The sequence below is a fragment of the Mycobacterium sp. 050272 genome (assembly GCF_039023525.1).
Classification (GTDB): domain Bacteria; phylum Actinomycetota; class Actinomycetes; order Mycobacteriales; family Mycobacteriaceae; genus Mycobacterium.
On sequence record NZ_JBCHKV010000013.1, the window covers coordinates 1 to 115,343 of the forward strand.

Below are 115,343 nucleotides of genomic sequence, written 5' to 3' on the forward strand. Positions count from 1 at the left end.
CGGCCACACCGAATGGATCCCCCCACCACATCTGGACCGCGGCCAACCCCGCACCAACACCTACCACCACCCCGAACGACTACTCCACGACGGAGGTGACGATGACGAGGCGGCGTAGCGACGGAATCTCGTGTGCACCAGACATTTTGGGCGCGACAATGGTAGTCGCCTTCGCACCCGGTGTCGCAGGTGTCGGGTCAAGGGCGGCCGTGATTGCCAATCATCCTGGCAAACTTCAGTCAGCAGCCGCGCCAAATCCTCATCGGGTTAGGCTGAGCCATGCCCGCAGACGATCCGGTGACCGTGCTCAGCGATGAAGAGAGCTGGGACTTGCTATCGAGCACGGCATTAGGCCGTTTTGTCGTCGTCACGAACGGCCGAGCCGAAATCTTTCCGATCAACTACATCACCCAGCGCCGGACCCTGGTCTTTCGAACTGCTCCGGGTACCAAGCTCTACCACGCCGTGATGAGCGACCAGGTAGCTTTCGAGGCCGACGGCTACACCGACGTCGAGGGGTGGAGCGTGATCATCCAGGGCAGGGCACACCTGCTGACCGCCGCTGACGAGATCCTCGACGCCGAGGAAGCACCGTTGATGGCGTGGCCGGCAACGGTGAAGCCCTACTTCGTCCGGCTGCTCCCGCTGGAGATCTCCGGGCGCCGGTTCAGGTTCGGCACCGCTCCGGTTCGCTAGTAGCCGTCAGCACCTCGGAGGCCATCGCCGTCGCGACATCGCGCGGGTAGGTACGCCGGGCAACCACGAGCAACAGCCCCGCGGCGACGATCGGCATGACAAGCATGATCAGAAAGGTGTCGCCCAACGCGCCGGGGGTGTCGCCCAGCGCCGCGGACACCCCGCCGAACACCACCGGCGCCAGCCCCGTAGACACCGACACCAGGGTGCTTCGCACCGCCTCCGCCGTGCCCCAGAGCCGGGAATGCACGATGTCTAGCCTCGCCGCATTCAGCGGCGGGTTCACCCCACCCATCGCGGTACCCGCGAAGAACGCGAACACCAGCGCCAACACCAGGCTGTCCGCGAGCAGCGTCGGCAGGATGAACACCGCCGCGGCGAGAAAAGCCGCCCCGCCCACCATGATCCGAGCGCTGATGTGCCCGCGATGAGTCAGCCAGTCGGCCATGCGTCCGGTGGTGAGCACCCCGGTCAGCGCACCGACCCCGAGGACGGCGATCAGCATGGTCGCCACTGACTGGCCGATCTCGAACCGGCCGCACAGCAGGGCGACACCGAACGTGCTCAAGCCGGTCGAGAAGAAGTAGCCGAACGAGGACGCCGCGATCAGAACGACATTGGTGCGCACGGAGAGCACCCAGCGCAGTTCCCGCCAGACCGAGCGGCGCGGCACATCCGTCGCGCGGTCGCCGAGGCGGCTGCCCCGCGGCGGTTCGCGCAGCAGCGTCCCCACCGCGATGCTGAGTAGCAAACCCACCGCGGCCAGCCAGCCGAAACCGAGCCGCCAGCTGAGGGCCCCGAGTTCGCCCGCGACCAGCAGCCCGATCGCCGTACACGTGCCCTCACCCGCGAGGACGAGCCCGTACACGCGACCGCGCTCGGCCGGCTTGAAGTAGTCACCGACCAGCGAGGCGACCACGGGCCCGGACACCGCGACCCCGACCCCGAGAGCCACCCGGCATGCCAGCAGCCAGCCGTAGCTGGGGCTGGCCGCGCTCAGCGCCATCGCCGCCGAGCACAGCAGCAACGCCGTCCACAGCAGGCGCACCCGCACGGTGCGGTCGGCGAGCGGCCCGGCCACCAGCGTGGCGACAGCACCGACGCCGGTCGACACCGTGACCAGCAGGCCAACCTGAATGTTGTTGATGTGCAATGATTGCGTGAGTGGGACGACCAGTGCCCCCACGGTCCCGGCATCGGCACTTTGCAGCCCGACGACCAAAGCGAGCAGCACGATTGGCTTCCATCGCGGGAGACGCTGGGAATCCGCAACTTTCGCGGTTGGATAATCCTGTACCGCGGAGGCGTACTCTGCGGCCGTCGGCACGAGCTCAAGATACCGTGCGCGACAACATGTTTAGCTCCAACTATGACGCGATTCGAAGCCCGCGCTCAACTTTAAGATGGAGTTCCACTGTTGGACGTTATCGGTCAGTGGTGAATTCACATCAGCGACCCAGCAGTCGATTCCGCTGCTCGGTGTATTCCTGGTCGGAAATCAGCCCCTCGTCGCGCAACCGGGCGAATTCGCGTATCTCGGCCGCGATTCCCGTCACCACGGTGCGCGGCTCGTCCCCGGCGGTATCGTCGTCGCTGATCCGTGGGGCCGCGGCACTGACTGCCTGGAGCCCGACCCTATCCTTGACGCGCGCACCGAAACCATCGCGGATGGCACGCCCGGCCGTGCCGGCCAGGGCCATCTCGCCGAACGAGCTACCCAAACCGGGGGTCACCGCCTGCGGTGCGAACGCGGCCGGCGTCGCCGGCAAAGCCAGCGCAGTCGGCTGCACGGCCGGCGTCGCGGAAGCCCAGGTGGGCGGCACCGAGAGCCGTCCGACCGTCTCGGCCTCGCTCAGGCCCGCCGACACCGTGGTGGAAACCGCATTCGGCATCGATACGGAGGGCGTCACGCTCTTCACCACAGCCTCCGGCGCGGTTCCCGCAGCGTCCCACCCACTGACGATGTCGTCCGTGTGTATACCAGTCTGGGCACCGATCAGGTCGATCGGAAGGGATATCGCCCCCAGCGGCGCCAGCGGCGCGTCGACGGCGTAGGCAATGGCGTCGGCACCCAGGTCGATCGCGTCCCTCGGCGTCGACAAGCCGAGCGCAGACGTCGTGGCGGTCACCACGTCGGATCCCGTCGCGCTGGTCACCACGCCCTGCGCCGAGCCGGCGGGCACCTCACCGGCCTGGGCCACCGCCTCCGCCTGGCTTGCCGTCCCGCTTGTGTTGGTGTTCTGGCGTGGCGCGGCGAACGGCGCCAGCTGTGTGGCCGTTGCCGTCGAACCGGCGTAGCCGTACATCGCCGCCGCATCCTGCGCCCACATCTCGCTGTACTGGGCTTCGGCGGCCGCGATGGCGGGCGTGTTCTGCCCCAACACGTTTGTAGCGATCAGCGACATCAGCAGGCTGCGGTTGGCGGCCACCTCTGTCGGGGGAACCGTTGCGGCGAAAGCGGACTCATACGCGGTCACGGCCGCAATGGCCTGACCGGCCGTCTGGTCGGCTTGCGAGGCGGTTTGACTCAGCCATGCCACGTACGACGCGGCGGCCGTCACCATCGTCACCGACGACGGACCCAGCCACGGTCCCGCGGCAAGCTCCGAGACCACCGACTGATAAGAGTTTGCCGACGAGTATAGCTGTGCCGCAAGCACTTCCCATGCCTGGGCGGCGGCCAGCATCGGGCCGGACCCGGGACCGCTGTACATCAGACCGGAGTTGACCTCCGGCGGAAGTGTCGCGAAATCCATTACCCGCCGGTACCGTTCGAGCGCGCGATGGAGTAGGCCTCGCCCGGGCACGGGTGAGCGGCAGGATCCGCAGATGGCTGTCCCTTGTGCAAGGTGGCCAGTAGTTCCCGGTAGGGGCCGACGAGGTAGACGGTGTCTCCGGCGCTGAGCCGGGCATCGCGGCGCGGGTGCAACTGAACCGGGGCGTCGTCGCGGGTAATCGCGATCACCCGGGTGTGGGTGGACACCTCGAACATCTGTAACCCGTCGAGTTCACTGCCGGCCTGCACATGCATGCCACCGACCAAGAAGGATCGGTTTCCGACCGAAAACGTGCCCAGCACTTGCAGACCCATCGCCGCGCCGATGAACCACGGTGCGGCCAACTCGACTGTGGAGCGCACATTCTCGAACCCGAATCGCTGTGCGACCGCGGAGCCGAGGTCGTGGTCGTAGACCCGCAGCACCACCGGGACCTCACCCCACCGGCTGTTGCCGGCCGTCGTCAGCTGGGAGCCCAGCATCTCCCGAAGCACGATTCCGGTCTCAATGTTGACCATGTCGTCACGAGTCAGTACCGCGATCGCGCGGGCAGTTTCGACTCGGGCGGCCTCCAGCGTCTGTCGCAAGGTCGCGTCCCCGAAGATCACCGGCACGTCAAGTTCGGTCATCGTCGACAGAAACGGATTGCCCTGGTCACGCTCGATGACCGCGACGTCATAGCCTTCCGCGATCAGATCGGTGACGACCCGGATGCCCAGCGCGCTCAGGCCGACGACGATGACGTGGTTGCGCAGGTGCCGTGCCCGTGGGCGTCCGGAGGACCAGACGAACCGGCGGGACAACATCACATCAGCGACGAAGGAGACCAACAGTGCGGTGGTGGTCACCCCGCCCAACATCAGCATGGCGGCATAGAACCGTAACCACGTCGGCTGTTTGGCGAAGCTGAAGTCACCGTAGCCCGTCGTGGTGATCGTCTCGTTGGTGAAGTAAAACGCGTCAACCCACGACATCCCCGGATGTGTGTAGGAGAAGTGCAGCAGTGCCGTCGAGCCGATGATCAAGACGCCCAGCGCAGCGATCACGGGGTAGAAGGCGGGATTGACGTCATTGGACAGGGTGCGCAAGGCGTAGATCATGCGGCGTAGTCGAGGCTGGCGCGAGCGCGTTCTGGTTTGACGCGGGGCCTTGATACCGCAAGCGGCCACCTCCTCGGTGGTGCCGATCATGGCCGTCCAGTCGCCTGAGTTGACCCGCATGTCACGGCCCGGGCAGACCACGACTTCACCCGGGCTGAAGGTGTTGTCGCCGTTGACAATCGCCACAGGAGCCAGGTCGCCGTAGATTTCGCGCAGGGCCGCGTCGTAGGGCGCTTCGGCGCCGAACACCACGAATTGCATTCCTGCCGCTTCGAACGGATGCGTGGTGCGGGCCAGGCACGCTTCAAGTACTGCCGGCGCCGCAAGATCCGCAACGCCCAGGATCGCGCTCAGCCCGTCATCGGCGGCGACGGCCTCGCGCAGCACGTCGTTGGCCAGTCGCGCCACGACGCGAATATCGGGATTGGCCTTGCGGGCGAGCAGGGCGATCTCGAGATTCGTGGCATCGTCGTTTCCGGCGCAGACGACCGCCGACGCATGGGCGACTCCGGCCCTGGCGAGCTCCGTCTTGACACGAGCGCCGGCGAGGTCGGAATCGAGGAGCCTGGCAACGCTTGCGCCCGCCCTTTTCAACTCCTCGATGATCGTCGTTGCCAACGCGTCATCACCGCTGACGATGACGCACTGGTGCATGAGATTGCGCCCCTTTCAGAAGATTTGGCCGATCGTAACAGCTGGTGAATCACTGTGAGCCTCAGCATAATTCACTGGAGGGTAAGCGCATCTCCGTCCGCCGAATCCAAGTTGCTTGTGCCACAACATAAGTCAGAGCAATTCTGAACCCGACCGACGGGTATGTGCCGTTGCCGGATCCGCCGACGACATGAGTGTTTGCTGGGAGTTGCCTGATTCCGTGGTGTTCTTAGCGAGCTTAAGTTGTTGCCGAATGTGGTTGAAATCGGCAGCTTTTGTGACCCAAGAGACCTGCTTTGTTACGCCGAGATGACCAACTTCGAATGTCCTGCCAATATCGCTGACAACTTGCTGTGTCTTTGCGGGATTTCCTGCTCCTCGTCGTCTGGCAGGGAAGAGACACGACACCATCGAGGCGCTACGCTTTCGGCGGGTTTCATCGGATGGGGATAAGGAATATGGCCTGTGGCAACAACTTTGGATGACAAACACAAAGCGTGGTCGTCGTTCTCCGACGTGTGCAAGCGCGGCCTGCTCGGAAAACCGTTGATCACCGACGAGCTTGCGCATGAAAGATTGTCGAATCCCGTTGCGCTGGGCGTGCTGTCGCCGGATGCGATTTCGTCGACCGCCTATGGGTCCGAACAGATTATGATCGAACTGCTACCGGCAGCGGGAATGGCCGCCTTTGCGTTGCTGCTTCCGATTACCGGCGTGATCCTGTTGATTCTGGTGCTGGTGTCCGCGTCGTATCGCCAGGTTGTCATGGTCTATACGCGATCGGGCGGATCGTATGTGGTCGCCCGCGAGAACTTCGGCCCTCGGGTGGCCCAGGTGGCGGCAGCCGCGCTGCTGATCGACTACGTCGTCACCGTCGCGGTGCAGTGTGCCGCCGGCACGGTCGCAGTGGTGTCGGCGATACCGGTTCTGGGACCCTTCAGCCTGGAGATCACGGTGGGGGTGGTCCTGTTGATGTGCTTTGCGAACCTGCGCGGGCTGCGGGAAGCCGGAGTTCGCTTCGCGGTACCGACTTACGCGTTCGTTGCCATGGTGTCGCTGATGATTGTGGCCGGAATCGTCCGTGAATTCCTGGGCAATCTCCCGATATACGATCCGCAACACATGACGGGAGTCGTCCCGGTGCATCAGGGTGGCGGGTTGATCATGGGCGCGACGGTGCTGATCGTGTTGCGCGCGTTCGCCAATGGCGGCTCGTCGCTGACGGGTGTGGAGGCGATCTCCAATACGGTCAACAGTCTGCGTAAGCCCGAAGGTGTCAATGCCCGCCGGGTGATGACGGTCATGGCATGCATACTCGGCTTTCTGCTGGCGGGTGTGGCGTGGCTGGTACACGTGACGCACGCCGCGCCATATATCGACGGCTATCCGTCGATGTTGTCCGAAATCGCCCGGGCCGTCTTCGGGGACGGCGTGATCGGTCATGTGCTGTACTTTTTGTTGCAGGCGTCGACCGCGGCGATCCTGTACACCGGTGGGAATACCAGCTTCAACGGATTCCCCGCGCTGGCAAGTTTTGTCGCCGAAGACCGCTTCATGCCCCGCCCGCTGATGAAGCGCGGACACCGGTTGGTGTTCTCCAACGGTATCCTCACCCTCACCGCACTGGCTGTGGCGTTGCTGGTCATCACCGGCGGCTCCGTCGATGCGCTGGTTCCGTTCTATGCGATCGGTGTGTTCACCGGATTCTCGATGGCCGGCTACGGCATGACCAAGCACTATCTGACTCAGCGTGGAGCAGGGTGGCGCTACAAGCTCGCCGTGAATCTGTCGGCCGGTATCTTGTCGACGATCGTCGTGTGCATCTTCGCGGTGGCCAAGTTCACCGAGGGCGCATGGCTCATCGTCGTCGTCTTTCCGCTGTTGGTGTTCGCGCTGATGCGACTCAACCAGAAGTACCGCGCCGAGGCTTCGGTGCTGGAGATGTCGCACGCCGAAAGCCCAGTGCTGCAACGCTATTCGCGACACCGGGTCCTGGTATTCGTCGATGCTGTCGATCTGGCCGAGATCGAGGCGCTGCGCTACGGCAACGGATTGCATGCCGACGAGCTGACAGCGGTGCACTTCATGCTGGACGCGTTGAGCGCCGAGCGGTTACGGCAGCGCTGGGAGCGCTTCGAGCATCACACCACGCTGCGGATGGTCGATTGTCCAGACCGTCACTTGGCCAGGGCCGCACATGAATTGGTGTTGCGAGTGCTCGACGACCATCCCGACACCAAGGTGACGGTATTGCTACCGCGCCGAACGTATTCGCCGCTGGTAGGGCGACTCCTGCACGACCGCACCGCCGACAAGATCGCCCGCGCGGTCAGCCGTATTTCCGGTGCGACGGCGCAGATCGTGCCCTATGACATCGAGTCCCGTATCGCGGAGGTGGCTCGAGCATGACGACTCCGGCCCCCGGAATACCGCTGTCGTTTTCCGATAGGTGCAAGAGGACCTTTCTCGGAAAACCTCTGACCACCGATCAGCTGGAATCGGAACGACTGTCGAATCCTGTTGCGCTTGGTGCGCTTTCACCGGACGCTATCTCGTCGACCGCGTACGGTCCCGAGCAGATCATGCTCGAACTGTTGCCGGCGGCCGGAATGGCGGCGTTCGCGTTGTTACTTCCGATCATCGGAGTCATCCTCGTCATTTTGGTGCTGGTCTCGGCGTCCTACCGCCAGGTCGTGATGACCTACGCGCGCTCCGGAGGCTCCTACACCGTCGCCCGGGAGAACTTCGGACCGCGGGTGGCTCAGGTCGCGGCGGCGGCGTTGCTGATCGACTATGTGGTTACCGTGGCGGTCCAACCCGCGGCCGCGACCGTGGCGGTCGTCTCGGCGATTCCGGCCTTGCGTCCCTATCATCTGGAAATCACGCTGGCCGCGGTGGTGCTGATCTGCCTTGTCAACCTGCGCGGGGTGCGACGGTCGGGCCGGGCGTTCGCAATGACCACCTATGCCTTTGTCGCCATGATCGCAGTGACGATCCTGACCGGCTTCATTCGTGAAACCATCTGGGGTTTACCAAAATACGACCCGCAGCACATCACCGGTGCGGTGCCAGTGCATCAGGGTGGTGGACTGGTGATGGGTGCCACGGTGCTGATCGTGTTGCGCGCGTTCGCCAACGGCGGCGCCTCGTTGACTGGTATCGAGGCGGTCTCCAACAGTGTCGACGTTTTCCAGAAACCCGAAGGCGTCAACGCCCGTCGCGTCATCACGGTGATGGCCTGCATCCTCGGCTTCTTGCTGGCGGGGGTGGCCTGGCTCGCGCACGTCACCCACGCCGTGCCGTATCTCGACGAATATCCGTCGATGTTGTCCGAGATCGCCCACGCCGTGTTCGGTAACGGCGTGCTGGGCCATGTCTTGTACTTCCTGGTGCAGGCGTCCACCGCGGCCATCCTGTTCACCGGCTGCAATACCAGCTTCAACGGCTTTCCCGCGTTGGCCAGTTTCGTGGCCGAGGACCGCTTCTTGCCCCGCCCGCTGACCAAGCGCGGTCATCGGCTGGTGTTCTCCAACGGCATCCTGCTCCTCACCGGTCTGGCGCTGACGCTGCTGGTGATCACCGAGGCCAAGGTGAGCGCACTGGTGCCGTTCTTCGCGATCGGTGTGTTCACCGGGTTTTCGATGGCCGGCTATGGCATGGCCAGACACCATCACACGCAACGCGGGCTCCGGTGGCGGGGCAAGTTCGTGGTCAATCTGTCGGCGGGGATCTTGTCGACGATCGTGGTGGCGATCTTTGCGGTGGCCAAGTTCACCGAAGGTGCCTGGCTCGTCGTGGTCGTATTCCCGGTGCTGGTGTTCACCCTGATACGGCTGAACAAAAAGTACCGTGCCGAGGCTTCCGTCCTGGAGATGTCGCACGGAGCGGACATCGAGCTGGACCGGCATCCGCAACTGCAGGTGCTGGTCTTCGTCGACTCGGTCGACCTCGCCGAGGTGGAGGCATTGCGCCTCGGTTACGGGCTGCACGCCGACGAGCTCACGGCGGTGCATTTCGTGATCGATGTCGATCATGCGATGCGGCTGCGGGAGCGCTGGGATCGCTTCGAACACGACACTTCGCTGTGGTTGATCAACTGCCCGGATCGTCATTTGAGCCGGGCGGCACACGAATTGGTTTGGCGGGTGCTCAGTGATCATCCCGGCAGCAAGGTGACGGTGCTGTTGCCGCGCCGGACCTTTTCGCCGCTGCTGGGCCGGCTGCTGCACGATCGCACCGCGGACAAGATGGCTCGCGCCGTGAGCCGCATCCGTGGGGCGACCGCGATCATCGTGCCCTATGACATCGAGTCCAGGATCAGCGCGCAGGACCGTCAGCCGGCCAGCGTCGCCCGGATGCAGACGGTGACATAAGGCATCGCCAGCCCGGTCGAATTCGCCAGTGCCGGATGCGTGGCCAGCAGCCGGCGCACCTGGTCGAGAGTCTGAGTGCGGACTTCGGTCGGCGAGGTGATGCAGTAGCTGCGCGAGGCAACCAAGTCGATCAAGGCTTGCGGTGTAAGGTAATTCGTCCACTCGACCTGATGGCGCTGACGCTCGGCAAACGGCGGGGGCAGCGTGATGTCGAAGCGACGTCCGTCGCCGTCGCTTCCGATGATCTCACCGAGCTCCCGCACCCAGCCGAGCCGCTCGTCGCGGGTGTTCCACACCAGGCCCAGCCGTCCGCCGGGACGCAGTACGCGGGCCACTTCGGGAATCGCTCGTTCCGGGTCCACCCAGTGCCACGCCTGCGCGACCAGCACGGCGTCAACGCTGTTGTCCTCCAACGGAATCTCTTCGGCGGTGCCCAGCACCGCACGAGTTTCCGGCAGCGAGGCGCTCAGCACTTCGAGCATGTCCGGAATCGGGTCCACCGCCACCACGTCCAGGCCACGTTCCACCAGCCTGGTGGTGAGCTTACCGGTGCCCGCACCCAGATCGAGCACCTGGCGCGCACCCCGCGGCAACAGCCAGTCGATCGCCTCGGGCGGATACGACGGGCGGCCACGCTCGTAGGCGGCGGCCGCTGAACCGAAGGACAGGGAGCGGTCGTGCCGCGACCGGGTCACCGCCGACACACACCTTCGTTCGCGGCCAAATCCAGTGTCTCGCGGACCAATTCGCCCACCGCCTCGGTTTCCACCAGAAAACCGTCATGCCCGCAGATCGAGTCGACGACCTGGAGGCCGCGACAGCCGGGCAGCAGATCGGCCATCTCCTGCTGCAAGCGCAGCGGATACAGCCGGTCGGAGGTGATGCCGCCGACCACGGCCGGCACCGGGCACCCGCGCAGCGCCTTGCTCACCCCGCCGCGGCCGCGACCGACGTCGTGGCTGTTGAGCGTCTCGGTCAGGATCACGTAACTGCCGGCGTCGAAACGGGCCAGGAGCTTGTCGCCCTGGTGTTCCAGGTAGCTCTGCACCGCGTAGCGCCCACCGTCGGACGGGTCCTCGTCGCTCTGGCTGTCGTTGGCGAATCTGTTGTCGAGTTCGATCTCGCCGCGGTACGTCAGATGGGCGAAGCGCCGGGCAATCGACAGTCCGGCATCCGGAGACCGGCCGGTGTCGTGGTAGTCGCCGCCTTGCCAGTTCGGGTCGGCCTTGATCGCCGCGATCTGGGTGGTCTGGGTGCCGATCTGGTCGGCGGTGGCCCGTGCCCCGACGGCCAGCAGCAGTCCGGCCCGGACCCGCGCGGGGTGGCCGACCATCCATTCCAAAGCCCTTGCGCCGCCCATGGATCCGCCAACGACAGCGGCGACCTGGTTTATTCCCAGGGCGTCGAGGGCGGCGATGTCCGCCTCGACCTGGTCGCGCACCGTGATCAGCGGGAACCGGGAACCCCATGGTTTGCCGTCTCGGGCAAGCGAACTCGGCCCGGTGGAGCCACGGCACCCACCCAGCACATTGGTCGCGACCGCGCACCAGCGGTTGGTGTCGATCGGTGCGCCCGGCCCCGCGATTCCGTCCCACCAACCGGGTGTGGGATGTCCCGGCCCGGCCGGGCCGGTGATGTGCGAATCGCCGGTGAGAGCGTGCAAAACCACCACGACGTTGTCGCGGGTCGGGGACAGCTCGCCCCAGCGCTGCACGGCGATACAGACGTTGTCGATGACAGCGCCGCTTTCCGTGGTCAGTGAGCCGATGTCGACCAGGCCGACCTCGCCTTCGGCGGGCAGCGTTTGGGTGGGGACGTCGGAGATCGTCATGTCAGGTCCCTAGAAAGCCGCCACGGACTGTGGGTCAGAACTGTTTGGGACGGCGGCGAATCCGAGCTCCAGGTCAGCCAGGATGTCGTCGATGTTCTCGATGCCGACGGCGAGCCGCACCAGTCCCGGCGTGACGCCGGTGCTCAGCTGTTCGGCGGGGCTCAGCTGGGCGTGGGTGGTAGACGCCGGGTGGATCACCAGCGAGCGCACGTCGCCGATGTTGGCGACGTGGCTGTGCAGTTGCAGCGCGTTCACGAACGCCTTGCCCGCCTCGACACCGCCGGCCAGCTCGAACGCCAGCACCGCACCGGTTCCCTTGGGCGCCAGCTTCTTCGCCCGCTCATGCCACGGTGAGCTGGGCAGCCCCGCGTAGTTGACCGAGACCACACCGTCGTGCCCCTCCAGGAACTCCGCGACCCGTTGCGCGTTGGCGACGTGGCGCTCGATGCGCAGGCTCAGCGTCTCGAGACCCTGGGCCACCAGGAACGCGTTGAACGGCGACGCCGCGGACCCCAGGTCGCGCAGCAATTGCACGCGCGCCTTCAGCGCGAACGCGGGCGGTCCGAGCTCGGCGAACACCACGCCGTGGTAGCTCGGGTCGGGTGTGGTGAACCCGGGAAAGCGGCCCTGCGTCCAGTCGAAGGTGCCGCCGTCGACGATGACCCCGGCGATCGCGGAGCCGTGCCCGCCCAGGTACTTGGTCGCGGAGTGCACCACGATGTCGGCGCCGTGGACGAACGGCTGGATCAGGTACGGCGTGGCGATCGTGTTGTCGACGATCAGCGGTACGCCATTGGCGTGGGCCACCCCGGCGACACCGGGGATGTCCAGGATGTCGATCTGCGGGTTGGAGATCGTCTCGGCGAAGAAGGCCTTGGTGTTGGGCCGCACCGCCGCCTGCCATGAATCCAGGTCGTCGGGATCCTCGACGAAGGTGACCTCGATGCCGAGCTTGGGCAGCGAGTAGTGGAACAAGTTGTACGTGCCGCCGTAGAGGCGAGGGCTGGACACGATGTGATCGCCGGCACATGCGAGGTTCAATATGGCGAATGTCTCAGCGGCCTGGCCCGAGGACAGAAACAGTGCGGCGACGCCGCCCTCGAGTGCGGCGATCCGCTGCTCGACGACATCGGTGGTCGGGTTGCCGATCCGGGTGTAGATGTTGCCGGGAACCTCGAGCCCGAACAGGGCGGCGGCGTGGCTGGTGTCGTCGAAGACGTACGAGGTGGTCTGGTAGATCGGCAGGGCGCGTGCGTTGGTGGCCGGGTCCGGCTGCTGGCCGGCGTGCACCTGCTTGGTTTCGAACGACCACTGCGCGGTCGGATCGGTGTCGGCGCTCATGAGCGGGGCTTTCTGCTGGAAGGGGACGTGTCGAGGTGCTGGTAGCCGCCCGGGACGCCTGCATCGAAGACGTCGGCCGGGGGCCGGTGGTTCAGCGCCGGCACGCGATGAGACGCGGATGAGGTGGGTGACTGCACATCACGTTCCCTGTCTACTCAGGGGCCCGTCATGGCGGACCCGCGCTTGCCGGATAGCCGGTGCTGTGGCTACTCAACCTGGTCATCACCCGGGGCACCCCACCGCGGTTGGAGGGTTGCCGGCCAGCAAGCCGGGGCTTGATGCTGGCGCTCATGACCAATACGGAGACTATCTTACTGAGCCGACTGGATGCCAATGGCAGGTCGACACCTGGTCAAACCCCCTTGATAACGTGGCAAGGACAACGCTGAGCCCCCCAAAATCTGATCGGGAGAGGGACGTCCGTGAGCGCCGATAAGCCGACCGTCATCTACACGCTGACCGATGAGGCGCCGTTGCTGGCGACCTACGCGTTCCTGCCGATCGTGCGGGCCTTCGCCGAGCCGGCCGGCATCCAGATCAAGACCAGCGACATCTCGGTGGCCGCCCGGATCCTCGCCGAGTTCCCCGAACACCTGACCGAAGAGCAGCGGGTGCCGGACAACCTGGCCGAACTGGGCCGGCTGACCAAGCTGGCCGACACCAACATCATCAAGTTGCCGAACATCAGCGCGTCGGTGCCTCAGCTGGTTGCCGCGATCAAGGAGCTGCAAGGCAAGGGCTACAAGATTCCCGACTTCCCGCAGACCCCGAAGACCGACGAAGACTCCGAAATTCGCGAGCGCTATTCGAAATGCCTTGGCAGCGCGGTTAACCCGGTGCTGCGTCAAGGGAACTCGGACCGTCGCGCGCCGAACGCGGTCAAGGAGTATGCGCGCAAGCACCCGCACAGCATGGGTGAGTGGTCCCAGGCATCACGCACCCACGTCGCGACGATGAAGCACGGCGACTTCTATCACGGCGAGAAGTCGATGACGCTGGACCGCGGGCGCAGCGTGAAGATGGAGCTGGAGACCAAGGGCGGCAAGAAGATCGTGCTCAAGCCCACGGTGTCGCTGCGCGACGGCGACATCATCGACAGCATGTTCATGAGCAAAAAAGCGCTCTGCGAGTTCTACGAGGAGCAGATGGAGGACGCGCGCAAGACCGGCGTGATGTTCTCGCTGCACGTGAAGGCGACGATGATGAAGGTATCCCACCCCATCGTCTTCGGGCACGCCGTCAAGGTCTTCTACAAGGACGCATTCGCCAAACATCAGGCGCTGTTCGATGAACTCGGCGTCAACGTCAACAACGGATTGGTCGACCTGTACGACAAGATCGAGTCGCTGCCGGCCTCGCAGCACGACGAGATCATCCGTGACCTGCACGCCTGCCACGAGCACCGTCCCGAACTGGCCATGGTCGATTCGGCCAAGGGCATCAGCAACTTTCACTCGCCCAGCGATGTGATCGTGGATGCGTCGATGCCGGCGATGATCCGCGCCGGCGGCAAGATGTACGGGGCGGACGGACGGCAGAAGGACACCAAGGCCGTCAACCCGGAGTCCACCTTCGCCCGGATCTACCAGGAGATCATCAACTTCTGTAAGACCCACGGCCAGTTCGACCCGACCACGATGGGCACCGTTCCCAACGTCGGACTGATGGCCCAGCAGGCCGAAGAGTACGGCTCGCATGACAAGACGTTCGAGATCCCCGAGGACGGCGTCGCCAACATCGTCGACCTCGACACCGGGGACGTGCTGCTGACGCAGAACGTGGAAGCCGGCGATATCTGGCGCATGCCGATCGTTCGCGACGAGCCGATCCGCGACTGGGTCAAGCTGGCCGTCAACCGGGCGCGCAATTCGGGCATGCCGGTGGTGTTCTGGCTGGACCAGGAGCGTCCGCACGAGAACGAACTACGCAAAAAGGTCAACACCTACCTGGCCGAGCTCGACACCGAGGGCCTCGACATCCAGATCATGTCGCAGGAACGCGCCATGCGGCACACCATCGAACGCGCCATGCGCGGACAGGACACCATCGCCGCGACCGGAAACATCCTGCGGGACTACCTGACCGACCTGTTCCCGATCCTGGAGCTGGGCACCAGCGCCAAGATGCTGTCCATCGTGCCGTTGATGGCCGGCGGCGGGATGTACGAAACGGGAGCCGGTGGTTCGGCGCCCAAGCACGTGCACCAGCTTGTCGAGGAGAACCATCTGCGCTGGGACTCCCTCGGTGAATTCCTGGCTCTCGGAGCGTGTTTCGAGGACATCGGGATCAAGACCGACAACGCACGCGCCAAGATTCTGGCCAAGACGCTCGACGCCGCCATCGGCAAGTTGTTGGACAACAACAAGAGTCCGTCACGCAAGACCGGTGAACTCGACAACCGGGGCAGCCAGTTCTATCTGGCGATGTACTGGGCTTGCGAACTCGCCGCGCAAACCGACGACGAAGAGCTGCGTGAGCACTTCGCCCCGCTGGCCGACTCGTTGAGCGAGAACGAGGAATCCATCGTGGCCGAAATGGCAAAGGTGCAAGGCGAACCGGTCGAAATCGGCGGTTACTACCAGCCCGACAGCGAGAAGACGACCGCCGTGATGCGGCCGAGCAAGACGTTCAATGAAGCGATAGCGGCTTCGCAGGGCTGACCGTGCCCAAGATCAAAGTCAAGGGCCCCGTCGTCGAGCTCGACGGTGACGAGATGACCCGCGTCATCTGGAAGATGATCAAGGACATGCTGATCCTTCCGTACCTTGACATCAACTTGGATTACTACGACCTGGGCATCGAGCATCGAGACCGCACCGACGACCAGGTGACGATCGACGCGGCGTATGCCATCAAGAAGCACGGGGTGGGTGTCAAGTGCGCCACGATCACCCCCGACGAGGCGCGCGTCCGGGAGTTCAACCTCAAGAAGATGTGGCTTTCGCCGAACGGGACGATTCGCAACATACTGGGCGGCACCATCTTCCGCGAACCGATCGTGATCTCGAACGTGCCTCGCCTGGTGCCGGGCTGGACCAAGCCGATCGTCATCGGCCGTCATGCATTCGGCGACCAGTACCGGTCGACAAATTTCAAGGTCGACAAACCCGGCACTGTCGCAATAACTTTCACGCCCGCTGACGGTGGCGAGCCGGTTGTGCACGAGATGGTGGACATCCCCGAGCACGGTGGCGTCGTGATGGGGATGTACAACTTCCGCGACTCCATCCGCGACTTCGCCCGGGCGTCATTCGCTTACGGGCTCAACGCCAAATGGCCGGTGTACCTGTCGACGAAGAACACCATCCTCAAGGCCTACGACGGCATGTTCAAAGACGAGTTCCAGCGCATCTACGACGAGGAATTCAAGGCGCAGTTCGAAGCCGAGGGGCTGACCTACGAGCACCGGCTGATCGACGACATGGTGGCCGCCTGCCTGAAGTGGGACGGCGGTTACGTCTGGGCCTGCAAGAACTATGACGGCGACGTCCAGTCCGACACCGTCGCACAGGGTTACGGCTCACTGGGGCTGATGACCTCGGTGCTGATGACAGCCGACGGCAAGACCGTCGAGGCCGAGGCCGCGCACGGCACCGTCACCCGGCACTACCGGCAGTATCAGGCCGGCAAGCCGACGTCGACCAACCCGATCGCCTCGATCTTCGCCTGGACGCGGGGACTGCAGCACCGCGGCAAGCTGGACAACACGCCTGCCGTGGTCGATTTCGCCCAGCAGCTGGAATCCGTCGTCATCGCCACTGTCGAGAGCGGCAAGATGACCAAGGACCTCGCCATCCTGATCGGACCCGATCAGAAGTGGCAGCAGAGCGAGGAGTTCCTCGCCTCGATCGCCGAGAACCTGGACAAGGCGCTGGCGCGGGCCTGACTAGCCGGTGGATTGCTGCGGGCGCGAGTCCGCCCGGCTGCACTCGTCGAGGAAGCCGGTGATCACCTCGGTGACGCGTTCGGGCGCCTCGAACATCGGGACATGTCCGACGCCGTCGAGCTTGGTGACCCGGTGGCCCTCCGGCAGGTGCTTGGTGAAATGCCGGCTGAACCGGGGTGCCGGGATGACCCGGTCCTTCTCGCAGACCACCAGGTGGGCGGGCACGGCGTTGAGCGCGAGCTCACGCAAGCCGTGCAGCAGCAACGCCTTGCCCAGCAGCTGCAGGTAGGCCGGGCAGTGCGCGACGTCGTCGATGATGCCGCTGAGTTTGTGCTCGCTGACCCCGTCCGGCGAGGCGCTGAGCGCGTAGGTGGACAGCTGCCGGCTGAACGGCAGCGCTAGCACGCGCGTCCCGAACAGCCAGGCGAGCACCAGCAGCGGGATACCCAGCACGAACTTGCCGATGACCTCGAACTTTGCCGGGCTCCACCGCGTCCAGCCACCGGCCGGCGCAATGCCGGTGACGCTGCGGGCCCGGCCGCGCCGCTCGAGCTCGAACGCGACCCAGCCGCCCAGCGAGTTGCCCACGATGTGCGCGGTTTCCCAGCCCAGTTCGTCCATTTGCCGCTCGACGTGGTCGGCGAGCACTCCCGAACTGAGAAACCAGGTCCCGGCCGACGGTCCACCGTTGTGACCTGCCATGGTCGGGGCGAATACCTCGTAACGCCCGGTGTCCGCCAGCTGCTGCGCGACGTCCTCCCAGACCATCTGGGAAAGCAGGAACGGGTGCAGCAGCAGGACAGGCTCTCCGGAACCCAGGTGGATCGGCTCGCGCGTCGTCATGCAGCCGACATTAAATGCGGTACCGCCGGTACCGCAAGCGAGGGCGCGGCGACCAAAGCGCGCGTGAAAAGATCGGGACATCATGAGCACCACTACCGGACCCAGCCGGATCCTCTCCGGCGTGCAGCCCACGTCTGATTCGCTTCACCTCGGCAACGCCCTGGGCGCGATCACCCAGTGGGTTGCGCTGCAGGACGATCACCCCGACGAGTACGAAGCCTTCTTCTGCGTGGTCGATCTGCACGCGATCACCGTCGCCCAAGACCCCGAGGCGCTGCGCCGCCGAACCCTGGTCACCGCCGCCCAGTACCTGGCGCTGGGGATCGACCCCACCCGCAGCACCGTCTTCGTGCAAAGCCACGTCCCGGCCCACACCCAGCTGGCCTGGGTGCTGGGTTGCTTCACCGGCTTCGGGCAGGCATCGCGGATGACGCAGTTCAAGGACAAGTCGCAGCGCCAAGGCACCGATTCCACCACCGTGGGGCTGTTCACCTATCCGGTGCTGCAGGCCGCCGATGTGCTGGCCTACGACACCGATCTGGTCCCTGTGGGTGAGGACCAGCGCCAGCACCTCGAGCTGGCCCGCGACATCGCGGAGCGGTTCAACAGCCGCTTCCCGGACACGTTCGTCGTTCCCGACATGCTCATTCCCAAGGCCACCGCCAAGATCTACGACCTGGCCGACCCGACGTCGAAAATGAGCAAGTCGGCGACCAGCGATGCCGGCCTGATCAACCTGCTCGACGATCCGGCATTGTCCGCCAAGAAGATTCGCTCGGCCGTGACCGACAGCGAACGCGAGATCCGGTTTGACGTCGAGCTCAAGCCGGGCGTATCGAATCTACTGACCATCCAGTCGGCGGTCACCGGAGTCGACGTCGACAAGCTTGTCGACGGATACGCCGGGCGCGGCTACGGCGATTTGAAGAAGGAGACGGCCGAGGCCGTCGTCGAATTCGTCACCCCGATCAAGGCCCGCGTCGACGAATTGACAGCGGATCTGGCCGAATTGGAGTCCGTGTTGGCGGCAGGCGCACAGCGCGCCGACGAAGTGGCCGGAAAAACGGTTCAGCGGGTCTACGATCGGCTGGGGTTTCTTCCGCAACGGAGGTAGTGCGCTCACGATGGACGAGCCGGCCAAGCCCGGAATCCTTGACCGGTTGCGGGCCCGGTTCGGATGGCTCGACCATGTGCTGCGCGCCTACAAGCATTTCGACGCGCGCAACGGCGGCTTCTTGGCGGCCGGGCTCACCTACTACACGATCTTCGCGCTATTCCCTTTGCTGATGGTCAGTTTCGCGGTCGTCGGTTTCATACTGGCCCGGGATCCACAGCTGCTCGCCAGCATCGACGGCCACATCCGGGACTCGGTCTCGGGCGCACTCGGACAGCAGTTGGTGAATTTGATGAATTCGGCGATCAGCGCGCGCGCGTCGGTCGGTGTGATCGGTCTGGTCACCGCGGCGTGGGCCGGTCTGGGCTGGATGTCGCACACGCGCGCGGCGGTGACCGAGATGTGGTGGGACGAACCGATCCAGTCGCCGGGCTTCGTGCGCGACAAGCTGTCCGATCTGGTCGCGATGGTGGGGACGTTCGTGGTCATCCTCGCGACCGTGGCGCTCACCGCGCTAGGGCACGCGGCTCCGATGTGCGCGATATTGAAATGGCTTGGCATACCCGATTTCTCGATATTCGGCGTGATATTCCGGGGCCTTTCGATACTGGTATCGCTGCTGGTGTCGTGGATGCTGTTCACCTGGATGATCGGCCGGCTGCCGCGACACAAGGTCAGCCTGCCAAACTCGGCGCGCGCCGGCCTGCTCGCGGCGATCGGTTTCGAGCTGTTCAAACAGGTGGCCTCGATCTACTTGAGCATCGTGCTGCGCAGCCCGGCGGGTGCGACATTCGGACCGGTGCTGGGCTTGATGGTGTTCTCCTACATCACCGGGTATCTCGTGCTCTTCGCCACGGCCTGGGCGGCGACGCTGTCCAACGACCCGCGCAGCAAGTACGCTCCGCCGCCCGCGCCCGCGATCATCGCTCCCCGCGTCCTGCTCGACGAGGGGATCAGCACCCGGCAGACGCTGACCGCGATGGCGATGGGAGCCGTTGGTGCGCTTGCCTTTTCCCGACTGACCCGGTGGCTGCGTTAGCGCCAGACGCCGCGGGCCATCACGGCCGTGACCCGCAATTCGCGGTCCAGCACCACGAGATCGGCGTCGAAGCCGACCTGCAGCGCCCCCACCCGCGCCAGCCCGAGCGCTCGCGCCGGCGTCGCGGAGGTCATCTGTGCCGCGGCGACCAGTGCGGCATCGGCGTCCGGGCCGAGCCGCGAGACTGTGCGGAACAGCCGGTCCATCGTCGCGGTGCTGCCGGCGATCGTCGACGTTGCGTGCACCCGGGCCACGCCCGCCTGGACGTCGACCTGCACCGCGCCGAGCTGGTATGCGCCGTCGTCGCATCCGGCGGCGGCGATGGCGTCGGTGATGACGGCGACCCGCTCGGGCCCGGCCGCCCGCACGGCCGCGTGCACCGCGGCGGGGTGTAGGTGCACGCCGTCGGGGATCAGCTCGACGATGACATCGGGGTGTTCCAGCAGCGCGAGGACCGGCCCGGGTGCGCGGTGGTGCAGCGGCGGCATCGCGTTGAACAGATGCGTGCCGACCGTGGCGCCCAGGGCAATCGCCTGCCGCGTGCACTCATACGTCGCGTCGGTATGCCCTACGGCGACAACGACATCCGCGTCCAGAAAGCGCCGGATCGCCTCGCCGGCACCGGAGCGCTCCGGTGCCAGCGTGACCATCCGGATGGTGCCCTCGCCGGCGGCCAGGACGTCGTCGATCTCGGCGGGCTCGGGATCGCGCATCTGGGTCGGGTCGTGGGCTCCGCATCGTGTCGTCGACAGCCACGGCCCCTCCAGGTGGATGCCCGCGACGACGCCGGATCGGGTGGCCTCGGCCAGCGCGCGCACTGCCGCGATCAACTTGTCGGGCGAGGTGGTGACCAGACTGGCCAGTGTCGTGGTGGTGCCGTGACGTTGGTGGAACCGCGCGGCGTCGGCGATATGTTCGGCGTCCAGATAGGAGGCACCGCCGCCGCCGTGTACGTGCATGTCGATAAACCCGGGCACCACAAGGCAATCCGGAAAATCCCGGTCGGGCTGCCCGGGCGGCACACCGGCCCCGCAGGACAGAATCTGGGCACCGGCGATGTGTAGCCAGCCCGGCCGGCAGACCTGGCCGTCCAGGATGACGGCGTCCGCGCGGATCAGGGGCACGGGTCTTCCCAGCTGCCGCCGTTTTCCCAGAAGCGCCGGATTTCCTCGAGTTGTCGCCCCTTGGTTTCCGGTGCGAACTTATAGACGAACCCGAACGCGATCACGGCCAAGACCCCGAATGCCGCGAAAGTGCCTGCGCCGCCCAAGGAATGCAACATCGTCAGGAAAACCGCCGCGACGATCGCGTTGGCGATCAGGTTCGAGGTCAGCATGGTGCTCGACCCGATCGACCGCAACCGGGTGGGGAAGCTCTCGCTGGCGTACACCCAGCCCAGCGAGCCGAAACCCAGGGTGTAGCCGATGATGAACAGCAGAATGCCGGCAAACCCGAGCGCCGCGCCACCGCAGCCCCCGGCGAACACGACCGTCAGCACGATGTCCGCGGCGATCATCATGGCGATGCCGCACAACAGGATTGGCCGCCTGCCCACCCGGTCCACGAGCGTCAACGCGGCGCCTACCGCGGCCAAACCGGCGACCTGCACCAGTGCCGGCAGGCCCAGCAGCGCGAAATTTCCGGTGAATCCCATGGCTTCGAATATTCGGGGGCTGTAGTAGATGATCGCGTTGATGCCGGTGATCTGGAGCAGGAAGCCGAGCGCGACCACGAACAGGGTGGCCCGTAGATACGGCGGTCGCAACATCTCGGCGATGCCGCCTTTGAAACCAGGGGATCCTTCGCTCAACGCGCGGCCGACCTCGGCAAGCTCGTCGTCGGCGTTGGCGGCCGGCTCCACGAGCAGCAGCGTGCGCCGGGCGTCGTCGACCCGCCCTTTGAGCAGGTACCACCGGGCGGTGTCGGGCAGCCGAATCACCAACGGCAGCAACAGGATCACCGGCACCGCGGCCAGCCCGAGCATCCAGCGCCAGCTGTGGCCGCCGGCCAAGGAGTAACCGGCGAGGTACCCGACGATCAGGCCGCTGACGATCGCCAGTTGATAGGTCGTCAGCAACGCGCCGCGCACCGCCGCCGGAGCCGACTCCGCGATGAACACCGGGACCACCACCACCATCACACCGATCGACGCGCCCAGCAGCAGCCGTGCCGCCAGCAGCATCGGCAACGACGTCGAGCACGCACCCAGCAGCGCGAAGGTCGCGTAGGCGATCAGGATCAGCACGATCGATTTCTTGCGGCCGATCGCATTGGCGAGCACACCGGCACCGAGCGCCCCGGCGATCTGCCCGATCACCACCATCGTCGTCAGCAGTTCTTGCTGCGATGTGGTGAGTGCGAAATCTTCGGTGATGAACAGCTGCGCGCCGGCGATGATGGACAGGTCGTATCCGTAGATGAGCCCGACACTGGCGCCGGTGAGCCCAATGCGCGGACCTCTCAAGTGATCCTCACCCGCACGACGGTGCCACAGCAAACATTGGTGGTCAACGGTGGCGCGAATAGGGCCCGAGCTGTCCGCCGATCGGGGGATAAACAATTCCACCCACGGCATCCGATCGGAGGATGTTATTGATTCTTGACCAACCGTAGATTCTGTTGTTATGCCCGTCACCCTGGTTCCCGCCCCCGCGGCCCAGCCGCGCGTGTTCGGGCGGCTGCTTTCCCAGGGCACCTTCTACACCGCAGGCATGCAACTCAGCAACGGCACCGTCATCCTGCCGTTGATCTGCGCACACCAGGGCCTGACCTGGGTGGCGGCGTTGCTCTTTCCGGCCTTCAGCTTCGGTGACATCGTCGGAAACTCGGTGTCCCCCCTGGTGCTGCAGCGAGTAGGCCAGATGCGGCACCGGCTGCTGGCCGTGATCGCGGCCAGCGTGGCCGCGCTGACCCTGTGCGACGCCCTGATTCCCTGGCGCGGCGCCACCACCGCGGTGGTGTTTCTGCTGACCTGCGTGCTCGCGGGAGTGCTGCTCGGAATCGCCGGCGTGGCCTACCCCGACATGGTCTCCAGCAAGCTATCCGGCGCGCGGCGCGGCGAGCTTTTCCTGTACCAGAGTGCCATCGGCTCCGTGCTGGCCACCGTTGTCACGCTGTTCGTCGTGCCGCTGCTGGCCCACGGCAACGAGATGGCGTATCGGCGCGATCTGTTGTGGCTGGGTGCGGTCGGGCTGGCCGGTTCGGCCGTCGCGGCGCTGTTCGTCGGCCAGTCGCGGTCCACGTCTACCACCACCCGGATGTCGATGCGGGACACCTACCGGGAGGGTTTCGCGGTCGCCCGGTCCCAGCCGTGGTTTGGCCGGTACATGGTCGCCTGCCTGTTGTTCGGCCCGGTCACCCTGGGCACCACCTTCTATGCGCTGCGCACCGCTCACCACAGCCGCAGCCTGCATGTGCTGGTGATCCTGTCCAGCATCGGACTGGTGTTCGGGTCGCCGCTGTGGCGCAAGGTTTACCACATCTTCGGGGTGCGCGGGATGATGCTGGGCAGCGCGCTACTCAGCATCGCCGCCGCCACGCTGACCCTGGCGGCCGAAGTCTGCGGCCAATGGACCCACATCTGGGCGTACGGCACGGTGTTCTTGATGGCCACGGTGGCCGCCCAGGCCGTTTTCGCCGCGGCGATCTCGTGGATCAGCGTGGTCGCCGACGAGTCGCACCGCGGCACCCTGATCGCATTCAGCTCGACGCTGGTTGCCGTCGAAACCATGGCACTGGCGGCGGTGCTCGGGAACCTCGCGCAGAACCACTCCAGCATTTGGCCCGATGTCGTGGTGCTGATCCTGGCCATCGGCGCCGCACTGGCTTCGCTGAGCGCTCCGCCGTCGGAAACACGGCGGGCGGTCGCTGCCATCCGCGTCCCGACCGTGGCACCCGCGCCGATGTTGCAGGCGGCCTAGGGTCGCGCTGTCTCCGGTGACTTTTCGGCGGGTGGCAGCAGTAGGGCGCGTACCAGGCGGCGGGGTCCGGACGATCTGAGCAGGTGGCTGGCCGGGCGGGGGCGGACTTGTTGTGGCCACCAGAACCAGCGTCCGAGCAGGGCGGCGATGGACGGTGTCATGAAGGAGCGCACGATCAGGGTGTCGAACAGCAGGCCCAGGCCGATGGTGGTGCCGATTTGGCCGATGATGCGCAGATCGCTGAAGACGAAAAGCGACATGGTGACGGCGAAGACCATGCCGGCGGCGGTGACGACGCCGCCGGTGCCGGCCATGGCGCGGATGATTCCGGTGTTCAGCCCGGCGCCGATTTCCTCTTTGAGTCGGGAGATCAGCAGCAGGTTGTAGTCCGATCCGACGGCCAGCAGCAGGATCACCGACATCGCCAGCACCAGCCAGTACAAGTCGATGCCGAGAATGTCCTGCCAGAGCAGCACGGATAGGCCGAAGGAGGAGCCGAGCGAAAGCAGTACCGTCCCGACGATCACGGCGGCGGCGATCAGGCTGCGGGTGACGATCATCATGATGATCAAGATCAGACTGATCGCGGCGACTCCCGCAATGAGCAGGTCGTAAAACGCGCCCTCTTGGATGTCCCGGTACGTCGAGGCGGTGCCGCCCATCGAGATCGCCGCGCCCTGCATCGGAGTCCCCTTGATGGCCTCTTTAGCCGCCAGCTGGATCGGCTCGACACGGGAGATGCCCTCGGGCGTCGACGGATCTCCGTCCATCGCGATGATGAAGCGGGCCGCCTTGCCGTCCGGTGACAAGAACATCTTCAGGCCCCGCTTGAAATCCGGATTCTCAAAGGCCGACTGCGGGAGATAAAACGAATCGTCGACCCGGGCGGCGTCGAAGACCCGTCCCATCGCACCCGGGTCTTTGGTGTTCATCTCCTGCTCCTTATAGAAGGACAGCAGTGTGCCGTGCCAGACGACCAGCATGTCGCGCATGATCGTCATCGTCGAAATCATCGGCAGCATCTGCGCGCGCATCTCCGGTAGCAGCCGGATCAGGACGTCCATATCCTTGACGAGCGACTCCAATTTCTCGCTCAGCTGATCGATGTTGTCGAACGTCTCGAATATCGACCTGACCGCCCAGCAGGCCGGAATATCGAAACAGTGCTTCTCCCAGTAGAAATAGCTGCCGATCGGTCGCAGGAAGTCCGACAAGTCCGCAAGATGATCTCTTATTGTGTCGGTGGTGTTGGACATATCGTGCGTGAGGTGATCCATATCGACCGTGTTGTCGACGATTTCGCCCATGAGCTGATACATGTGCTTCATCGTGTCGATGGATACCGTCATCGCCTGCGCTTGGATCACCATGTCGTCCAGGCGGTCCTTCATGAATTGCATGTTTTCGGCCTGTGAGACGCCCTGCATGCTCATGATGAACGGAATCGACGTGTGTTTGAGAGACGTTCCCAGGGGCCGGGTTATCGATTTCACCTGCGAGATTCCGGGGCTGTGAAAAATGGCTTTCGCGACCTTGTCCAGGATCAACATGTCCACCGGGTCGCGCATGTCATGATCGGATTCGATCAAAAGCACATCGGGGTTCAGCCAGGACTGGGAAAAGTGCCGGCCCGCGGCCGCATCCCCGACGACGGCTGGCATGCTGGCCGGCACGAATCTGCGTAAATCGTAAGTTGTCCGGTAATTCGGCAAGGCCAACAACCCGACGAATGCCACCGCGCAGGTCGCCGCGAGCACCGGGCCGGGCCAGCGAACGATTGCGGTTCCCACCCGACGCCACCTCCGCGTGGCCATCCTGCGCTTGGGTTCGAAGAACCTGAAGAAGCTGGCGACGGTCAGCACCGCCGGCCCGAGCGTGAGCGCGGCGAGGACCGCGACCAACATGCCGACCGCACACGGTGGCCCGAGCGACTTGAAGTACGGCAACCGTGCGAAGCTGAGGCAGCACATGGCGCCGGCGATGGTCAACCCGGAGCCCAGAATCACGTGGGCGGTTCCGTGAAACATGGCGAAGTAGGCGGCTTCTCGGTCCTTACCCGCGTAGCGGGCCTCGTGGTAGCGGCCGAGCAGGAATATCGCGTAATCCGTGCTGGCGGCAATGGCCAGCAGCGTGAGCAAGTTGACCGCGAAGGTCGAAAGGCCGAAAACGCCGTGATCAACCAGAAAACTGACGACGCCGCGAATCGCCCCGAGCTCGATCCCGACCATGGCCACCACGAGGATCATCGTGACGAAGGACCGGTAGATGAAGAGCAGCATCGCCGCGATCACCACGCCGGTGATCAGGGTGACCCTGGCGATACTTTTATCGCCGGCCTCGGACTGATCGGCGATCAGCCCCATCGAGCCGGTCACATACGCCTTGAGCCCGCGTGGCGCCGGTGTGGTGTCCACGATGTGGCGTACGGCGTGGACCGAGTTGTATGCCGCCGTTTCACTCTTGCCGGCAAGGTAGACCACTACATACGCGGCTTTATCGTCGGCACTTTGCGATCCGCCCGCCGTCAGCGGGTCACTCCAGAAGTCCTGGATGTGCGCGACGTGCTGAGTATCGGCCGAAAGCCGCCGCAACAGCTCGCTATAGAAGCGGTGCGCCTCGTCGCCGAGCGGCTTGTCGCTTTCCAGCACGATCGTGGCCGCGTTGTCGGTACCGGATTCTCCGAATACCTGTCCCACCCGTTTGAGCGCCTGAATCGACGCGCCGCCCTTGAGGCTCATCGAAACGGAGTGCGCTTTGCCGACCGCCTCCAGCTGCGGGATAGCGATGTTGAGCAGTGCCGTGAGGCCGAGCCAGATCAGGACGATCGGCACCGCGAATCGACGGATCATCTTTGGCAACAATGGGGGACTGGAGTCGGGTGCGGCGGCTGCTTGGCTCATCCGGCATTCACCTGGCAGAAGGTCAACGCTTTCGGTCCGGTTTCGGACCGCTCATCCTTGGTCGTGCCGTTCACCTTGATTCGGCAGCCGATGACGCCGCCGCTGCTTTGCGCCAAAAGATTGACGGTGACCGAAGTCAGCGTCGTCGACACCGTTTGCGACCACGGCAGCGGAATATTTTCCAGACGTTGCACGCGTGCGTCGGGGTCCAAATACGCGATCTTTGCCGTCGGGGCGGGGCCGAAGACTTCATAGGTGACTTGTTTCGGGTCGAACACCGGGTCGTCGAGATCAGCCTTGACCCTGACAACGGGATGTCCGTGAACGCCGAACATGCTATGGAGGCGATAGATTCCGAGCGCCGCGACGCTGGCAATCGCAATAATGGCCAGCAGCAACCACATTCGTTTCACGACTCGGGTAACCGAAACCATCTTTACCCCCCGTGCGTTCTCACCGGGTCGCAAAACGATTTGATGTTTCTTTGCGTTAGCGGCTTACGCTACCGTCAATGCGCTAAAGCATCGAGTCTTTCAGGCAATCGTTATATGGCTCGATGATTCAATGGGCCGCTTCCCCTAACCGGGGGACATGCACTTCGTCCGGTCTTGTCCGATCGGTGGATAGTTCTGCCTGCTCAGAGCCCATAATGTCGACGGCATGGCCGCATTACCGGCAGAGGTTTCAGCCCACACGAACCCATTCCCGCGGGTTCCGTCGCAGGGCGCGTTCTATACGGCCGGCATGCAGTTCAGCAATGGCGCCGTGGTGCTGCCCTTCATCTGCGCACACCTGGGCCTCACCTGGCTGGCCGCGCTGCTGTTTCCGGCGTACGGCCTCGGCTCCATCGTGGGAAATTCGGTGTCGCCGGCGGTGCTGCGGCGGGTGGGCCAGGTGCGGCACCTGCTGCTGGCGGCGATGGCGGCGAGCGTGGGCGCGCTGATCTTGTGTGACGCGGTGATCCGTTGGAATGGCGCGATCACGGCGGCGGTATTTCTGCTGACCAGCGCCGGGGGCGGAATCATCGTTGCGGTTTCCAATGCCGCCTACCCCGACATGACCTCCAGCAGCCTGTCGGCGTTGAAGTTGCTGATGATCCAGGGGACCATCGCCTCGGTGGTGGCCACCGTTGCCGCACTGTTCTTCGTGCCGGGGCTGGCCACCGGCGACAAGGCGGTGTTGCACCGCGATCTGCTGTGTCTGGGCGCATTCGGACTGGCCGCCGCCGGCTTCGCGGCACTGTTCGTCGGCCCGGTACGGTCCACATCGATCACCCCGAGGGTCTCCGTGCGCGACACCTACCGGCAGGGCTTCGGCCTCGCCCGCACCCAGCCGTGGTTTCGCCGGTATGTGATCACGTGCCTGTTGTTCGCCCCGGTCACCCTGGGCACCACCTTCTATGCCCTGCGGACCGCGCACCACAGCGGCAGCCTGCGGGTGTTGGTGTTCTTGTCCACCATCGGACTGGTCGTCGGTTCCGCGCTGTGGCGCAAGATCTACCAGCTGTTCGGGGTGCGCGGGATGATGCTGGGCAGTGCCCTGCTCAGTGCCGCCGCGGGGATGCTGTCCATCGTGGCCCAGTCGTGCGGCCAGTGGACCCACATCTGGGCCTACGGCACGGTGTTCTTCCTGGCGGCCGTGGCCGCCCTGGCCGTCTTCGCCGGGGCGATTTCCTGGATCGGCGTGGTCGCCGCCGAACCCCACCGGGCGCCGCTGATCGCATTTTGCTCGATGCTGCTCGCCATCGAAACCATGGCGCTGGGCGGCGCTCTCGGCGGCATCGCGCAGGACCAATCCACGATCTGGCCGGTGGCCGTCGTCCTGATCCTGGCCGTCGCGGCCGCCGTTGCGTCCTTGGGTGCGCCCCCGCGGCCTAGGGCAGCAGTAGGGCCCGCACCAACCGCCGCGGTCCGGACGATCTGAGCAGCTGGCTGGCTGGGCGCGGGCGTACTTGTTGTGGCCACCAGAACCAGCGGCCGAGCAGGGCGGCGATCGATGGCGTCATGAACGAGCGCACGATCAGGGTGTCGAACAGTATGCCGAGGCCGATGGTGGTGCCGATTTGGCCGATGATGAGCAGATCGCTGAATACGAATAGCGACATGGTCACGGCGAACACCATCCCGGCGGCGGTCACGACGCCTCCGGTGCCGGCCATCGCGCGGATGATTCCGGTATTGAGCCCGGCGCCGATCTCCTCTTTGAGTCGGGAGATGAGTAGCAGGTTGTAGTCCGATCCGACGGCCAGCAGCAGCATCACCGACATCGCCAACACCAGCCAGTACAGATCGATGCCGAGTAGGTCTTGCCACAGGAGCACGGACAGGCCGAAGGAGGAGCCGAGCGAAAGCAGTACCGTCCCGACGATCACGGCGGCGGCGATCAGGCTGCGGGTCACGATCATCATGATGATCAAAATGAGACTGATCGCGGCCACCACGGCGATCAGGAAGTCGTAGAAGGCGCCCTCTTGGAGGTCCTTGAAAGTCGCGGCGACACCGCCCATCGAGATCGCGGCGCCCTGCAGTGGGGTTCCCTTGATCGCCTCTTTGGCCGCCTGCTGGATCGGCTCGACGCGGGCGATGCCTTCGGGCGTCGCGGGATCCCCGTCCAGCGCGATGATGAAACGGGCCGCCTTGCCATCGGGCGACAAGAACGTGCTCAGCACCCGCTTGAAGGCGGGGGTGTCGAAGGCCGACTGGGGCAGGTAGAACGAATCGTCGACTTGGGCGGCGTCGAAGACCCGGCCCATCGCGCCCGGGTCTTTGCTGTTCATCTGCTGCTCTGCGTTCAACGACGCCAGCGTGCTGTGCCAGGCCGCCAGCATGTCCCGCATCGTCGTCATCGTGGAAATCATCGGCAGCAGCTGCGCGCGCATCTGCGGCAATAGAACGGTCAGCACGTCCATGTCTTCGGCGAGGCCCTGCAATTTTTCGCTCAGCTGATCCACGTTGTCGGCCAGCTCGAATACGGATCTGATCGCCCAGCAGATGGGGATATCGAAGCAGTGCTTTTCCCAGTAGAAATAGTTGCGAATCGGCCGAAAGAAATCGTCGAAGTTGGCGAAGTGATCTCGTAAATCATCCGTGATGCCAGATATGTCGCGCGTCAGGTGATCCATGTCGACGGTATTGGCGACAAGCTGACCCATCAGGTCGTACATATGATGCATCGCGTCGATCGATACATCCATCGCGTGTTCCTGGACCACCATGTCGTCCACGCGGCCCTTCGTGAATTCCATGTTTTCGGCGTTCATCACGTCGCGCATGCTGAGGATGAACGGAATCGACGTATGGTCGATGGATCTGCCGAGGGGTCGGGTTACCGATTTCACCTGTGCGATTCCGGGGCTGTGAAAGATGGCTTTTGCCACCTTGTCCAACACCAGCGTGTCCACCGGATCGCGCATGTCGTGATCGGATTCGATCAACAGCACCTCGGGGGTCAGCCGGCCCTGTGAGAAGTGCCGGCCCGCGGCCGCGTCGCCGACATTCGACGGCATGCTGGCGGACATGAATTTGCGCAAATCGTAAGTCGTCTTGTAATTCGGCAGGGCCAGCAAGCCAACGGACGCCACGGCGCACGTCGCCGCCAGTACCGGGCCGGGCCAGCGAACGACCGCGGTACCCACCCGGCGCCATCGCCGAGTGTTCGGTCGTCGTTTGGGGTCCAACAGCTTGAAGAAGCTGGCGACGGTCAGCACCGCCGGTCCGAGCGTGAGCGCGGCGAGGACCGCGATCAACATGCCGATGGCACAGGGAGCGCCGAGCGTCTTGAAATACGGAAGCCGGGCGAGGCTCAGGCAATACATGGCGCCGGCGATGGTCAAGCCCGAGCCGAGAATCACATGTGCGGTCCCGTGAAACATGGTGTAGAAGGCGGTTTCCCGATCTTCGCCGGCGTAGCGCGCCTCGTGGTAGCGGCCAAGCATGAATATCGCGTAGTCCGTGCTGGCGGCGATGGCCAGCAGGGTAACCAGGTTTGTCGCGAACGTCGAAAGACCAAAAGCGTTGTGGTAGGCGAGAAAGGCGACGACCCCGCGGATCGCCCCCAGCTCGATCCCGACCAAGACGAGGACGATGACCATGGTCACGACGGACCGGTAGATCAACAGCAACATCGCTGCGATCACCAGGCTGGTGATCAGGGTGACCTTGGCGACGCTCTTGTTGCCGGCCTCGGTTTGGTCGGCGATTAGTGCGTACGGACCCGTGATATATGCCTTGACCCCGCGCGGCGCCGGCGTGCTGTTGACGATATGCCGGACGGCGTGAACCGAGTTGTATGCTTGCGTTTCGTTGTTGCCGACGAGGAACACGACGACATAGGCGGCTTTATCGTCCGCGCTTTGTGATCCCCCCGCCGTCAGCGGGTCACTCCAGAAGTCCTGGATGTGCGCGACGTGCTGGGTATCGGCCGAAAGCTTGTGCATCATCTCGGCGTAGAAGCTGTGCGCTCCGTTATCGAGTGGCTTGTCGGATTCCAGCACAATCGTCACCGAGCTGTTGGACTCAAACTCGTGGAATACCTGACCCACGTGCTTGATCGCCTGCACCGCGGCCGCGTCTTTCGGGCTCAGCGATACCGAGTGTGCTTTGCCGACCACTTCCAGCTGCGGGATAGCGAGATTCACAACGGCGGTCAGCGCCACCCATAACAGGACGATCAGCACCGCAAAGCGGGCGATCGTTCGCGGCAACGACATTCGCGTCACGACTCCGGTAGCCGAAATCATCTTTACCCCGAATGTTTCGTTGCGTTAGCGAGCTAAACGCTACCGCCGAGGTGCTGCGGCATTGCAGGAGTTCAGCTAATCGTTATATGGCGCGGCGATTCATCGAGCGCGCGACCATAATCAGCGAGAACACCACGATTGCGCCGATGATGCCGACGCCGACCCGTACCGGCAACGCGTCGGCCGAGGGCAATAGCCCCGCCGCCTGGGATCCGGCCCCGGGCCGGTCCGCGGCGGGGTCTTGTTTGGGCGCCAGCGACGGGTCGGGTGCGATCAGGGCGCCGACCTGGGTGCCCTGCGTCGTGGCGAAGCCGTAGTCGAGCAAATGCGCCGCCTGCTCCCAGGGCGCGATCGGCTGCCGGGTGCCGTGCATCAAGATCGCCACCAGCCGTCGGCCGTCGTGGTTTGCCGCGCCGACGAACGTCTGGCCGGCATCGTCGGTGTAGCCGGTCTTGCCGCCGAGCGCGCCCGGATATTTGTAGAGCAGCTGGTTGTCGTTTTCCAGCTCGTAGCCCGGGTGGTCGCCGTGACCGGGGAAGTCGAAGGTCTTCGTCGCGACGATGTCGGCGAAAGTCGGGTTCTGCCAGGCGTATCGGTAGAACAGGCCGATGTCGTAGGCCGAGGTGCTCATGCCCGGTCCGTCCAGTCCCGACGGTGTCGCCACCCGAGTGTCCTGGCCGCCGAGTTTGGCGGCCAGCACGTTGATCTTCTCCACCGCCTGCTGCATTCCGCCCAGCTGCATGGCCAGCGCGTGTGCCGCGTCGTTGCCGGAGTGCATCAACAGCCCGTGCAGCAGCTGGTTGACGGTGTAGACGCCGCCGTCGTCCACGCCGACCTTGGTGCCTTCGGCAGCGGCGTCGTCGGCCGTTCCGGTCACCGACTTGTTAAGCGGCAGCGTGTTCAGGGAGGCCATCGCGACCAGCACCTTGATGATGCTGGCCGGGCGGTGGCGGCCATGCGGATCCTTGGCCGCGATTACCGCGCCGCTGTCCAGATCCGCGACCAGCCAGGCGTCGGCGGAGACGTCGGTCGGCAGCGCCGGGGTGTCGGGCGCGGTGACGATGCCGCAACCGGACAGAGCCTCGCCGCCCACCGGCTTGGCGGGCACCGCCAGCGGAATCGGCGGATCGCCGGCCTGCGGCACCTCCGACGAGTCCACCGCGGGTGGAGTGTTCACCCTGTACGGGCAGCTGGGCGCCCCGGCGTTGGCCCCGGGGCTCGGCTCCGCGAGCGCGGTGGGCATGCCCAAAGCGGCCGGGGCTGCGGTCATGAAAACCGCCGCGACCAGGCAGGATGCAGAACGTAGGCGAGCTATTGAGCGGGGCATTGGAGTGCAGACTAGGCGATCGGGCGCCCGATTGCCGGGAGCCGCGCTGTGACTGCTGAGGCTGATGTGACAAGTTCATCCGTGCGGCGCAGGCACCGACAACCCACTACGCTGACAGGAGCCAACAGCCGTCGACGTCGAAAAGGGTGCGCCATTTCAAGCGAGCGATTGTGGTCGAAGTGGTGGCGCCGCGACGGCACCAACGGATCCGGCGGCTCGCCGCGATCGCTGGAGCAGCTGTTCAAACAGGTGGAGAAGTCGACCCAGGTACGGCGGACGGGACTTGACCAGGTGTTGGCCGAGTTGGAGATGCATCGCGACGCCGCCGACGATGCCGAGGCGCGGTCGGCGCTGGCCTGGCTGTGCAATTCGCTGTCGCGGTTCGTGAGCAACCCGAGCGCGGCGCACGCCCGCCAGCTGGTGATGGCCACCGGCACCGCCAGAGCCGCGCTGGATCGTTGAGCTCGCGGCCTCTGCGCCCCGGCTTCGCCGGGTCTAGAACCGCTTCCACGCCTCGCTGAGCACGCCCCGCAGGATCGATTCGATCGTGTCGAATTCGGCCTGACCGCTGATCAGCGGCGGTGCCAACTGTACGACGGAATCGCCGCGATCGTCGGTGCGGCAATACAATCCGGCCTCGAACAGCGACTTGGACACCTGCCCCAGCAGCGTCCGGCGTTCGGTGTCGGTAAAGGTCTGTTTGGTCGCCTTGTCCTTGACCAGCTCGACGCCGTAGAAGAAACCCTCGCCGCGTACGTCGCCCACGATCGGCAGGTCGTACAGCTTCTCCAGGGTGGCGCGCAAGGCAGGCGCGTTGGCTTTGACGTGGTCGTTGATGCCTTCGCGCTCGAAGATGTCCAGGTTGGCCAGGCCGACGGCCGCCGAAACCGGATGGCCGCCAAAGGTATACCCGTGCGGGAACATCGTCTCGCCGTCGTTGAACGGCTCGAACAACCGCTCGCTGGCGATCATCGCGCCGATCGGGGAGTAGCCCGACGTCATGCCCTTGGCGCAGGTGATCATGTCGGGCACATAGCCGACGTCGTCACAGGCGAACATGGAGCCGATCCGGCCGAACGCGCAGATCACCTCGTCGGAGACCAGCAGCACGTCGTATTCGTCGCAGATCTCCCGGACCCGCTCGAAATAGCCTGGGGGAGCAGGGATGCTGCCGCCTGCGTTCTGCACCGGTTCGAGGAACACCGCGGCCACGGTGTCGGGCCCCTCGAACTCGATCGCCTCGGCGACCCGGTCGGCGGCCCACTGCCCGAAGGCTTTTGGGTCGGTGCGAAAGGGTTCGGGCGCCCGGTAGAAGTTGGTGTTGGGCACCCGGAAGCCGCCCGGCGTGACCGGTTCGAACGGCGCCTTGAACCGCGGCAGCCCGGTGATCGCCAGCGCTCCCTGAGTGGTGCCGTGGTAGGCGATCGCGCGCGAAATCACCTTGTGCTTACCGGGTTTGCCGGTGAGCTTGAAATACTGCTTGGCCACTTTCCACGCGGTCTCGACGGCCTCGGTGCCGCCGGTGGTGAAGAACACCCGGTTCAGATCGCCGGGGGCATAGTGGGCCAGGCGCTCGGACAGCTCGATCGCGGGCGGGGTCGCGTACCCCCACAACGGAAAGAACGCCAGCGTGCTCGCCTGCGCGGCCGCGACCTCGGCCAGTTCGGTGCGGCCGTGACCGACCTGCACGGTGAACAGCCCGGACAGCCCGTCCAGATAGCTCTTGCCGCGGTCGTCGTAGATCATGACGCCCTCACCGCGGGTGATGATCGGCGCGGTGATGTCTGCGCCGTGACGAGCGAAGTGCAGCCAAAGATTGTCAGTCATCGTGCCCGTGAGCGTAACGCCACGGCCGCCGATCACTTCAGCAGTACTCCGGCGTCCACGGTCAACATGGTGCCGGTGATGTAGCGACCGGATCGGGGGCCGCCGGTAGCCAGCGCGCGCACGGATGTGGTCGGGATGCGCATAGGCTCGGGTCATGACCGCAACGCAGGTCACCGATTTCGAAGCGCTGCGCCCCCACCTGATGGCGGTTGCGTACCGGGTGACGGGCACCGTGGCCGACGCGGAAGACATCGTCCAGGAAGCGTGGCTGCGCTGGGACAGACAAGACGGGACGATCACCGACCTGCGCGCCTGGCTGACCACCGTGGTGAGTCGGCTCGCACTGGATCGGTTGCGGTCGGCCGCCCACCGGCGCGAGACCTACACCGGCAACTGGCTGCCCGAGCCGGTGGTGACCGGCTTCGGAGATTCCCAAGGCACCGATCCGCTGTCTGTCGTGGTGGCGGGTGAGGACGCGCGATTCGCGGCGATGGTGGTGCTGGAGCGGCTGTCCCCGGATCAGCGGGTCGCCTTTGTGTTGCACGACGGGTTCTCGATGCCGTTCGCCGAGGTGGCTGACGTGCTGGGAACCAACGAGCCGGCCGCCCGCCAGCTCGCCTCGCGGGCCCGCAAGGCCGTCGCGAGTCAGCCGCCGCCGAAACCCGATCCATCGCACAACGAGGTGGTCGGCAAGCTGATGGCCGCGATGGCCTCCGGCGACCTGGAAGCGGTGGTGGCGCTGCTGCATCCGGACGTGACATTGACCGGCGATGCGAACGGCAAGGCGCCCACCGCGATCAACGTCATCCACGGGGCGGAGAAGGTGGCCCGATTCTTCTTCGGCCTGGCCAACCGCTACGGCCCGGCGATGTTCACGACGTATCAGCTCGGGTTGGTCAATGGCGAACTCGGCGGCTACACCGCGGGCGGGCCCGCCGGCGACGGCTATCGCGAGATGATGCCCCGGATCATGGCGATGACGGTGCGCGACGGAAAGGTTTGTGCCCTATGGGATGTCGCCAACCCCGAGAAGTTCACCGGATCCCCGCTGCGCCGTCGGTCGCCCACGGAACGCGGCAACTATCACCGGAATTGAAGCCCTGCTCGGTGATGCCCAGCGCCGAGTTCATCCGCGCCCGCATGTTCTCCAAGCCGATCTGATAGGTCAGCTCGATCACCCCGGCGTCGCCGAACCGCGCCCGCAGGTCGGCCACCTGCTCGTCGGTGACGGTGTGCGGATCGGTGGTCATCGCGTCGGCGTACGCGATCGCGGCGCGCTCGTCATCGGTGAACGCCGCCGAAGTGGCGTACTCGTCGATCTCCCTGAGCCGCTTGATGTCCAGGCCGTCCAGCCGCTGCAGCATGGACCCGAAGTCGACGCACCACGAGCATCCGATCGCGCGCGCGGTCCAGTACACGGCGAGCTCACGCACACTGACCGGGAGCGTGCGGGACGCCCGCTCGACCAGGGTTTCGTGCACGGCGCCGGCGACCATCAGCCGGCGATGATGTGCGGCCACCGCGAATGGTTCGGGCACCTGGCCGTAGCGCCGCTTGGCGATCCGGTACATGGCGCGGGTCATCAGGCCGGCGCGCTTGGGTGTTAGGGGCTCGAGGCGTGTTTTCTGTGTCATACCCCTCAGACGACGCAGCTTCGGCAAGTGTGACCGACGCAGGCGATCTTGATCCCAAGAATTTACCAAGAATCCGATAAGGATCCCCGGCAAGTGTGTGGTGATGACTTACTGCTATTTCGACGAGCCGCCCCGACTCGAAGACATCGAGCCGGCCACCCACAGCGAGGTGCTGGTCGCCGAACCGCGGCTGGACCAGGCCCGCGTCCGGGCCGCGGTCGACGCGGTTTTCGCTGCTCACCCCGACCTGGGCACCGTGTTCGAGTCGAAATTGAAGATCTGGATGACCCGACCGGGCGGCGGCTGGGCGTGGGGCGTGGAACCACCCGGCGGCAGCGTCACCGACGTCATTGCGCGGCATTTGGCCAGTTTCGATATGCACACCGGCCGGTTGTTCGCCGTCTCGCTGCTGCCGGGCGAACCCGACCGCGTGGTGCTGACTGCCAGCCGGCTCTGCATCGACGAGGCGGCGTGGCGGGCGGTGGTCGACGACCTGGTCGCCGAGTGCCACACCGCCGGGCTCAGCGTGAGAACATCAGCGCGCGCTTGACCTCTTGGATCGCCTTGGTGACCTGAATTCCGCGCGGGCAGGACTCCGTGCAGTTGAACGTGGTGCGGCAGCGCCACACACCGTCGACCTCGTTGAGGATGTCGAGGCGCTCAGCGGCGGCCTCGTCGCGGCTGTCGAAGATGAACCGGTGCGCGTTGACGATCGCCGCCGGGCCGAAGTAGGTGCCCTCGCTCCAGAACACCGGGCAGCTGGTGGTGCAGCACGCGCACAGGATGCATTTGGTGGTGTCGTCGTAGCGGGCGCGGTCGGTCGGGCTTTGGATGCGCTCGCGGGTCGGCGGGTTGCCGCTGGTGATCAGGTACGGCTTCACCGCCCGGTAGGCGTCGAAGAACGGTTCCATGTCGACGACCAGGTCCTTCTCCACCGGCAGACCACGGATCGGCTCGACCGTGATCGTCAGGGACTTGCCCGGCTTTTTGGGCAGCAGGTCGCGCATCAGCACCTTGCAGGCCAGCCGGTTCACGCCGTTGATCCGCATCGCGTCGGATCCGCAGACGCCGTGGGCGCAGGATCGCCGGAAGGTCAGCGTGCCGTCCAGGTAGCCCTTGATGTAGATCAGCAGGTTGAGTAGCCGGTCGCTGGGCAGACACGGCACCCGAAAGCTTTGCCAGCCACCGGTTTTCGCGAACGCATCAGGATCGTCGGGATTGAACCGGGCGATCTTGAGAGTCACCATCACCGCGCCGTCCGGAACCGCGGGCAGGGGTGGTTCTCCGGGCAAGGCCTGTGGTGCGTCGGGTGCTTCGACGGACATCAGTACTTCCGCTCCTTGGGTTCGTAGCGCGTCTGCACGACGGGCTTGAAGTCGAGCGCGATGTCGCTCAACAGCTCGCTGCCCTGCTTATAAGCCATCGTGTGGCGCATGTAGTTGACGTCGTCCCGATTCGGATAGTCCTCGCGGGCATGCCCGCCGCGGGACTCCTTGCGGTTCAACGCGCCGACGACGGTGACTTCGGCCAGCTCCAGCAAGAACCCCAGCTCGATGGCTTCCAGTAAGTCGCTGTTGAAACGTTTTCCCTTGTCGTGCACGCTGATTCGCGAGTAGCGCTCCTTGAGCGCGTGGATGTCGGTGAGCGCCTGCTTGAGTGTTTCCTCGGTGCGGAACACCGCGGCGTTGTTGTCCATCGTCTGTTGCAGCGCGCCACGGATGTCGGCGACGCGTTCGTTGCCGTGCTCGCTGAGGATGTCGGCCACCCAGCCGAGGACCATGGCCTCGGGATTGGGCGGCATGTCGACGAAGTCGTGGCCCCGGGCGTAGCTGGCCGCGGCGATGCCGGCGCGGCGGCCGAAGACGTTGATGTCGAGCAGCGAGTTGGTGCCCAGCCGATTGGCGCCGTGCACGGAGACGCACGCGCACTCACCGGCCGCGTACAGTCCGGGGACGGTGGATGTGTTGTCCCGCAACACTTGTCCGGAGACCGTGGTCGGGATACCGCCCATCACGTAGTGACAGGTGGGGTAGACCGGCACGAGCTCGTGCACGGGGTCGACGCCCAGGTAGGTGCGGGCGAACTCGGTGATGTCGGGCAGCTTGGATTCCAGCACGTCTTCGCCGAGGTGGCGGACGTCGATGTACACGTAATCCTTGTGCGGCCCGGCGCCGCGGCCCTCCAGGACCTCCAAAACCATCGAGCGGGCCACGATGTCGCGGGGCGCCAGGTCGACGATCGTCGGGGCGTAGCGCTCCATGAAGCGCTCGCCCTCGCCGTTGAGCAGCCGGCCACCCTCGCCGCGCACGGCCTCCGAGATCAGGATGCCCAACCCGGCCAGGCCGGTCGGGTGGAACTGGTGAAATTCCATGTCCTCCAACGGAAGTCCCTTGCGGAACACGATGCCGATACCGTCGCCGGTCAGCGTGTGCGCGTTGGAGGTGGTCTTGTACATGCGACCGGAGCCGCCGGTCGCGAGCACGACGGCCTTGGCGTGGAAGACGTGGATGCGACCGGTGGCCAGCTCATAGGCGACGACGCCGGTGGCCACCGGGCCGCTGGGCGTCTGGGTGAGCACCAGGTCGAGCGCGTAGAACTCGTTGAAGAACTGCACGTCGTGCTTGACACAGTTTTGGTAGAGCGTCTGCAGGATCATGTGGCCGGTGCGGTCCGCGGCGTAGCAGGCCCGGCGTACCGGGGCCTTGCCGTGATCGCGGGTGTGGCCGCCGAAGCGGCGCTGGTCGATCCGGCCCTCGGGGGTGCGGTTGAACGGCATCCCCATCTTCTCCAGGTCGAGCACCGCGTCGATGGCTTCCTTGCACATGATCTCGACGGCATCCTGGTCCGCGAGGTAGTCACCGCCCTTGACGGTGTCGAAGGTGTGCCACTCCCAGTTGTCGTCCTCGACGTTGGCCAGCGCCGCGCACATGCCGCCCTGGGCGGCGCCGGTGTGACTACGGGTCGGGTAGAGCTTGGTCAGCACCGCGGTGCGCACCTGGGGGCCGGCCTCGACGGCCGCCCGCATCCCGGCACCGCCCGCGCCGACGATCACCACGTCGTATCGGTGTTGCTGGATCACGGGTTAGCCTCCGACATCGGGGTTGAACGTCATCAACACGTAGGTACCCAGCACCAACGTGAATCCCATCGACAACAGCAGCAGGCTGTTCAGCCAAAACCGGGTGCTGTTCTTGCGGCTGTAGTCGTCGATGATGGTGCGCAGGCCGTTACCGCCGTGCAACTGCGCCAGCCACAGCAGCGACAGGTCCCAGAATTGCCAGAACGGCGACGCCCAGCGCTGCGCCACGTAGTTGAAGTCGATGCGGTACACGCCGTTGTCCCACATCAGCATGATGAACAGGTGCCCGATCGCCAGGAACACCAGCGCGACGCCGGAGAACCGCATGAACAGCCAGGCGAATTTCTCGAAGTTGGGGATGCCGGACCGCCGCCGCGGTGAGCGCGGGTTGTCCAGGCTGGGCGGGCGATCGTGGCTGCGCTGCAGGACCGGCGCTACCTCGCCGCGGCCGAGCTGAAGGTCGGGGCTGCTCATCGGAAGTGCTCCATCATGTGGACGCCGATGGCCACTGCCGCGGGCACCATGACCAACAGGTAGACGACGGCGACGACCCACAGCATCGTCTTCTGGTGGCGGGGACCCTCGGCCCAGAAGTCGATCAAGATGATGCGGATCCCGTTGAGTGCGTGGAATCCCACCGCGGCGACCAAGCCGAACTCCATCAGGCCGACGATCGGCGTCTTGTAGGTCGCGACCACTTCGTTGTAGGTCTGCGGGCTCACCCGGACCAGGGCGGTATCCAGGACGTGCACGAACAGGAAGAAGAAGATCGTCGCGCCGGTGATGCGATGCAGCACCCACGACCACATCCCCGGATCTCCCCGATACAGGGTGCGTGGTGGCCGCCGCTTGCGTGATGGCTCTGTGGTCTCAGTGCTCAAACCGGTCCTTATGTCATCCGCGAAACTAAAGCCAGAAAATCGAGCTTAGCCCGGCAACGATGGGTCCGGAACCAGCCAACATCGTTCGTCAACGGCGTTTCCGTGCCAGGGTTAGGGTGGCTTTCTCGACTCGGCCGATCGGCGATTGGGGTTGCGGTATGCCTGATATTGATTGGAATATGCTGCGGGACAAAGCAATACAGGCAGCTGTAGGCGCTTACGCCCCGTATTCGCAGTTCCCGGTGGGTGCGGCGGCGTTGGTCGACGACGGTCGCGTGGTCACCGGCTGCAATGTGGAGAATGTCTCATATGGCCTTGGTCTGTGTGCCGAATGCGGCGTGGTGTCCGCCCTGCATACGACCGGTGGCGGCCGGTTGGTTGCCCTGGTGTGCGTTGACTCACAGGCAGCGCTGTTGATGCCGTGCGGGCGCTGCCGCCAGCTCCTGCTGGAGCACGGCGGACGCGACCTGCTGGTCGCGCATCCGGCCGGCCCCCGCCGGCTCGAAGAGCTACTGCCCGATCCGTTCGATGTCGACGATCTCACCCGGGAACGTCCTTGACCGACTTCGCATTCGACGCGCCCACGGTCATCAGAACCAAACGTGACGGGGGCCGGTTGTCCGATGCCGCGATCGACTGGGTCGTGGCGGCCTATACCGACGGTCGCGTTGCCGAGGAGCAGATGGCGGCGCTGTTGATGGCGATCTTCTGGCGTGGCATGGACCATGGCGAGATCGTCAGGTGGACAGCGGCGATGCTGGCGTCGGGCGACCGGCTGGATTTCAGCGATCTGCGGTCCGGCGGTAAACCGCTGGCCACCGTGGACAAGCATTCGACCGGCGGGGTCGGCGACAAGACCACGCTGGTGTTGGTGCCCGTCGTTGCCGCCTGCGGTGGTGCGGTGCCCAAAGTCTCCGGCCGGGGGCTCGGCCATACCGGTGGCACCCTGGACAAGCTGGAATCCATCCCGGGGTTCAGCGCGTCGATATCCAAAAGTCAAGTGCATCAACAACTCTGCGATATCGGGGCGGCGATCTTCGGCGCCGGTGAGCTGGCGCCCGCCGACAAGAAGATCTACGCGCTGCGCGACATCACCGCCACGGTCGACTCCTTGCCGTTGATCGCCAGCTCGATCATGAGCAAGAAACTGGCCGAGGGCATCGGCGCGCTGGTGCTCGACGTGAAGGTCGGTGGTGGCGCGTTCTTGTCTTCGGAGGCGCAATGCCGCGAACTGGCCGAAACCATGGTTGGGCTGGGCGCGGCCCACGGTGTGCCCACGCGGGCGGTGCTGACCGATATGGACGGCCCACTGGGTGCCACGGTCGGCAATGCGCTCGAGGTCGCCGAGGCGCTCGAGGTGCTGGCCGGTGGCGGCCCACCCGATGTCGTCGAGCTGACGATCCGGCTGGCCGTCGAGATGCTGGAGCTGGCCGGGATCGACGGCCGCGATCCGGCCCAGACCCTGCGCGACGGCACCGCGATGGACCGGTTCGGCCGGTTGGTCGCGGCCCAGGGCGGCGACTTGTCCGTGCCGTTGCCAATCGGTTCGCATTGCGAGACCGTGATCGCGCCGCGGAGCGGCACAATGGGAAACATCGACGCTATGGCAGTGGGACTGGCAGCTTGGCGACTCGGCGCGGGCCGATCCCGCCCGGGTGGGCAGGTGCAGCCCGGCGCCGGCGTCCGGATCCATCGGCGTCCCGGGCAGCCGGTTGCCGCCGGGGAGCCGTTGTTCACGCTGTACACCGACACCCCCGAGCGCTTCGGCGCCGCGCTGGCCGAGCTGGACCGCGGCTGGAGCGTGGGTGACACGGCACCGCCGCCGCGACCGCTGATCATCGGGATCACCTCGTGAGCGCCCCACTGGAATTGCGGCAGATCCAGCAGGCGCCGAAGGCGCTGCTGCACGATCACCTCGACGGGGGACTGCGCCCGTCGACCGTGCTGGACATCGCCGGCCAGATCGGCTACGACGAGCTGCCCGCCACCGACGCCGACGAGCTGGCGACCTGGTTTCGCACTCGGTCGCACAGCGGTTCACTGGAGCGCTACCTGGAGCCGTTCTCGCACACCGTGGCCGTGATGCAGACGCCCGAGGCGTTGTTCCGGGTCGGCTACGAGTGTGTGGAGGACCTGGCTGCCGACTCCGTGGTGTACGCCGAGATTCGTTTCGCGCCAGAGCTACACATCAATCGCGGGCTGTCCTTCGACGAGATCGTCGATGCCGTGCTGGAGGGCTTCGCCGCCGGCGAGAAGGCCGCGGCCGCGGCGGGCCGTCCGATCGTGATGCGTCTGCTGGTGACCGCGATGCGCCACGCCGCGATGTCGAGAGAGATCGCCGAGTTGGCAATTCGCTTCCGGGACAAGGGAGTTGTCGGCTTCGACATCGCCGGTGCCGAGGCCGGCTATCCGCCGACGCGGCACCTGGACGCGTTCGAATATATGCGAGACCACAACGCGCGCTTCACAATTCATGCCGGTGAGGCGTTCGGACTGCCGTCCATTCACGAGGCGATAGCCTTCTGCGGAGCTGACCGGCTGGGCCATGGCGTGCGCATCGTCGACGATATCGAAGTCGTCGAGGGCGGCGGTGTCGAGTTGGGCAGGCTGGCATCGATCCTGCGCGACAAGCGAATTCCGCTGGAGCTGTGCCCGAGTTCGAACGTGCAGACCGGCGCGGTCAAGAGCATCGCCGACCACCCGTTCGATCTGCTGGCCAGAGCCCGGTTCCGGGTGACCGTCAACACCGACAACAGGCTGATGAGTGACACCACGATGAGTCTCGAAATGCACCGGCTGGTAGAGGCTTTCGGCTACGGGTGGAGCGACCTCGAGCGGTTCACCATCAATGCGATGAAGTCGGCGTTCATTGCCTTCGACGAGCGGCTCGCGCTGATCGACGAGGTGATCAAGCCGCGGTACGCGGTGCTGATCGGCTAGAACGGCGGCGGTTCGTCGTCGTCCGGCGGCGCGACGCGGACGTATTCCCAACGCTTTTTGCGGGCTTGACGGGCGGCCCGGTTGTGCTGGCGTTCGGTGGCGATGCGAGCGGCGCGGTTCTGCGCTCGGGTGTGGGTCCGCAGCGGCATCATCGCTTCGCGGTTGTCGCACTGCGTGTCCGGCATCGCAACGCTCGGTGGCGGATCCACGCCTGCGCACAGGGCAGGAAAGAGCAGGGCGCTACCGGGCGTGGTGACGCGGGTCTGTCCGTCGGGCAGGGACCAGATGATGGTGCCGTCGGGCAGTTGCTGGTCGCGCCAGCCCCAGAAAGTCTTGAGCAGGTGATGTTTTCGGCACAGGCATTTGAGGTTCGCCGGGTGGGTGGCACCGCCCTCGCCATGCGGCACGGTGTGGTCGATATCGCATTCGGTAGCGGGCCGGTCGCAGCCTGGCGCCCGGCAGGTGAGGTCGCGAGCCCGCACAAAATCCGCCAGCGCCCGAGACGGAAGATAACCCGACTCCGGTGCAACCTGTGTCGTAATCGGTTGTAGTTTAGACGTTTTCGTCAACTCACGGACAATCTCGGCGGGGATGATGCCGTCGCCGTAGAGAAATCCCGGAGCCGCACCGGACCCGTCCACGGTGGCGCGGTCGGCGACCACGTGAATCACGACGGAATTGGGCTGCCGAGGCGCCGGACCGGCCGGGCAGTCGGCGCGAGCGCATCCGCACGGCAGTCGGTCCTGACCTGCCGCCAATGCGCCCAACGCGTCGGCGCGCAGCTGCTCGATCGTGCGTGGATCGTCGGCGCACACCGTCATGGCGAGTTCGTCGAGCCGGCGATCGAGCGCTTGGCCCGTCGTCGCGAAAACTGTGCCGTTGATCAACGCCGTGCCCGCTTCCATCGCGGTGACCTTGAAATAGCGGTCCTCCGCGTACTCGCGCGATCGGCGCACCGCGTCGCGGTCCACTTTGGCGACGACGCGATCGACCTCCGTCGCGAGCTTCCAGCTGGTCATCGACGGCCAGCGCGGTGCTTTGACGGCCAGTTGGCCATCCACGGCGGCGAGGGCCTGGGCGTCGACGATCAGGTCAGTGCGAAAGACGATGGTGCGAAACAGCCGAAAGTCGATGTCCCCGGCGCGAAAGGCGGCGGCGACCCCCGGCAGCCGTTCCCGCATCGCGCGGGCATAGCGCAGGTTGCTATGGCCCATCGCCACGCTGGTGCCAAGCGCGGCTGCGACTTCGGCGGCCACCGCGTCGCTGGTGTCGGCCGCCCACTGCGCGCGCTCGCCGTGCTGGGCCAACCGCAGCCGGTACAGGTCGCCGATCGCGAGCAGGCGAGCCGCCGCGGCCTGGGCTTCCGCCCGTGCTGAGTCGGTAATGCGGGTAAGCAAGTCCGATGCTTCGAACATGTGTTCGAGTATAGTGAAGGGCTCCGACAAAGCTCAGTCGTCGATGTGCGGGTCGAGACCCCCGGGGCCCATCACATTGCAGGTCCGTTCGGGCACGAAGAAGGAACTGGCGCCGTTGGCCACGAAATTCTTCGTCACCACGCAACGCTGCCAGGTGCCGTCGGGCTGGATCGGCCCGTCGCACTTGCTGATGATGGGTCCGCCGTACTGGCAGCCGGCGCTGGCCGGCGGAGCCACGGTGACGAGTCCCGCGGCCGTCAGCACGGCGGCCAGTCCCGCTACGATGCAGCGCTTCATGGTTCGTGCTTACCCCAAAGTGGCCGCCGCGGCAGCTTCTTCCACGGGGGCAACCAGGCGGCGCCCCCAATCGGCGAGCCCGTCGGCGTTGAATTGGGGCTGAATTCCGGCGGTTCCGGCCAGGCCGGGTGCGGAGGCCAATGCGGGTGCCGGGACAGCGCTGTAGGAGACCGAGCCCGCGGCATTGGTGAGGGTCGCGCCGGACAGGCCGGCGAATCCGACGGCGGTGTCGTTCACGGTGATGATGCCGGTTCCCGGACCGAGGGTGGCCGAGCCCGCGTTGAGGAAGCCGAAGGCCCCGATGGCGAATTTGGGGGTAAGGGTGACGGTTTCGCCGATCCCGACGTTCACGACGCCACTCACGTTGGCGCCGGTGGTCGCGTCCACCCACTGCAAGGCGCCGGCGGTAAAGACGCTGCCAGGGTTGAGGGTGATGGTCGAACCGCTCTGGGCAGTGACTTCGAAGAAGCCGGCCGCGCCGGTGGGTGCCATCGTGACCGACCCGGCGTCGACGATCATGTGCGAGTTGGTCCCGACGGAGATGATGCTCAGCGGCGGCACGTTGGCCGAGGTTCCGGGCGGGATCGGCGGATCGGCGTCGCCGACCGGGGTGTAGTCGATGCCACCGGGCCCGGTGGTGTTGGTCGAAACCTGCTGCACCAGGGATTGGGTGCGGGCACTGGTGAGATTGCCCGCGCTTTGGGCCATCGCGCGGCCCTGATCGGCCTGGCCGGCCTGGTTGGTGGTCTGCGGCGGCTCGTCGTAGGACGTCAGGGTGCTCGCGGTCGTCGCGTCGGCGGCGTAGGTGTACATGGCGGTGGCGTCTTGGACCCACATCTGCATGTACTGGGCCTCGGTGGCCGCGATCGCCGGGGTGTTCTGCCCGAAGAAGTTCGTCGCGACCAGCGCCATCAGCTGGGCTCGGTTGGCCGCGATCACCGGCGGCGGCACCGTCATCGCGAAGGCCGCCTCGTAGGCCGCAGCCGCCGCGTACGCCTGAGCCGAGGTCTGGGCGGCCTGCGCGGCGGCCGCCTGCAGCCAGCCCACATAGGGTGCGGCGGCGGCGGCCATCCGCATCGACGACGGGCCGAACCACGTCTGCCCGGTCAAGCCCGAGACTTCCGAAAAGTAGCCGCTGGCAGCCGATTCCAGCTGAGCGGCGAGTTCGCCCCAGGCCGCCGCGGCGGCCAGCAACGGGCCGGACCCAGGTCCGGAGTACATGCGAGCGGAGTTGATTTCCGGCATCAGCAATCCAAAGTCCATGGCGTCGTTGCCTTTCGGACGGACCAGTAAAAACGGCGAAGCGTTTTGGTTGAAACCCCCGCCCGAAGAGGTCGACCCCCTTGTAGGGATTTCTAGCACGCGGAATTCGGCTTCGGAAGGTTTTGGACGTGTGTATAAGTCCGTGTCGGCCGTGCGTCAGATCGACGACGAGTCGACGGCCAGACCCATGGCGCGCACGGTGCTGACCAGGTGGGTCTGCACGGCCTGCTGCGCTCGTGGCAGATCGCCGTCGCGCAGTGCCTCGGCGATCGCGAGGTGCTCGCGCATGATCGTTGCGACCCGATCTTGTTCGCGCAATGCCGATTCGCCGATCATCCGCATCTGCCGGTCGCGCAGCGAGGAGTAGAAGCCGGACAGAATCGCGTTGCCCGACTCTTCGAGGGTGATGGCGTGGAAGGCGCGGTCGGAGTCCAGGAATGCCCGCCAGTCGCCCGCCGCCGCGGTATCGCGCTGCCGTTGCAGCTCGGCCGTCAACCGCTCGAACACGGCGGCACACGCGGCGGACCCACGTCCGACTACTTTCCGCGCGGCGTACTGCTCGAGCAGCAGCCGGGCCTCGATCACCGAGCGAACCTCGTCGGGGGAGACAGGCACGACGAGCGCCCCGCGTTGCGGATACAGCCGCAGCAGGCCCTCGGCCTCCATGCGCAGAAAAGCCTCGCGCACCGGCGTCCGCGACATGCCCAGCGCGGTCGCGACGTCACCCTCGCTGATCAGTTCGCCACCGGGAAACGCTCCGGTGAGCACCTGGGTCTTGACGTACTCCAGCGCGCGGTCCTTGGCGGTTGCTGCCACGGCGCCCCCTTGTAGCTCAGTCGTATCTCAGGGTGTCCATACCGTACACGACACTGCGGTTGACACTGAGATACAAGATAGATACGATTCAAACACAAGATGTGCTTGAGCATGAAGGAGATGCGCGATGCCCGTGAACTTGGACCCGACGATTCCCGCCCCGATGACCAACGTGGCCGAGTACGGGTTTGAGGGCCGTTTCGCCGACTGGGCCGATGAAGCCCGCTACTTCGAGTACTCCAAGGCCGCCAATCCGATCGGCTCCGGGTATGCGCCGCAGGTTCCGGTTACCCAGTTCGGACCAGAGGTCTACATGGACGAGCCGACCGGAATCGTGCCGCTGGATCTGTCCGCGGACCTGGGCATCAGCGGTGCGGCGACCAGTCCCGCGCTGCTGGCCAACTTCCTGCGCATCCGCGCCGGCGAGCAGATCGACACCAGCCCCAACGCCACCTCGCAGCTGTACTACGTGTTGTTCGGGCACGGCTTCGCCGCCGTGAACGGCCAGCTGGTCAAGTGGGAGAAGGGTGACTTTCTGACGCTGCCCGCCGGTGCCCGCTCGGTCTTCTACGCCGACTCGGAGGCGGCCATGTATTGGGTGCACGATGAGCCGCTGCTGCGCTACCTGGGCGCCGAAGCCCGCGAGCCGCGGTTCGCCGCGACCAAGTTCTGCCGCACGGACGCCGTGACCAAGCTGGACGAGATCGCGTCGCGTCCCGGCGCCAACGACAAGAGCCGGGTGAGCGTGCTGCTGGCCAACGAGAACCAGGAGCAGACGCTGACCATCACCCACGTCCTGTGGGCAATGTTCGGCGTGCTGCCGCCCAACCAGGAGCAGCGCCCGCACCGGCACCAGTCTGTCGCATTGGATCTCATTCTCGATGCTCCGCCCAGCGGCTGCTACTCGTTGCTCGGCACGCGCCTCGACGAGCGCGGCGACATCGTCGACCCGATCCGGGTGGACTGGCAGGCCGGTGGCGCGTTCACCACTCCGCCGGGCATGTGGCACGCCCACTTCAACGAGACCGATCAGCCCGCCCACCTGATTCCCGTGCAGGACGCCGGGCTGCAGACCCACCTGCGCAGCCTCGACATCAAATTCACTGCGCGCCGCGACCTGGTCGCTGGCTGAACCGTGTCGCTGCGGCGCCACGTAGTGTGACGTGGCATGAAGTTGCCTCTGCTGGGTCCGGTGTCGCTCACGGGCTTTCAGCACGGATGGTTCTTCCTGGCACTGCTGGCCGTGCTGCTGGTGATCGGGCTCTATGTCGTCCAGCAATTCGCCCGGCGCCGGCGGGTGCTGCGGTTCGCCAACATGGAGGTGCTGGAGCGCGTCGCGCCCGCACGGCTGTCCCGGTGGCGCCACATCCCGACGATCCTGCTCGCGGTGTCGCTGGTGCTGCTGACGACGGCAATGGCCGGGCCGACGACCGATGTCCGCATTCCGCTCAACCGCGCGGTGGTGATGTTGGTCATCGACGTCTCGGAGTCGATGGCCTCCACCGACGTGGCTCCCAACCGGCTGGCCGCCGCGCAAGAGGCCGGTAAGCAATTCGCCGACGAGCTGACGCCGGCGATCAACCTCGGGCTGGTGGCGTTCGCGGCCAACGCCACCCTGCTGGTGTCGCCGACGACCAACCGCGGTGCCGTCAAGGCGGCGATCGACGGCCTGCAACCGGCGCCGAAAACCGCCACCGGAGAAGGCATTTTCACCGCGTTACAGGCGATCGCGACGGTGGGTGCGGTGATGGGCGGCGGCGACGGCCCGCCCCCGGCGCGCATCGTGCTGGAGTCCGACGGCGCCGAGAACGTACCGCTGGATCCCAACGCCCCGCAGGGCGCGTTCACCGCGGCCCGCGCGGCCAAGGCCGAGGGCGTACAGATCTCGACGATCTCGTTCGGCACCCCCGACGGCACCGTCGTCTATCAGGGCGCGACGATTCCGGTTCCGGTCGACGACCAGACCCTGCAGGAGATCTGCAAGATCACCGACGGCCAGGCGTTCCACGCCGACAGCCTGCAGTCCCTGAAGGAGGTTTACGGGACGCTGCAGCGTCAGATCGGCTACGAGACCGTCAAGGGCGATGCGAGCCTGGCCTGGCTGCTGCTCGGTTCGGTGGTGCTGGCCGGGGCGGTGCTGGCCGGCCTGTTCCTCAACCGCAGGCTGCCCGCCTGACGCGCTAAGTAGGCAGGCGCCGGTTGATCAGCAGCGCCAACACCGTGGCGACCAACGCGGTGAGCACCCCGAGGCGCAGCCATCCGGAACCTCCCGGCCCGGGCACCGTGCGATACCCGATCTCCTGCTGGATGGCTTGGTAGTCCTTGGTGAGCTCGTCGAGGTTGGACGCGGTGTAGGCCTGCCCGCCGGCCAGCTGCGCGACCTTCTTCATCTGGTCCGTCGAGACCGGTACGTTCACCTGCACGCCGTCCAGGCTGATGCTGCCGCTCTTGGTGCCGAACGAGATCGTCGAGATGGGCACGCCCTGATCCTTGGCCAGCCGCGAGGCCGTGTAGACACCGTCGTGCGGATCACTGGGATCGGTCGGTCTGTTCTCCCCGCCGTCGGACAGCAGCACGATCCGGGCCGGCGGCGGAGTGTCCCCGCCGGTCGTGTTCGTCGCCTCGATCGCATGCAAGGCGGTGTAGATGGCTTCACCGGTTGCCGTGCCGTCGCCGAATTGCAGCTTCGGCAGGGCATCGATGGTCGCCTGGTGCTGCGGGGTCGGCGGCACCAGCAGGTACGGCGTTCCCGCGAAGCCGACGAGCCCGAGATTGATGCCCGGGGTCAGCGCGGCGGCGAACTTACTGGCGGCTTCCTCGGCGGCCCGCAGCCGGCTGGGTTCGACGTCGGTCGCCCGCATGGACTGCGACATGTCGATCACCAGCATCACGACGGCGCGGTTGCGCGGGATCTTCATGTCGTGCGTCGGGGTGCCCAGCGCGATCGTCAACAGCGCCAGGCTCAGCAGCGACACCGCTATCGGCAGGTGCCGCCATATCGATTGCGGCACCTGCGCCTCGGTGTAGCGGCGCAGGCGCCGCCGCTGCCGGGCCGCAACGACGACATAGACGGCCAACAAGACCAGCGGGATCAGCCCGAACAACAGCAGGGCCGGACGCTGAAATCCGTAGAGGGGCAGCGGTCCGATCACGGGAAGCGACACCCGCAAGTAAAGAGGACACTCGGACACCCGTCAAACGAACGCTATTCACGCCTGAGCCGGGAATCGATGAACTTCTCCAGTTCTTCCCATTCCCGCACCGCCGCCGAATACGGCGGCGCGGGTTTGCTCACCGAGCCGGGCTCGAGCACATAGGCCACCAGCTTGCCCAGCGGCTTGCCGGTTTCCAGGGCCTTGTCGACGGTGCTTTCCTCGGAGTAGTCGCCGATATCGCGGAGCAGTTCGACGGCCAGGTCGAGTTGCTCACGATCGACGGCATCGGGGCCGTCGGCGAAGTCGTCGGCCAGCCCGCTGAGCACGTAGATGTTCTCGTCGCTGACCTCCACCGCCAGTGATCCGTCCGTCGCGGCGGTCCGGATGTCGTCGTAGGTGCTCAGATCGGACAGGTCGTGGTCGTGCTCGTCGGCGAGGTAGCGAGCCAGGCTCCGCTCGGAGGTGAACACGCTGATGCGTCCGTTGCGGCCCAGGAAGATCGGCTGGTCGTCGAGGTAGCACCGCAGCGTGTAGAACGTGCCCGAACTCGTCATGATGCGGACCGGGTCGATGCCGACCTGCATCCAGAAGTCCTCGTCACTGCCGAGGACGACGGTGTCGCCGGGCGCGCGATCCTCCTCTTCCTCGTCTTCGTCCTCGTCGTCCAGGGTGTCCTCGTCCGAGGACTCGTCGTCGGCTTCGTCCTCGTCGTCGTCGGCTTCCTCGGCGTCCGACTCCTCGTCTTCGGGTTCTTCGCGCTCCTCGTCCAACTCTTCGGCGGCCTTCTGCACCGCCGCCTCGTCGACCTCGGGGGTGCTGGTGATGGCCTCGATGGCCTTGAGCACGTCGTCCCAGCTGCGCCCGATGACCTCGCCGATCGCGTCCCAGCGTTTGGCGCCCGCCCGCCCGGTGAAGTGGTCGATGCCGCCGGACACCGTGCCCAGGCTGGGGTTGCCGTTGAAGAACTTCGACACGGCCGGCAGCTCGCACACCGACCCGATTGACGACACGATCGCCAAAGCGCCGGCCAGCGCGGTCACCGATTCCTCGGTCGGCTTCTCGGCCACCAGTTCCTCGACCGCGATCAGGTCGAACTGTTTGGCTTCGGCGGGCTCGAAATCGTGCGCGTGGGCGGTGGTCAGGTCTTTCCACCCCGGGTGATCGGTCAGGTCGTTCTCGGCGCCGGACCGCACGAACGCGACGAGATCGGCAACGGCCTCGAAGACGTACAGGTCGTCTTCGTTGCCCAGGAACGCCTCCCACTCGTCGCCTGCGTCGCGCCAGCGCGGTGCCCAGACGGTGTAGCGGTCACCGTCGGACAGGCTCAGACGGATGGGTACGAGGTCAGCAGCCATGCGGCACACAATAGCGACGGCCGCCCGATGAGCCCGGTCCGGTCCGGGCTGGGGACGGCTATCCCGCCCAAATGCTGGCGATCGCGGGAGCGTTGGCCGCGTTGCCCGTCTTGGGCAATCCGTACATCTGCTCGATGGTGGACAGCAGGTTGTAGTGGCTCATCTGCTCGGGGTAGCTGCCCGGCTGGACGTGCGCGCCGTAGATGATGGTCGGGATCTGGTTGTTCTTGCCGCCGTCGTCTTCGTCCCAGGTCACGATCAGCAGGCTGTTGTTGGCCACGGCCCAGTTGGCGTACCCGGACATCTGCCGGTTCAGCCAGGCGTCGCCCTGCGCGATCGAGCCGTCGTGCATGTTGTCGTCGTTGTTGGGAATGACGAACGACACCGTCGGCAGGCTGGCGTAGTTCCCCTGCGGGAACGCGGAGAACGGCATGGAACTCGCCGGCGGCACATTGGTGAAATTGGCCCACGGCACGTGCTTGCGCGCGTACTTGCCCGCGCTGCATACCGGCGAGCCGGCCGCGGGCAGGTCTTCGGCATAACCGACGAATGTGTAACCGGCACCGAGTAATTCAGAGCCCAGGTTGGGGGCGTTGCCGGCGTTGATCGGGCACGAGTCCTTGGTCAGACCGAAGGTGTTGCCGGCGAACATCGCCAAATAGTTCGGCTCGCTGGGGTGGGTTTCGGCGAACGACGCCGTCATGTTGGCGCCGTGGGAGGCCAGCGCGTTGATGAACGGATTCTGTGGGCTGCCGATGATGTGACCTTCAGAACGGTTCTCTTCCACCACGATGACGATGTGCGCGGGCCGGGGCAGCGCCGCCGCGGCGGCCCCGCGGGGCGCCAGCGGGGTGGCTGCCAGCCACATCAGCCCCACCGCCGCGGCCAACCTGCCAAGACCTCGGATCTCGCGAAACACCCGGGGAGCATATGGGCCGACCCGCGCGCCGCACGGCAGACGCGCACGCGGTGAGCTGCGCTTTAGCCAACCGAGGTCGGATCGTTATATACCCTCATGCGCATGGAAGTCCGCGTGATCGACCACCCGTTGGCCGCTACCCGGTTGACGGTGCTGCGCGACGAACGCACCGACGCCGCGGGCTTTCGGGCCGCGCTGCGTGAACTGACGCTGATGCTGGTCTACGAGGCCACCCGGGACGCGGCCACCGCGCCGATCAGGATACGGACGCCCCTGGCCGAGACATTCGGAAAGCGACTGGCCAAACCGCCCCTGCTGGTGCCGGTGCTGCGCGCCGGGCTCGGGATGGTCAGCGAGGCGCACGCCCTGATCCCGGACGCCCAGGTCGGCTTCGTCGGTGTGGCCCGCGACGAACAAACCCATCTGCCCTTCCCCTATATGGAGTCGCTGCCCGAAAAGCTCAAACATCGGCCTGTCATCGTGCTCGACCCGATGCTGGCCACCGGCGGGTCGATGACGTATGCCATCGAACTGCTGCAGCGCCGTGGCGCCACGGATATCAGTGTGTTGTGTGTGGTGGCCGCGCCGGAAGGGCTTGCGGCGGTTGAGGAAATCGCGCCGGACGCGCGAGTGTTCACCGCGGCGGTCGACAAGGGACTCAACAAGTCGGCGTACATCGTGCCCGGGCTCGGCGATGCCGGCGACCGTCAGTTCGGCCCCCGCATCTTCACCAGTGTTCCACCGAAGCAACCAACTCAGCGCGCAGCGCGGCGGCGTAAGTCCGAGAAGAAGTTAATTCGTCGGAAGCGGCGCAGCGAATCTCGAAGTAGCACTTGAGCTTTGGCTCGGTACCGGAAGGCCGCACCACCACTCTGATCGAGGTGCCGTCGTTGCCGGCGGCGAAGATCAGCGCGTCGGTGATGTCGGTGACGGTGGCTGCGAACCCGGCCAGTTGCTTCGGCGGGGCAGCGCGCAGCCGGGCCATGAGTGCGGCTGCCTCGGTGCTGTCGGCGACCCGGCGCGAGACCGCCGCGACGTCGTGCACGCCGTATCTCCGAGCGAGATCGTCGAGCACGTCTGGGATCGAACGGCCCTGCTGTTTCTGAGAAGCCACCATGTCGCACACCAGCACCGCCGCGCTGATGCCGTCCTTGTCGCGTACCGTCGCCGGGTCGACGCAGTGGCCGATCGCTTCTTCGTAGGCGTAGACCAGGCTGCCGCCGGGCACCGTCGAATCGGCGCGCGCCAGCCATTTGAAGCCGGTGCGGGTTTCGACGTGGGTCGCGCCGTAATGGCCGGCGATCTGCGCGAGCATCCGGGAGGACACGATGGTGCTGGCAACCACCGCGTTGTCCGGTCGCTCGTGGGAGAGGATGTAATCGCCTAGCAGCCAACCGGTTTCGTCACCGGAGAGCATCCGCCATCCCGCCGCGGTGGGGATGCCCACGGCGCACCGGTCGGCGTCGGGGTCCAGGGCGATCGCGACGTCGGCGTCGATCTCGGCGGCCACGGCGAGCAGCGCGTCGGCGGCGCCGGGCTCCTCGGGGTTGGGGAACGCGACGGTGGGGAAGTCGGGGTCCGGCGCGAACTGGGCGCCGACGGTGTGCACCTCGTGAAAGCCGGCCCGGTGCAGCGTCTCGACGGCCACCGCGCCGCCGACGCCGTGCAGCGGGGTCAGGGCCACCCGCACCGAGCCGGCGGCGCGCCGCACCCCGGCCGCGCGTTCGATGTAGCGCGCCACCAGGTCGGTGCCCGCGGGCGCGACCGGCTTGCGGGCGATCTGATCAGCGGGAGGAGCTGTGGCCATTGCGGTTTCGATCGCGGTGTCGGTGGGGGAGATGATCTGGATGCCGCCGTCGAAATACACCTTGTAGCCGTTGTCGGCCGGCGGATTGTGTGAGGCGGTGATCTGGATCCCGGCGGCGGCCCCGGTCTGGCGCACCGCGTAGGCGACCACTGGTGTGGGCACCGCGCCCGGTAGTAGCAGCACCGAAAAGCCCTCGGCAGCAAGGATTTCCGCGGTCACCGTGGCGAAGATCGCCGAGCCGTGCCGGGCGTCACGCCCGACGATCACCTGCGAGCCGGCCAGGCCGCGATCGGTAAGCAGCTGCGCCACTGCCCATGTCGCGCGCGAGACGACGGCGACGTTCATGGCGTCCGGGCCGCCGCGCACCGGGCCGCGCAAGCCCGCGGTGCCGAACGTCAGGGGGCGGGCGAAACGTGCGCGAAGTTCCTCGGGCGAGCACGCGGCGAGTTCGGCAGCAGTCGCCGGGTCGGGGTCGTGTGCGATCCACTCCTGCGGCGTCACACGACCCATTCTGCTAAATCCGGGTGATGACGTCGGCCAGCAGCGCGCCGATCCTGGCCGCCGACGCCGCCCCGGCCGCCATCACGTCGGCATGGCTCAGCGCAGCACCGGTGATCCCGGCCGCCAGATTGGTCACCAGCGAGATGCCCAGCACCTCGGCACCGGCCGCGCGCACCGCGATCGTTTCGTGCACCGTCGACATGCCGACCAGGTCGGCGCCCAGCGTCCGCAGCATCCGGATCTCGGCCGGCGTCTCGTAGTGCGGCCCGGGCAGACCGGCGTACACGCCTTCGGTCAGCTCGGGGTCGGCGTCGCGGGCGAGGTCGCGCAGCCGCGGGGCGTAGGCATCGGTGAGGTCGACGAACTGGGCGCCGACCAACGGCGAACGCGCGGTCAGGTTCAGGTGATCGCTGATCAGCACCGGCTGGCCGACCCGCATGCCGGTGCGCAACCCGCCGGCCGCGTTGGTCAGCACCACGATGCCGGCCCCGGCCGCGCAGGCCGCCCGCACCGGGTGGACGACGTGGCTCAGGTCATGGCCCTCATAGGCGTGCACGCGCCCGGCCAGCACCAGTACCCGGTGCCCGCCGATGCGCATCGACAACAGCTCGCCGGGATGGCCGGCCGCGCGCGGCGGCGCGAAGCCGGGAATCTCGGCCTGGGGCAGCGCGACGTCGGGGGAGCCCAGCTCGGCGATCGCCGGCGACCATCCCGAACCGAGGACGATCGCAACATCGTGCTCGTCAACCCCGGTTTTCTCGCGGATGGAATTTGCCGCGCGCCGCGCGAGTTGTGCACTCTCGGATGCAACGTCGGTCACACTGCGCGAGCTTAGCTTCGCTATATATGTCAGGATTCCCCGCATGAGTTTTGGTAGGTGGCCGGTTGTCGGCGCGCTTGTTGCTGTTGCGGTCTCGGTGGCCGCGCTCCTCAGTGGTCCGGCACCGACGGCGAGGGCGGATTGCCCGGACGTCCAGCTGATCTTCGCCCGGGGTACCAATGAGCCACCCGGCCTGGGCGCCGTGGGTGATGCGCTCTTCGGTGCGCTGCAGGGCTCCCTGGGCGGTCGCAGCTTCGACAACTACGCGGTGAACTATCCGGCCAGCTACAACTTCCTGCAGACCGGTGACGGCGCCAACGACGCCCGCGATCACATCGCGGCGATGGTCGACCAGTGCCCGGCCACCCACCTGATCCTGGGCGGCTTCTCGCAGGGCGCCGCCGCGGTCTCGATGCTGGCCGGGGTGCCGCCGCTGGGCAACACCATCGGTGAGTTCGGGTCGGCCCCGGCGCTGGACCCCGGCCTGGCCAACAAGATCAGGGCGGTCGCCGTGTTCGGCAATCCCGGCAACCGGTTCAACACCCCGCTGTCGACGGCGGGCGCATTCGCCGGCCGTGCCATCGACCTGTGCGCCGCCGGCGACCCGGTCTGCGTCGTCGGCGGTCGCGACCGCGATGCGCACCACGACTATTCGACACCGCCGTTCCCCGGCCAGGCGGCGGGATTCATCGCCGGGCGGGTGTAGCCGCGGTCGGGGCGGTCCGCCGCGGCCTGGTTCGATGAGATACTGCGAGGATGCCCACAAACACCGCATTGGACAGCGTCGAGGACGCGGTGCGGCGTCGTGGCGGCGATCTCGTCGAGTTGTCGCACGCAATCCACGCCGAGCCCGAGCTGGCCTTCGCCGAACACCGCAGCTGCGCTAAAACGCAGGCACTGGTCGCGGAGCGGGGTTTCGAGGTCACTGCGGGCACCGGCGGTTTGGATACCGCCTTTCGCGCCGACTTCGGCAGCGGACCGCTGGTGATCGGGGTCTGCGCCGAGTACGACGCCCTGCCCGAGATCGGACATGCCTGCGGCCACAACATCATCGCGGCCTCGGCGGTCGGAACCGCGCTGGCGCTGGCCGAGGTGGCCGACGAGCTCGGTCTGACCGTGGCCCTGGTCGGCACTCCCGCCGAGGAGGCCGGCGGCGGCAAGGCGCTGCTGCTGGAGGCCGGTACGTTCGACGACGTCGCGGCGGCCGTGATGCTGCATCCCGGGCCGACCGACATCGCCGCCGCCCGTTCGCTGGCCTTGTCCGAAGTGACCGTCGACTACCGGGGCAAGGAATCGCACGCCGCCGTCGCCCCACATCTGGGCGTCAACGCCGCCGACGCCATCACCGTCGCGCAGGTCGCGATCGGCGTGCTGCGCCAGCAGCTGGCGCCCGGGCAGCTGGTGCACGGGATCGTCACCAACGGCGGGCAGGCGGTCAACGTCATTCCCGGCCACGCGGCATTGCAGTACGCGATGCGGGCCGTCGAACTGGATTCGCTGCGAGAGCTGGAGGGCCGGATGTTCGCCTGCTTTGCCGCGGGCGCCCTGGCCACCGGCTGCGAATACGAGATCAGCACGCCGTCACCGGCTTACGCCGAGCTCAAGCCCGACCGATGGCTGGCCGAGATCTGCCGGGAAGAGATGCGCCGGCTGGGGCGGGACCCGGTGTCGCCCGAATTCGAGACGGCGCTGCCGATGGGCAGCACCGACATGGGCAACATCACGCAGGTGCTGCCGGGCATCCACCCGGTGATCGGTGTCGACGCCGGTGGCGCGACGGTGCATCAGCGCGCCTTCGCCGCGGCCGCCGCCGGCCCGAGCGCCGACCGCGCGGTAGTCGACGGCGCGGTGATGCTGGCCCGCACGGTCGTCCACCTCGCCCAGGACAGCGCCGAGCGGGACCGGGTGCTGGCCGGTGTCCAACAACGTCGGGGCGCCCCATGAGCCTGGTCGACACCGCCGAATCCTGGCTGGCCGCGCACTACGACGACATGGTCGAGTGGCGCCGGCACATCCACCGCTATCCGGAGCTGGGCCGCCAGGAGTACGCCACCACGCAATTCGTCGCCGAGCGGTTGGCCGACGCGGGTCTCAACCCGAAGGTGCTCCCCGGCGGTACCGGGCTGACGTGCGATTTCGGGCCCGAACACGAGCCCAGGATCGCGCTGCGGGCCGACATGGACGCGCTGCCGATGGCCGAGCGGACCGGGGCGCCGTATGCGTCGACGATGCCGAACGTCGCGCACGCCTGCGGTCACGACGCGCACACCGCGATCCTGCTGGGCACCGCGCAGGCGCTGGCGTCGGTGCCCGAACTGCCGGTCGGGGTGCGGTTGATCTTCCAGGCCGCCGAGGAGCTGATGCCCGGCGGCGCCATCGACGCGATCGCAGCCGGAGCGCTGACCGGGGTGTCGCGGATCTTCGCGTTGCACTGCGATCCCCGCCTCGAGGTCGGCAAGGTCGCGGTCCGGCAGGGCCCGATCACCTCGGCCGCCGACCACATCCACATCACGCTGTATTCGCCGGGCGGGCACACCTCACGGCCACACCTGACCGCCGACCTGGTCTACGGTCTCGGCGCCCTGATCACCGGGGTGCCCGGCGTCTTGTCGCGGCGCCTCGACCCCCGCAACGGCACCGTCCTGGTGTGGGGCGCGGTCAACGCCGGGGTGGCCGCCAACGCCATTCCGCAGAGCGGCCAGCTGTCCGGCACCGTGCGCACCGCGAGCCGGCACACCTGGCTCGAGCTCGAGGCGATCATCGGTCAGGCCGTGGATTCGCTGCTGGCGCCGCTGGACATCGAACACACGATGCAATACCGGCGCGGCGTGCCCCCGGTGGTCAACGAGGAGGTCTCGACGCGCATCCTCACCCACGCGATCGAGGGGGTGGGCCCCGACGTGCTGGCCGACACGCGCCAGTCCGGCGGCGGCGAGGACTTCTCCTGGTACCTGGAGGAGATTCCCGGCGCGATGGCGCGGCTGGGTGTGTGGCCGGGGGAGGGCCCGCAGCTGGACCTGCATCAGCCGAATTTCGATCTCGACGAGCGCGCGCTGGGGGTCGGGCTGCGAGTGATGGTCAACATCATCGAGCAGGCGGCCCATTTCCCCGAGGGCTAATGCGGGACGGTCAGCCGTCCCATCTCGACGAAGATCGAGTCGCGCAACGCGTCCGCGGACACATCCCGCAGGCCGAATGCCGAGCGGATGAAGGATTCGAACAGCTGCCAGCCCAGCAGCAAGGCGACGGCGTGCGCGGTGGCCAGCCGGGCCGCGTCGTCGCTGGCGTGGAGGGGCCGCACCTCGGCCAGCAGGCGATCGGCGGCCGGAAAGCTGGTCTGCAGCTGGGCCACCGGATAGCCGTCGAGTAGCGCCTGGCTGAGGATGCGCAGCTGGCGGGTGCCGGCGGTAGCGATCTCGGGAAGCTCCGCACCGGCGTCGATCAGCTTGCTCAGCTCCGCAGCCTCGTGGTTGAGCACCGCTCCCACCAGCTGTTCTTTGTTTCCGAAGTGGCGGAAGACCAGGCCGTGGTTGACCCGCGCCCGGGCGGCGATATCGCGGATGGACGCGGCCGCCGGTCCACGTTCGGCGAACAGGTCCGCGGCGCTCTCAAGGATCGCGGCGACGACTTCGTCACGTCCCGTCGGCACCTCACCGGCCGGGCTTGCACCCGGTGTCGTCACGCGGAAGTGCCGGGTCCGATGTTGCGGGCCGGTCGGGTCCGCAAATCGTGCACGTATTCCATTGGCGCGCCGGCGATTTCGGCAGCATCGGCCATCACACCCAGGTACCGTGCCGACGGCAGACCGCCCTCCCAGGCGTCGAGCACGTAGAGCCACGCCAGCACGGGATCGGTGTCGGTGTCCGACGACGTGCGTTCGACCCGGCATCTGATCTTTTTGTGGATGCCGAACTCCGAGCCCTCCCACCGGTCCAGGCTCATCTCGTCGGCCGGTGTCATGTCGTACAGCACGACGAACACCTTGGAATCGGGGTCTTCGACGACGGTGGCCAGCGCGCCTTCCCAGCCGATGTCCTCACCGCCGAAGGTCAGCCGCCAGCCGTGCAACCAGCCCGTTCCGGCCATCGGGGAGTGGGGTGCACGCTGCTGCATCTGCTCGGGATGCATGTTTGATCCGTAGGCGGCGTAGAGCGGCACGGGTGAAAGCTTAAACGGCGGGTGCCCGCCCGGTACTCATCCGGCCGTCCGGCGGGTTCTTGGATAGGTTAGGGCTGTGGTGACCCGCATCGTGATCCTCGGTGGAGGCCCGGCCGGTTACGAAGCCGCGCTGGTGGCCGCCACATCCCACCCCGATACCACCGACGTCACCGTCATCGACTCCGAAGGGATCGGCGGGGCGGCCGTGCTGGACGACTGCGTGCCGTCCAAGACGTTCATCGCGTCGACCTGGCTGCGCACCGAACTGCGCCGCGCGCCCCGACTGGGCTTCGACATCGACATCGACGACGCCAAGATCTCGCTGCCGCGGATCCACAAACGGGTCAGGACGCTGGCCGCCGAGCAGTCCGCCGACATCGCGGCCCAACTGCGCAGTGCCGGTGTGACTTTGGTCGCAGGGCGCGGGGAGCTCTGCGACTCGACCCCCGGCCTGGCCCGGCATCGCGTCAAGGCCACTGCGGCCGACGGCACGGTCACCGAGCACGACGCCGACGTCGTCCTGATCGCCACCGGCGCCAGCCCGCGGGTGCTGCCGTCGGCCCAACCCGACGGCGAACGGATCCTGACCTGGCGCCAGCTCTACGACCTGGAGGCGCTGCCCGAGCACCTGATCGTGGTGGGCTCCGGCGTCACCGGCGCCGAGTTCGTGCACGCCTACACCGAGCTGGGCGTGCCGGTGACGGTGGCGGCCAGCCGGGATCGGGTGCTGCCCTACGAGGACGCCGACGCCGCGCTGGTTCTCGAGGAGGCGTTCGCCGAACGCGGCGTCGACCTGATCAAGAACGCCCGCGCGGAATCCGTCGTCCGCACCGAGACCGGGGTCCTGGTCACGATGACCGACGGCCGGACCGTCGAGGGCAGCCATGCCCTGATGACGATCGGATCGGTGCCCAACACCAGTGGCCTCGGCCTGGAGCGCGTCGGCATCGAGCTGGGCCGCGGCGACTACTTGAAGGTGGACCGGGTGTCGCGGACGTCGGTTCCGGGCATCTACGCGGCCGGCGACTGCACCGGCCTGCTGCTGCTGGCCTCGGTGGCCGCCATGCAGGGCCGGATCGCGATGTATCACGCGCTGGGCGAGGGCGTCAGCCCGATCCGGTTGCGCACGGTGGCCTCGACGGTGTTCACCCGCCCCGAGATCGCGGCGGTGGGCGTGCCGCAAACCATGATCGATGACGGCTCGGTGCCGGCCCGCACGATCATGCTGCCGCTGCGGACCAACGCGCGGGCCAAGATGTCCGGGCTGCAGCAGGGCTTCGTGAAGCTGTTCTGCCGGCAGGCCACCGGGGTGGTCATCGGCGGCGTGGTGGTGGCGCCGATCGCCTCCGAGTTGATCCTGCCGATCGCCGTGGCCGTGCAAAACCGCATCACGGTCAACGAGCTGGCGCAGACGCTGGCCGTGTACCCGTCATTGTCCGGGTCGATCACCGAGGCCGCTCGCCGGCTGATGGCACACGACGATCTGGATTAGCCTTGCCAAGTGAGGAGTCCGTTCCCGTGAGTGACCTGTTGTCCATGCTGGGCCCGCAGCAACGCGCGGCGGCCTGGAAGCGACTCGGCACCGAGCAGTTCGATGTCGTCGTGATCGGCGGCGGGGTAGTGGGCTCCGGGTGTGCGCTGGATGCCGCCACCCGCGGGCTCAAGGTCGCGCTGGTCGAGGCCCGAGATTTCGCCTCGGGGACCTCGAGCCGCTCGTCGAAGATGTTCCATGGCGGGCTGCGCTACCTCGAACAGCTGGAGTTCGGCCTGGTGCGCGAGGCGCTGCACGAGCGGGAGCTGTCGCTGACCACGCTGGCACCGCACCTGGTCAAGCCGCTGCCGTTCCTGTTCCCGCTGACCCATCGGTGGTGGGAGCGGCCCTACACCGCGGCGGGCATCTTCCTCTACGACAGCCTGGGCGGAGCGAAATCCGTTCCCGCGCAAAAGCATTTGACCCGCGCCGGTGCGCTGCGACTGAGCCCGGGCCTGAAGCGCAGCTCGCTGATCGGCGGGATCCGCTACTACGACACCGTCGTCGACGACGCCCGGCACACGATGACGGTCGCGCGCACCGCCGCGCATTACGGCGCGGTCGTGCGGTGCTCGACACAGGTGGTCGCGCTGCTGCGCGAGGGCGACCGGGTGATCGGGGTGCGGGTGCGCGACTCCGAGGACGGCTCGGTGACCGAGGTGCGCGGGCATGTCGTGGTCAACGCGACCGGGGTGTGGACCGACGAGATCCAGGCCCTGTCCAAGCAGCGCGGGCGCTTTCAGGTGCGCGCGTCCAAGGGCGTGCACGTGGTGGTGCCGCGGGACCGGATCGTCAGCGATGCCGCGATCATCCTGCGCACCGAGAAGTCGGTGATGTTCATCATTCCGTGGGGCAGCCACTGGATCATCGGCACCACCGACACCGACTGGAATCTCGACCTGGCCCACCCGGCGGCCACCAAGGCCGACATCGACTACATCCTGGGCACCGTCAACACCGTGCTGGCCACCCCGCTGTCGCACGCCGACATCGACGGGGTGTACGCGGGACTGCGGCCGCTGCTGGCCGGGGAGAGCGAGGAAACCTCCAAGCTGTCCCGCGAGCACGCCGTCGCGGTGCCCGCGCCCGGCCTGGTCGCCATCGCCGGCGGGAAGTACACCACCTACCGGGTGATGGCCGCCGACGCGATCGATGCCGCGTCGCAGTTCGTTCCGGCCCGGGTGGCGCCCTCGATCACCGCGAAGGTGAGCCTGCTGGGCGCCGACGGCTATTTCGCCCTGATCAACCAGGTCGAGCATGTCGGCGAACTCGTCGGCCTGCACCCGTACCGGGTGCGTCATCTGCTGGACCGCTACGGCTCGCTGATGGACGACGTGCTGGCGCTGGCCGCCGATCGTCCCGAACTGCTGAACCCGATCAAGGACGCGCCGGGCTACCTGTTGGTGGAGGCGCTGTACGCCGTCGCCGCCGAGGGGGCCCTGCATCTCGAGGACATCCTGGCCCGCCGGATGCGGATCTCCATCGAATACCCGCACCGCGGCGTGGACTGCGCCCGTGAGGTCGCCGAACTGGTGGCTCCCGTGCTGGGCTGGAGTGACGGGGACGTCAACCGTGAGGTCGCGAACTACACCGCGCGGGTGGAGGCCGAAATCCTCTCGCAGGCCCAGCCCGACGACGTGTCGGCCGACGAGCTGCGGGCCAGCGCGCCCGAAGCGCGTGCCGAAATCCTCGAGCCGGTTCCTCTGACGTGAGGCCCGCCCCGCTGGGAGTGCGCGACGGATTGGGGCCCGCGCGGGTACGGCTGCACGGCGGGGCGGTGCTGGCTGAGCTGACCACGCGGTTCGGTGAGCGGGCCCGGGCCAAGGTCCTCGCCGGTGAGGTCGTCGACGCCGACGGCGCGGTGATCGACGCGGCCACCGTGTTGCCTACCGGCGCCAGCGTCTACCTCTACCGCGACCTGCCCGACGAGGTGCCGGTTCCGTTCGACATCCCGGTGCTCCATCGCGACGACGACATCGTGGTCGTTGACAAGCCACATTTTCTGGCCACCATGCCCCGGGGCAGCCACGTCGCGCAGACCGCCCTGGTGCGGTTGCGCAACGCGCTGGGACTGCCCGAGCTCAGCCCCGCTCACCGGCTGGACCGGCTCACCGCCGGGGTGCTGTTGTTCACCGTCCGGCGCGAGGTGCGCGGCGCCTACCAGATGCTGTTCGCCCGCGGCGAGGTCGTCAAGACGTATTTGGCTCGCGCGGCGGTCGATCCCGGCCTGGAGCTGCCACGGGTGGTGCGCCATCGAATCATCAAGCGCCGCAGCCACTTACAAGCCACAATCGAGCCGGGCGAGCCCAACGCGGAGACGCTGGTGGAACTGTTGTCCCCGGACGGCCGGTACCGGCTGACGCCGCGGACCGGGCGCACCCATCAACTGCGGGTGCAGATGGCGTCGCTGGGGTTGCCAATCATCGGAGATCCGTTGTATCCCAGCGTGATTGACGTGGCCGCCGACGATTTCAGCACTCCGCTGCGATTGCTGGCTCAACGCCTCGAGTTCGACGATCCGTTCACCGGGTCGCGCCGTATGTTCCTCAGCCGCCGGACCTTCGAGACCGGCTCCGGTGGCGGTCACGACGACGCAGGATGACCTTGCGGATCTCGCTGACCCACAGCACCGTGCTGGACATGGCGATGCACACCAGCCATTGGCCCAGCGACAGCGGCTCGGTGGTGAAGGCGGTATTCAGCAGCGGCAGCTGCACCACCGCCACCTGAAGTAACGCCGAGAAGGCAATCGCCGCCCACAGCCAGCCGTTGGCGAACAGGCCACGAAACACGGTCTGCGTCTCCGAGCGGGCATTGAGGGTGTTGAACAGCTGGGTGAGCACCAGCACGGTGAAGCCCGCGGTGCGGGCCGTATCGAGCGACGACGGCATCGGGCCGCCCGGGACATAAAGGTGGATCGTCAGCAGTGTCGCGGCCGCGACGGCCGCGCCGATCACGACGATGTTGTTCCACATCCGCCCGTCGATGACCCGATCCGACGCCGCCCGAGGCGGCTGGCCCATCAAGTCCTCGGTTTGCGGGTCCGCGCCCAACGCCAGGGCCGGGGCGCCGTCGGTGAGCAGGTTGATCCACAGAATCTGGGTGGCCAGCAGCGGTAACGCCACGGTGTGGGCCTGCGACAGGCCGATCGCGCCGGCCAGGACCACCCCGAAAAAGACGGTCAGGACTTCCCCCATGTTCGAGGACAACAGGTAGCGCAGCGACTTCTTGATGTTGGAGAAGATGCCGCGGCCCTCCCGGATGGCCCGCACGATCGTCGCGAAGTTGTCGTCGGCGAGAATCATCTTCGCCGCTTCTCTGGCGACGTCAGTGCCGGTGCGGCCCATGGCGATCCCGATGTCCGCCGACTTCAGGGCGGGTGCATCGTTGGTCCCCTCGCCGGTCACGGCCACAATCTCGTGGTCGGCCTGCAGGGCGCCGATGATGCGCAATTTGTCGGCCGGACCCAGCTGCGTGTACTGCGAGTGCCGGCGCACCGTTTCCCGGAGCTGATCATCGTCCTGCGCGGCGATCTGCGCGCCGGATACCGCCGACTCGTCGTCTTCGATGCCGAGTTCGCGCGCGATGCGCGCCGCCACTCGGGGATGGTCCCCCGTGATCATCACGACCCGGACCCCGGCACGGTGGGCGTCGGCGATGGCCGTGGCGGTTCCCGGGCGAGGGGGATCGGTGAGGCCGACCATGCCCACGTACGCCAGCGGCTGGTCGGGCCGGTCAGCTGCGGCCGGATAGGCCACTGCGACCGCGTGCAGCCCGTCACGCGTGAGCCGATCGGCGCCGCACCGGATGGTCGCCTTCGTCGTATCGTCGAGCGGTACGAGTCGATCGCCGATCCGCACCTGTGTGCAGCGCGCCAGCACCGCGTCCGGGTCACCCTTGGTCACGCGCGTCGACCCGCAGTGTGCCGCCGGTCCGCTGCCGAGCTTCGTCTGCGCAACCAGGAAGGCCGCCTCGACGGGATCGCCCTCGGCAACCCAGCGACCGTCCTGCTCCCGAAGTGCTGTGCCCGCGGCGTGGGCGCCGAGCACCAATGCTGTTTGGCGCCACAGGTTCTCACCTTCCCGAAGCGCGACCCCGTCGTGTTCGAACCTGCCTTCCGGGCGGTATCCCGCACCCGTGACGCTGACATCCCCGACCGGGGTGAGGATTCGAACGACGGTCATCTCTCCGGTCGTGAGGGTGCCGGTCTTGCCGGAGCAGACCACCGAGGCCGATCCGAGGGTTTCGGCCGACGAGAGTTGTTTGACGACAGCGTTTTCGTCGGCCATCCGCCGTGTTCCCAGCGCGAGTACGACCGACATGATGGCGGGCAGCCCCTCGGGCACGGCGGCCACCGCCAACGAGACGCCGAGCAGCACGGCGGTGACCACATCATGGGCGCTGTGCACGCCGAAGACGATGAAGATGCTCGCGATCACCACGACGCCGAGAACCAGCACGGCGATCCCGAGGACACGGCTGGCGCGGTTGATCTCGCGCTGCAAGGGCGTCGCGGTGTCGTCGACGGCGCGCACCAGGCCGGCGATCTGGCCCGTCTGCGTTGCCATCCCCGTGGCGGTCACCACCGCCCGCCCGGCGCCCTTGGCGACCGCCGTGCCCTTGAACACCATGCCGGCTTTCCCGTCCAGCGCCGTCGCCTCGGCCAGGGTCCGCGGATCTTTACGGGCCGGCTCACTCTCCCCGGTCAACGCGCTCTCCAGCACCTGCAGCCCGTCCGCGGACAGCAGCCTGGCATCGGCTGCCACGGCGTCGCCCTCCGTCAGCAGCAGCACGTCACCGGGCACCACTTCGCTTGCGGCAACCCGGCATTCGATTCCATCGCGAACGACGGTCGCCGTGGTCGTCGTCATCCGCGCCAAGGCATCGACCGCGTGTTCGGCGTGGGCCTCCTGTCCGTAACCCAGTGCGGCGTTGAGGACCAGAATGACGCCGATCACCAACGCATCGACCGGCCAGCCGTCGGCCCCCTCCAGGGCCCAAACCACAAGGGAGGCAAGGAGTGCGACCAGTAACAGGTAAATCAGCGGACTGCGGAACTGGCCGACGATCTTCTTCCACTTCGGTAGCGGCGGGACACGTTCGATATCGTTGGGTCCCACCGCGACCAGGCGGCGGGCGGCCTCGTGCGCGGTCAAGCCGGCTTCGGGATCGGTCCGGAGCCGTTGCACGACGACCGGCGGATCGAGAAGCGCGGGATCAGGCTCGACCAGGGCACACACTTGTCATCGGCCGCTCGCCGAGGGGGCCTTGCGCCGGGACTCGATCATGCGGTTGAGCACGATGTGTTCGACGAGGATCGGCACGAAGGTCTGCACCGGCGCATTGACGAATTGTTGGGCGGCCTCTTCACACCAGTCCTTGATCTGGGCGGTGCGCCGATCGTCATCGAGCCCCTCGTGCCGGGCCAGCTTTTCGGCGACCTCAACCACGGACCGCGCGACCGTTGCCCGACCGGCCGGGGCGGCTTCGGCGTCCGCGGGTACTTGCACCTTCGCCAACGCGTCTCGGGCAACCTCTTCGTCGGTGTCCGGACGGATAACGTGCAGTGTGAGGTGGCGGCCGTCTTCGCCGATCAGGATGACACTGGCCGGTTCGTCACTGATGAAGCCCAGCAATTCGATTGTGTACCCGGCGATCTCGGCCAGGGGCGGGGTTTCGTCCCAGCCGTTACGGCGGTAACCCACCATGACGACCTGTCCCAGTCGGTCGGACACCGACGCCACCAGGTCGGGCAACTCCTCGACCAAGTTCTGCGACCGCGGCCACCAAGCTCCGTCGAGATGCTCCGAGGCGGCTCGGTACGGCGTGAGCTGCAATCTTGAATTATTGTTACCGCCAACCACTTTCGACTCCTTGGGTTAGTCGGGCCAACTCGTCGCCCGAGATTTGTCGTTGGATTACCTCAGATGCCCGCCGCAGCAGGCGGGGAGCAATCGCGGGCAACGCACTGGCCACCGCAGCCCCGAGCAAGGCCTGACCCCAGGCCAACGGGTCTACCGGGGTGCAGCCGAACAGCTGGCTGAGTCCCGGAGTGCTGACCACCACCACCAGCACTCCGAGTGAACCGACCGACGTCAACACCACCATCGGCGCCTGTGAGTCGATCAGAGTCTGGGCAAGTTGCGTGCTCACCAGCGCGATCAGCCCGACGGTCGCGGCGCGCTGCGGCATGCCGGTCGCGCTGGCCATCGTCCAGGCCAGCGTGGCGCCGATCGTGGTGGCCGCACCGCGAATCCCGATCGCGCGCCACATCGCGGCCTCGTCGCGGTCCTCATCGGCTTTGTCGGACTGCGGGCTGACGGCCAGCGCGGCGGCGGGCAGCGCGTCCGTCAGCATGTTGACCAGCAGCATCTGCCGGGCGTTGAGCACCGATCGCCCGGTCAACAGGGCGGTCATCGTCGCGAAGCACGCTTCGCCGAGGTTGCCGCCCAGCAGCATCGAGACCGCCGAGTGCACCCGCTGCCACAGCTGCCGGCCTTCGTCGAGAGCATCAAGCAGCGCCTCGATCCGTTCGTCGAGCAGCACCACGTCGGCCGCACTGCGCGCCGCGTCGCTGCCGCGGGCCGCCACCCCGATGCCCACGCTCGCCGCCCGGATCGCGGCGGCGTCGTTGACACCGTCGCCGACCATCGCCGTGACCAGGCCCGCCCGCTCGAGGGTCTGGACCACGTCGATCTTGTCTTCTGGCGTCATCCGGGCGAACACCACATGCGATTTGACGGTCTGCGCCCGCTGGTCGGCGGAGAGCGCTTCCCAGTCGCTGCCGGTGACCACCTGATCGGCGCTCACGTCGATGCCCAGCTCCTGGGCGATCGCCCGCGCGGTGCAGGGATGATCACCGGTGATCAACCGGACCGCGATGTCGCGCTCGGAAAGGCTCTGCAGCAGGGCACGGGCCGCCGGCCGCGGCGTGTCCGCCAAGCCGATCAGACCGACCGGGGTAAGGCCGGACGTGCACACGCTTTCCAGATAGCCGGGGTTGGCGGCGGCGGCCGCTGCCTGGTGCGGGGTGAGTTCGCGCTCGGCAACCGCCAGCACCCGAAGACCATTGGCCGCCATCTCGTCGACCTGCTGCGCCAACGGCTGGTCGTCATGCCGCAGCGCTGACGAGAGCGCCTCGGGCGAGCCCTTGATGGTCAGTCGGGTGCCCACCAGCGCCGCCGCGAACGGCCGGCCGGAGGACTGGAACGGTAGGAACGCGTCGCGGCTGCGCCGCGGTGGTGGCGGCAACCCGTCGTCTCGCAGCTGCGGGTCGTCGGCGGCTTGGGTGATGGCGTCGTCGGTGGCGTGGTCGACGCGGTGGGTGTGCCTGGCGTAGCTGGTGCTCACCGCCGCGTCGAGCACCTGTGCCGGGTTGTAGCCGGCCATCGGGTGCACCGATTTGACCCTCAGCCGGTTTTCGCTGAGCGTTCCGGTCTTGTCGAAGCAGACCACGTTCAACCGGGCCAGCGCTTCGATCGAGTGCGGATTGCGGATCAGGACCGATCGGTCGGTGAGCCGACGGGCCGCGGACAGCTGGGCCAGGGTGGCCACCAACGGCAGCCCCTCCGGAATGGCCGCGATGACCAAGGTGACCGCACTGGACATCGCGTCGCGCAACGGTGTGCCGCGCACCAGGCTGATCAGCCCCACCAGGCCGCCGCTGGCCACGCTGAACGGCAACGCCCGACCGGTGATGTGGCGCAACTGCCGCTGCAGGCCGACCTCTTGCAGCTTCCGCGGGGCCATCGCCAGCGCTCGGCGCATCTCCGAGCGCGAGCTCGCCGCGGTGACCACGGCCACCGCGGTGCCGGCGACGATCGTGGTGCCGGCATAGATCATGCAGGTGCGCTCGGCGAGCGGGGCGCCCGGTGTGGGCTCGGTCTGCTTGGCCACCGGTAGCGATTCGCCGGTCAGTGTGGATTCGTCGACCTCGACATTGATCGCGCGCAGCAGTCGGGCGTCCGCCGGGACCACCTCGTCGGCCCGGACTTCGATGACGTCGCCGAGCCGCAGCCGCCTGGTGGCGACGTTCTCGTAGCGCTGGGCTTCCACTCGGCCCACGTAGCGGCGTGCGGGCGGATCCTGCACGGCCAGCAGGCGATCCAGCGTGCGTTCGGCGTAGAGCTGCTGCTCGGCCGACAACGCCGCATTGGACAACAGCACACTGCCCACCAGGACCGCATCCAGCGGGGAGCCGAGTAGCGCGCTGGCCAGCGCTCCGGTGGCTAGCAGCGGGGTGATCGGGTCCGCCAGGTCGCCGCGCATCTCGCCGACGAAATCGCGGAGCAGACCCCACGATGCCGCGGTGGCATCGTGGGCCGCACGAACCGCCGGCCGCTGTGACCACCACGTCGGTACTTCCACCACGCGTTGGTCCGTCGGGCGGGGCAACAGCCGCTGCACTTCCGTGACGGGCAGCGCGTGCCATTCGTGACTGGTCTCCGGTTCGGGCAGTGGATCGCGAAACGCCTTCGCGGCCGCCCGGTATCCGAGCCACAGGCTGGTGACCATGCCGATGTTGACCGACGTCGAACTGCGGCCTGGCACACCGGGAATCAACATCAAGGCGCCGAGCGCCGACGCCGAGGCGGACAGCCGGACGGCGCCCTCGGTGGCGGACCGGGCGGCGGGCAGTGCGTGCAGCACCCGCCAGACGCCGGTCAGGTCGTCCACGATCACGTCGGCATTCCATGGCGGCGGCCGCCCGTCGCGCAGCACGCCGATCGTGATGTCGGACCGGTGGGCGGCCCGCATCTCCGCCGTCGTCAGCAACGCCACGGTGGCGCCGCCGGCCTTCAGTTCGGCCACCGCCGCTGCCACCGCGTGGTCGATCGAGCCGTCTGTGGGATAGAGCTGATCGAATCCCCTTGCCAGGGAACGTAACCCGTCGTCATCCAGGGAGAAGATCCGCGGCTGTGACCGGCGCGCTTCGGTCAGCACCGCCGCGGCGAACGGATCGCGAACCGGGCTGATCAGCGCCTCGCCGACACTGCCGGCGCCGGGGATGTCGGCCAGCTGGTGCCATCCCGGCTTCAGGCCGTCACTTTCGAGTTCGGCCCGCACCGCTTCCCACGCGTGGGAACGCACCGAATTCTCCACGCCCAGAATGCGACTGACCATCAGCTCGTCGGTGTAGAGCGCTCGCGGGTCGATCATGATCGCGTCGATCCGATCGAGTGAGCGCAGCACACGAGGGTGCAGCACCAGCGCGTCATGGTCGACGTTGAGTCCGCTGCTCATCGCACAGGCGAACGCCTCACGCACGGTGCGCAACGGCTTCGGAACGGTACTGAGCGCGGCGGCACCGGCCGTGTCGAGATTCCGTGACACCAGACCCACCAGCGCGCCGGCCCCGATACCGGCCAGGCCGACGCGGTTCGCATAACGTTCGGCGGGACCGTCGGGCGGGCGGGGCCGGTCCCGCGTCGTCAACGCCGCATCGTCCGGAATCGGTAGGCAGCCCACCGTGGATTCATGCCGGGACCACGCCAACCGGCAACTCCACGCCTCCGCCGCCAGCAGAGTGTTGGTAGCGGCCTCGGCGGCCGCCGCCGTCGGCGACACCGTCAGCGCGGCAGTAGCGGCGTTGACCAAACCGAACAACACATCGGTTCCCTCCGGACCGAGGCGTTGTTCCAGCTCTCGACGCACTCGCGGCAGGTGATCGGCCAGCGTCGGTACCACGGCCACCAAGTCGGGCATTCTGGGCAGGCGCAGCAGGCTGCCGGTCAGTGAAAGACCAAGGCCCACAGTGGCGGCCGTGGCCGCGACCATCCGTGCCACCAGCACCGCATCGTCACCCGGCAGCGAGGCCGGCTGGTGTCGTGCGACGCCTACCCGGCCGCGCGATTCGGCGTTCTCGACGATCCGGCACAGGTCGATCAGCGAGGGCGCGTCGGCGGCGTCGGTGTCCACGGTGACCACGACCCGCGCCAGGGCGCGGTTGAGGAAGGCCGTGCGAATACCGGGTGTCGCGCGGACGGCGGCCAGCACGTCGGCAGCGATGGCGCTGGCATGTTCGCCGCCGAGACCGCGCACCTCGATCCAGCACCGCGGCCCGCTGCGGCTGGTGCGCCGTGCCGCGGGGCCGCCCAGCGCCTCGATCAGCACGCCCGCCGTCGCGCGTGCCGCCGACGAAACATCCGGCGCGCCATGGGTTAACGACTTGCTCATTCTGGCCGCCACGCCGACGCCGGCGAGGGCCGTGTGTGCCGCTCCGGCCGCAGCGACAACGCCTGCGCTCAGCGCCATTTGAGTACCGCCGACGGTCGCCCGCAGCGGGCCGGCCACCAAGGCCAAGCCCGGTAAACCACGCGGCGTGATCACTTCGTCAGACTATGCGGCGCGGAGCTGATTCAGAGGAGCCGTAAGGCCCCCCTTCGGTGGCTTTCGTCCCTTGCGAGAGGTTCCCGAACACGGCGAACATCGTTGTCGGGCCACTAGCTCAGGGAGGTTTCACGGATGCGTACCGCCTATCACCAACAGCTGGCCGACCTGACGACGCAACTGGGCGAAATGTGCGGCCTGGCGGGTGTCGCGATGAAGCGCGCGACCCGGGCTTTGCTCGAGGCCGACAACGTCGCCGCCGAGCAGGTGATCGGCGACCACGAGCGGATCGTGGCATTGCGGGCCCACGTCGAAAAGGAAGCCTTCGCGCTGCTGGTGTTGCAACAACCGGTGGCCAGCGAATTGCGAGCGGTCTTCAGCTCGATACAAATCATCGCCGACGTGGAACGCATGGGTGCGCTGGCGGTGCATATCGCGAAGATCGCCCGGCGCGAGCACCCCAAGCACGTCCTGCCCGCCGAAGTCGGCGAATACTTCGCGGCCATGGCCAAGGTGGCAATTACGTTGGGCGACAGTGCGAAAAGCGCATTGATATCGTGCGATCCGGGACAAGCCGGTCTGCTGCACGAGCAGGACGACGCGATGGATGACCTGTATCGGGAGCTGTTCGGTGTGCTGATCGATCGGGAATGGCCGCACAGCGTCTCCGTCGGTGTCGAAACGGCATTGCTGGGTCGCTTCTACGAGCGCTTCGCCGACCACGCCGTGGAGATCGGCCGTCGTGTCATCTTCATCAACAGCGGCGTGTTGCCGAGTGAGGATGAGATATCCGCATACTGACGCCGGGGGTCTATAAGTTGGTTATGAGCGAAGAACACACGCTGGTCATCGTTGCCGGCTATCAAGGCCTCGAGGCCGCCCGCGACGACTTTCACACCCTGATCGACCGCGTCAAGGCCAAGAGCCTGCGGGTGCGCGACGCGGTGCTGGTCGGAAAGGACGCCGAGGGCAATCGCGTGTTCGTCGACAGCGGCAATCGCCTCGGCCGTCGCGGCGCCAAGTGGGGTGCCGGCGCGGGCCTGGCCGCGGGACTGCTCTCGCCGGCGTCGGTAATCACGGCGGCAGTCGGCGCCGCGGCCGGCGCCCTGGCTGGCACCTTCTTGAATCAGAAGGTCAAGGGCGGGCTGTCCGACAAGATCGGCGAGCAGATGGCGGTCGACAGCGCATTGATCGTTGTCCTGGCGCCGGCCGAATCCCGGCTTGCCGTCCAGCAGGCGCTGGCCGGATCACCGATGAAATCGGTTGCAGAACTGGCTCATTCGACATTGCGAGGCTTCGGCGCAGCACTACAGGAGGCGATGGGCAAGTTCAACCCGGACCGCACCCGGTTGCCGATACCGCAGCGCGGCTTCGGCGGCACCGTGGGCCGCACCGTGGCGGAGTCGGTGGGGGACTGGACGATCGTGCCCGGCGCCGCCGCACCCGAGGGCGCGCCGAACGTGCTGATCGTGCTGATCGACGACGCCGGCTTCGGCGGGCCGGACACCTTCGGCGGCGCTATCCGCACCCCGACACTGTCCCGGCTGGCGCGTAACGGGTTGGCTTATAACCGCTTTCACGTCACCGCAGTGTGCTCGCCGACCCGCGCGGCGCTGCTGACCGGACGCAACCACCACCGGGTCGGCTTCGGATCGGTGTGCGAGTTTCCCGGCCCTTACCCGGGCTACTCGACGGCCAAGCCGCGCAGCTGCGCCGCGCTACCGCGGATTCTGCGCGACAACGGTTATGTCACAGGCGCTTCGGTAAGTGGCATCTGACTCCGGACAACGTGCAGGGCGCTGCGGGTCCGTTCGACAACTGGCCGCTCGGCTGGGGATTCGACCACTTCTGGGGCTTCCCGTCGGGAGCCGCGGGCCAGTACGACCCGATCATCAGCCAGGACAATTCCGTGCTCGGCATACCGCAGGGCCACGGCGACAAGCCGTACTACTTCCCCGACGATCTCACCGATAAGGCCGTGGAGTGGTTGCACACCGTGCGGGCGGCCAACGCCACCAAGCCGTGGATGATGTACTACGCGACCGGCGCCACCCACGCGCCGCACCACGTGTACGCCGAGTGGGCCGACAAGTATCGCGGTCAATTCGACGAGGGCTGGGATGTGTACCGGCAGAAGACCTTTGAGCGGCAAAAGCAGCTCGGGATCATTCCGCCCGACGCCGAACTCACCGAGCGACCCGATCTGTTTCCGGCGTGGGACAGTCTGTCGCAGACCCAGCGCAAACTCTATGCCCGGCAGATGGAGGTGTTCGCCGGGTTCTCGGAGAACGCCGACTGGAATGTCGGTCGCCTGCTGGACGCGATCGACGGTCTGGGCGAGTCCGACAACACGATGGTCTTCTACATCTGGGGCGACAACGGCGCCAGCATGGAGGGCACCAACACCGGTTCGTTCAATGAAATGACGTTCATCAACGGCCTGGATCTCACCGCCGAGCAGCAGTTGGCACTCATCGAGCAATACGGCGGGATCGAAGCGCTGGGCAACGAGGACACCGCACCGCATTTCGCGAGCGCCTGGGCGCACGCCAACAACACCCCGTATCAGTGGGGCAAACAGATGGGCAGCCACTTGGGCGGCACCCGCGATCCGATGGTGGTGGCCTGGCCGAGCCGGATCCGGCCCGACGCCCGAGTGCGCGAACAGTTCACGCACTGCATCGACATTGCGCCAACGGTGTTGGAGGCCATCGGTTTACCGGAACCGAGCAGTGTCGACGGGTTCGAGCAGGAGCCGATGGACGGCACCAGCTTCATCCACACCTTCGACGATTCGGCGGCACAAGAGCGGCACACCGTGCAGTACTTCGAGAACTTCGGCAGCCGCGCGTTGTACAAGGACGGCTGGTGGGCCTGCGCCCGGTTGGACAAGGCGCCATGGGATTTGTCGCCGCAGACCATGCAGCGATTCGCGCCGGGCAACTACAACCCCGACGACGACGTCTGGGAGCTGTATTACCTGCCCGACGACTTCGCTCAGGCCAACGACCTGGCCGCCGAGCATCCCGACAAGCTCGCCGAGCTGATCGAACTGTGGTGGCACGAAGCCGAAAAGAACCGGGTGCTACCGCTTCTCGGCGGGCTTGCGGTGATGTTCGGCGATCTGCCGCCGCTGCCCACCACCGCGCGGTTCAGCTTCTCCGGAGGCGTGCAGAACATTCAGCGCGGCATGGTGCCGCGCATCTTCGGCCGTTCCTACGCGATCGAGGCGCGGCTGCACATCCCCGAGGCCGGAGCGCAGGGGGTGCTGGTCGCCAACGCCGACTTCATGGGCGGATTCGCGTTGTGGGTCGACGAGGAGCGCAAGCTGCATCACACGTATTCGTTCCTCGGCGTCGAGACCTATCGGCAGGTATCGGCCGAGGCACTGCCCGTCGGCGATGTCACCGTGCGGATGCTGTTCGAATCAGCCCAGCCCGTCGTCGGTTCGGGTGGACGTGTGACGCTGTGGGCCGGCGATCGGTTGATCGGAGAGGGCGAGCTGCCCCAAACGGTGAGTCTGGCCTTCACGTCGTATGCCGGAATGGACATCGGCCGCGACAACGGCTTGGTCGTCGATCGCGAATACGAGGACAGGGCGCCCTACGCGTTCACCGGCACCGTCAAAGAGGTCGTCTTCGACCTGATGCCGGTTCCGGTGAACGCTGAGCAGGCGTTACACGAGCACGCCGCTGTCCAAGCTGTCGGACAGGGAGCGGCCGGCTAACCGTTGTCGCCAGGCAGCACGCGGGTCAAGGCGTCGTGAATACCCTGGTTGATGCGATCCGCGGCCAGTGGGCTGGCGAATGGGGGCGGTGCCCCGCAGGTACAGGAAAATTGGTTGAACACCACATCCGCGCTGGCAGGTGCGGCGAGCCCAACCGTGGCACCCAGAACGATCGCACCACCGATTATTATCTTCGTGATCATTTTTAGTCCTCCGTCTGTTCACCTGTTGTTAAAGTGTACGCACAGGCGGAGGCGCAACGGCTCTGGCTCGCCGTTTTGTGGTGGTTTGTGGCCGTTTCGTTAGGTCGCCGGCGGTGCCGGCGGAGGTGCGGGCTCCGGCGGCGGCTTGTACTGCGGGCAGTAGGCGCGAATGGCCGCGCCGACGAAGTAGCCGGCGTCGTAGTCGGGCAGGCTGCTGCTGTTCTCCACGTCGATGACGACTTCGTTGGGCGTCATCCCCTGGGCAAGGTACTCGCAAACCTTCCGCGCAGCCGCAATGGCAGCGGGGACGGAATCATGGGTGATGCCGTCGGAAATCAGCAGCTGGATGAATTTGTCATCGTTCGCGTCGGCGTGGGCGGCGGGTGCGAGCCCTGCGCCGAGCACGCCAAGCGACACGGCCATCGCTGCTACGAGTCGGGTGCCCGACGGCATCTTCAGGGAGCCGGGCTTGGCAATTTTCACGTTCTTCATCATCGCTCAAATCACGATCGTTGCCAATGTGAGTAACTCTGGCCGGGAGTTGAACATGGCCGTTTTCAGCGCCGGCATATCCAACACCCGCCCGAGGTGATCGAACCGTCACTGCGGTAGGTAATTTGACCCTCATGCCGTATGGACGATTGCTACCGCTGGCGCTGCTGGTGGTCTGTCTTGTCGGCTGCGGCGTGCAGCACGTATCGGCGGCCACGCCGCGCGATCTGGCCGGAAAGTTTCGGTCCGGCGGCCTGGACCGCACCTACGTAATGCACCTGCCACCCGGCGATCCCGTCGGTTTGGTACTCAGCCTGCATGGCGGCGGCGGCAGCGGAAAGGGCCAGAAGGGTCTGACGGACTTCGATGCCGTCGCTGACGCCAACAACCTGCTGGTGGTTTACCCCGACGGTTACGACAAGAGCTGGGCCGACGGGCGGGGAGCTTCGCCCGCCGATCGTCGCCATGTCGACGACGTCGGCTTCCTGGTGGGGCTGGCCGACAAGCTGCGCAACGACTACAACATCGCGCCCGGGCACGTATTCGTCACCGGAATGTCCAACGGCGGCTTCATGTCCAACCGGCTGGCTTGCGATCGTGCTGATGTTTTCTCGGCGATCGCGCCGGTGGCGGGCACGCTGGGCGTCGGCGTGGCGTGTAATCCGTCGCAGCCGGTCTCGGTGTGGGAGGCGCACGGGACTGCCGATCCGCTGGTGCATTTCAACGGCGGGGACGTACGTGGTCGCGGTGGGCTGAGTCACTCCATCTCGGTCAAAACCATGGTGGACAAGTGGCGTTCGGCCGACGGCTGCCAGGGTGACCCGGTGGCCCAGGTATTGCCCAACGTCGGCGACGGCACCGTCGTGCACCGCATCGAATCGACGGCGTGTGCGGCGGCCACCGAGGTGGTGTTCTACCAAATCGACAATGGCGGACACACCTGGCCGGGCGGCAAGCAGTATTTGCCGAGGGCGGTGATCGGGCCGACCACGCGAGTGCTTGACGGATCCGAATCGATCGCGCAATTCTTCCTGGCGCATGCCCGCGACTAGCCGTCGCCGATTCGCAGTGTTTCGCAGGATTTCCCGGCCGGGATGAGCAACGTGTTTCTAAAGTTCGCCCAGAGTTTGGGATTCAGCGCTGACACGACGGGCACCAGTAGGCCACCCGGGCGGCGGTGTCGTCGACGTTGACGCGCGTGCCGCAGCGTCGGCAGCTCTGCCCGGCGCGGCCGTAGACCCACAGCTGCCGGCCCGCCCGGGTGTCGCCGGTGGTGCACCGGTTCCAGCGGAAGCGGTTGGCCCACAGCATGTCGCGGGCTCGCGACACCAAACGGCGCGGGTCTGCGATCGCGCTGACCGGTGCGGTGGGCAAGTGTCCACTGAGGAAACACAATTCGTTGCAGTAGACGTTGCCGACCCCGGCCATCACCCGCTGGTCAAGCAACGCCTCCGCCAGCGGCCGGTCGGGGCTTGCGACCAAGTTCACCGCGGCGAGGTCGGGATCCCAGTCCGGGCCCAGCAGATCGGGTCCCAAATGTGCGACCGCTTCGCCGTCGCGATCGCGGTCGAGAATCTCGAGCACGCCAAGATCGATGCCAACGGCGCGAATATTGCTGGCTTCCAAGATAATACGCGCGCGATGGTCTATCCGCACCGGGCGGTTCCCGACTCGCCAGCTGCCGTCCATTTTCAGGTGTGAGTGGATGCTGGCCCGCCCGACCCGGATGAACAGGTGCTTGCCGCGGCTGATCACCTCGTCGACCACGGTGCCGGTCAGGTCGACGGTGGCGAACTGTGGGACCCGGACGTCGCAGCGGGTCAGCGTTTGCCCGGCCAGGTGCTCGCGCAGCATGGCCGCGGTGTGCCAGACGGTGTCACCCTCGGGCATCGGTCATCACCGCAGCCGCATTCCGCGCGGGGTGCGCGCGAAGCCCGCTTCCGACAGTGCCTCGGTGACGGGACTCGGCCCGCCGGGCAGCGGCTGCAGGGCCGGCACCCCGTCGATGCGTTCGACCAGGATCGACTCGACGCGCCGGGCGGTGACCAGGTCGGCCAGCCCCTGGGCCGCCGCGTGGTGGGCGCCGGGATCGCCGGTGAACGTCAGCAATGTCCGCCCGCCGCGCTCGAGGAACCAGGCCAGCTCACCGTCGACCAGCACGACGAGCGCGCCGGCCTTACGGCCCGGGCGTGGCCCGTCGGTCGCGGGCCAGGGCAGTGCGGCCCCGTACGGGTTGGCGGGGTCGGCGGCGGCCAGCACGACCGCCCGGTATTCGGGTCGCTCCGGGTCGATCCCGTCGAGGTAACCGCGCAGCCGGTCGACGGTGGAGGCGACGGCGAATTGGGCGCCGCCCAGCGACTCCACGAAGTATCCCCGCTGACACCGGCCGGCTTCTTCGAACGTGCTCAGAACCTTGTACAACGTGGCGAACCCCCCCGGCACATTTTCTGCCACCACCGCGCCTCTGGTCAGCACCCCATGCCGGTTGAGCAGCAATTCGGCTTGATAGTGGGCGCGCAGGGTGGAATCGGGCTCCGGGGTCGGCAGCGCCGACCACCGCCCGGCCACGGTGGGGTCGGTGGTCCGGGCGTTCGGATTTGCGACGCTGTACCGGCTCAGCCGCGGCGCCCGGCGGGTGCGGTGGGCGGGAGCCGAGCGTTTGCGGGCCCCGGTGCCCGTCAGCAGCGCGCGCACCGGGGCGAAGGTGTCCCCGGTGATCCAGCCCGCCCAGATCAGTTCCCACAGCGCATCTTTGAGCGCGGATTCGCAGATGCCGTCCTGAGCGAGCTGCCGGAAGAAGTACGCGCCGCCGCCGGCCAGGGTTTCCAGGATCGCGCGATGGGTGTCGGTGAAGTCGATCTCGTCGGGAGTCGTCAGGCTCAGCGGCGCGGAATCGCTGGCGTGCAAAGCAATCCAGCCGTCGCTGCCCGAGATCGACCCGGCGCCCGACCAGGTGACCTCGCCGGCCGCCAGCAGCTCGTCGAGCATCGCCGGCGAATAGCCGGCCACGCGCGGTGCCAGTACCAGCGGCTCGAGCGCCGACGCCGGTATCCGCACCCCGGTCAGCTGATCTATCACTGCCATCAGCCCATCCAGGCCGCTGGCGGCCCCCAGGTGATGCCAGGCCGGCAGGAAGCGTCCGTAGGCGGCGGTGCTGACCGGCTCGACCTGAGCGCGCAGCGCCGCCAGCGAACGCCGCCGCAGTATTCGCAAAACGTCTGCGTCACACCATTGTTCGCCGCCAACTCCGCCGGCACCGCCGGAAGCGATGAAGTCGCCGCGCACCAGCCGGCCGTCACTGGCCAGCCGGTTCAGCACGTCGGCCGTCACGCGCAGCCCCAGCCCGAAGCGGGCCGCGGCCTCGGCGGTGGTGAACGGGGTGCGGGTGCGCGCGTAGCGGCCCAGCAGCTCGCCGAGTGGGTCGGCCACCTGTTCGGTGAAGGTGGCCGGGACGCCCAGCGGGACGGCCACCCCGACCGCGTCGCGCAGGCGGCCGATGTCCTCGATGGCCACCCACCAGCTGCGGCCGGCGAACGACACCGTCAGCGCGCGCCGGGCGGCGCGCAAGCCTTCCAGCCAGCCGCCCACGTCGGCGGCCTCGGATCGCGCGGCGACCTCGTCTTCGGTCAGCGGGCCCAGCAGCCGCAGCAGGTCGGCAACCGCCTCGGCGTCGCGGGCGGCCCGCTCGGCGGTCAGATGCTGCAACTGGCGGCCGGTCGCGGCGATGACGTCCGCGTCGAGCAGCTCCCGCAGCTCGACGCGTCCGAGCAGCTCGGCCAGCAGCGTGCTGTCCAGCGACAGGGCCGCGGCGCGGCGCTCGGCGAGTGGGGAATCGCCTTCATACATGAACGCGCCGACGTAGCCGAAGAGCAGCGACGCGGCGAACGGTGACGGCTTGGGTGTTTCGGCCTCGAGCACCCGCACCCGGCGGTTGGCGATGCCCGTCATCAAATCAACCAGCGCCGGAACGTCGTACACGTCCTGCAGGCATTCCCGGACGGTCTCCAGCACGATCGGGAAGTCGGGATACTTGCGGGCCACGTCCAGCAATTGCGCGGCGCGCTGACGCTGGTGCCACAGCGGCGAGCGGCGGCCGGGGTGGCGCCGCGGCAGCAGCAGCGCGCGCGCCGCGCATTCCCGGAAGCGGGACGCGAACAGCGCCGAGCCGCCCACTTCGGCGGTGACGATCGGGTCGATTTCGTCAGCGTCGAAGACGAAAAGCTCTGCGCCCAGCGGGGCGCCCTCTTGGCTGGAGAGCCCGGTGTCGGGCAGATGCACGACGATGCCGTCGTCGGAAGCGGTCGGCTTCTCGTCGATGCCGTAGCGCTCGGCCAGCCGCCGGCCCACCGCCAGCGCGAGCGGGCCATGCACGCGCAGCCCGTACGGCGAGTGCAGGATCACCCGCCAGTCGCCGAGCTCGTCGCGGAATCGTTCGACCAGCAGGGTGGTGTCGGTGGGCACCGTTGCAGTGGCGGTCCGCTGGTCGTCGAGCAAGACCCACAGGTTGTCGGTCGCGTAGTCGTTGAAACCCAATGCGGCGCAACGTGTTCCGAATTCCTCGCGGTTCAGCCCGGCAAGCTCGCCGGTGAACGCGCCCAGCGCCGCGCCGAGCTCGGCAGGGCGGCCTACGCCGTCGCCGCGCCAGAACGGCAGCCGGGCGGGCAGGCCCGGCGCCGGAATCACCAGCACTCGATCGTGGGTGATCTCGGTGATCCGCCAGCTGGTCGCCCCCAGCGAGATCACATCACCGGGCCGCGACTCGTAGACCATCTCCTCGTCGAGTTCACCTACCCGCGAAGGCTTTTCGGCCTCACTGGCCAGGTAGACGGTGAACATCCCGCGATCGGGGATCGCGCCGCCGGACGTGACGGCCAGCCGCTGCGCACCGGGCCGGGCGGTCAGCGTGCCGGTGTCGCGGTCGTACACCAGGCGCGGTCGCAGTTCGGCGAATTCGGTGGACGGGTACTTGCCGCTCAACAGGTCCAGGGTGGCTTCGAACACGCTGCGCGGCAGGGTCGAGAACGGGGCGCTGCGTCGTACCGTGTCGAACCACCGGTCGGCGTTCAGCGGCTCGAGCGCGGCGGCGGCTACCGTCTGCTGGGCCAGGATGTCGAGCGGGTTGGCCGGCACCCGCATGCTCTCGATCTGCCCGGCCAGCATCCGCTGCACGCTGACCGCGCAACTGATCAGATCGGTGCGGTGCTTGGGGAACAGCACACCTCGGGACACCTCGCCGACCTGATGGCCGGCCCGCCCGATGCGCTGCAAGCCGCTGGCCACCGACGGCGGCGCCTCCACCTGGATCACCAGATCGACGGCACCCATGTCGATGCCCAGCTCCAGGCTCGACGTGGCGACCACGGCCTTGAGTAGCCCGCGTTTGAGGTCCTCTTCGACCAGCGCGCGCTGTTCCTTGCTGACCGAACCGTGGTGCGCGCGAGCCAGCACCGGATCGGCGCCGTAGGTCTGGCCGCTGCCCATGATGTGGGCCGGAGCCCCGCCGGGCACCTTGCGGTTGACCTTTTGATTGTCCGGGTCCGACAGTTCGACACCGCTGCGCTCCGCGTGAATCTCGTTGAGCCGTGCGGTAAGTCGTTCGGCCAGCCGTCGCGAATTGGCGAACACGATGGTCGAGCTGTGCGCTTCGATCAGGTCGACCAGGCGGGCCTCGACGTCGGGCCAGATTGTGTTTTCGGCCAGGTTAGCCATGTCGGGCACCGGCACCTGCACGGTGAGCTGAAAGGATTTGGCCGACGGGGGAGCAACGATCGTGGTCGGGGCGGTACCGGACAGGAACCGCGCGAGCTCCTCGGGCGGGCGCACCGTCGCCGACAGTCCGATGCGCTGCGCGGGCCGCCCGTCCCGCAGGTCTCGGGATAAGTCCTCGAGCCGCTCCAGCGACACCGCCAGGTGTGCGCCGCGCTTGCCCGCGGCGATCGCATGCACCTCGTCGATGATCACCGTCTGTACGCCGGCCAGCGTGTCGCGCGCGGCCGAGGTCAGCATCAGGAACAGCGACTCGGGGGTGGTGATCAGCACGTCGGGCGGGGAGTTGATCAGCTGGCGGCGCTGCGCCGGCGGGGTGTCACCCGAGCGAACCCCGACACTGATGTCGGGGGCGGGCAGGCCGTGGCGCTCGGCGATTCGCCTCAGCCCGGCCAGCGGCGTGCGCAGGTTGCGCTCCACGTCGACCGCTAGCGCCTTGAGCGGCGAGACATACAGCACGCGGGTGCCGCTGCGGCGTTCGTCCGCGCCGGTGGTGCGGGCCAAGGAGTCCAAGGCCCACAGGAACGCCGCCAACGTCTTACCGGATCCGGTCGGCGCTATGACCAGCGTGTTGTTGCCGTCGGCAATGGCATCCCAGGCCGCCGCCTGCGCGGTGGTCGGCGCCGGGAAGGTGCTACTGAACCACTCGCGGGTTATCTCGCTGAACTTCTCGAGTGCTTCGGTGCTCACCTGCCCATGGTGCCAACACACACCGACAGAAACGTGCTACTGCGGTTGATGGCGGGCGGTCGCCATCGCGTGGGCGAGTTCCTCGGGAATCTCGGGAACCCGGGTGATCGCGTCGAGCAGCGTGTGCGCGCACGAGTCGGCCAGGCGCTCGGCACTGGTGGTCGGGTCCATGATGCGCTGACGGCACAACTCGAACGTGAACGCGATCCAGCCGTTGAGGATCACCCGCAGGTCCCGCTCGACGTCGGGCGCCAGCTTCGCCCCCGGAACCGCGGCCACGACCTCATGAATACGGGTCATGATGTGTTCCAGCTGGCGATTCTTGGCATCGTCCTCGACGCCGAGTAGAACCGGGTCGGACCGGCCCAGGCCGACGTAAGCGGCCCAAGCGGCCTCCGGGTTCTGTTCGTGGTAGGCCATGTAGGCCAGCACGCCCATCCGCGCCTCTTCGAACATCGTCAGCCCGGTCATCGGCTCTTTGTTCGTCGCCTCGTAGAGCCGGTCGGCCTCGTCCTTGACCACCGCGGCGAAGAACGCTCGCTTGTCGGGGAAGTAGTGGTACATCAGCGCCCGCGAGACGCCGGCCCGCTCGGCGATCTCGTCGATGCGGACCTCGTCGTAAGGCCGCTTCCCGAATACTTCCGCCCCTAACGCAAGCAGTTCGGCGCGTCGGTCCTCAGGGGACAACCGCCTCCTAGCCGTTGGCATGTGTCAGATAGTACTCACGAAGACGGGCAGACAATTCAGCTTGCGTTTATCCGAACTCCACACCTTGAGCCAAGGGCAGCTCGCTGGAGTAATTCACGGTGTTGGTGGCCCGTCGCATGTAGGCCTTCCACGCGTCCGAGCCGGATTCCCGCCCGCCGCCGGTTTGCTTCTCGCCGCCGAACGCGCCACCGATTTCGGCCCCCGACGTGCCAATATTGACGTTCGCGATGCCGCAGTCGGAGCCGTCCAGGAATCGCTCGGCCTCGCGCAGGTCGGTGGTGAAGATCGCCGACGAGAGCCCTTGCGGCACGCCGTTGTTGAGCGCGATCGCGTCGTCCAGGGCGTCGTAGGTGAGCACGTAGAGGATCGGCGCGAACGTCTCGGCGGCCACGATGTCGCTCTGTGCGGGCATGCGCACCACCGCCGGTGCGACGTAGTAGGCGCTGGGATACGCCTCGCCCCAGACGTCCTGGTAGTCGCCGCCCATCACCTCGCCGCCCTCGGCGCGCGCCTGTTCCAGCGCGCCGACCATGTCGCGGTAGGCGGTCTCGTGGATCAGCGGGCCGATGAGCGTGCCCGGCGCCGACGGGTCGCCGATCGGCAACTGCCGGTACGCGGCGGCCACCCGCTCGACGACCACGTCGGCCAGCGAGCGGTGCACGATCAGCCGGCGCAGGCTGGTGCAGCGCTGACCGGCGGTGCCGGCGGCGGCGAACACGATGGCGCGCAGCGCCAGATCCAGGTCGGCCGACGGCGTCACGATCGCGGCGTTGTTGCCGCCCAGCTCCAGCAGCGCCCGCCCGAAGCGCGCGGCCACCCGCGGACCCACCTGCCGGCCCATCCGCACCGAACCCGTCGCGGACACCAGCGCGACCCGCGGGTCGTCGACCAGCCGCTCGCCCAGGTCGCGTTCGCCCAGCACCAACTGGCTCACCGCGGGCGGCGCACCGACGTCGGCGGCGGCCCGCCCGATCAGCGCGTGGGCGGCCAGCGCGGTCAACGGCGTCAGCTCGGAGGGCTTCCATACCACCGTGTCCCCGCAGACCAGGGCCACCGCGGTGTTCCACGCCCACACCGCGACCGGGAAGTTGAACGCGGTGATGACCCCGACCACGCCCAGCGGATGCCAGGTCTCGGCCAGCCGGTGCCCGGGGCGCTCCGAGGCGATGGTCCGGCCGTAGAGCTGGCGCGACAGGCCGACCGCGAACTGGCAGATGTCGATCATCTCCTGCACTTCGCCGAGGGCTTCGGAGGTGATCTTGCCGACCTCGAGCGTCACCAGCGTCGCGAGGTCGTTCTGGTGTGCGGTGAGCAGCTCGCCGAGGCGGGCCACCAGGGCACCGCGCACCGGGGCCGGGGTGGCGCGCCACGTGGTGAAGGCCTCGGCGGCCGCGGCGATCGCGCGGTCGGCCTGCTCGGGCGTGGTCTGTTCGACGGTGAAAAGCACCTCACCGGTGATCGGCGTGCTGGCCGCCAGGCCATGTCCGTCGGGCTCGCCGAGGCTGACGTCGGCGCCCGTCGCCCGCAGGGCCTGACGTGCCCGGGCGCGCAACTCGTCAGAGGTCGTCATGCCGATGCCTCCTCGTAGAGCAGATAGGGGTCATGGATATGGTGGCCGATCGCCCCGGCCAGCCACTCGGCGCTGTAGCCAGCATCGTCGATGCCCTCCGCGGTCCTGAAGGCCGCCCGGGCGTCGCGTTCCAGGTTGGACCGGAAGATGCCCGCCGCCGAGGCCGGCAGGAAGTCTTCGTAGACGATCGGGGCCGCCGGGTCACCGCCGCGGTAGTAGGCCAGGCCCTCGGCGGCCATCTCCGTGTCGGTCGACGGGAAGTGGTCGCTCCAGACTTCGGCGGGATCCTCGGCGGCCATTGCGGCGTCGTAGCGTTCGCGCCCGCGCGGGGTCAGCGCCACACCGCGCGCCTCCACCTCGCCGAACCGCACCCGCAGACTCCCCGCCGTCACGGTCCCGTCGCGACCGCGAAACAGACATGATTCGGCCAGCGCGCGAAATGACGTCTGGCGCAACAACACCGCGGGTCCGTCGGTGCGCGGCGGGCCCTGGATGGCATCGATCATCGTGATGCCGCGCCCGGTCATCCGCTGGTACAGCTCGTCGATGTCCAGGACGCGCGGCGTCAGATGGTTGATGTGGGTGGAACCCACGCCGGCGATGTCGGCGGCCACCGCACAGACCCGGGACAACTCGTCGTACCAGGCCTTGTTGATCGGCTCCCGCGACAGCGCGAAGGCGCCCACCGCCGCGGCGACGAACGCGTCGGCTTCCTCGGCGTCGCAGGCACCCTCGGCGGCGATCAACCGGGCCCGACCGAGCAGCGCGGGGTCGAACAGCTCGCGGCGCGCGAGGAACGTCTCGACGCGGGTCCGCAGGTCGGGATCGAAGTACCGCGCGTCGCGGGTGGCCAGCATCGACGTGAACACCCGAAAAGGATTGCGCGCCAACTCGTTTGTATCGATGGGCCGAAAAGCGGTCGATACCACCGGAATCGGCGTGCGGGCGCGACGTAGGTCGTAGTACCCGACGGGTCTCATGCCGAACGCCGCGAACAAGTCCGCGATCGCGGCCAGTTCGGCCGGGCTGCCCACCCGGATGGCGCCGTGCCGTTCGGCGGTGACCCGTGCCAAGGAGCCCAGACGTTCGGCGCCGCGATGGCGTGCCACGTGCTCGGCGTTGACCTGTTCGCTGACCTCGACCAGGGTGCCGTAGGCGGGCACCTCGCCGGCATACATCGCCGACAACCCCGCCGCGAAGCGCTCGCGGAGCTGCCAGGTCACCAGCCTTTTGACGCGGCTCACGGTTAATCTCTGGCCATGAGTGAGTCGCTCGACGACATCGACCGGATTCTGGTGCGCCGCCTGGTTGCCGACGGACGCGCCACCCTCGCGGAGTTGGCCGCGAGTGCGGGCCTGTCGGTCTCGGCAGTGCAGTCCCGGGTGCGCCGGCTGGAGGCCCGCGGCGTGATCTCGGGGTACGCCGCGCGGATCGACCCCGAAGCGATCGGGCACGTGCTATCGGCGTTTGTGGCCATCACTCCTCTTGATCCTTCCCAACCCGATGATGCGCCCGCCCGCCTGGCACACATCGAGGAGATCGAGGCGTGCCACTCGGTGGCGGGCGAGGAAAGCTATGTCCTGCTGGTGCGCGTCAAGTCCGCGCGGGCGCTCGAGGATCTGCTGCAGCGAATCCGGACCGCGGCCAACGTCCAGACCCGAAGCACGATCATACTCAATACTTTTTACAGCGATCGGCAATATATACCATAAAAGATACGGCAATATCGTCATAAATCCGTAAATAGTCAGATAGCATGGCGGTATGACTGCCGTCCTGTCGCAAGCCCACGGCGTCCACGACGTGTTGTCGCGCAGCATGCTGGTCGATGGTTTTGATTTCGTGCTCGACCTGACCCGGTCGTGCGGCTCGTATCTGGTCGACGCCCGCGACGGCCGGCGCTATCTCGACATGTTCACCTTCTTCGCCTCGTCGGCGCTCGGGATGAACCATCCGGCCCTGGCCGACGACGCGGAGTTCCGCGCCGAACTGACCGTGGCCGCGCTGAACAAGCCGAGCAACGCCGATGTGTACACCGCGGCCATGGCCGGCTTCGTCGAGACCTTCGCCCGGGTGCTGGGCGACCCGGCGCTGCCGCATCTGTTCTTCATCGACGGCGGCGCACTCGCGGTGGAGAACGCCCTCAAGGTGGCCTTCGACTGGAAGAGCCGGTACAACGAAAAGCGCGGGATTGATCCCGAGCTGGGCACCCGGGTGCTGCACCTGCGCGGTGCCTTCCACGGCCGCAGCGGCTACACACTGTCGCTGACCAACACCAAGCCGGTCACCGTGGCCCGCTTCCCGAAGTTCGACTGGCCGCGCATCGACGCGCCGTACATCCGGCCGGGCCTGAACAAGACGGACATGGACGCGGCCGAAGCCGAGTCGCTGCGCCAGGCCCGGGCGGCGTTCGAGGCCCACCCGCACGACATCGCCTGCTTCATCGCCGAACCCATCCAGGGCGAGGGCGGCGACCGCCACTTCCGGCCCCAGTTCTTCGCGGCGATGCGCGCACTGTGCGACGAACACGATGCGTTGCTGATCTTCGACGAGGTGCAGACCGGCTGCGGGCTGACCGGAACCCCTTGGGCCTACCAGCAATTGGGCGTGCAGCCCGACGTGGTGGCATTCGGCAAGAAGACCCAGGTGTGCGGGGTGATGGCCGGCCGGCGGGTCGACGAGGTCGCCGACAACGTCTTCGCCGTCTCCTCCCGGATCAACTCGACGTGGGGCGGCAATCTGACCGACATGGTGCGGGCGCGGCGCATCCTCGAAATCATCGAGGCCGACGGACTGTTCGATCGGGCCGCCGAGCGGGGCCGCTATCTGCTGGGCCGGCTGGTCGAGCTCGCCGGCGAGTTCGGCGCGCTGGTGTCCGACCCCCGCGGTCGGGGGCTGATGTGCGCGTTCAGCCTGCCGACCGCCGCCGGTCGTGACGAGTTGATCAGCCGGCTGTGGCACCGGGGTGTGATCGTGTTACCCGCCGGAGACGACGGCGTGCGATTCCGTCCAGCGCTAACGGTGTCGCGGGCCGAAATCGACGTGGCTGTCGCGTCGGTGCGTGACTGTCTGAGAGAAATGGGTAACTAATCCGTCGGTGCGGACGAAACACACATGGAGTCAGCACGCGGAATATGAGGTTCTCGATGCCGAAAGCAGATGAGCGATCACGGGGTGATCGTCTGGGTTCCGAAGACGGCGAGGTGCGCGCCGCCGTCCGCTTTGCCGTCTTGGCGGCGGCCGCGGGAGTCGGATTCATCGTGATGGCCGCGTTGTGGGTCAGCACCTGCCCGGGAACGGGCGTGGACACGGCCGCCTGCGGGGTGCCGCAGCGCACCTTGCTGGCCGTCGGGGGTCCGCTGATCCTGTTGGCCGGCGGCCTGTGGGCGTTCGTGCGGACCTACCGGGTATGGCGGGTCGAGGGCACCTGGTGGGGATGGCACGGCGCGGGCTGGTTCTTGTTGACGCTGATGATCGTCGCGGTCTCCATGGGTGTTCCGGCGATTGCCGGTCCGGCGCTGGGGGGCTCATAATCAGAGGTGCGACCCTAGGAGCAGCCATGGGAGACACCTATCACGACCCCGTCGACCATTTGCGGACGACGCGGCCGCTCGCCGGCGAATCACTGATCGACGTACTGCACTGGCCCGGATACCTGATGGTGGTGGCCGGGGTGGTCGCGGTGTGCGGAAGCCTTGCGGCATTCGGCACCGGACATCAGCACGAGGGCATGACCGCAGGGGTGACGGCGCTTGTCGTCACGGTGGTGGGCCTGGTGTGGCTGGCAGCCGAACACCGACGGGTGCGCCGGATCTTCGATCGGTGGTACCTCGACCACCCCGATGCGGTCAGGCAGTCGCCAGATTCGTAGGTTATCCGCGACATCGAGTGGGTATCAGGTCTAAACCATGATGAGTGCCCATGATGATTTTGTGCGCAGCGCCTGTGATTCTGGATCGCCGGTGGTGTCTGGCGCGTCCATGCCGAGCGACATTCCCCGGCCGCGATGAGGGCTGACCACGCGATGAGGGCTGACCAGGTGGGCTGTCCCGACCAATGGAGCGCCCCTAAGCGAGGGGTAGTGTGAGCCAAACGTTGCCGGGAGACCATATGACCGATGTTGGATTGCGCGCTGACAAGCGTCAGCGCGGCCACAGAGCCGTCGAATTACATGTTGCTGCTCGCCTGGAGAACCTCGCCATGCTGCGCACGCTGGTGGGTGCGATCGGCACTTACGAGGACCTGGATTTCGACGCCGTGGCGGATCTGCGGCTCGCGGTCGACGAGGTATGCACGCGGTTGATCCGGTCGGCTACCCCGGATGCGACGCTGATCGTGGTGGTCGACCCGCGCGAAGACGAATTGGTGGTCGAGGCGTCCGCCGCGTGCGACACCCACGACGTCGTCTCGCCGGGCAGCTTCAGCTGGCACGTCCTGACGTCGCTGGCCGACGACGTCCAAACTTTCCACGACGGTCGTGAACCCACTGCAACCGGCAGCGTCTTCGGTATCAAGTTGACGGCGCGACGGGCGGCCGCTAGCCGGTGACAGCGCAAGCTGACGGCGGTTCGGGCTCGTCACGCCCAAACGAATACGCCGATGTTCCGGATATGTTCCGTGAGCTGGCCACTGTCTCGGCCGACTCGGCGGAATTCCAGCGCCAACGGGACAAGATCGTCGAGCGGTGCTTGCCGCTGGCCGATCACATCGCCCGCCGGTTCGAGGGTCGCGGCGAACCGCGCGACGACCTGGTTCAGGTTGCGCGCGTGGGATTGGTCAATGCCGTGGTGCGCTTCGACGTCGACGCCGGATCGGACTTCGTGTCGTTCGCGGTGCCCACGATCATGGGTGAGGTCCGCCGGCACTTCCGGGACAACAGCTGGTCGGTCAAGGTGCCGCGACGCCTCAAGGAGCTGCATCTGCGGCTCGGCAGCGCGACCGCCGACCTGTCGCAGCGCCTGGGGCGGGCGCCCACCGCAACCGAACTCGCGGCCGAGCTGGAAATGGATCGCGCCGAGGTCGTCGAGGGTCTGGTAGCGGGCAGCTCGTACAACACCCTGTCCATCGACAGCGGTGGGGGCGGCGGCGACGAAGAGGACGCGCGGGCCATCGCGGACACGCTGGGTGACGTCGACGCCAGCATCGATCGCATCGAGGACCGCGAGTCGCTACGTCCGTTGCTGGAGAGCCTGCCCGAGCGAGAGCGAACGGTGTTGGTGCTCAGGTTCTTTGAGTCGATGACGCAGACTCAGATCGCCGAACGAGTCGGCATTTCGCAGATGCACGTCTCGCGGCTGCTGGCTAAATCGCTAGCTCGGCTCCGCGACCAGCTGGAGTAGCGGCCGCGCGTTGGGGCTCACGCTCCACGCGACCCGCTCCAGCAGCGGCTCCTGCATCGGTGTCGTCACCGGCAGGGTGCCATCCGGGTCGCACACCCGCAACAGCCGCATCACCGCCGGGCTGGGCACCATCGCCCAGCTGAGTTGGGCGCCCGAGCACACCACGTTGATACGGTGCAGCGCCGAAAAACCAGATGTACCAATGAAATCGAGACTGCGTAGATCGAGGATCACGCGCTTGGCGCGGCGCGCATTGCGCTGCACGTAGATCGCCAGCTGGTCGGAGTTCGCGGCGTCGAGTTCACCGTCGACCGTGATGACGGTGCCCGACGCGCTCCAGGTGGCGCTGAATTGAGCCGTGCGGCATTGCTGCCAGGATTGGGCCACAGACATTGCTTCACTCCCTCGTACCGAGGATTGGTGTGAGGACTATGCCAACGGTGAAACGCTGAAGGTGGGAATTCGCCTTCCGCGCGGCGCTCACATAGTCCGGGCGGCTGTGAACTCAACCTGACTCGAACCCTACCCCCGGTGCCGGAAGCCGACAACGTTTACTTAGCTGATTCCCAGGTAGCCTGGTCAGCAGCTATTTGATTTCGGCGAGGACCGTGCCCTGGGTGATGGCGATGCCGGCTTCCACCGCAAGGCCGGTGATGGTGCCGTCCTTGTGGGCGGTGACCGGGTTCTCCATCTTCATCGCTTCGAGGACCACCACCAGTTCCCCGACCACGACCTGCTGGCCCTCCTCGACCGCGACCTTGACCACGGTGCCCTGCATCGGAGCGGTCACCGCGTCGCCCGAGGCCGCCGCGCCGCCGTGCGCCCCGCGCTTGCGCGGCTTCGGCTTCTTGCGGACGACGCCGGCGCCGGTCACGCCGGTACCGCCACCGTTGGACAGCGCCAGATCGCCGGGCAGCGACACCTCGAGCCGGCGGCCGTCGACCTCGACGACCACCTTTTGCCGGGGCTGAGTCTCCTCCTCGTCGAGCGGCTCACCGCCGGTGAACGGCTCGACGGTGTTGTCCCACTCCGTCTCGATCCAGCGGGTGTGCACCGCGAAACTCTTCCCGTCGCCGATGAACGCCGGGTCGGACACCACGGCGCGGTGGAACGGGATGACCGTGGCCAGGCCCTCGACGTGGAATTCGTCCAGCGCGCGGCGCGAGCGCGCCAGCGCCTCCTCGCGGGTGGCGCCGTACACGATCAGCTTGGACAGCATCGAGTCGAACTGGCCGCCGATCACCGAGCCCGCCTCGACGCCGGAGTCCAGCCGCACGCCGGGGCCGGTCGGGATGTCGTAGCGGGTGACCGGTCCGGGTGCCGGCAGGAAGCCGCGGCCGGCGTCCTCGCCGTTGATCCGGAATTCGATCGCGTGCCCGCGCGGTGTCGGGTCCTCGGTGATGTCCAGCTTTTCGCCGTTGGCGATCTTGAACTGCTGCAGCACCAGGTCGATGCCCGCGGTCTCCTCGGTGACCGGGTGCTCAACCTGTAGACGGGTGTTGACCTCGAGGAACGAGATCAGGCCGTCCTGGCCCACCAGGTATTCGACGGTTCCCGCGCCGTAGTAGTGCGCCTCTTTGCAGATCCGCTTGGCCGACTCGTGGATCTCCTTGCGCTGCGCGTCGGTGAGGAACGGCGCCGGGGCCTCCTCGACCAGCTTCTGGAAGCGGCGCTGCAGCGAGCAGTCGCGGGTGCCGGCGACGATGACGTTGCCGTGCTGGTCGGCGATCACCTGGGCCTCGACGTGGCGCGGCTTGTCCAGGTAGCGCTCGACGAAGCATTCACCGCGACCGAAGGCCGCGACGGCCTCACGGGTGGCCGACTCGAACAGCTCGGGGATCTCTTCGATGCTGCGGGCCACCTTCATGCCGCGGCCACCACCACCGAAGGCCGCCTTGATCGCGACCGGCACGCCGTACTCCTTGGCGAAGGCCACCACCTCGTCGGCATCCTTGACCGGATCGGGGGTGCCGGGCACCAGCGGCGCCTGGGCGCGAGCGGCGATGTGGCGGGCGGTGACCTTGTCGCCGAGATCGCGGATCGACTGCGGGCTGGGCCCGATCCAGATCAGGTTGGCGTCCAGGACCGCCTGGGCGAAATCGGCGTTCTCCGACAGGAAGCCGTAACCCGGGTGGATGGCGTTGGCGCCGGACTTGGCCGCCGCGTCGAGAATTTTGCCGAAGTCCAGGTAGGACTCGGCGGAAGTCTGACCGCCCAGGGCGAACGCCTCGTCGGCCAGACGCACGTGGGGCGCGTCGGCGTCGGGCTCGGCGTACACCGCCACGCTGGACAGGCCCGCGTCGCGGGCCGCCCGGATCACCCGGACAGCGATTTCGCCGCGGTTGGCGACGAGCACCTTGGAGATCCTTGAGCTGGCGTGACTGGCCACTGCGCCTCCTGTTTTGGCCTATCGGCAGAGATTGTTCTGCGTGCGTCTCTAAGAGAATTTCTTACAACGATTTCGGGGGAAGTCTAAGCGCCGCGCCGTCGGGACGATGAGGCGGTGTCGGTATTCGGGGGTTACTCGGCGGTAGCTCGCAGCCGCCTTTTGATGCGGGCCAGCATTGCCGACATGCCCCGCAGCCGCAGCGGGCTGATCAGAGCGGCCAACCCTAGCTCGCTGTAGAAATCTTCGGGCACCGCCAGGATGTCGGCGGCCGGTTGCTGGTCGAGGCCGGCGGCCAGGATCGACGCGAACCCACGGGTGGTGGGCGCTTCGGCGGGAGCGCTGAAATACAGCCGCACCCGGTTCGGGTCGTGCGCGTCGACATGCAGGAACAGCGGCGACTGGCACTCGGGAACCGGCTCCATCGCCGCTTCGGCCAGATCCTCGGGCAGGTCCGGCAGGTCGTCGGCGAACTCCAGCAGCAGCTTCAGCTTGTCCTGACCCTGCACTTCGGCGAAGTCGGACACCACCTCGGCCAGGGGAGCGGGCAGAGTCATCAGGCCGGTACGGCTCCCGGTGCCTGGCCCGGTTCGGAGCCCGCGACGATCGGCACCCGCACGGTGTTGCCCCACTCGGTCCAGGACCCGTCGTAGTTGCGCACACCGGGCTTGCCCAGCAGGTGGGTGAGCACGAACCAGGTGTGGCTGGACCGCTCGCCGATACGGCAGTAGACGACCGTCTTGTCGTCGGGTTGCAGGAAACCGTAGAGCTCGTCGAGTTCCTCGCGGCTGCGGAACCGGCCGCTCTCGTCGACCGCCTTGCCCCACGGGATCGATCGGGCGGTGGGGATGTGCCCGGCCCGCAGCGCGCCCTCTTCGGGGTAGTCGGGCATGTGCGTGCGCTTGCCGGTGTATTCGTCGGGGGAGCGCACGTCGATCAGCGGCTGGCTGCCCAGGATGTCGAGCACGTCGTCCTTGTAGGCGCGGATCGGCGCGTCGTTGCGGGCCACGACGGGGTAGCCGGTCGAGGTCTTGGTCGGCACCTCGAGGCTGGTGTCCCGTCGCTCGGACAGCCACAGGTCACGCCCGCCGTTGAGCAACCGCACATCGGGGTGGCCGAACAACGTGAAGACCCACAGCGCGTACGCCGCCCACCAGTTGCTCTTGTCGCCGTAGATGACCACGGTGTCGTCGCGCGAGATGCCCTTGCGGTCCATCAGCTCCGCGAATTGCTCACCGGAGATGTAGTCGCGGACCCGCGGGTCGTTGAGGTCGGTGTGCCAGTCGATCTTGACGGCGCCGGGGATGTGTCCGATGTCGTAGAGCAACACGTCCTCGTCGGATTCGACGATCGCCAGACCGGGCGAGCCGAGGTGGCCGGACAGCCAGTCGGCGGTGACCAAGCGTTCGGGGTGGGCGTAGGCCGACAGCGTGGGGCTTGAATCGGGGGGTAGCGGCACATGGCAAAGCCTACTCACCCTCAGTGTTTCGGAACCACGCGTTCCGGCTGACCCGGCTTCCACACGGTGACGTTGAGGCGCTCGTCGCGCAGCTCGATCGCCGATGCGCCGGTGATCTCGGTGCCAAAGAAGGCGAAGTCCTCGCCGCGCAGATCCAATCCGGTGTCCTCGGCCAAGTCCTCGACGAACCGCTCGCGGCGCGCGCTGTCGCTGCATTCGCGCGCGAAGCCCCACAGCTTGGCGTCGCCGTCGGCCAGCTGGTTGTCGACCGTCGCGGTATGCAGGCAAAACCGTGGATCACGCAGCAGGTCAGCGAATTTCGTGGTGCCCGGCATCCCGGGCAGCCACAACTGGTCCTCGAAGATGCGCGGTTCCATCGGGCTGATCCGCGGGAAGCCGTCGGCGCGCAGCGTGGCCAGCATGCACAGGTTGCCGGTCGCGCGATGCCTGCGTGTGAAGATGTCTGCGATGCGCGGCGCCTGCTCGGCGAACTCCGTCCAGGTGGCCATGCCGCGACCCTACGGTTCCCGCTCGGCGTTGACCGCCCACAACGCGGCCACCGACAGCCCCGCCCGCCGCAGCAGCAACCTCACCAGCGGCAGGCTCAGACCGATCACGTTGGACGGATCGCCGTCGACGCCGTCGATGAACCAGCCGCCCAGGCCGTCCAGGGTGAAGCCGCCGGCGACCCGCAGCGATTCGCCGTCGGCCAGGTAGGCCTCCAGGTCGTCGGGCTCCGGCGTTCCGAAATGCACTGTGGTGATTGATGTTTGCGCTTCGCAATGGACAATGTTGCTGTCCTGCAGCCGAATAACGCAGTGGCCGGTATAAAGCTGGCCGCAGCGCCCGGCCATCGCCTGCCAGAGTTGGCGCGCGGCCTCGACCGATTCCGGCTTGCCGCACAGCCTGCCATCGAGGTAGAGCATCGAATCACAGCCGATCACAACACAATCCGTTGCGACGGCGGCATCCAATTCGCCGGCCACCTGCTCGGCCTTGGCCTGGGCCAGCGCACAGACCACGTCGCCGGGCGCTGCGTGGGGTCCCAGACTGTCGATCAGGCGATCCTCTTCGACGCCGGAGACCACAACCAGGGGATCGATGCCCGCCTGGCGCAGCACCTTGAGGCGGCTAGTGGAGGCCGACCCGAGCACGACGCGGGTCATCGCTGCATGTGGATGCGTTCCTGCAGGGTGACTCGCTGGTAGTTACTGATCGCATAGCGCAGCTTGTCGACCGGAAGTCCCCAGCGGGTCTTTTCCGGTTGCTCGGGCGCCGCGCCACCCCCGACACTGCCCAGCACGGTGATCAGCGCGGCCACCTCCGCGGCGGTGGGACGGCCTCGCAAAATCTGGATGTGCGGCACGTGCGGCGTATTGACGGCCTCGTCGCTCACTGGGGCTGAACCGTTCGTCTCGGCGCTCACAGGGGAATGTTCCCGTGCTTCTTCGGTGGCAGGTGGGAGATCTTGCGTTCCAGCAGCCGCAGCGCCGTGGCGATGTAGCCGCGGGTGTGCGACGGCGGGATCACCGAGTCGACGTAGCCGCGCTCGGCGGCGACGTACGGGTTGACCAGCGTGTCCTCGTACTCCTGCTGCAACTGCAGCCGCAGCTCGTCGACGTCGCGGCCCTCGGCGGCGGCCTGCTTGAGCTGCTGGCGGTAGACGAAGCCGACCGCACCGGAGGCGCCCATCACCGCGATCTGCGCGGTGGGCCAGGCCAGGTTGACATCGCAGCCCATGTCCTTGGACCCCATCACGCAGTACGCGCCGCCGTAGGCCTTGCGGGTGATGACGGTGATCTTGGGGACGGTGGCCTCACCGTAGGCGTACAACAGCTTGGCGCCGCGCCGGATGATGCCGTTGTATTCCTGGCCGGTGCCCGGCAGGAAGCCGGGCACATCCACCAGCATGATGATCGGGATGTTGAAGCAGTCACAGGTCCGCACGAACCGGGCTGCCTTCTCCGAGGCGTTGATGTCCAGGCAGCCCGCGAACTGAGTGGGCTGGTTGGCCACGATCCCGACCGGCCGCCCGTCGACCCGGCCGAATCCGACGACGATGTTCTGCGCGTAACCGCCCTGAACTTCCAGGAATTCGTCGTCGTCGAGGATGCGGGTGATGACCTCGTGCATGTCGTACGGCTGGTTGGGCGAGTCCGGGATCAGCGCGTCCAGCTCGAGGTCCTCTTCGGTGAGGTTCTCCTCGATCGGACCCTCCGGCGCCGGCACCGCGTAGCGGGGCGCGTCGGTGAAGTTGTTGGGCGGCAGGTAGCCCAGCAGGTCGCGAACCCAGTCGAAGGCGTCCTGCTCACCGGAGGCGACGTAGTGCAGCGTGCCCGACTTGGCCATGTGGGTGTGGGCGCCGCCGAGTTCCTCCATCGTGACGTCCTCGCCGGTGACGGTCTTGATGACGTCGGGCCCGGTGATGAACATCTGGCTGGTCTGGTCGACCATCACGACGAAGTCGGTCAGGGCGGGGGAGTACACGTGTCCGCCGGCAGCGGCACCCATGATCAGCGAGATCTGCGGGATGACGCCGGAGGCCAGGATGTTGTTGCGGAAGATGCGGCTGTACAGGCCCAGCGAGACGACGCCTTCCTGGATCCGCGCGCCGGCGCCGTCGTTGATACCGATCAGTGGGCGGCCGGTCTTGATAGCCAGCTCCTGGACCTTGACGATCTTCTCGCCGTAGACCTCGCCGAGGCTGCCGCCGAACACCGTGGCGTCCTGGCTGAAGATGCAGACGTCGCGGCCGTCGATGGTGCCGTACCCGGTGATCACACCGTCGCCGAGCGGGCGGTTGGCTTCCAGGCCGAAGTTGGTGCTTCGGTGCTTGGCCAGCGCGTCGAGCTCGACGAACGAGTCCTCGTCCAGCAGAGCAAGGATGCGCTCGCGGGCGGTCAGCTTGCCCTTGGCATGCACCTTCTCGACGGCCTCTTCACCGACGGGGTGCAACGATTCTTCCCGGCGCTTGTGCAGCTCGGCCAGCTTGCCCGCGGTGGTGTGGATGTCGATGGTGTGCTCGGCAGCGGGTTCCGCAGTGTGGTCGGTAACGCTCGTCATGGGAGTCGAGCTTAGCGGCGGGGATAGGCTGCGCTGACTATGGGCACGGTGCAGTGGAGTGAAGAGTACGACGTGCTGGTCGCGGGATCGGGTGGCGGCGGGGTCACCGGTGCCTACACCGCGGCGCGCGAGGGCCTCGAGGTGCTGCTGATCGAGGCGACCGGGAAATTCGGTGGCACGACGGCTTATTCCGGCGGCGGCGGCGTCTGGTTCCCGTGCAATCCGGTGCTGGTGCGCGCGGGCATGGACGACGACACCATCGAGGACGCGCTCACCTACTACCGGGCCGTGGTCGGCGATCGTACGCCCCGCGACCTGCAAGAGACGTTCGTGCGCGGTGGCGCGCCGCTGATCGAGTACCTGGAGAAAGACCCCAACATCAAGTTCGTGCCGTTGCCCTGGCCGGACTATTACGGCAAGGCACCGAAGGCGCGCCTGGACGGGCAGCGCCACATCGCGGCGAAGCCCTTGAAGGTGGCCGCGGCTCCCGAATTGCGCGATGCGATTCGCGGGCCGCTGGACACCGACCGGCTCGGCGCGCAAACGCCGCCCGACTACTACCTCGGCGGCCGCGCGCTGATCGCGCGTTTCCTCAAGGCCATCGAGCAGTACCCGAGCGCGTCGCTGCGACGCGACACCGCGCTGGTCGAACTGGTGATGTCCGACGGGCGGGTCACCGGAGCGATCGTCGAGGCCGCCGGCGAGCGCCGCGCGATCCGCACCCGGCTGGGCGTGCTGCTGGCCGCCGGGGGTTTCGAAGCCAACGAGGAGTTGCGCCGCGAATACGGCGTGCCGGGCGTGGCGCGAGACACCATGGGCGGCCCGGGAAGTCGCGGTCTGGCGCTACAGGCCGGCATCGCCGTGGGCGCGGCCACCGACCTGCTGGACCAGGCGTGGTGGTCACCGGGGATGACCCATCCCGACGGCCGCTCGGCGTTCGCGCTGTGGTTCACCGGCGGCATCTTCGTCAACCAGCACGGCGACCGGTTCGTCAACGAGTCACGGGCCTACGACCGGGCGGGGCGCGAGATCATCGCGCAGCTGCAAGACGGCTCAATGTCGTTGCCGTACTGGATGATCTACGACGACAAGGAAGGCGAGGTGCCGCCGGTCAAGGCCGCCAACGTGTCCATCGTCGAGACCGAGCGCTACGTTGCCGCCGGGCTGTGGCACACCGCCGGCACCCTCGAGGAGCTGGCCGCCAGGATCGGGGTCCCGGGGGATCGGCTGGCCGCGACTGTGGCCCGGTTCAACCGTTTTGCCGCATCCGGCGTCGACGAAGACTTCGGCCGCGGCGATGAGGCCTTCGACCGCGCCTTCTCGGCGGGCGCATCGCCGCTGGTGCCGATCGACTCGCCGCCGTATCACGCGGCCCAGTTCGGCCTGTCCGACCTGGGCACCAAGGGCGGCCTGTGCACCGACACCGCGGCGCGGGTGCTCGATACCTCGGGCAACCCCATCCCCGGTCTGTACGCGGCGGGCAACACGATGGCCGCACCCAGCGGGCTGGCGTACCCCGGCGGCGGCAACCCGATCGGGACCAGCATGCTGTTCAGCCACCTGGCGGCGCTGGACATGCGAGACCGCCGGCACGCAGCCGCAGCCCTCTAGGCTGGACGTCGATGGATCGCGACTCATTGAGGCCGCCACTGGATGCGGCCGCGCTGCGCACCGAGCTCGTCGGGACCGGATTGGGTTGGCGGCGACTCGATGTCGTCGAGCAGACCGGTTCCACGAACGCCGATCTTCTGGCTCGCGCCGCCGACGGCACCGACATCGCCGGAGCGGTGCTGATCGCCGAACACCAGACCGCCGGTCGCGGACGGCACGGCCGTGCCTGGTCGGCTTCGCCGCGGGCACAGATCACGATGTCGGTCGCGGTGAGCGTCGTGGACGTCCCGGTCACCGGGTGGGGCTGGCTGCCGCTGGCCACCGGGGTGGCGGTGGTCGACGCCGTGGCCCCGCTGCTGCAGGGGGTGGAACTCGGCCTCAAGTGGCCCAACGACGTGCTGGCCGGGGGTGGCAAGCTGGCCGGAATCCTGGCCGAGGTGTCACGACCTGTTGTGGTAATTGGCTTGGGGCTCAACGTGACTCAGGCACCTGGGGAGGTCGACGGGCCGGGGGCGACCTCGTTGTTCGACCTGGGTGTCACCGCCCCCGACCGCGATCAGCTCCTGCGCGCGGTGCTACGCGAACTCGGCGGCCGGATCGTCGCGTGGCAGGCCGCTCGCGGGGCCGACTGGCAGTTAGCCGCCGACTACCGGGCACGCAGCCTGACCATCGGCACCCGGGTGCGCGCCCAGCTGCCCGGCGGCAAGGAAATCGTCGGGACTGCCAGCGGAATCGACGATCACGGCCGGCTGTGTTTGGAGACCGGCAACGAGACCGTCGTCGTTTCTGCCGGTGACGTCATGCATTTGCGGGGCTAGTGTCACCACATGAGCTATCCCGACAACGCCCTGGCCGCCGGCGAACAGGTCGTCATACATCGCCATCCGCACTGGAAGCGATTGATCTGGCCGGTGGTGATTTTCATCCTGGTGACCGTGCTGGCGGCGTTCGGGTCGGGCTACGTCAATTCCACGCACTGGGAGCAGCTGGCCAAGAACATCATCCACGGCGTCATCTGGGGGATCTGGTTGGTGATCGTCGGCTGGCTGACGCTGTTTCCGTTCTTGACTTGGCTCACTACACATTTCGTCGTCACCAATCGCCGGGTGATGTATCGCCACGGATTGCTGACCCGCAGCGGTATCGATATCCCGCTCGCGCGGATTAACAGCGTCGAATTCCGGGACAAGATTTGGGAGCGCCCGTTTCGCACCGGGACACTGATTATCGAGTCGGCGTCACAAGATCCGTTGGAGTTCTACAACATTCCGCGGCTGCGCGAGGTGCACGCGCTGCTGTATCACGAAGTCTTCGACACCCTGGGTTCCGAGGAGTCGCCGAGCTGATTGATCCGGCTGCGCCGATTGCGCCAGGCGCGCAGCAGGGTGACGTTGCCGGACTCGACCTCGTCCTCGAACACCTCGGCGATCCCGCCCGCGGTAAGCGCGGATTCGATTGCCTTCTCGGGGTTGCGGGCGAACTGGTCGGGGAACACCCAGCGCCGGAACGCCCAGAAGCGGAAAGCCATCTGCAGCAGGTTGCCGATGATGTAGGCGGAGACGAAGTCCGCGACGTTCTCCACGGTCAGCGACACCATCGGTTCGCGCAGCTGCAGCACGTAGCTGGAAACCCACAGCGGCGCCATGCTCAGCAGCACCCCCACGCCGCTGAACGCGAAGAACAGCAGCGCCTCGTGGTGGCGCTCGCGACCGCCCCGGTCGCGGAAGCTCCATTCGCGGTTCAGCACGTAGGACGCGATGACCGCGACAATGCCCGCGATCACCTTCGCCGTCACCGGCTTGGTGTCGAGAATCGTCAGCTTGAGCGTGTAGAAAATTGCCGAGTCGATGATGAAGGTGGTGCCCCCGACGATGGCAAATTTGATGAATTCATGATGGCGCTGTGCATAGGGCTGAAAAGCCCGGGGCAAGCGCGCGATTGTGGCATCGGCAAAGGACACAACACGTGAGTGTACGGACGGACTCGAAAACGGCGCAAAATGGTACATAACGATTTCGCGTCACAGCCGGTCAACACGCCGTTGGGTGCCGTGACACCATGATGGCCGTGCCGAGTACACGCAGCCCGTTGGTCGCCATGGTCGGCGGCGGCCAACTAGCCCGGATGACGCACCAGGCCGCGATCGCGCTGGGGCAGAGTCTGCGGGTGCTGGCGCTGTCCGCCGACGAGCCTGCCGCCCAGGTCACCCCCGATGTGATGATCGGCTCGCACACCGATCTGGAGGACCTGCGCCGGGTCGCCGCGGGCGCCGACGTGCTGACCTTCGATCACGAGCACGTCCCGACGGAGCTGCTGGAGAAGCTGGTCGCCGACGGTGTCAACGTGGCACCGCCACCGCAGGCTTTGGTGCACGCCCAGGACAAGCTGGTGATGCGCCGCCGGCTGGAGGCGCTGGGTGCCGCGGTGCCGCGCTATCTCGGCCTGGATTCCCTCGATCGCCTCGACGAAGTGGACGCGTTCGTGAGCCGTGTCGACGCCCCGCTGGTGGTCAAGGCGGCCCGCGGGGGCTACGACGGCCGGGGCGTGCGGCTGGCGCGCGACCTGGCGGATGCGCGCGAGATCACCCGTGGGTACCTGGCCGACGGCGTAGCGGTGGTGCTCGAGGAAAGGGTCGAACTGCGTCGTGAATTGTCCGCGCTGGTGGCCCGCTCGCCGTTCGGTCAGGGTGCGGCCTGGCCGGTGGTGGAGACGGTGCAGGCCGACGGCATCTGCGTGCAGGTGATCGCGCCCGCGCCCGAGCTGCCCGAGGGCGTGGCCGCGACCGCACAGCAGCTGGCGCTGCGGCTGGCGGCCGAACTCGGCGTGGTCGGTGTGCTCGCTGTCGAGCTGTTCGAGACGACGAGCGGTGCGCTGCTGGTCAACGAGCTCGCGATGCGCCCGCACAACTCCGGGCACTGGACGATGGACGGTTCGCGCACCAGCCAGTTCGAACAGCATCTGCGGGCGGTGCTGGACTATCCGCTCGGCGACACCGATGCCATCGCGCCGGTGACCGTGATGGCCAACGTGCTGGGAGCTACGCGCACGCCGGAGATGACCGTCGACGAGCGGTTGCACCACCTGTACGCGCGCATGCCTGACGCGCGAGTGCACCTCTACGGCAAGGACGAGCGGCCGGGCCGCAAGGTCGGGCATGTCAACTTCCTCGGCGACGACCTCGCGGACCTGCCGAAGCTGCGTGAACGCGCCGAGTTGGCGGCACACTGGTTGTCACATGGGCAGTGGACGGACGGATGGGATCCGCATGAGTAGCAACCCCCGGGTCGGGGTGATCATGGGCAGCGACAGCGACTGGTCGGTGATGGCCGACGCCGCCGCGGCGCTGGCCGAGTTCGACATCCCGGCCGAGGTCCGGGTGGTCTCGGCGCACCGCACCCCGGGCGTGATGTTCGACTACGCCCGCGGCGCGGCCGACCGCGGCATCGAGGTGATCATCGCGGGCGCCGGGGGCGCTGCCCACCTGCCCGGCATGGTCGCGTCCGCGACGCCGCTGCCGGTGATCGGGGTGCCGGTGCCGCTGGCCCGGCTGGACGGCATGGACTCACTGCTGTCGATCGTGCAGATGCCCGCGGGCGTGCCGGTGGCCACGGTCTCGATCGGCGGCGCCCGCAATGCGGGGCTGCTGGCGGTGCGGATGCTCGGCTCCTCCGATCCCGCGCTGCGGGCCCGGATCGTGGCGTTCCAGGAGCAGCTGGCCGACAGCGTGCGGGCCAAGGATGAGGCCCTGCAAGAGCTCCAGGGTAAAGTTACCGGCGAGTAGCAAGAGGGCTAGGAGATTTCAAGATGGCTGGATGGGCCGGACACCCCGACTTCGATCTGTTCGGATTGCCCGAGGAGCACCAGGAGTTACGGGCGGCGATTCGGGCGCTGGCGGAAAAGGAAATCGCACCGCACGCCGCGGATGTGGATGAGAATGCCCGCTTCCCGCAGGAGGCGCTGGACGCGCTGAACGCCTCGGGCTTCAACGCGGTGCATGTGCCCGAGGAGTACGGCGGTCAGGGCGCGGACTCGGTGGCGGCGTGCATCGTCATCGAGGAGGTCGCCCGGGTCGATGCGTCGGCGTCGTTGATTCCGGCGGTGAACAAGCTCGGCACGATGGGCCTGATCCTGCGCGGTTCGGACGACCTGAAGAAGCAGGTCTTGCCGTCGATCGCTGATGGCACCGCGATGGCGTCGTATGCACTGTCCGAGCGCGAAGCCGGCAGCGACGCGGCCTCGATGCGCACCCGCGCCAAGGCCGACGGGGACGACTGGATTCTCAACGGCGCCAAGTGCTGGATCACCAACGGCGGCAAGTCGAGCTGGTACACGGTGATGGCGGTGACCGATCCGGACAAGGGCGCCAACGGTATCTCGTCGTTCATGGTGCACAAGGACGACGAGGGGTTCACCGTCGGGCCCAAGGAACGCAAGCTGGGCATCAAGGGTTCACCGACCACGGAGTTGTACTTCGAGAACTGCCGCATCCCGGGCGACCGGATCATCGGTGAGCCCGGTACCGGGTTCAAGACGGCGCTGGCCACGTTGGATCACACCCGCCCGACCATCGGCGCTCAGGCCGTGGGGATCGCGCAGGGCGCGGTGGACGCGGCGATCGCCTACACCAAGGACCGCAAGCAGTTCGGCGAGTCGATCAGCAGCTTTCAGGGTGTGCAGTTCATGTTGGCCGACATGGCGATGAAAGTGGAGGCCGCTCGGCTGATGGTCTACAGCGCCGCGGCGCGGGCCGAGCGTGGCGAGTCGAACCTGGGCTTCATTTCGGCGGCGTCGAAATGCTTTGCCTCCGACGTCGCGATGGAGGTCACCACCGACGCCGTGCAGCTGTTCGGCGGCGCCGGCTACACCGTCGACTTCCCTGTCGAGCGGATGATGCGCGACGCCAAAATCACCCAGATCTACGAGGGCACCAACCAGATTCAGCGCGTGGTGATGTCGCGGGCGTTGCTGCGCTGAACTTGTGCCGGGACCCGTTAGCCTCACATTCAGCTCGACTAATAAGATCGAGCGCTACGACCAAGCTCAGCGTGTGCCGTTCGGAGGGTAGCGGCCACGGGTAGCGCCGAATGAGCAGGTTACGACTGCGGCAAGGGGTGCGGAATGCTTAGCCCTGTCACCCCGGCGGCGAACTGGCAGACCCTGTCGTTACTCCTGGTCGAAGACGACCGGGCCGACGCCGTGTTGGTCGAGGATCTGATCGCCGACGCGGTCGACGACATCCGGGTGACCTGGGCGCAATCGATGGCGCACGCCGAGCGCGAGCTGGCCTCGGCCCGGCCGGACTGCGTACTGCTGGATCTCAACTTGCCCGACGCCAGCGGTATCGATGCGCTGGACCGCATCGCCAAGCGCGACGCGACAGTCCCGATCGTGGTGTTGACCGGATTGAACGACGAGAACTTCGGGGCATCCGCTGTCGCGGCCGGGGCGCAGGACTATCTGGTCAAGGGCCGCGTCGAACCCGAAATGCTGCGCCGTGCGCTGCTTTACGCGATCGAACGCAAGCGGGTTGAGATCATCGCCGCGGACCTGCACGCGACTCAGCTTCGAGCCCGCGAGAACGCTCTGCTCGAACGCGGCCTATTGCCGTCGCCGTTGCTGCTGGAAAACCCGGGTGTCGAGATCGTCGCCCGGTACCGGCCGAGTCGGGTGGATGCGCTGCTGTGCGGTGACTTCTACGACGTCGTGCAGACGCCGGACCGGGTTGTGCACGTCTTGATCGGGGATGTCGCCGGGCACGGGCCCGACGAGGCCGCCTTGGGCGCGGCGCTGCGAATCGCTTGGCGCGCGCTGACATTCGCGGGCGTGCGCGCCGCCGAGTCGATGCGCCAGCTGGAGCGGGTGCTGCAGGCCGAACGCGCCGGCAGCGGGGTCTTCGCCACCGTCCTGTCCCTGGAGATTCCGCCCGACACCCCGCGCATCACCTGTATCCGGGCCGGCCACCCGGGTATGTTGCGCCAAGGCGCCGGCACGGTGGAATGGATCGAGCCGCCGGGCGGTCCGGCGCTGGGACTGCGCGCCGACGACTGGCCGCAGTCCGAGCTGGAACTGCCGGTGGGCCGGGGGCTACTGCTACTCACCGACGGCCTCTTCGAGGGCTACAGCGGAACCGGCAACCAGCGACTGGGGGAGGATGGCTTGCTTTCACTCGCGCGTAACCATGCGGGGTTGCCCGGGTCGGCATTCGTCGACGCGCTGATCGACGGCGCCGAGGAACTCGCCCAGCCGCGCGGTGGTCTGACCGACGACATCGCTGTGGTGCGGGTAGAGCGGACGGCGACATGATGACCGACGGGCACCCGCGTGCTCAGCTGACAGTCCGCGGTTGGCTATTCCTCGTCTTGTTGAGCATGGGCTTGCTGGTGCTCGCCGGCGCCGCGGCGGGCGCGGCGTTGCTGAATCGAACCGACGAGGTGTCGCGCGGCCTGACCGAACAGATTCAGCCCGCGCGGCGGGCCGCCCTGCAGCTGCAGGCAGCGTTGCGCGACCAGGAAACCGGTGTGCGTGGCTATGCGATCGCCGCCGACCGGCAGTTCCTGACGCCCTACTACGACGGGCAACATGCCGAACAGGCGGCGGCCGAGGAGGCCCGGCGGCTGCTCGGTCAGCGCGTGGACCTGGTCAACGATTTGGACGCCGTCGAGCGGGCCGCCGCCAATTGGCGGGCCAGTTCCGCCGAGCCGTTGATCGCGAGCGTGACCCCCACCGCCCCCGACGTGGTGAACACCAGGATGGCGGATCGCGGAAAAGTCGAATTCGACCATTTGCGTGGACTTTTCGAAACCCAGAATACCGACCTCGCCGCGGCGGCCGCGCAGGCTAATGACGAACTGAACGACATCAAGGCCTGGCGGGACCGCGTGCTGGTCGCGATTGTGCTGGTTTTCTTCGGCCTCGCCATCACGTTGGGCGTGCTGACCCGCAGTGCAATCACCCTGCCGCTGGCAGGGCTGGCGGCGTCATGCCGACGGATCACCGAGGGCAACTTCACCGATACCATCTCGGTCCCGCAGCGGCCCAAGGATATCCATGACATGGCGATCGATGTCGAGAACATGCGCCAGCGAATCGTTTCGGCGCTGGACGTCTCGCGCGCGGCCGAGGCGCGATTGGACGAACAGGCAGTCGAGTTGAAGCGATCCAATGCCGAACTCGAGCAGTTCGCCTATGTCGCCTCACACGATCTGCAGGAGCCGCTGCGCAAGGTCGCCTCGTTCTGCCAGTTGCTCGAAAAGCGCTACGGCGATCAGCTCGACGAGCGCGGGATCGAATACATCAACTACGCGGTCGACGGCGCCAAACGGATGCAGGTGTTGATCAACGATCTGCTGAGCTTTTCTCGAGTCGGCCGGGTGGGTGGCAAACAAACCGAGGTCGACCTGGACATGGCACTGGATGCGGCCGTGGCCAACCTCGCCACCGCCATCGAGGAGTCGAACACCGAGATCGTTCGCCCGGCCCACCCGCTGCCGCAGGTGTTCGGAGATTCGACATTGCTGACAATGTTGTGGCAGAACCTGATTGGCAATGCGATCAAGTTCCGTCACGTGGACCGGTCGCCCCGGATCGTCATCGACTGCCAGCTGCGCCCCGATACTCACCAGTGGCTACTGACCGTGTCGGACAACGGCATCGGCATCGCCGAGGAGTTCACCGAAAAGGTGTTCGTGATCTTTCAGCGGCTGCACGGGCGCGAGGTATACCCGGGGACGGGTGTCGGCCTGGCGCTGGTGAAGAAGATCGTCGAGTACCACGACGGCGCGGTCCGCATCGACACGACCTACACCGACGGAACCCGATTCGAGTTCACGCTCCCCGCTGCCGTGGACGTAGCACACCCAGCCGCCCTGGAAGGAGCGCGCCAATGACACCCGCCACTAGAGCAATCGAGATCCTGCTCGTTGAAGACGACCCGGGAGACGAACTCATCACACGGGAAGCATTGGAGCACAATAAGTTCCAGAATCGGCTGCACGTCGCGCATGACGGTGAAGAAGGGCTCGACTTCCTTTACAAGCGCGGTCAATTCGAGGGCGCCCCGCGACCGGATCTCATCCTGCTGGATCTGAACCTGCCCAAGTACGACGGGCGCCAGCTGCTGGAAAAGGTGAAGTCCGACGCGGATCTCGCGCGTATCCCGATCGTCGTGCTGACCACTTCCTCGGCGGAGGAAGACATCCTGCGCAGCTACAAGCTGCACGCCAACGCTTATGTCGCCAAGCCGGTCGACCTCGACCAATTCATCAGTGCGGTACGGCAGATCGACGAGTTCTTCCTGCAGGTGGTTCGTCTGCCGGGCGTGTAGCCAGGGGTTCTTCGGGGCACACGATGCCGCGCGGCGTCACCTCGTACACCCGGGTGGTCGCGATGTCGAAGAAGATGCCCACCACCTGGACATCGCCGGCGGTGACCGCGGTCGCCAAGATCGGATGGCGGGTCAGTCTTTCCAGCTGGATGGCGACGTTGACGATGCTCAGCTGGTCGATCTCCGAGTACCCGTTGGCCTGTGCGCTGGCGCGCGCCGGATGGTGATCGCGGTAGGCGGCCAGACTTTCGCCGGCGTATTCCAGCCACTGGCCCATCGGCGTCGCCGACTGACCGGCTGTGTCGTCTGGCAGGTCGTCCAGCAGCACCTTCATCGCCGCGCACGACGAATGCCCGCAGATGACAACCGAACGCACGCCCAACTGACTGGCCGCGAATTCGAGTGCGGCGTCAACCGATCGGTCGTCAGGGTCGGTCGGCACCAGGTTGCCGAAGTTGCGGACGGTGTACAGGTCGCCGGGGCCACTGGCGGTGATGACGTTCGGCAGGATCCGGGAATCCGCGCAGGTGAGGAACAGCGCATACGGGTCCTGGGCACCGCCGAGTCCCGAGATGTGCTGGTGCAAAACTGCCGAGCCATTGCGGTGGTACTCATCGACGCGGTCGAGAATCGAAGCGTCGCCGTTATTTTCGTGATTGGCACGCGTCGACCGCCACGGCACCAGCCCGATCGGAGCGGACGCGAAGTGACGCTTCGGCGGGCTCGCATGCGCGTTCTGCAGCTTCGCTCCGGTCGTCTCGACGATAACCACCACTCCACCGCGCGCCTCGTGCGTGCGTTGCCAATCCTCGATCGTTTCCGATACCGAGTCGTCGATGTAGTCCGCGTTCAGGTTCAGCGTCACCTCGGTCCCCTGCGGCACCGACGCGAGCGCTTTGGTCAGGCGGGGCAGCAACAGGAAGCTCAGCGTGCCGTCGATATCGATTCGCCACTGCTTGGACTGCTCACCGCCGATCGGTTGCACCGCGACCGGCGCGCGGGTCACCCTCACCAGTAGGAAGCCGATGGCGACGGCGAGCCCGATGAGCACACCTTCCAACAGGTTCAGGAACACCACCGACAATATGGTGACGGCGTACACGGCGAAGTTGCCTGTGCGCCAGGCTAATTTGATGTGAGCCAGCTTGATCAGCTGGGCGCCGACCACGATCAGGAGTCCGGCCAGCGCGGCCTTCGGGATGAGTTCCACCAGGTCGGTGAACAGCGATGCGAACAGCAGGATCCACACGCCATGCAGCACCGCCGACATGCGGGTGCGGGCGCCCGCTGCCACGTTGGCCGAACTACGTACGATGACACCGGTAATCGGCAGTCCGCCAAGCAATCCGGATACCACGTTCGCGGTGCCCTGCCCGATGATCTCCTTGTCGAAATTCGTGCGTGGACCGTTGTGCAGTTTGTCGACACCGACCGCGCACAGCAACGATTCGACACTGGCGATCAGGGCGATCGTCAACACACCGATGACGATGTCCTCGGTCTCGTCCAGCCACGGCTTGCCTTTCGGGGTCGCTGCCGAGAGGTGAGGCAGGTTGAGCGCGTCGAAGAAGTTGCCCGACAGTGAGATTCGATCAGTATCCAGCCCCGCCGCGATCGCCAGCGCGGTCGCCGCGACGATGGCGACCAGCGGGGCAGGGATCATCCGAATCTTGGCGGGCAGCCTCGACCACACCAACAAGATCGCGATGACCGTTGCACCGGTGATCACCTCGTGCAGTTCGTGATGCAGAATCCCGCTGGGCAACGCCACCAGATTCTGCCAGGCAGAGCTGTGTGACGATCCTCCCATCAGTACGTGAATCTGCTGCAAAATGATCGTGATACCGATACCCGCCAGCATCGCGTGCACGACCACCGGAGCAATAGCCAGCGCGGCCCGCGCCAGCCGGCTCAGCCCGAACGCGATCTGCAACGCACCCGCGCCGATCGTCATCAGGCACAGCATTGGGAACCCGAAGTCATCGATCAGTCCGGCGACCACGACCGTGAGGCCCGCAGCCGGGCCACTGACTTGGACCGACGACCCGCCGAAAGTGCCCGCGACGATGCCGCCCACGACCGCGGCGATCAAGCCGGCGGCCAGCGGAGCTCCGGAGGCGATCGCGATACCCAGCGAAAGCGGCAGGGCCACAAGGAAGACGACGAGTGATGCGGGAACGTCGTGGCGCAGATTCTTCAGCAGCGGCCCGGATTTGGCCGCTTCTACAAGCGCATTCATAAGTCGACTCCTCCAACGGTTAGGAAGTCGGCAAGCGGCGGTCCGCTACCCCAAAGCTGACGACTCTTTATGACCGGTAGAACGTCGTGTGTCAATCACGCGCCCACCGGCCCCGGCGACCAAGACAAATCAGATAAGCGGACGACAAGACGTCGTGCCGCCTGCGGCTAGTTCGTGTGAGCAAGCTTTCCCCGACTGCCCGATCACCGTGCTAAACGCCTACGAATTCATCGACAACTCAAAGAAAACCAGGTGTCCCGGCTTTGACAACAAGTGGTTTCATCGGCGATTCAAAGAAAGCCGGTGCGCGAAATCAGGACTCGGCCAGAAACATGTCGTTGTGCTGGCCGGCAGCGGGCGGGGGATCGGCGGCCGCCGCATCGAAGCTGGAGTAACGGGCCGGAGTGCGGATCACCGTGATTTCATCGTCGCCACTGCCGACGGTCAGAGCCAGTTCGTTTTCGGCGAATAGCGGGGTGCCGACGACCTGCTTCCAGGTGTAGGCCAGGCAGGCCATCAAGCCGCCTTCTTGCAGTAGCTCAACCCATTCGGCGGCGGTCTTGGCGGCCAGCGCCGCCTCGAGTTCCTCGGTCAACTCGTGGTAGTTCATCGCGCGGGACCGCTGGTCGATAAACCGTTCGTCCTCCAACATGTCGGGCCGGCCGATGATCTCGCACAGCTTTGCCCAGTGCTTGGGCACATACGCGCTGATCACCAGGTACCCGTCCGCGGCCTTGAAGGCATCCGACGGCTGGGTGGCGAAGCCAACGCCCTTGCGTTTCTTGGCCGTTGGCGCCGGGTCCGCCTTCGGCGTGGGCTGCTCGGCGGGCTTGTTCAGGTGAATCGTGAGCTGGCTGGCCTGCAGGCCGACCGCGACGTCGTACATCGCGACGCGCACCACGTCGGCCACGCCGTGCCGCTCGCGATTGAGCAGCGCGGCCAGCACCGCCTGCGCCAGCACGTGGCCGCTGGCCGCGTCGACGAGCTGAAACGGAATGATCTGTGGTTTGCCGCTGGGCGTGGGCATTCCGGTGGTCATGCCCGACTCCGCGGCCACCATCAGGTCGACGCCCGGCCGGCAGCCCTGCGGGCCGTTGCCGCCGTAGGCGGACAAGCGGGCGTAGATCAGCTTCGGGTTGCGCGCTTGTAACTCACTGGGGCCCAGGCCCATACGCTCCATCACTCCAGGCCGGAACCCCTCCAGCACGACATCGGCGGTGTCGACAAGTCGCAAGATCTGTTGTTTGGCCTCGTCTTTGGTCAGGTCCACCGCCACCGACTTCTTGCCGCGGTTGTGAGGCCAGAACAGGGTGGGCAGCGGCGGCCGGCCGGGCAGCACCGCGACGATCTGCCGGGCCGCTTCGCCGTGGGGTGCCTCGACCTTGATGACCTCGGCACCGAGGTCGGCCATGATCTGTCCAGCCAGCGGCCCGGCGATGTTCTGCGTGAAATCGAGAACCCGGTACCCGTCAAGGGGCTTGGGCGGCTGGCTGTTTGGCATATCGGAGCCTTCCTGTTACCCGGCCTGGTGCAAAACTGCGGTGCAGTAGTAATTCTTGGCGAACGGGGCGTCGTCACCGTCGGGCTGCTGCGGTAATCCGTTGTCGGCCAACAACCGATTCAGCGGGGTGTTGACCGGCTGCCAGCCGCGATCGGCCAGATACGTGGCGGCATCGCTGCGCTCACCGGGAAAACCCAGATCGTCGAGCACCACGTCGAGTCCGTGGTCTCGCCACCGCTGGCTGGCGCCGTTCAACGCGTTCTGATTGCGGCCGGTGTTGAGAAATACCTCGGCCACCAGCCGGCTGCCGTCGGCGGACAGTGCGGTGATGTTGTCCAGCAGGCGATCCTGGGCTTCGGGTGGCAGGAAGCCGAGCAGGCCCTCCGCAGCCCACGCGGCGGGTTGGGCGGTATCGAACCCGGTCTGCTTCAGCGCCGACGGCCAATCGTGGCGCAGGTCGACCCCCACGGCCCGGATCTCGGCGGTCGGCTTGGCGCCGAGCGCTTCGATCGTGGTGGTCTTGAACTCGATGACTTCGGGCTGGTCGATCTCGAACACCGTCGTTCCCGCAGCCCAGGGCAGTCGGTATCCGCGCGCATCCAGGCCGGAGGCAAGGATGACGACCTGGCGGATGCCCGCGGCGGCCGCGTCGGCGAAGAACGCATCGATGTAGCGTGTGCGCGCCGCCAGCAGGTCGGTCATGCGCTGCATGCCCCACGGCGCACCGGGCTCGTCGACGTCGGCCGAGTCGATCTCGGCGTTGGCCCACCGGGTGAAGAAGTCGACGCCCACGGCGCGCACCAGCGGCTCGGCGAACCGGTCGTCGATCAGCTCGTCCTTGGTGGCCCGGGCCCGTCCGGCGGCCACCATGGTGGCGGTGGCCCCTACGCTCGTCGCCAGGTCCCAGGTGTCGTTGTCGCTGCGTGCCATGGTTAGACACAATAACGACGAGCGCTGCGGCGGTGACCAAAGACCTCGGGCGCAGTGGCATAACGCCCTTATCAACGACCGCCCGCCCGGGCAGCATCCAGGTAATGATCAGACGCCTCGGGCTGGAAGCCCGTTCGCTGTTGTGGTACGCGCGATCTGGCGGACTGAGGTTGATTCCGCCGAGTGCGATCGTGCCGGTGCTGCGTGCGGTGCAACGCTACGGCCTGCTGGGGGCGGCGACGGCGATCACCGCCGGGCGAGACCCCAAGGGGTTGGCGCTGATCGACGAGCACGGTCCGCTCAGTTTCGGCGACCTGGACAGGCGGACCAACGCATTGGCCAACGAGTGGCGCCGCCTAGGTCTCGGCCCGGGTACCAGCGTGGCCATCCTGGTGGGCAACCACCGCGGCTTTTTGGAAGCGGTCTTTTCCGCCGGCAAATGCGGCGCGAGCATCCTGCTGCTCAACACCGGCTTCGGCAGCGTGCAACTCGCCGAGATGGTGGCCCGCGAAGGCGCCGACCTGCTGGTGTACGACGAGGAATACGCCACCGTCGTCGCGGGCGTTCACCCCAGGCTGGGCCGCCTGCGCGCGTGGGCGCAAACGCCCGCGGCCGACACGCTCGACGGGCTGATCGAACGCGGCGATCCCGCCGCGCCGCCGCCTTCGGGCGGCCGTCCCAAGATCGTCATCTCGACCAGCGGGACGACCGGCGTCCCCAAGGGCGCGGTACGGTCCGAACCCTACTCGCTGATCCCGGTCGGCGGATTGCTCGGCAAAGTGCCCTTCCGGGGCCGCGAAGTCACCGAATGCTGTGTGCCGCTGTTTCATTCGAATGGATTCAGCCAGGCGATGTACGCGACGGTGCTGGGCTCGACGTTGGTGCTGCGCCGCCACTTCGATCCCGAGCAGGCCGTGGCGAGCGTGGCCGCACATCGTGCCAGTGCCATGATCGTCGTTCCCACTATGCTGCGGCGCATCCTCGATCTGGGCCCGGCGGCGCTGGCCGAACACGATCTGTCGTCGCTGCGCATCGTGTTTATCGGTGGCTCCCAGCTGGGCGCCGCGCTGGCCACCCGTGCGCTCGAGGCATTCGGCCCCGTGGTCTACAACATGTACGGCTCGACCGAGGTCGCCTACGCGACCATCGCCACGCCCGCCGATCTGGCCGCCGAGCCGGGCTGCGTCGGTTCGGTGGCGCCCGGATCGGTGGTCAAGGTCTACACCGACGACGGGCGGGAAGCACCCGTGGGAACGACGGGGCGGATTTTCGTCGGCAACATCCTGGCCTTCGAGGGATACAGCACCGGCGGCGAAAAGGAGTCGGTCCACGGCCTGATATCCACCGGCGATGTCGGTCATTTCGACCGGGCAGGCAGGCTGTTCGTCGACGGACGCGACGACGAGATGATCGTCTCCGGCGGGGAGAACGTGTACCCGGGTGAGGTAGAGGATGCGCTCGAACACCACCCCGACATCGCGGACGTAGCGGTGATCGGCGTTGACGACGAAGAGTTCGGCCAGCGTCTGCGCGCCTACATCGTGCGGCGGCCTGGCGCATCGTTGACCGAGCACGATGTCCAGGAATACATCCGAAACCGCCTGGCGCGCTTCAAGATTCCGCGTGATGTGCTGTTCGTCGACGAGTTGCCCCGCAACGCGGGCGGAAAGGTGCTCAAGCGCCTGCTGAACAAGCAGCTACTGCCGGCTTCGGCTAACCGGCCGAAAGACCCCGGCAATGCTCGGCCGGCGGCCGGCCTTCAGGCGAGGCGGTAGCGGATCAGGCGAGAACTGTTGGCCACCACGGCAACCGACGACGCGTTGTGCAGAATCGCGGCCAGCACGGGGGACAGGGCCCCGCCCGCGCCCACAATCAGCCCGGCGGCGTTGACGGCAATGGACATGCCGTAGTTCTCCCGGATCACCTCGACTGCCCGGGCGCCCAGATCGCGCACGTCGAGCAGGCGGTGCAGATCGTCATTGGCCAGCGCCACGTCGGCGGTTTCGACGGCGACGTCGGTTCCGGCCAGCCCCATCGCGATTCCGATGTCGGCGGCCGCCAGCGCCGGGGCGTCGTTGACGCCGTCGCCGACCATGCCCACGATGTAGCCCTCGCCCTGCAAATCGCGCACCACCTCGAGCTTGTCCTCCGGCAAGACCTCGGCGCGCCACTCGTCGATCCCCAGCTCGTCGGCGACCACCCGGGCGATGTCCGGATGATCGCCGGTGAGCATGACGATGCGGCGAATCCCGTTGGCGCGCAACTGCATTAGCACCTCGGCGGCTTCGGGCCGGACTTCGTCGCGCAGGCTGATCAAGCCGACCAGTATGCCGTCCACCGCGAGCAGCAGCGGGGTCTCGGCTTCGCGGCGCAGCTTGTCGACCCACTCCTTGGCCTTCTTGGACACCTTGACCTTCTCGGCCTGCAGCAACGACGGGCTGCCCAGCAGCAGGGTGCGTCCGTCGGCCCAGGTCCGCATGCCCAGGCCGACCAGCACCTCGCACTCCTCGTGCGGCGGGATGCTGATGTGACGCTCCTCGGTGGAGCGGATGACGGCCTCGGCCAGTGGATGTCGCGAATGGATCTCCGAGCTGGCCGCATATGCCAGAACTTGCTCGGGTTGCCAATCCTTATGCATGGCAACGATATTCGTGACCACCGGACGTCCGACCGTAAGTGTCCCGGTCTTGTCGAACACGATCGCGTCGACCCGCCCGGCCTGTTCGAGGTGCGATCCGCCCTTGATCAGGATGCCGCGTCGCGCGCCGTTGCCGATCGCCGCGCTGATCGCGGTCGGGGTGGCCAAGCCCACCGCGCACGGACAGGCGATCAACAGCATGGTCATCGCACGCCGCACGTCTGCGGTGATCGCCAGCGTGATCGCCGAGACGATGAACGAGGTGGGAACGAAACGGCGAGAGAAGTTTTCGCCGACCGTCTGGATGGGGGCCCGGTCGTGCTGGGCCTCCTCGACGCGGGTGATGATGCGCCCGATTGTGGTCTGCTTGCCGACCGCCTCGGCATGCACTACGACGCGTCCGCGCACCACGACCGACCCGGCGTGCACATGGGTGCCCACACCGACGCTCACGGGCAGGTTTTCCCCGGTGATCGCGGATTGGTTGACGACGGCCTCGCCGTCGACGACCTGGCCGTCCACCGGAATCGCGACGTGGTCGTGCACCACCACTTCGTCGCCGATCTCGACGCTGTCGATCGGGACCTGGACTTCGTTGCCGTCCGGCAGCCGGATCCACGCCGTGTCCTGGCTGCCGCGCAGCAGCTCCGAAATGGCCCGCCGGGTCCGGCGCAACGTCAGATCTTGCAGGTACTCACCGATATTGAGCAGCCACAGCACGGTCAGCGCGACCACGTTCTCGCGCAGGATCAGGCTCGCGACGGTCGCGGCAGAGACCAGCGCATCCGTACCGGCCTTGCCGGATCGCAGCGAACGCAGCGCGCCGCGCAGGAACGGGTAGCCGGTGAAGATCGTGACGCCGGTGGCGACCACCCGTCCGCTCGCGCCGAGCAGCGGTGGCCGGGCGAACACGTACCGGCGCACCCCGAGCAGGCTCAGCGCCAGGCCGCCGATCACCATGCGCAGCACGTCGGAGTTGCGGATCTCCGAAGAATGTGGTGCGCGCGCCGGAATCAGTTCGGTGCCAACATGTTCGGCATCACCGATCGCGGCCAGCACCTCGGTGCGATCGCAGCGGCGCGGGGAATACCAGACGACGACCGATCCGGTGCGCGGGTAAGCGTGCACGGCGCGCACGCCGGTCTGCCTGGCCACGGCCTCTTCCACCGCGACGGCCCGCCGCGAGCTCGAGCGCACCCAATCGACGCGGACACGCATGCGGCCGGCCGCGTCCGAAAGTATTTCGATGCAAGGGTCTTTGGGAGTTGCGATGTCTTCAAGGATCGCGAGGCTCATGGCGAGCGATCAGTGCTCGTGATCATGCACTTCGCCGACGGCCGGAGTGGGTGCCTCCTCGCCGACGCGCTCGCGGGCTTCGGCCATCACATCGGCGAGCCGCAGACGCGCCGACTCCGCGGCCGTTTCGGCTTTG

At 66.9% G+C, this 115,343-nt stretch carries 92 protein-coding genes, 4 pseudogenes and 1 riboswitch (1 of these 97 running past the window's edge); of the genes and pseudogenes, 43 read left to right on the plus strand and 53 right to left on the minus strand.

The features are described from left to right. Positions 1-279 precede the first annotated feature (279 nt). Positions 280-696, plus strand: coding sequence for a pyridoxamine 5'-phosphate oxidase family protein (locus tag AAHS21_RS21930; protein WP_342929663.1), 417 nt, complete (start codon positions 280-282; stop codon positions 694-696). Here AAHS21_RS21930 and AAHS21_RS21935 read toward each other — a convergent pair. The 3 genes from AAHS21_RS21935 to AAHS21_RS21945 form a co-directional block, all read right to left on the minus strand. Then, positions 668-1,930 (minus strand): MFS transporter, encoded by a 1,263-nt coding sequence (locus AAHS21_RS21935; RefSeq protein WP_342929664.1) that lies wholly within the window; start codon positions 1,928-1,930, stop codon positions 668-670. The genes AAHS21_RS21930 and AAHS21_RS21935 overlap by 29 nt on opposite strands. Before the next feature lie 214 nt (positions 1,931-2,144). Further along, a complete protein-coding gene (locus tag AAHS21_RS21940) occupies positions 2,145-3,452 on the minus strand; it encodes a PPE domain-containing protein (protein ID WP_342929665.1) in 1,308 nt (435 codons plus the stop codon). After that, positions 3,452-5,227 carry an NAD-binding protein gene (locus tag AAHS21_RS21945; protein ID WP_342929666.1) on the minus strand — a complete coding sequence of 592 codons (1,776 nt, stop codon included), beginning with the start codon at positions 5,225-5,227 and terminating at the stop codon, positions 3,452-3,454. Before AAHS21_RS21945 ends, AAHS21_RS21940 begins: the two co-directional genes overlap by 1 nt. A gap of 477 nt (positions 5,228-5,704) precedes the next feature. On the opposite strand from AAHS21_RS21945, the pseudogene AAHS21_RS21950 reads away from it, so the two are divergent. Then, positions 5,705-7,621: pseudogene (locus AAHS21_RS21950) on the plus strand (APC family permease); the annotation flags it as partial. A gap of 11 nt (positions 7,622-7,632) precedes the next feature. Continuing rightward, positions 7,633-9,546, plus strand: a pseudogene (locus AAHS21_RS21955) (APC family permease); the annotation flags it as partial. A gap of 14 nt (positions 9,547-9,560) precedes the next feature. Here AAHS21_RS21955 and AAHS21_RS21960 read toward each other — a convergent pair. Genes AAHS21_RS21960 through AAHS21_RS21970 form a run of 3 tightly spaced genes read right to left on the minus strand, consistent with a single transcriptional unit; the run spans position 9,561 to position 12,772 of the window. Beyond that, complete coding sequence (locus AAHS21_RS21960; protein WP_342929667.1) at positions 9,561-10,295, minus strand: class I SAM-dependent methyltransferase; 735 nt, start codon at positions 10,293-10,295, stop codon at positions 9,561-9,563. Beyond that, positions 10,292-11,431, minus strand: coding sequence for a homoserine O-acetyltransferase (locus AAHS21_RS21965; RefSeq protein ID WP_342929668.1), 1,140 nt, complete (start codon positions 11,429-11,431; stop codon positions 10,292-10,294). Before AAHS21_RS21965 ends, AAHS21_RS21960 begins: the two co-directional genes overlap by 4 nt. Positions 11,432-11,440: 9 nt before the next feature. Beyond that, complete coding sequence (locus tag AAHS21_RS21970; RefSeq protein WP_342929669.1) at positions 11,441-12,772, minus strand: bifunctional o-acetylhomoserine/o-acetylserine sulfhydrylase; 1,332 nt, start codon at positions 12,770-12,772, stop codon at positions 11,441-11,443. Positions 12,773-12,946: 174 nt separating this feature from the next. Beyond that, a riboswitch (SAM riboswitch) is annotated at positions 12,947-13,068 on the minus strand. A gap of 126 nt (positions 13,069-13,194) precedes the next feature. On the opposite strand from AAHS21_RS21970, the gene AAHS21_RS21975 reads away from it, so the two are divergent. Further along, complete coding sequence (locus AAHS21_RS21975) at positions 13,195-15,432, plus strand: NADP-dependent isocitrate dehydrogenase (protein ID WP_342929670.1); 2,238 nt, start codon at positions 13,195-13,197, stop codon at positions 15,430-15,432. Between the two features lie 53 nt (positions 15,433-15,485). Further along, on the plus strand, positions 15,486-16,658 hold the full coding sequence (locus tag AAHS21_RS21980) for an NADP-dependent isocitrate dehydrogenase (RefSeq protein ID WP_342929797.1): 1,173 nt from the start codon (positions 15,486-15,488) through the stop codon (positions 16,656-16,658). Here AAHS21_RS21980 and AAHS21_RS21985 read toward each other — a convergent pair whose 3' ends face one another. Beyond that, complete coding sequence (locus AAHS21_RS21985) at positions 16,659-17,501, minus strand: alpha/beta hydrolase (protein WP_342929671.1); 843 nt, start codon at positions 17,499-17,501, stop codon at positions 16,659-16,661. 82 nt (positions 17,502-17,583) lie between these two features. Between AAHS21_RS21985 and trpS the strand changes: the two genes are divergently transcribed. Both trpS and yhjD read left to right on the plus strand, forming a co-directional pair. Then, the gene (gene trpS / locus AAHS21_RS21990; protein ID WP_342929672.1) at positions 17,584-18,615 is read left to right on the plus strand and encodes a tryptophan--tRNA ligase; all 1,032 of its coding nucleotides are present in this window, start codon (positions 17,584-17,586) and stop codon (positions 18,613-18,615) included. A gap of 10 nt (positions 18,616-18,625) precedes the next feature. Beyond that, positions 18,626-19,654 carry an inner membrane protein YhjD gene (gene yhjD, locus AAHS21_RS21995; protein WP_342929673.1) on the plus strand — a complete coding sequence of 343 codons (1,029 nt, stop codon included), beginning with the start codon at positions 18,626-18,628 and terminating at the stop codon, positions 19,652-19,654. Here the strand turns inward: yhjD and nagA are convergent. Together nagA and AAHS21_RS22005 are read right to left on the minus strand one after the other, a co-directional pair. Continuing rightward, entirely contained in the window at positions 19,651-20,778 is a 1,128-nt protein-coding gene (gene nagA, locus AAHS21_RS22000; RefSeq protein WP_342929674.1) for an N-acetylglucosamine-6-phosphate deacetylase, read from the minus strand. The genes yhjD and nagA overlap by 4 nt on opposite strands. After that, positions 20,769-22,118 carry a sugar porter family MFS transporter gene (locus tag AAHS21_RS22005; protein WP_342929675.1) on the minus strand — a complete coding sequence of 450 codons (1,350 nt, stop codon included), beginning with the start codon at positions 22,116-22,118 and terminating at the stop codon, positions 20,769-20,771. Before AAHS21_RS22005 ends, nagA begins: the two co-directional genes overlap by 10 nt. A gap of 160 nt (positions 22,119-22,278) precedes the next feature. Here AAHS21_RS22005 and AAHS21_RS22010 point away from each other — a divergent pair, with 160 nt between their 5' ends. Next, positions 22,279-23,574 (plus strand): MFS transporter, encoded by a 1,296-nt coding sequence (locus tag AAHS21_RS22010; protein ID WP_342929676.1) that lies wholly within the window; start codon positions 22,279-22,281, stop codon positions 23,572-23,574. On the opposite strand, the gene AAHS21_RS22015 is transcribed toward AAHS21_RS22010, so the two are convergent. Continuing rightward, a complete protein-coding gene (locus AAHS21_RS22015; protein WP_342929677.1) occupies positions 23,571-26,474 on the minus strand; it encodes an MMPL family transporter in 2,904 nt (967 codons plus the stop codon). The two genes, AAHS21_RS22010 and AAHS21_RS22015, sit on opposite strands and share 4 nt — an antisense overlap. After that, positions 26,471-26,908: an MmpS family transport accessory protein gene (locus AAHS21_RS22020; protein ID WP_342929678.1), complete on the minus strand. Its 438-nt coding sequence runs from the start codon at positions 26,906-26,908 to the stop codon at positions 26,471-26,473. Before AAHS21_RS22020 ends, AAHS21_RS22015 begins: the two co-directional genes overlap by 4 nt. 226 nt (positions 26,909-27,134) lie before the next feature. Here AAHS21_RS22020 and AAHS21_RS22025 point away from each other — a divergent pair, with 226 nt between their 5' ends. Continuing rightward, entirely contained in the window at positions 27,135-28,397 is a 1,263-nt protein-coding gene (locus AAHS21_RS22025) for an MFS transporter (protein WP_342929679.1), read from the plus strand. Here the strand turns inward: AAHS21_RS22025 and AAHS21_RS22030 are convergent. After that, a complete protein-coding gene (locus tag AAHS21_RS22030; protein ID WP_342929680.1) occupies positions 28,348-31,182 on the minus strand; it encodes an MMPL family transporter in 2,835 nt (944 codons plus the stop codon). The two genes, AAHS21_RS22025 and AAHS21_RS22030, sit on opposite strands and share 50 nt — an antisense overlap. Before the next feature lie 112 nt (positions 31,183-31,294). Beyond that, complete coding sequence (locus tag AAHS21_RS22035; protein WP_342929798.1) at positions 31,295-32,527, minus strand: D-alanyl-D-alanine carboxypeptidase family protein; 1,233 nt, start codon at positions 32,525-32,527, stop codon at positions 31,295-31,297. Positions 32,528-32,767: 240 nt separating this feature from the next. Here AAHS21_RS22035 and AAHS21_RS22040 point away from each other — a divergent pair, with 240 nt between their 5' ends. Continuing rightward, positions 32,768-33,001 carry a hypothetical protein gene (locus AAHS21_RS22040; RefSeq protein ID WP_342929799.1) on the plus strand — a complete coding sequence of 78 codons (234 nt, stop codon included), beginning with the start codon at positions 32,768-32,770 and terminating at the stop codon, positions 32,999-33,001. A 33-nt stretch (positions 33,002-33,034) separates the two neighbouring features. Here the strand turns inward: AAHS21_RS22040 and AAHS21_RS22045 are convergent, their stop codons facing one another. Then, a complete protein-coding gene (locus AAHS21_RS22045; RefSeq protein ID WP_342929681.1) occupies positions 33,035-34,366 on the minus strand; it encodes an aspartate aminotransferase family protein in 1,332 nt (443 codons plus the stop codon). Positions 34,367-34,520: 154 nt separating this feature from the next. On the opposite strand from AAHS21_RS22045, the gene AAHS21_RS22050 reads away from it, so the two are divergent. Continuing rightward, positions 34,521-35,462 carry a sigma-70 family RNA polymerase sigma factor gene (locus AAHS21_RS22050; protein WP_342929682.1) on the plus strand — a complete coding sequence of 314 codons (942 nt, stop codon included), beginning with the start codon at positions 34,521-34,523 and terminating at the stop codon, positions 35,460-35,462. Here the strand turns inward: AAHS21_RS22050 and AAHS21_RS22055 are convergent. After that, positions 35,401-36,033, minus strand: a pseudogene (locus tag AAHS21_RS22055) (carboxymuconolactone decarboxylase family protein); the annotation flags it as partial. The gene AAHS21_RS22050 and the pseudogene AAHS21_RS22055 sit on opposite strands and share 62 nt — an antisense overlap. A 70-nt stretch (positions 36,034-36,103) precedes the next feature. Between AAHS21_RS22055 and AAHS21_RS22060 the strand changes: the two are divergent. Further along, complete coding sequence (locus AAHS21_RS22060) at positions 36,104-36,550, plus strand: hypothetical protein (protein ID WP_342929683.1); 447 nt, start codon at positions 36,104-36,106, stop codon at positions 36,548-36,550. On the opposite strand, the gene AAHS21_RS22065 is transcribed toward AAHS21_RS22060, so the two are convergent. Genes AAHS21_RS22065 through sdhC form a run of 4 tightly spaced genes read right to left on the minus strand, consistent with a single transcriptional unit; the run spans position 36,522 to position 39,888 of the window. Continuing rightward, on the minus strand, positions 36,522-37,325 hold the full coding sequence (locus AAHS21_RS22065; RefSeq protein ID WP_342929684.1) for a succinate dehydrogenase iron-sulfur subunit: 804 nt from the start codon (positions 37,323-37,325) through the stop codon (positions 36,522-36,524). The two genes, AAHS21_RS22060 and AAHS21_RS22065, sit on opposite strands and share 29 nt — an antisense overlap. After that, positions 37,325-39,079: a succinate dehydrogenase flavoprotein subunit gene (gene sdhA / locus AAHS21_RS22070; RefSeq protein ID WP_342929685.1), complete on the minus strand. Its 1,755-nt coding sequence runs from the start codon at positions 39,077-39,079 to the stop codon at positions 37,325-37,327. The genes AAHS21_RS22065 and sdhA overlap by 1 nt, the downstream gene beginning before the upstream one ends. A 3-nt stretch (positions 39,080-39,082) precedes the next feature. After that, positions 39,083-39,553 carry a succinate dehydrogenase hydrophobic membrane anchor subunit gene (locus AAHS21_RS22075; protein ID WP_096285111.1) on the minus strand — a complete coding sequence of 157 codons (471 nt, stop codon included), beginning with the start codon at positions 39,551-39,553 and terminating at the stop codon, positions 39,083-39,085. Beyond that, entirely contained in the window at positions 39,550-39,888 is a 339-nt protein-coding gene (gene sdhC, locus AAHS21_RS22080; RefSeq protein WP_342929800.1) for a succinate dehydrogenase, cytochrome b556 subunit, read from the minus strand. Before sdhC ends, AAHS21_RS22075 begins: the two co-directional genes overlap by 4 nt. A 230-nt stretch (positions 39,889-40,118) precedes the next feature. On the opposite strand from sdhC, the gene AAHS21_RS22085 reads away from it, so the two are divergent. The 3 genes from AAHS21_RS22085 to AAHS21_RS22095 are packed head-to-tail and all read left to right on the plus strand — an operon-like array spanning position 40,119 to position 42,900. After that, a complete protein-coding gene (locus tag AAHS21_RS22085) occupies positions 40,119-40,520 on the plus strand; it encodes a cytidine deaminase (protein ID WP_342929686.1) in 402 nt (133 codons plus the stop codon). Next, positions 40,517-41,815: a thymidine phosphorylase gene (locus AAHS21_RS22090; protein ID WP_342929687.1), complete on the plus strand. Its 1,299-nt coding sequence runs from the start codon at positions 40,517-40,519 to the stop codon at positions 41,813-41,815. Before AAHS21_RS22085 ends, AAHS21_RS22090 begins: the two co-directional genes overlap by 4 nt. Further along, complete coding sequence (locus tag AAHS21_RS22095) at positions 41,812-42,900, plus strand: adenosine deaminase (protein WP_342929688.1); 1,089 nt, start codon at positions 41,812-41,814, stop codon at positions 42,898-42,900. Before AAHS21_RS22090 ends, AAHS21_RS22095 begins: the two co-directional genes overlap by 4 nt. Here AAHS21_RS22095 and AAHS21_RS22100 read toward each other — a convergent pair. From AAHS21_RS22100 to AAHS21_RS22115, 4 genes are all read right to left on the minus strand, one after another. After that, the gene (locus AAHS21_RS22100) at positions 42,897-44,315 is read right to left on the minus strand and encodes an HNH endonuclease signature motif containing protein (RefSeq protein ID WP_342929689.1); all 1,419 of its coding nucleotides are present in this window, start codon (positions 44,313-44,315) and stop codon (positions 42,897-42,899) included. The two genes, AAHS21_RS22095 and AAHS21_RS22100, sit on opposite strands and share 4 nt — an antisense overlap. Before the next feature lie 33 nt (positions 44,316-44,348). Beyond that, positions 44,349-44,612, minus strand: a complete 264-nt coding sequence (locus AAHS21_RS22105) for a hypothetical protein (RefSeq protein WP_342929690.1) — start codon at positions 44,610-44,612, stop codon at positions 44,349-44,351. 9 nt (positions 44,613-44,621) lie between these two features. Further along, the gene (locus AAHS21_RS22110) at positions 44,622-45,875 is read right to left on the minus strand and encodes a PPE family protein (RefSeq protein WP_342929691.1); all 1,254 of its coding nucleotides are present in this window, start codon (positions 45,873-45,875) and stop codon (positions 44,622-44,624) included. Positions 45,876-46,031: 156 nt separating this feature from the next. Further along, positions 46,032-46,691, minus strand: a complete 660-nt coding sequence (locus tag AAHS21_RS22115; RefSeq protein ID WP_342929692.1) for a GntR family transcriptional regulator — start codon at positions 46,689-46,691, stop codon at positions 46,032-46,034. Between the two features lie 127 nt (positions 46,692-46,818). On the opposite strand from AAHS21_RS22115, the gene AAHS21_RS22120 reads away from it, so the two are divergent. Together AAHS21_RS22120 and AAHS21_RS22125 are read left to right on the plus strand one after the other, a co-directional pair. After that, on the plus strand, positions 46,819-47,823 hold the full coding sequence (locus tag AAHS21_RS22120) for a cupin (RefSeq protein WP_342929693.1): 1,005 nt from the start codon (positions 46,819-46,821) through the stop codon (positions 47,821-47,823). Positions 47,824-47,859: 36 nt separating this feature from the next. Further along, positions 47,860-48,867: a VWA domain-containing protein gene (locus AAHS21_RS22125; protein ID WP_342929694.1), complete on the plus strand. Its 1,008-nt coding sequence runs from the start codon at positions 47,860-47,862 to the stop codon at positions 48,865-48,867. Positions 48,868-48,871: 4 nt separating this feature from the next. Here the strand turns inward: AAHS21_RS22125 and AAHS21_RS22130 are convergent, their stop codons facing one another. From AAHS21_RS22130 to AAHS21_RS22140, 3 genes are read right to left on the minus strand one after another with little or no spacing between them, the layout of a single operon-like run. Further along, positions 48,872-49,855, minus strand: coding sequence for a VWA domain-containing protein (locus AAHS21_RS22130; protein WP_342929695.1), 984 nt, complete (start codon positions 49,853-49,855; stop codon positions 48,872-48,874). Positions 49,856-49,896: 41 nt separating this feature from the next. Further along, the gene (locus tag AAHS21_RS22135) at positions 49,897-51,201 is read right to left on the minus strand and encodes a primosomal protein (RefSeq protein WP_342929696.1); all 1,305 of its coding nucleotides are present in this window, start codon (positions 51,199-51,201) and stop codon (positions 49,897-49,899) included. Positions 51,202-51,259: 58 nt separating this feature from the next. Beyond that, complete coding sequence (locus AAHS21_RS22140; protein WP_342929801.1) at positions 51,260-52,069, minus strand: alkaline phosphatase family protein; 810 nt, start codon at positions 52,067-52,069, stop codon at positions 51,260-51,262. A 153-nt stretch (positions 52,070-52,222) separates the two neighbouring features. Between AAHS21_RS22140 and upp the strand changes: the two genes are divergently transcribed. Next, positions 52,223-52,957: a uracil phosphoribosyltransferase gene (gene upp / locus AAHS21_RS22145; protein WP_342929697.1), complete on the plus strand. Its 735-nt coding sequence runs from the start codon at positions 52,223-52,225 to the stop codon at positions 52,955-52,957. Here the strand turns inward: upp and AAHS21_RS22150 are convergent. Beyond that, complete coding sequence (locus AAHS21_RS22150) at positions 52,848-54,428, minus strand: phospho-sugar mutase (RefSeq protein WP_342929698.1); 1,581 nt, start codon at positions 54,426-54,428, stop codon at positions 52,848-52,850. The two genes, upp and AAHS21_RS22150, sit on opposite strands and share 110 nt — an antisense overlap. A 13-nt stretch (positions 54,429-54,441) precedes the next feature. Beyond that, positions 54,442-55,248: a purine-nucleoside phosphorylase gene (locus AAHS21_RS22155; RefSeq protein WP_342929699.1), complete on the minus strand. Its 807-nt coding sequence runs from the start codon at positions 55,246-55,248 to the stop codon at positions 54,442-54,444. Positions 55,249-55,291: 43 nt separating this feature from the next. Here AAHS21_RS22155 and AAHS21_RS22160 point away from each other — a divergent pair, with 43 nt between their 5' ends. From AAHS21_RS22160 to AAHS21_RS22170, 3 genes are read left to right on the plus strand one after another with little or no spacing between them, the layout of a single operon-like run. Beyond that, entirely contained in the window at positions 55,292-55,954 is a 663-nt protein-coding gene (locus tag AAHS21_RS22160; RefSeq protein ID WP_342929700.1) for a cutinase family protein, read from the plus strand. Between the two features lie 50 nt (positions 55,955-56,004). Continuing rightward, positions 56,005-57,192, plus strand: a complete 1,188-nt coding sequence (locus AAHS21_RS22165; RefSeq protein WP_342929701.1) for a M20 family metallopeptidase — start codon at positions 56,005-56,007, stop codon at positions 57,190-57,192. Beyond that, a complete protein-coding gene (locus tag AAHS21_RS22170) occupies positions 57,189-58,367 on the plus strand; it encodes an amidohydrolase (RefSeq protein ID WP_342929702.1) in 1,179 nt (392 codons plus the stop codon). Before AAHS21_RS22165 ends, AAHS21_RS22170 begins: the two co-directional genes overlap by 4 nt. On the opposite strand, the gene AAHS21_RS22175 is transcribed toward AAHS21_RS22170, so the two are convergent. Both AAHS21_RS22175 and AAHS21_RS22180 read right to left on the minus strand, forming a co-directional pair. After that, positions 58,364-58,930, minus strand: a complete 567-nt coding sequence (locus tag AAHS21_RS22175; protein WP_342929703.1) for a helix-turn-helix domain-containing protein — start codon at positions 58,928-58,930, stop codon at positions 58,364-58,366. The genes AAHS21_RS22170 and AAHS21_RS22175 overlap by 4 nt on opposite strands. Further along, a complete protein-coding gene (locus AAHS21_RS22180; RefSeq protein WP_342929704.1) occupies positions 58,927-59,406 on the minus strand; it encodes a gamma-glutamylcyclotransferase in 480 nt (159 codons plus the stop codon). Before AAHS21_RS22180 ends, AAHS21_RS22175 begins: the two co-directional genes overlap by 4 nt. Before the next feature lie 76 nt (positions 59,407-59,482). On the opposite strand from AAHS21_RS22180, the gene AAHS21_RS22185 reads away from it, so the two are divergent. Genes AAHS21_RS22185 through AAHS21_RS22195 form a run of 3 tightly spaced genes read left to right on the plus strand, consistent with a single transcriptional unit; the run spans position 59,483 to position 63,539 of the window. Continuing rightward, on the plus strand, positions 59,483-60,898 hold the full coding sequence (locus tag AAHS21_RS22185; RefSeq protein WP_342929705.1) for an NAD(P)H-quinone dehydrogenase: 1,416 nt from the start codon (positions 59,483-59,485) through the stop codon (positions 60,896-60,898). Between the two features lie 44 nt (positions 60,899-60,942). Next, positions 60,943-62,649 (plus strand): glycerol-3-phosphate dehydrogenase/oxidase, encoded by a 1,707-nt coding sequence (locus tag AAHS21_RS22190; RefSeq protein WP_342929802.1) that lies wholly within the window; start codon positions 60,943-60,945, stop codon positions 62,647-62,649. Continuing rightward, positions 62,646-63,539, plus strand: a complete 894-nt coding sequence (locus AAHS21_RS22195; RefSeq protein ID WP_342929706.1) for a pseudouridine synthase — start codon at positions 62,646-62,648, stop codon at positions 63,537-63,539. Before AAHS21_RS22190 ends, AAHS21_RS22195 begins: the two co-directional genes overlap by 4 nt. On the opposite strand, the gene AAHS21_RS22200 is transcribed toward AAHS21_RS22195, so the two are convergent. The 3 genes from AAHS21_RS22200 to AAHS21_RS22210 are packed head-to-tail and all read right to left on the minus strand — an operon-like array spanning position 63,484 to position 71,113. Then, a complete protein-coding gene (locus tag AAHS21_RS22200) occupies positions 63,484-66,177 on the minus strand; it encodes a cation-translocating P-type ATPase (RefSeq protein ID WP_342929707.1) in 2,694 nt (897 codons plus the stop codon). The genes AAHS21_RS22195 and AAHS21_RS22200 overlap by 56 nt on opposite strands. A 3-nt stretch (positions 66,178-66,180) precedes the next feature. Next, positions 66,181-66,774: a DUF5994 family protein gene (locus AAHS21_RS22205; RefSeq protein WP_342929708.1), complete on the minus strand. Its 594-nt coding sequence runs from the start codon at positions 66,772-66,774 to the stop codon at positions 66,181-66,183. 13 nt (positions 66,775-66,787) lie between these two features. After that, on the minus strand, positions 66,788-71,113 hold the full coding sequence (locus tag AAHS21_RS22210) for a cation-translocating P-type ATPase (protein ID WP_342929803.1): 4,326 nt from the start codon (positions 71,111-71,113) through the stop codon (positions 66,788-66,790). 288 nt (positions 71,114-71,401) lie between these two features. Here AAHS21_RS22210 and phoU point away from each other — a divergent pair, with 288 nt between their 5' ends. Both phoU and AAHS21_RS22220 read left to right on the plus strand, forming a co-directional pair. Further along, on the plus strand, positions 71,402-72,067 hold the full coding sequence (gene phoU / locus AAHS21_RS22215; protein WP_342929709.1) for a phosphate signaling complex protein PhoU: 666 nt from the start codon (positions 71,402-71,404) through the stop codon (positions 72,065-72,067). Between the two features lie 23 nt (positions 72,068-72,090). After that, positions 72,091-74,993: pseudogene (locus AAHS21_RS22220) on the plus strand (arylsulfatase). Between the two features lie 302 nt (positions 74,994-75,295). Here AAHS21_RS22220 and AAHS21_RS22225 read toward each other — a convergent pair. Then, the gene (locus AAHS21_RS22225; RefSeq protein ID WP_342929710.1) at positions 75,296-75,679 is read right to left on the minus strand and encodes a DUF732 domain-containing protein; all 384 of its coding nucleotides are present in this window, start codon (positions 75,677-75,679) and stop codon (positions 75,296-75,298) included. Positions 75,680-75,822: 143 nt separating this feature from the next. On the opposite strand from AAHS21_RS22225, the gene AAHS21_RS22230 reads away from it, so the two are divergent. Next, entirely contained in the window at positions 75,823-76,740 is a 918-nt protein-coding gene (locus tag AAHS21_RS22230; protein ID WP_342929711.1) for a PHB depolymerase family esterase, read from the plus strand. Between the two features lie 82 nt (positions 76,741-76,822). Here the strand turns inward: AAHS21_RS22230 and nei2 are convergent, their stop codons facing one another. The 5 genes from nei2 to AAHS21_RS22255 are packed head-to-tail and all read right to left on the minus strand — an operon-like array spanning position 76,823 to position 85,666. After that, entirely contained in the window at positions 76,823-77,578 is a 756-nt protein-coding gene (nei2, locus tag AAHS21_RS22235; protein WP_342929712.1) for an endonuclease VIII Nei2, read from the minus strand. Positions 77,579-77,584: 6 nt separating this feature from the next. After that, complete coding sequence (locus tag AAHS21_RS22240; RefSeq protein ID WP_342929713.1) at positions 77,585-82,144, minus strand: ATP-dependent helicase; 4,560 nt, start codon at positions 82,142-82,144, stop codon at positions 77,585-77,587. Positions 82,145-82,180: 36 nt separating this feature from the next. Continuing rightward, positions 82,181-82,852 carry a TetR/AcrR family transcriptional regulator gene (locus tag AAHS21_RS22245; protein WP_096285177.1) on the minus strand — a complete coding sequence of 224 codons (672 nt, stop codon included), beginning with the start codon at positions 82,850-82,852 and terminating at the stop codon, positions 82,181-82,183. A 46-nt stretch (positions 82,853-82,898) separates the two neighbouring features. Continuing rightward, the gene (locus AAHS21_RS22250; protein WP_342929714.1) at positions 82,899-84,422 is read right to left on the minus strand and encodes an aldehyde dehydrogenase family protein; all 1,524 of its coding nucleotides are present in this window, start codon (positions 84,420-84,422) and stop codon (positions 82,899-82,901) included. Further along, the gene (locus tag AAHS21_RS22255; RefSeq protein WP_342929715.1) at positions 84,419-85,666 is read right to left on the minus strand and encodes a DUF1338 family protein; all 1,248 of its coding nucleotides are present in this window, start codon (positions 85,664-85,666) and stop codon (positions 84,419-84,421) included. The genes AAHS21_RS22250 and AAHS21_RS22255 overlap by 4 nt, the downstream gene beginning before the upstream one ends. A 15-nt stretch (positions 85,667-85,681) precedes the next feature. Between AAHS21_RS22255 and AAHS21_RS22260 the strand changes: the two genes are divergently transcribed. The 6 genes from AAHS21_RS22260 (at position 85,682) to AAHS21_RS22285 (ending at position 89,761) form a co-directional block, all read left to right on the plus strand. Further along, a complete protein-coding gene (locus tag AAHS21_RS22260) occupies positions 85,682-86,134 on the plus strand; it encodes an Lrp/AsnC family transcriptional regulator (RefSeq protein WP_342929716.1) in 453 nt (150 codons plus the stop codon). Between the two features lie 52 nt (positions 86,135-86,186). Further along, on the plus strand, positions 86,187-87,512 hold the full coding sequence (lat, locus tag AAHS21_RS22265; RefSeq protein WP_342929717.1) for an L-lysine 6-transaminase: 1,326 nt from the start codon (positions 86,187-86,189) through the stop codon (positions 87,510-87,512). Positions 87,513-87,568: 56 nt separating this feature from the next. Next, a complete protein-coding gene (locus AAHS21_RS22270) occupies positions 87,569-87,955 on the plus strand; it encodes a hypothetical protein (RefSeq protein ID WP_342929718.1) in 387 nt (128 codons plus the stop codon). A gap of 26 nt (positions 87,956-87,981) precedes the next feature. Beyond that, positions 87,982-88,293 carry a protein UsfY gene (gene usfY, locus AAHS21_RS22275; protein WP_096285189.1) on the plus strand — a complete coding sequence of 104 codons (312 nt, stop codon included), beginning with the start codon at positions 87,982-87,984 and terminating at the stop codon, positions 88,291-88,293. A gap of 239 nt (positions 88,294-88,532) precedes the next feature. After that, the gene (locus tag AAHS21_RS22280) at positions 88,533-88,970 is read left to right on the plus strand and encodes an ATP-binding protein (RefSeq protein ID WP_342929719.1); all 438 of its coding nucleotides are present in this window, start codon (positions 88,533-88,535) and stop codon (positions 88,968-88,970) included. Beyond that, positions 88,967-89,761 (plus strand): RNA polymerase sigma factor SigF, encoded by a 795-nt coding sequence (locus tag AAHS21_RS22285; RefSeq protein WP_342929720.1) that lies wholly within the window; start codon positions 88,967-88,969, stop codon positions 89,759-89,761. Before AAHS21_RS22280 ends, AAHS21_RS22285 begins: the two co-directional genes overlap by 4 nt. Here the strand turns inward: AAHS21_RS22285 and AAHS21_RS22290 are convergent. The 8 genes from AAHS21_RS22290 to AAHS21_RS22325 form a co-directional block, all read right to left on the minus strand. Beyond that, positions 89,732-90,154, minus strand: a complete 423-nt coding sequence (locus AAHS21_RS22290) for an STAS domain-containing protein (protein WP_342929721.1) — start codon at positions 90,152-90,154, stop codon at positions 89,732-89,734. The two genes, AAHS21_RS22285 and AAHS21_RS22290, sit on opposite strands and share 30 nt — an antisense overlap. Positions 90,155-90,347: 193 nt before the next feature. Beyond that, a complete protein-coding gene (locus tag AAHS21_RS22295) occupies positions 90,348-92,150 on the minus strand; it encodes an acetyl/propionyl/methylcrotonyl-CoA carboxylase subunit alpha (protein WP_342929722.1) in 1,803 nt (600 codons plus the stop codon). Between the two features lie 131 nt (positions 92,151-92,281). After that, entirely contained in the window at positions 92,282-92,704 is a 423-nt protein-coding gene (locus AAHS21_RS22300; RefSeq protein WP_342929723.1) for a SufE family protein, read from the minus strand. Continuing rightward, positions 92,704-93,606: a sulfurtransferase gene (locus AAHS21_RS22305; protein ID WP_342929724.1), complete on the minus strand. Its 903-nt coding sequence runs from the start codon at positions 93,604-93,606 to the stop codon at positions 92,704-92,706. The genes AAHS21_RS22300 and AAHS21_RS22305 overlap by 1 nt, the downstream gene beginning before the upstream one ends. Before the next feature lie 20 nt (positions 93,607-93,626). After that, positions 93,627-94,115 (minus strand): pyridoxamine 5'-phosphate oxidase family protein, encoded by a 489-nt coding sequence (locus AAHS21_RS22310; RefSeq protein ID WP_342929725.1) that lies wholly within the window; start codon positions 94,113-94,115, stop codon positions 93,627-93,629. Positions 94,116-94,124: 9 nt separating this feature from the next. Then, positions 94,125-94,772: a nucleoside triphosphate pyrophosphatase gene (locus AAHS21_RS22315; RefSeq protein WP_342929726.1), complete on the minus strand. Its 648-nt coding sequence runs from the start codon at positions 94,770-94,772 to the stop codon at positions 94,125-94,127. Then, positions 94,769-95,032 carry an acyl-CoA carboxylase subunit epsilon gene (locus AAHS21_RS22320; protein ID WP_342929727.1) on the minus strand — a complete coding sequence of 88 codons (264 nt, stop codon included), beginning with the start codon at positions 95,030-95,032 and terminating at the stop codon, positions 94,769-94,771. The genes AAHS21_RS22315 and AAHS21_RS22320 overlap by 4 nt, the downstream gene beginning before the upstream one ends. Continuing rightward, a complete protein-coding gene (locus AAHS21_RS22325; RefSeq protein ID WP_342929728.1) occupies positions 95,029-96,669 on the minus strand; it encodes an acyl-CoA carboxylase subunit beta in 1,641 nt (546 codons plus the stop codon). The genes AAHS21_RS22320 and AAHS21_RS22325 overlap by 4 nt, the downstream gene beginning before the upstream one ends. Before the next feature lie 39 nt (positions 96,670-96,708). Here AAHS21_RS22325 and AAHS21_RS22330 point away from each other — a divergent pair, with 39 nt between their 5' ends. Genes AAHS21_RS22330 through AAHS21_RS22340 form a run of 3 tightly spaced genes read left to right on the plus strand, consistent with a single transcriptional unit; the run spans position 96,709 to position 99,626 of the window. Beyond that, complete coding sequence (locus AAHS21_RS22330; protein WP_342929729.1) at positions 96,709-98,280, plus strand: FAD-binding protein; 1,572 nt, start codon at positions 96,709-96,711, stop codon at positions 98,278-98,280. 11 nt (positions 98,281-98,291) lie between these two features. Then, positions 98,292-99,098 carry a biotin--[acetyl-CoA-carboxylase] ligase gene (locus tag AAHS21_RS22335; RefSeq protein ID WP_342929730.1) on the plus strand — a complete coding sequence of 269 codons (807 nt, stop codon included), beginning with the start codon at positions 98,292-98,294 and terminating at the stop codon, positions 99,096-99,098. A 9-nt stretch (positions 99,099-99,107) separates the two neighbouring features. Continuing rightward, positions 99,108-99,626, plus strand: a complete 519-nt coding sequence (locus AAHS21_RS22340; protein ID WP_342929731.1) for a PH domain-containing protein — start codon at positions 99,108-99,110, stop codon at positions 99,624-99,626. Here AAHS21_RS22340 and AAHS21_RS22345 read toward each other — a convergent pair. Continuing rightward, a complete protein-coding gene (locus tag AAHS21_RS22345) occupies positions 99,581-100,240 on the minus strand; it encodes a GtrA family protein (RefSeq protein ID WP_342929732.1) in 660 nt (219 codons plus the stop codon). The two genes, AAHS21_RS22340 and AAHS21_RS22345, sit on opposite strands and share 46 nt — an antisense overlap. A 98-nt stretch (positions 100,241-100,338) precedes the next feature. On the opposite strand from AAHS21_RS22345, the gene AAHS21_RS22350 reads away from it, so the two are divergent. The 6 genes from AAHS21_RS22350 (at position 100,339) to AAHS21_RS22375 (ending at position 106,603) form a co-directional block, all read left to right on the plus strand. Next, positions 100,339-101,553: a 5-(carboxyamino)imidazole ribonucleotide synthase gene (locus AAHS21_RS22350; protein ID WP_342929733.1), complete on the plus strand. Its 1,215-nt coding sequence runs from the start codon at positions 100,339-100,341 to the stop codon at positions 101,551-101,553. After that, positions 101,546-102,061, plus strand: coding sequence for a 5-(carboxyamino)imidazole ribonucleotide mutase (gene purE, locus AAHS21_RS22355; protein WP_342929734.1), 516 nt, complete (start codon positions 101,546-101,548; stop codon positions 102,059-102,061). The genes AAHS21_RS22350 and purE overlap by 8 nt, the downstream gene beginning before the upstream one ends. A 23-nt stretch (positions 102,062-102,084) precedes the next feature. Then, positions 102,085-103,254: an acyl-CoA dehydrogenase gene (locus AAHS21_RS22360; protein ID WP_342929735.1), complete on the plus strand. Its 1,170-nt coding sequence runs from the start codon at positions 102,085-102,087 to the stop codon at positions 103,252-103,254. Positions 103,255-103,398: 144 nt separating this feature from the next. Then, positions 103,399-104,583, plus strand: coding sequence for a SpoIIE family protein phosphatase (locus AAHS21_RS22365; protein WP_342929736.1), 1,185 nt, complete (start codon positions 103,399-103,401; stop codon positions 104,581-104,583). After that, positions 104,580-106,166 (plus strand): CHASE3 domain-containing protein, encoded by a 1,587-nt coding sequence (locus tag AAHS21_RS22370; RefSeq protein ID WP_342929737.1) that lies wholly within the window; start codon positions 104,580-104,582, stop codon positions 106,164-106,166. Before AAHS21_RS22365 ends, AAHS21_RS22370 begins: the two co-directional genes overlap by 4 nt. Next, complete coding sequence (locus tag AAHS21_RS22375; protein WP_342929738.1) at positions 106,163-106,603, plus strand: response regulator; 441 nt, start codon at positions 106,163-106,165, stop codon at positions 106,601-106,603. The genes AAHS21_RS22370 and AAHS21_RS22375 overlap by 4 nt, the downstream gene beginning before the upstream one ends. Here the strand turns inward: AAHS21_RS22375 and AAHS21_RS22380 are convergent. The 3 genes from AAHS21_RS22380 to AAHS21_RS22390 form a co-directional block, all read right to left on the minus strand. Continuing rightward, positions 106,542-108,842: a SulP family inorganic anion transporter gene (locus AAHS21_RS22380; RefSeq protein WP_342929739.1), complete on the minus strand. Its 2,301-nt coding sequence runs from the start codon at positions 108,840-108,842 to the stop codon at positions 106,542-106,544. The two genes, AAHS21_RS22375 and AAHS21_RS22380, sit on opposite strands and share 62 nt — an antisense overlap. Before the next feature lie 313 nt (positions 108,843-109,155). After that, a complete protein-coding gene (locus AAHS21_RS22385) occupies positions 109,156-110,343 on the minus strand; it encodes a CoA transferase (protein ID WP_342929740.1) in 1,188 nt (395 codons plus the stop codon). Positions 110,344-110,358: 15 nt separating this feature from the next. After that, positions 110,359-111,273, minus strand: coding sequence for a class I SAM-dependent methyltransferase (locus AAHS21_RS22390; RefSeq protein ID WP_342929741.1), 915 nt, complete (start codon positions 111,271-111,273; stop codon positions 110,359-110,361). A gap of 104 nt (positions 111,274-111,377) precedes the next feature. Here AAHS21_RS22390 and AAHS21_RS22395 point away from each other — a divergent pair, with 104 nt between their 5' ends. After that, a complete protein-coding gene (locus AAHS21_RS22395) occupies positions 111,378-113,048 on the plus strand; it encodes an AMP-binding protein (protein WP_342929742.1) in 1,671 nt (556 codons plus the stop codon). Here AAHS21_RS22395 and ctpC read toward each other — a convergent pair. Both ctpC and AAHS21_RS22405 read right to left on the minus strand, forming a co-directional pair. Beyond that, positions 113,033-115,207: a manganese-exporting P-type ATPase CtpC gene (gene ctpC, locus AAHS21_RS22400; RefSeq protein ID WP_342929743.1), complete on the minus strand. Its 2,175-nt coding sequence runs from the start codon at positions 115,205-115,207 to the stop codon at positions 113,033-113,035. The two genes, AAHS21_RS22395 and ctpC, sit on opposite strands and share 16 nt — an antisense overlap. Positions 115,208-115,216: 9 nt before the next feature. Next, positions 115,217-115,343, minus strand: the 3' end of a protein-coding gene (locus AAHS21_RS22405; protein ID WP_342929804.1) for a DUF1490 family protein. Its footprint extends 155 nt past the window's final position; only the last 127 of its 282 coding nucleotides appear in the window; its start codon lies off the right edge, out of view; its stop codon occupies positions 115,217-115,219.

What these genes read in the sequence shown, in the direction of transcription:
- AAHS21_RS21930 (WP_342929663.1), top strand. Translation starts at nt 280, where the DNA reads ATGCCCGCAGACGATCCGGTGACCGTGCTCAGCGATGAAGAGAGCTGG.
- AAHS21_RS21940 (WP_342929665.1), bottom strand. Translation starts at nt 3,452, where the DNA reads ATGGATTTCGCGACACTTCCGCCGGAGGTCAACTCCGGTCTGATGTAC.
- AAHS21_RS21945 (WP_342929666.1), bottom strand. Translation starts at nt 5,227, where the DNA reads ATGCACCAGTGCGTCATCGTCAGCGGTGATGACGCGTTGGCAACGACG.
- AAHS21_RS21965 (WP_342929668.1), bottom strand. Translation starts at nt 11,431, where the DNA reads ATGACGATCTCCGACGTCCCCACCCAAACGCTGCCCGCCGAAGGCGAG.
- AAHS21_RS21970 (WP_342929669.1), bottom strand. Translation starts at nt 12,772, where the DNA reads ATGAGCGCCGACACCGATCCGACCGCGCAGTGGTCGTTCGAAACCAAG.
- AAHS21_RS21980 (WP_342929797.1), top strand. Translation starts at nt 15,486, where the DNA reads ATGACCCGCGTCATCTGGAAGATGATCAAGGACATGCTGATCCTTCCG.
- AAHS21_RS21985 (WP_342929671.1), bottom strand. Translation starts at nt 17,501, where the DNA reads ATGACGACGCGCGAGCCGATCCACCTGGGTTCCGGAGAGCCTGTCCTG.
- trpS (WP_342929672.1), top strand. Translation starts at nt 17,584, where the DNA reads ATGAGCACCACTACCGGACCCAGCCGGATCCTCTCCGGCGTGCAGCCC.
- yhjD (WP_342929673.1), top strand. Translation starts at nt 18,626, where the DNA reads ATGGACGAGCCGGCCAAGCCCGGAATCCTTGACCGGTTGCGGGCCCGG.
- AAHS21_RS22010 (WP_342929676.1), top strand. Translation starts at nt 22,279, where the DNA reads ATGCCCGTCACCCTGGTTCCCGCCCCCGCGGCCCAGCCGCGCGTGTTC.
- AAHS21_RS22015 (WP_342929677.1), bottom strand. Translation starts at nt 26,474, where the DNA reads ATGAGCCAAGCAGCCGCCGCACCCGACTCCAGTCCCCCATTGTTGCCA.
- AAHS21_RS22020 (WP_342929678.1), bottom strand. Translation starts at nt 26,908, where the DNA reads ATGGTTTCGGTTACCCGAGTCGTGAAACGAATGTGGTTGCTGCTGGCC.
- AAHS21_RS22025 (WP_342929679.1), top strand. Translation starts at nt 27,135, where the DNA reads ATGGCCGCATTACCGGCAGAGGTTTCAGCCCACACGAACCCATTCCCG.
- AAHS21_RS22030 (WP_342929680.1), bottom strand. Translation starts at nt 31,182, where the DNA reads ATGTCGTTGCCGCGAACGATCGCCCGCTTTGCGGTGCTGATCGTCCTG.
- AAHS21_RS22045 (WP_342929681.1), bottom strand. Translation starts at nt 34,366, where the DNA reads ATGACTGACAATCTTTGGCTGCACTTCGCTCGTCACGGCGCAGACATC.
- AAHS21_RS22050 (WP_342929682.1), top strand. Translation starts at nt 34,521, where the DNA reads ATGACCGCAACGCAGGTCACCGATTTCGAAGCGCTGCGCCCCCACCTG.
- AAHS21_RS22060 (WP_342929683.1), top strand. Translation starts at nt 36,104, where the DNA reads ATGACTTACTGCTATTTCGACGAGCCGCCCCGACTCGAAGACATCGAG.
- AAHS21_RS22065 (WP_342929684.1), bottom strand. Translation starts at nt 37,325, where the DNA reads ATGTCCGTCGAAGCACCCGACGCACCACAGGCCTTGCCCGGAGAACCA.
- AAHS21_RS22075 (WP_096285111.1), bottom strand. Translation starts at nt 39,553, where the DNA reads ATGAGCAGCCCCGACCTTCAGCTCGGCCGCGGCGAGGTAGCGCCGGTC.
- sdhC (WP_342929800.1), bottom strand. Translation starts at nt 39,888, where the DNA reads ATGTGGTCGTGGGTGCTGCATCGCATCACCGGCGCGACGATCTTCTTC.
- AAHS21_RS22085 (WP_342929686.1), top strand. Translation starts at nt 40,119, where the DNA reads ATGCCTGATATTGATTGGAATATGCTGCGGGACAAAGCAATACAGGCA.
- AAHS21_RS22100 (WP_342929689.1), bottom strand. Translation starts at nt 44,315, where the DNA reads ATGTTCGAAGCATCGGACTTGCTTACCCGCATTACCGACTCAGCACGG.
- AAHS21_RS22105 (WP_342929690.1), bottom strand. Translation starts at nt 44,612, where the DNA reads ATGAAGCGCTGCATCGTAGCGGGACTGGCCGCCGTGCTGACGGCCGCG.
- AAHS21_RS22110 (WP_342929691.1), bottom strand. Translation starts at nt 45,875, where the DNA reads ATGGACTTTGGATTGCTGATGCCGGAAATCAACTCCGCTCGCATGTAC.
- AAHS21_RS22120 (WP_342929693.1), top strand. Translation starts at nt 46,819, where the DNA reads ATGCCCGTGAACTTGGACCCGACGATTCCCGCCCCGATGACCAACGTG.
- AAHS21_RS22125 (WP_342929694.1), top strand. Translation starts at nt 47,860, where the DNA reads ATGAAGTTGCCTCTGCTGGGTCCGGTGTCGCTCACGGGCTTTCAGCAC.
- AAHS21_RS22135 (WP_342929696.1), bottom strand. Translation starts at nt 51,201, where the DNA reads ATGGCTGCTGACCTCGTACCCATCCGTCTGAGCCTGTCCGACGGTGAC.
- AAHS21_RS22140 (WP_342929801.1), bottom strand. Translation starts at nt 52,069, where the DNA reads ATGTGGCTGGCAGCCACCCCGCTGGCGCCCCGCGGGGCCGCCGCGGCG.
- upp (WP_342929697.1), top strand. Translation starts at nt 52,223, where the DNA reads ATGGAAGTCCGCGTGATCGACCACCCGTTGGCCGCTACCCGGTTGACG.
- AAHS21_RS22160 (WP_342929700.1), top strand. Translation starts at nt 55,292, where the DNA reads ATGAGTTTTGGTAGGTGGCCGGTTGTCGGCGCGCTTGTTGCTGTTGCG.
- AAHS21_RS22165 (WP_342929701.1), top strand. Translation starts at nt 56,005, where the DNA reads ATGCCCACAAACACCGCATTGGACAGCGTCGAGGACGCGGTGCGGCGT.
- AAHS21_RS22170 (WP_342929702.1), top strand. Translation starts at nt 57,189, where the DNA reads ATGAGCCTGGTCGACACCGCCGAATCCTGGCTGGCCGCGCACTACGAC.
- AAHS21_RS22190 (WP_342929802.1), top strand. Translation starts at nt 60,943, where the DNA reads ATGCTGGGCCCGCAGCAACGCGCGGCGGCCTGGAAGCGACTCGGCACC.
- AAHS21_RS22210 (WP_342929803.1), bottom strand. Translation starts at nt 71,113, where the DNA reads ATGAGCAAGTCGTTAACCCATGGCGCGCCGGATGTTTCGTCGGCGGCA.
- phoU (WP_342929709.1), top strand. Translation starts at nt 71,402, where the DNA reads ATGCGTACCGCCTATCACCAACAGCTGGCCGACCTGACGACGCAACTG.
- AAHS21_RS22230 (WP_342929711.1), top strand. Translation starts at nt 75,823, where the DNA reads ATGCCGTATGGACGATTGCTACCGCTGGCGCTGCTGGTGGTCTGTCTT.
- nei2 (WP_342929712.1), bottom strand. Translation starts at nt 77,578, where the DNA reads ATGCCCGAGGGTGACACCGTCTGGCACACCGCGGCCATGCTGCGCGAG.
- AAHS21_RS22245 (WP_096285177.1), bottom strand. Translation starts at nt 82,852, where the DNA reads ATGCCAACGGCTAGGAGGCGGTTGTCCCCTGAGGACCGACGCGCCGAA.
- AAHS21_RS22250 (WP_342929714.1), bottom strand. Translation starts at nt 84,422, where the DNA reads ATGACGACCTCTGACGAGTTGCGCGCCCGGGCACGTCAGGCCCTGCGG.
- AAHS21_RS22260 (WP_342929716.1), top strand. Translation starts at nt 85,682, where the DNA reads ATGAGTGAGTCGCTCGACGACATCGACCGGATTCTGGTGCGCCGCCTG.
- lat (WP_342929717.1), top strand. Translation starts at nt 86,187, where the DNA reads ATGACTGCCGTCCTGTCGCAAGCCCACGGCGTCCACGACGTGTTGTCG.
- AAHS21_RS22270 (WP_342929718.1), top strand. Translation starts at nt 87,569, where the DNA reads ATGCCGAAAGCAGATGAGCGATCACGGGGTGATCGTCTGGGTTCCGAA.
- usfY (WP_096285189.1), top strand. Translation starts at nt 87,982, where the DNA reads ATGGGAGACACCTATCACGACCCCGTCGACCATTTGCGGACGACGCGG.
- AAHS21_RS22280 (WP_342929719.1), top strand. Translation starts at nt 88,533, where the DNA reads ATGACCGATGTTGGATTGCGCGCTGACAAGCGTCAGCGCGGCCACAGA.
- AAHS21_RS22290 (WP_342929721.1), bottom strand. Translation starts at nt 90,154, where the DNA reads ATGTCTGTGGCCCAATCCTGGCAGCAATGCCGCACGGCTCAATTCAGC.
- AAHS21_RS22300 (WP_342929723.1), bottom strand. Translation starts at nt 92,704, where the DNA reads ATGACTCTGCCCGCTCCCCTGGCCGAGGTGGTGTCCGACTTCGCCGAA.
- AAHS21_RS22310 (WP_342929725.1), bottom strand. Translation starts at nt 94,115, where the DNA reads ATGGCCACCTGGACGGAGTTCGCCGAGCAGGCGCCGCGCATCGCAGAC.
- AAHS21_RS22315 (WP_342929726.1), bottom strand. Translation starts at nt 94,772, where the DNA reads ATGACCCGCGTCGTGCTCGGGTCGGCCTCCACTAGCCGCCTCAAGGTG.
- AAHS21_RS22325 (WP_342929728.1), bottom strand. Translation starts at nt 96,669, where the DNA reads ATGACGAGCGTTACCGACCACACTGCGGAACCCGCTGCCGAGCACACC.
- AAHS21_RS22330 (WP_342929729.1), top strand. Translation starts at nt 96,709, where the DNA reads ATGGGCACGGTGCAGTGGAGTGAAGAGTACGACGTGCTGGTCGCGGGA.
- AAHS21_RS22335 (WP_342929730.1), top strand. Translation starts at nt 98,292, where the DNA reads ATGGATCGCGACTCATTGAGGCCGCCACTGGATGCGGCCGCGCTGCGC.
- AAHS21_RS22340 (WP_342929731.1), top strand. Translation starts at nt 99,108, where the DNA reads ATGAGCTATCCCGACAACGCCCTGGCCGCCGGCGAACAGGTCGTCATA.
- AAHS21_RS22350 (WP_342929733.1), top strand. Translation starts at nt 100,339, where the DNA reads ATGATGGCCGTGCCGAGTACACGCAGCCCGTTGGTCGCCATGGTCGGC.
- purE (WP_342929734.1), top strand. Translation starts at nt 101,546, where the DNA reads ATGAGTAGCAACCCCCGGGTCGGGGTGATCATGGGCAGCGACAGCGAC.
- AAHS21_RS22360 (WP_342929735.1), top strand. Translation starts at nt 102,085, where the DNA reads ATGGCTGGATGGGCCGGACACCCCGACTTCGATCTGTTCGGATTGCCC.
- AAHS21_RS22365 (WP_342929736.1), top strand. Translation starts at nt 103,399, where the DNA reads ATGCTTAGCCCTGTCACCCCGGCGGCGAACTGGCAGACCCTGTCGTTA.
- AAHS21_RS22370 (WP_342929737.1), top strand. Translation starts at nt 104,580, where the DNA reads ATGATGACCGACGGGCACCCGCGTGCTCAGCTGACAGTCCGCGGTTGG.
- AAHS21_RS22375 (WP_342929738.1), top strand. Translation starts at nt 106,163, where the DNA reads ATGACACCCGCCACTAGAGCAATCGAGATCCTGCTCGTTGAAGACGAC.
- AAHS21_RS22380 (WP_342929739.1), bottom strand. Translation starts at nt 108,842, where the DNA reads ATGAATGCGCTTGTAGAAGCGGCCAAATCCGGGCCGCTGCTGAAGAAT.
- AAHS21_RS22385 (WP_342929740.1), bottom strand. Translation starts at nt 110,343, where the DNA reads ATGCCAAACAGCCAGCCGCCCAAGCCCCTTGACGGGTACCGGGTTCTC.
- AAHS21_RS22390 (WP_342929741.1), bottom strand. Translation starts at nt 111,273, where the DNA reads ATGGCACGCAGCGACAACGACACCTGGGACCTGGCGACGAGCGTAGGG.
- AAHS21_RS22395 (WP_342929742.1), top strand. Translation starts at nt 111,378, where the DNA reads ATGATCAGACGCCTCGGGCTGGAAGCCCGTTCGCTGTTGTGGTACGCG.
- ctpC (WP_342929743.1), bottom strand. Translation starts at nt 115,207, where the DNA reads ATGAGCCTCGCGATCCTTGAAGACATCGCAACTCCCAAAGACCCTTGC.